The organism is Metabacillus sp. 113a (assembly GCF_050107635.1).
In the GTDB taxonomy this organism is placed as follows: Bacteria; Bacillota; Bacilli; order Bacillales; family Bacillaceae; genus Metabacillus_B.
The window spans coordinates 1-87,616 of sequence record NZ_JBNILJ010000015.1 but is presented as its reverse complement, the minus strand read 5'-3'; the positions used below and the strand labels follow the sequence as shown (position 1 = coordinate 87,616).

At 43.7% G+C, this 87,616-nt stretch carries 90 protein-coding genes, 1 rRNA gene, 2 pseudogenes and 2 other annotated features; of the genes and pseudogenes, 14 read left to right on the top strand and 79 right to left on the bottom strand.

What is annotated here, in order from left to right; all coding sequences use genetic code 11:
* Positions 1–509: 509 nt before the first annotated feature.
* Complete coding sequence (pdaB, locus tag ACQCVE_RS16815; RefSeq protein WP_426846611.1) at positions 510–1,274, top strand: polysaccharide deacetylase family sporulation protein PdaB; 765 nt, start codon at positions 510–512, stop codon at positions 1,272–1,274.
* Positions 1,275–1,355: 81 nt separating this feature from the next.
* On the opposite strand, the gene ACQCVE_RS16810 is transcribed toward pdaB, so the two are convergent.
* Entirely contained in the window at positions 1,356–1,982 is a 627-nt protein-coding gene (locus ACQCVE_RS16810) for a KinB-signaling pathway activation protein (protein WP_426846613.1), read from the bottom strand.
* Between the two features lie 141 nt (positions 1,983–2,123).
* Between ACQCVE_RS16810 and gerD the strand changes: the two genes are divergently transcribed.
* The gene (gerD, locus tag ACQCVE_RS16805; RefSeq protein ID WP_426846615.1) at positions 2,124–2,765 is read left to right on the top strand and encodes a spore germination lipoprotein GerD; all 642 of its coding nucleotides are present in this window, start codon (positions 2,124–2,126) and stop codon (positions 2,763–2,765) included.
* 41 nt (positions 2,766–2,806) lie between these two features.
* Here gerD and ACQCVE_RS16800 read toward each other — a convergent pair whose 3' ends face one another.
* The 5 genes from ACQCVE_RS16800 to ACQCVE_RS16780 form a co-directional block, all read right to left on the bottom strand.
* Positions 2,807–3,571, bottom strand: a complete 765-nt coding sequence (locus ACQCVE_RS16800) for an Mrp/NBP35 family ATP-binding protein (RefSeq protein ID WP_426863447.1) — start codon at positions 3,569–3,571, stop codon at positions 2,807–2,809.
* Positions 3,572–4,000: 429 nt separating this feature from the next.
* Complete coding sequence (gene cwlD, locus ACQCVE_RS16795; RefSeq protein WP_426863444.1) at positions 4,001–4,717, bottom strand: N-acetylmuramoyl-L-alanine amidase CwlD; 717 nt, start codon at positions 4,715–4,717, stop codon at positions 4,001–4,003.
* Positions 4,718–4,778: 61 nt separating this feature from the next.
* Positions 4,779–5,222: a DUF2521 family protein gene (locus tag ACQCVE_RS16790; RefSeq protein ID WP_426863443.1), complete on the bottom strand. Its 444-nt coding sequence runs from the start codon at positions 5,220–5,222 to the stop codon at positions 4,779–4,781.
* 82 nt (positions 5,223–5,304) lie between these two features.
* Positions 5,305–6,081, bottom strand: a complete 777-nt coding sequence (locus ACQCVE_RS16785) for a putative hydro-lyase (protein ID WP_426863442.1) — start codon at positions 6,079–6,081, stop codon at positions 5,305–5,307.
* Between the two features lie 51 nt (positions 6,082–6,132).
* Complete coding sequence (locus tag ACQCVE_RS16780; protein ID WP_426863441.1) at positions 6,133–6,762, bottom strand: class I SAM-dependent methyltransferase; 630 nt, start codon at positions 6,760–6,762, stop codon at positions 6,133–6,135.
* Between the two features lie 472 nt (positions 6,763–7,234).
* On the opposite strand from ACQCVE_RS16780, the gene ACQCVE_RS16775 reads away from it, so the two are divergent.
* Together ACQCVE_RS16775 and ACQCVE_RS16770 are read left to right on the top strand one after the other, a co-directional pair.
* Positions 7,235–8,197 carry a helix-turn-helix transcriptional regulator gene (locus tag ACQCVE_RS16775; RefSeq protein WP_426863446.1) on the top strand — a complete coding sequence of 321 codons (963 nt, stop codon included), beginning with the start codon at positions 7,235–7,237 and terminating at the stop codon, positions 8,195–8,197.
* A gap of 75 nt (positions 8,198–8,272) precedes the next feature.
* A complete protein-coding gene (locus ACQCVE_RS16770) occupies positions 8,273–8,905 on the top strand; it encodes a type 1 glutamine amidotransferase family protein (RefSeq protein WP_426863440.1) in 633 nt (210 codons plus the stop codon).
* A 375-nt stretch (positions 8,906–9,280) separates the two neighbouring features.
* Here ACQCVE_RS16770 and rpsI (ACQCVE_RS16765) read toward each other — a convergent pair.
* Positions 9,281–9,346: pseudogene (gene rpsI, locus ACQCVE_RS16765) on the bottom strand (30S ribosomal protein S9); the annotation flags it as partial.
* 391 nt (positions 9,347–9,737) lie between these two features.
* Between rpsI (ACQCVE_RS16765) and ACQCVE_RS16760 the strand changes: the two are divergent.
* The 7 genes and pseudogenes from ACQCVE_RS16760 to ACQCVE_RS16730 form a co-directional block, all read left to right on the top strand.
* On the top strand, positions 9,738–11,267 hold the full coding sequence (locus tag ACQCVE_RS16760) for a PIN domain-containing protein (protein WP_426846627.1): 1,530 nt from the start codon (positions 9,738–9,740) through the stop codon (positions 11,265–11,267).
* Between the two features lie 249 nt (positions 11,268–11,516).
* Positions 11,517–13,880 carry a hypothetical protein gene (locus tag ACQCVE_RS16755; RefSeq protein WP_426846629.1) on the top strand — a complete coding sequence of 788 codons (2,364 nt, stop codon included), beginning with the start codon at positions 11,517–11,519 and terminating at the stop codon, positions 13,878–13,880.
* A 2,228-nt stretch (positions 13,881–16,108) separates the two neighbouring features.
* Entirely contained in the window at positions 16,109–23,098 is a 6,990-nt protein-coding gene (locus tag ACQCVE_RS16750; protein WP_426863439.1) for a DNRLRE domain-containing protein, read from the top strand.
* A 13-nt stretch (positions 23,099–23,111) separates the two neighbouring features.
* Positions 23,112–23,720 carry a hypothetical protein gene (locus ACQCVE_RS16745; RefSeq protein WP_426846631.1) on the top strand — a complete coding sequence of 203 codons (609 nt, stop codon included), beginning with the start codon at positions 23,112–23,114 and terminating at the stop codon, positions 23,718–23,720.
* A 361-nt stretch (positions 23,721–24,081) separates the two neighbouring features.
* Positions 24,082–24,873 carry an Imm26 family immunity protein gene (locus tag ACQCVE_RS16740; RefSeq protein WP_426846633.1) on the top strand — a complete coding sequence of 264 codons (792 nt, stop codon included), beginning with the start codon at positions 24,082–24,084 and terminating at the stop codon, positions 24,871–24,873.
* A gap of 703 nt (positions 24,874–25,576) precedes the next feature.
* Positions 25,577–26,542, top strand: a complete 966-nt coding sequence (locus tag ACQCVE_RS16735; RefSeq protein WP_426863438.1) for a hypothetical protein — start codon at positions 25,577–25,579, stop codon at positions 26,540–26,542.
* A gap of 313 nt (positions 26,543–26,855) precedes the next feature.
* Positions 26,856–26,993 (top strand): annotated as a pseudogene (locus ACQCVE_RS16730) (IS1595 family transposase); the annotation flags it as partial.
* Positions 26,994–27,083: 90 nt separating this feature from the next.
* On the opposite strand, the gene ACQCVE_RS16725 reads toward ACQCVE_RS16730, so the two are convergent.
* Positions 27,084–27,863: an SDR family oxidoreductase gene (locus ACQCVE_RS16725; protein WP_426846637.1), complete on the bottom strand. Its 780-nt coding sequence runs from the start codon at positions 27,861–27,863 to the stop codon at positions 27,084–27,086.
* Between the two features lie 329 nt (positions 27,864–28,192).
* On the opposite strand from ACQCVE_RS16725, the gene ACQCVE_RS16720 reads away from it, so the two are divergent.
* Positions 28,193–28,510, top strand: coding sequence for an AbrB/MazE/SpoVT family DNA-binding domain-containing protein (locus ACQCVE_RS16720; protein ID WP_426846639.1), 318 nt, complete (start codon positions 28,193–28,195; stop codon positions 28,508–28,510).
* Between the two features lie 315 nt (positions 28,511–28,825).
* Here ACQCVE_RS16720 and ACQCVE_RS16715 read toward each other — a convergent pair whose 3' ends face one another.
* Together ACQCVE_RS16715 and ACQCVE_RS16710 are read right to left on the bottom strand one after the other, a co-directional pair.
* A complete protein-coding gene (locus ACQCVE_RS16715; RefSeq protein ID WP_426846641.1) occupies positions 28,826–29,503 on the bottom strand; it encodes a hypothetical protein in 678 nt (225 codons plus the stop codon).
* A gap of 1,221 nt (positions 29,504–30,724) precedes the next feature.
* Positions 30,725–31,000 carry a hypothetical protein gene (locus ACQCVE_RS16710; RefSeq protein WP_426846643.1) on the bottom strand — a complete coding sequence of 92 codons (276 nt, stop codon included), beginning with the start codon at positions 30,998–31,000 and terminating at the stop codon, positions 30,725–30,727.
* A gap of 172 nt (positions 31,001–31,172) precedes the next feature.
* Between ACQCVE_RS16710 and ACQCVE_RS16705 the strand changes: the two genes are divergently transcribed.
* Complete coding sequence (locus ACQCVE_RS16705; protein WP_426846645.1) at positions 31,173–31,661, top strand: helix-turn-helix domain-containing protein; 489 nt, start codon at positions 31,173–31,175, stop codon at positions 31,659–31,661.
* Positions 31,662–31,715: 54 nt separating this feature from the next.
* Positions 31,716–32,894 (top strand): tyrosine-type recombinase/integrase, encoded by a 1,179-nt coding sequence (locus tag ACQCVE_RS16700; RefSeq protein ID WP_426846647.1) that lies wholly within the window; start codon positions 31,716–31,718, stop codon positions 32,892–32,894.
* A gap of 100 nt (positions 32,895–32,994) precedes the next feature.
* On the opposite strand, the gene rpsI (ACQCVE_RS16695) is transcribed toward ACQCVE_RS16700, so the two are convergent.
* The 69 genes from rpsI (ACQCVE_RS16695) to rrf all read right to left on the bottom strand — a co-directional run.
* On the bottom strand, positions 32,995–33,387 hold the full coding sequence (gene rpsI, locus ACQCVE_RS16695; protein WP_426846649.1) for a 30S ribosomal protein S9: 393 nt from the start codon (positions 33,385–33,387) through the stop codon (positions 32,995–32,997).
* Between the two features lie 20 nt (positions 33,388–33,407).
* Entirely contained in the window at positions 33,408–33,845 is a 438-nt protein-coding gene (gene rplM, locus ACQCVE_RS16690; RefSeq protein WP_123913243.1) for a 50S ribosomal protein L13, read from the bottom strand.
* A 156-nt stretch (positions 33,846–34,001) separates the two neighbouring features.
* Complete coding sequence (gene truA / locus ACQCVE_RS16685) at positions 34,002–34,742, bottom strand: tRNA pseudouridine(38-40) synthase TruA (RefSeq protein ID WP_426846651.1); 741 nt, start codon at positions 34,740–34,742, stop codon at positions 34,002–34,004.
* Positions 34,743–34,752: 10 nt separating this feature from the next.
* On the bottom strand, positions 34,753–35,538 hold the full coding sequence (locus tag ACQCVE_RS16680) for an energy-coupling factor transporter transmembrane component T family protein (RefSeq protein ID WP_426863445.1): 786 nt from the start codon (positions 35,536–35,538) through the stop codon (positions 34,753–34,755).
* A gap of 5 nt (positions 35,539–35,543) precedes the next feature.
* Positions 35,544–36,413, bottom strand: coding sequence for an energy-coupling factor ABC transporter ATP-binding protein (locus ACQCVE_RS16675; protein WP_426863437.1), 870 nt, complete (start codon positions 36,411–36,413; stop codon positions 35,544–35,546).
* Positions 36,389–37,228, bottom strand: coding sequence for an energy-coupling factor ABC transporter ATP-binding protein (locus tag ACQCVE_RS16670; RefSeq protein WP_426863436.1), 840 nt, complete (start codon positions 37,226–37,228; stop codon positions 36,389–36,391). Before ACQCVE_RS16670 ends, ACQCVE_RS16675 begins: the two co-directional genes overlap by 25 nt.
* A 217-nt stretch (positions 37,229–37,445) precedes the next feature.
* Positions 37,446–37,844 carry a 50S ribosomal protein L17 gene (gene rplQ, locus ACQCVE_RS16665; RefSeq protein WP_426846659.1) on the bottom strand — a complete coding sequence of 133 codons (399 nt, stop codon included), beginning with the start codon at positions 37,842–37,844 and terminating at the stop codon, positions 37,446–37,448.
* Positions 37,845–37,907: 63 nt separating this feature from the next.
* A complete protein-coding gene (locus ACQCVE_RS16660) occupies positions 37,908–38,852 on the bottom strand; it encodes a DNA-directed RNA polymerase subunit alpha (protein ID WP_123913237.1) in 945 nt (314 codons plus the stop codon).
* A 182-nt stretch (positions 38,853–39,034) separates the two neighbouring features.
* Entirely contained in the window at positions 39,035–39,427 is a 393-nt protein-coding gene (gene rpsK / locus ACQCVE_RS16655; RefSeq protein WP_035406857.1) for a 30S ribosomal protein S11, read from the bottom strand.
* Positions 39,428–39,448: 21 nt separating this feature from the next.
* Positions 39,449–39,814, bottom strand: coding sequence for a 30S ribosomal protein S13 (gene rpsM / locus ACQCVE_RS16650; protein WP_426846662.1), 366 nt, complete (start codon positions 39,812–39,814; stop codon positions 39,449–39,451).
* A gap of 23 nt (positions 39,815–39,837) precedes the next feature.
* Entirely contained in the window at positions 39,838–39,951 is a 114-nt protein-coding gene (gene rpmJ / locus ACQCVE_RS16645) for a 50S ribosomal protein L36 (RefSeq protein WP_003156543.1), read from the bottom strand.
* Positions 39,952–39,986: 35 nt separating this feature from the next.
* Complete coding sequence (gene infA, locus ACQCVE_RS16640; protein ID WP_028390440.1) at positions 39,987–40,205, bottom strand: translation initiation factor IF-1; 219 nt, start codon at positions 40,203–40,205, stop codon at positions 39,987–39,989.
* A gap of 259 nt (positions 40,206–40,464) precedes the next feature.
* Entirely contained in the window at positions 40,465–41,211 is a 747-nt protein-coding gene (gene map / locus ACQCVE_RS16635; protein WP_426863435.1) for a type I methionyl aminopeptidase, read from the bottom strand.
* On the bottom strand, positions 41,208–41,861 hold the full coding sequence (locus ACQCVE_RS16630; RefSeq protein ID WP_426846668.1) for an adenylate kinase: 654 nt from the start codon (positions 41,859–41,861) through the stop codon (positions 41,208–41,210). The genes map and ACQCVE_RS16630 overlap by 4 nt, the downstream gene beginning before the upstream one ends.
* Positions 41,862–41,918: 57 nt before the next feature.
* Positions 41,919–43,217, bottom strand: a complete 1,299-nt coding sequence (gene secY / locus ACQCVE_RS16625; protein ID WP_426846670.1) for a preprotein translocase subunit SecY — start codon at positions 43,215–43,217, stop codon at positions 41,919–41,921.
* Positions 43,217–43,657 carry a 50S ribosomal protein L15 gene (gene rplO, locus ACQCVE_RS16620; protein WP_426846672.1) on the bottom strand — a complete coding sequence of 147 codons (441 nt, stop codon included), beginning with the start codon at positions 43,655–43,657 and terminating at the stop codon, positions 43,217–43,219. The genes secY and rplO overlap by 1 nt, the downstream gene beginning before the upstream one ends.
* Before the next feature lie 33 nt (positions 43,658–43,690).
* A complete protein-coding gene (gene rpmD, locus ACQCVE_RS16615) occupies positions 43,691–43,873 on the bottom strand; it encodes a 50S ribosomal protein L30 (protein WP_426846674.1) in 183 nt (60 codons plus the stop codon).
* Positions 43,874–43,886: 13 nt separating this feature from the next.
* Positions 43,887–44,387: a 30S ribosomal protein S5 gene (gene rpsE / locus ACQCVE_RS16610; RefSeq protein WP_426846676.1), complete on the bottom strand. Its 501-nt coding sequence runs from the start codon at positions 44,385–44,387 to the stop codon at positions 43,887–43,889.
* A gap of 23 nt (positions 44,388–44,410) precedes the next feature.
* On the bottom strand, positions 44,411–44,773 hold the full coding sequence (gene rplR / locus ACQCVE_RS16605) for a 50S ribosomal protein L18 (RefSeq protein ID WP_426846678.1): 363 nt from the start codon (positions 44,771–44,773) through the stop codon (positions 44,411–44,413).
* 33 nt (positions 44,774–44,806) lie between these two features.
* A complete protein-coding gene (gene rplF, locus ACQCVE_RS16600; protein WP_426846680.1) occupies positions 44,807–45,343 on the bottom strand; it encodes a 50S ribosomal protein L6 in 537 nt (178 codons plus the stop codon).
* A gap of 28 nt (positions 45,344–45,371) precedes the next feature.
* Entirely contained in the window at positions 45,372–45,770 is a 399-nt protein-coding gene (gene rpsH, locus ACQCVE_RS16595) for a 30S ribosomal protein S8 (RefSeq protein WP_123913230.1), read from the bottom strand.
* A 31-nt stretch (positions 45,771–45,801) separates the two neighbouring features.
* Entirely contained in the window at positions 45,802–45,987 is a 186-nt protein-coding gene (locus tag ACQCVE_RS16590) for a type Z 30S ribosomal protein S14 (RefSeq protein ID WP_082883739.1), read from the bottom strand.
* 20 nt (positions 45,988–46,007) lie between these two features.
* Positions 46,008–46,547 (bottom strand): 50S ribosomal protein L5, encoded by a 540-nt coding sequence (gene rplE, locus ACQCVE_RS16585; protein ID WP_426846683.1) that lies wholly within the window; start codon positions 46,545–46,547, stop codon positions 46,008–46,010.
* Positions 46,548–46,572: 25 nt separating this feature from the next.
* Complete coding sequence (rplX, locus tag ACQCVE_RS16580) at positions 46,573–46,884, bottom strand: 50S ribosomal protein L24 (protein WP_426846685.1); 312 nt, start codon at positions 46,882–46,884, stop codon at positions 46,573–46,575.
* Positions 46,885–46,921: 37 nt separating this feature from the next.
* Entirely contained in the window at positions 46,922–47,290 is a 369-nt protein-coding gene (gene rplN, locus ACQCVE_RS16575; RefSeq protein ID WP_426846687.1) for a 50S ribosomal protein L14, read from the bottom strand.
* A 40-nt stretch (positions 47,291–47,330) separates the two neighbouring features.
* Entirely contained in the window at positions 47,331–47,594 is a 264-nt protein-coding gene (rpsQ, locus tag ACQCVE_RS16570; protein ID WP_035406815.1) for a 30S ribosomal protein S17, read from the bottom strand.
* Positions 47,595–47,615: 21 nt separating this feature from the next.
* Complete coding sequence (rpmC, locus tag ACQCVE_RS16565; RefSeq protein WP_426846689.1) at positions 47,616–47,819, bottom strand: 50S ribosomal protein L29; 204 nt, start codon at positions 47,817–47,819, stop codon at positions 47,616–47,618.
* Entirely contained in the window at positions 47,809–48,243 is a 435-nt protein-coding gene (gene rplP / locus ACQCVE_RS16560) for a 50S ribosomal protein L16 (RefSeq protein WP_426846691.1), read from the bottom strand. The genes rpmC and rplP overlap by 11 nt, the downstream gene beginning before the upstream one ends.
* Position 48,244: 1 nt before the next feature.
* Entirely contained in the window at positions 48,245–48,901 is a 657-nt protein-coding gene (gene rpsC / locus ACQCVE_RS16555; protein ID WP_426846693.1) for a 30S ribosomal protein S3, read from the bottom strand.
* Between the two features lie 3 nt (positions 48,902–48,904).
* The gene (gene rplV, locus ACQCVE_RS16550; RefSeq protein WP_426846695.1) at positions 48,905–49,246 is read right to left on the bottom strand and encodes a 50S ribosomal protein L22; all 342 of its coding nucleotides are present in this window, start codon (positions 49,244–49,246) and stop codon (positions 48,905–48,907) included.
* A gap of 17 nt (positions 49,247–49,263) precedes the next feature.
* Positions 49,264–49,542, bottom strand: coding sequence for a 30S ribosomal protein S19 (gene rpsS, locus ACQCVE_RS16545; RefSeq protein ID WP_035406800.1), 279 nt, complete (start codon positions 49,540–49,542; stop codon positions 49,264–49,266).
* A 57-nt stretch (positions 49,543–49,599) separates the two neighbouring features.
* The gene (gene rplB / locus ACQCVE_RS16540) at positions 49,600–50,430 is read right to left on the bottom strand and encodes a 50S ribosomal protein L2 (protein WP_426846697.1); all 831 of its coding nucleotides are present in this window, start codon (positions 50,428–50,430) and stop codon (positions 49,600–49,602) included.
* A gap of 29 nt (positions 50,431–50,459) precedes the next feature.
* The gene (gene rplW, locus ACQCVE_RS16535; RefSeq protein ID WP_035406795.1) at positions 50,460–50,747 is read right to left on the bottom strand and encodes a 50S ribosomal protein L23; all 288 of its coding nucleotides are present in this window, start codon (positions 50,745–50,747) and stop codon (positions 50,460–50,462) included.
* Positions 50,747–51,370, bottom strand: coding sequence for a 50S ribosomal protein L4 (rplD, locus tag ACQCVE_RS16530; RefSeq protein ID WP_426846699.1), 624 nt, complete (start codon positions 51,368–51,370; stop codon positions 50,747–50,749). The genes rplW and rplD overlap by 1 nt, the downstream gene beginning before the upstream one ends.
* Positions 51,371–51,397: 27 nt before the next feature.
* A complete protein-coding gene (gene rplC / locus ACQCVE_RS16525) occupies positions 51,398–52,027 on the bottom strand; it encodes a 50S ribosomal protein L3 (protein WP_426863434.1) in 630 nt (209 codons plus the stop codon).
* Positions 52,028–52,068: 41 nt separating this feature from the next.
* Entirely contained in the window at positions 52,069–52,377 is a 309-nt protein-coding gene (rpsJ, locus tag ACQCVE_RS16520; RefSeq protein WP_029282834.1) for a 30S ribosomal protein S10, read from the bottom strand.
* A gap of 329 nt (positions 52,378–52,706) precedes the next feature.
* Entirely contained in the window at positions 52,707–53,897 is a 1,191-nt protein-coding gene (gene tuf / locus ACQCVE_RS16515) for an elongation factor Tu (RefSeq protein ID WP_426846704.1), read from the bottom strand.
* 111 nt (positions 53,898–54,008) lie between these two features.
* Positions 54,009–56,087, bottom strand: coding sequence for an elongation factor G (fusA, locus tag ACQCVE_RS16510; protein WP_426846706.1), 2,079 nt, complete (start codon positions 56,085–56,087; stop codon positions 54,009–54,011).
* Positions 56,088–56,140: 53 nt separating this feature from the next.
* Positions 56,141–56,611, bottom strand: coding sequence for a 30S ribosomal protein S7 (gene rpsG, locus ACQCVE_RS16505; protein WP_426846708.1), 471 nt, complete (start codon positions 56,609–56,611; stop codon positions 56,141–56,143).
* A 42-nt stretch (positions 56,612–56,653) separates the two neighbouring features.
* Positions 56,654–57,076, bottom strand: coding sequence for a 30S ribosomal protein S12 (gene rpsL, locus ACQCVE_RS16500; protein WP_426846710.1), 423 nt, complete (start codon positions 57,074–57,076; stop codon positions 56,654–56,656).
* A gap of 108 nt (positions 57,077–57,184) precedes the next feature.
* Complete coding sequence (locus tag ACQCVE_RS16495) at positions 57,185–57,430, bottom strand: 50S ribosomal protein L7ae-like protein (protein ID WP_426846712.1); 246 nt, start codon at positions 57,428–57,430, stop codon at positions 57,185–57,187.
* Positions 57,431–57,547: 117 nt separating this feature from the next.
* A complete protein-coding gene (gene rpoC / locus ACQCVE_RS16490) occupies positions 57,548–61,147 on the bottom strand; it encodes a DNA-directed RNA polymerase subunit beta' (RefSeq protein WP_426846714.1) in 3,600 nt (1,199 codons plus the stop codon).
* A 175-nt stretch (positions 61,148–61,322) separates the two neighbouring features.
* Entirely contained in the window at positions 61,323–64,904 is a 3,582-nt protein-coding gene (gene rpoB, locus ACQCVE_RS16485) for a DNA-directed RNA polymerase subunit beta (protein ID WP_426846716.1), read from the bottom strand.
* A gap of 253 nt (positions 64,905–65,157) precedes the next feature.
* Positions 65,158–65,760, bottom strand: a complete 603-nt coding sequence (locus ACQCVE_RS16480) for a class I SAM-dependent methyltransferase (protein WP_426863433.1) — start codon at positions 65,758–65,760, stop codon at positions 65,158–65,160.
* A gap of 156 nt (positions 65,761–65,916) precedes the next feature.
* Positions 65,917–66,282, bottom strand: coding sequence for a 50S ribosomal protein L7/L12 (gene rplL / locus ACQCVE_RS16475; RefSeq protein WP_426846719.1), 366 nt, complete (start codon positions 66,280–66,282; stop codon positions 65,917–65,919).
* A 47-nt stretch (positions 66,283–66,329) separates the two neighbouring features.
* Positions 66,330–66,830 carry a 50S ribosomal protein L10 gene (gene rplJ, locus ACQCVE_RS16470; RefSeq protein ID WP_426846721.1) on the bottom strand — a complete coding sequence of 167 codons (501 nt, stop codon included), beginning with the start codon at positions 66,828–66,830 and terminating at the stop codon, positions 66,330–66,332.
* A 39-nt stretch (positions 66,831–66,869) separates the two neighbouring features.
* Positions 66,870–67,016, bottom strand: a sequence feature (ribosomal protein L10 leader region).
* A gap of 57 nt (positions 67,017–67,073) precedes the next feature.
* Positions 67,074–67,772, bottom strand: coding sequence for a 50S ribosomal protein L1 (gene rplA / locus ACQCVE_RS16465; RefSeq protein WP_426846723.1), 699 nt, complete (start codon positions 67,770–67,772; stop codon positions 67,074–67,076).
* Between the two features lie 191 nt (positions 67,773–67,963).
* Positions 67,964–68,389, bottom strand: a complete 426-nt coding sequence (gene rplK, locus ACQCVE_RS16460) for a 50S ribosomal protein L11 (RefSeq protein WP_035406751.1) — start codon at positions 68,387–68,389, stop codon at positions 67,964–67,966.
* 175 nt (positions 68,390–68,564) lie between these two features.
* Positions 68,565–69,098 carry a transcription termination/antitermination protein NusG gene (gene nusG, locus ACQCVE_RS16455; protein ID WP_426846726.1) on the bottom strand — a complete coding sequence of 178 codons (534 nt, stop codon included), beginning with the start codon at positions 69,096–69,098 and terminating at the stop codon, positions 68,565–68,567.
* Between the two features lie 325 nt (positions 69,099–69,423).
* Positions 69,424–69,606: a preprotein translocase subunit SecE gene (gene secE, locus ACQCVE_RS16450; RefSeq protein WP_426846728.1), complete on the bottom strand. Its 183-nt coding sequence runs from the start codon at positions 69,604–69,606 to the stop codon at positions 69,424–69,426.
* A gap of 160 nt (positions 69,607–69,766) precedes the next feature.
* The gene (rpmG, locus tag ACQCVE_RS16445) at positions 69,767–69,916 is read right to left on the bottom strand and encodes a 50S ribosomal protein L33 (protein ID WP_426846730.1); all 150 of its coding nucleotides are present in this window, start codon (positions 69,914–69,916) and stop codon (positions 69,767–69,769) included.
* Between the two features lie 82 nt (positions 69,917–69,998).
* On the bottom strand, positions 69,999–70,655 hold the full coding sequence (gene sigH / locus ACQCVE_RS16440; RefSeq protein WP_426846732.1) for an RNA polymerase sporulation sigma factor SigH: 657 nt from the start codon (positions 70,653–70,655) through the stop codon (positions 69,999–70,001).
* A 66-nt stretch (positions 70,656–70,721) separates the two neighbouring features.
* Positions 70,722–71,231 carry an NYN domain-containing protein gene (locus tag ACQCVE_RS16435; RefSeq protein WP_426846734.1) on the bottom strand — a complete coding sequence of 170 codons (510 nt, stop codon included), beginning with the start codon at positions 71,229–71,231 and terminating at the stop codon, positions 70,722–70,724.
* Positions 71,232–71,236: 5 nt separating this feature from the next.
* Positions 71,237–71,983, bottom strand: a complete 747-nt coding sequence (gene rlmB, locus ACQCVE_RS16430) for a 23S rRNA (guanosine(2251)-2'-O)-methyltransferase RlmB (protein ID WP_426846736.1) — start codon at positions 71,981–71,983, stop codon at positions 71,237–71,239.
* Positions 71,980–72,399 (bottom strand): Mini-ribonuclease 3, encoded by a 420-nt coding sequence (locus tag ACQCVE_RS16425; protein ID WP_426846738.1) that lies wholly within the window; start codon positions 72,397–72,399, stop codon positions 71,980–71,982. Before ACQCVE_RS16425 ends, rlmB begins: the two co-directional genes overlap by 4 nt.
* Positions 72,400–72,403: 4 nt before the next feature.
* Positions 72,404–73,801, bottom strand: a complete 1,398-nt coding sequence (gene cysS / locus ACQCVE_RS16420; protein WP_426863432.1) for a cysteine--tRNA ligase — start codon at positions 73,799–73,801, stop codon at positions 72,404–72,406.
* The gene (cysE, locus tag ACQCVE_RS16415) at positions 73,791–74,447 is read right to left on the bottom strand and encodes a serine O-acetyltransferase (RefSeq protein ID WP_426846741.1); all 657 of its coding nucleotides are present in this window, start codon (positions 74,445–74,447) and stop codon (positions 73,791–73,793) included. Before cysE ends, cysS begins: the two co-directional genes overlap by 11 nt.
* Positions 74,448–74,514: 67 nt before the next feature.
* Positions 74,515–74,739, bottom strand: a binding site (T-box leader).
* A 35-nt stretch (positions 74,740–74,774) separates the two neighbouring features.
* A complete protein-coding gene (gltX, locus tag ACQCVE_RS16410; protein WP_426846743.1) occupies positions 74,775–76,232 on the bottom strand; it encodes a glutamate--tRNA ligase in 1,458 nt (485 codons plus the stop codon).
* 88 nt (positions 76,233–76,320) lie between these two features.
* The gene (gene ispF, locus ACQCVE_RS16405; RefSeq protein WP_426846745.1) at positions 76,321–76,797 is read right to left on the bottom strand and encodes a 2-C-methyl-D-erythritol 2,4-cyclodiphosphate synthase; all 477 of its coding nucleotides are present in this window, start codon (positions 76,795–76,797) and stop codon (positions 76,321–76,323) included.
* A complete protein-coding gene (gene ispD, locus ACQCVE_RS16400; protein ID WP_426846747.1) occupies positions 76,772–77,485 on the bottom strand; it encodes a 2-C-methyl-D-erythritol 4-phosphate cytidylyltransferase in 714 nt (237 codons plus the stop codon). The genes ispF and ispD overlap by 26 nt, the downstream gene beginning before the upstream one ends.
* A gap of 15 nt (positions 77,486–77,500) precedes the next feature.
* A complete protein-coding gene (locus ACQCVE_RS16395) occupies positions 77,501–78,601 on the bottom strand; it encodes a PIN/TRAM domain-containing protein (RefSeq protein ID WP_426846749.1) in 1,101 nt (366 codons plus the stop codon).
* Between the two features lie 152 nt (positions 78,602–78,753).
* Positions 78,754–79,821: a DNA integrity scanning diadenylate cyclase DisA gene (gene disA, locus ACQCVE_RS16390; protein ID WP_426846751.1), complete on the bottom strand. Its 1,068-nt coding sequence runs from the start codon at positions 79,819–79,821 to the stop codon at positions 78,754–78,756.
* A gap of 5 nt (positions 79,822–79,826) precedes the next feature.
* Complete coding sequence (gene radA, locus ACQCVE_RS16385) at positions 79,827–81,209, bottom strand: DNA repair protein RadA (protein ID WP_426846753.1); 1,383 nt, start codon at positions 81,207–81,209, stop codon at positions 79,827–79,829.
* Between the two features lie 78 nt (positions 81,210–81,287).
* Positions 81,288–83,726 carry an ATP-dependent protease ATP-binding subunit ClpC gene (gene clpC, locus ACQCVE_RS16380; protein ID WP_426846755.1) on the bottom strand — a complete coding sequence of 813 codons (2,439 nt, stop codon included), beginning with the start codon at positions 83,724–83,726 and terminating at the stop codon, positions 81,288–81,290.
* 5 nt (positions 83,727–83,731) lie between these two features.
* Positions 83,732–84,805 carry a protein arginine kinase gene (locus tag ACQCVE_RS16375; RefSeq protein WP_426846757.1) on the bottom strand — a complete coding sequence of 358 codons (1,074 nt, stop codon included), beginning with the start codon at positions 84,803–84,805 and terminating at the stop codon, positions 83,732–83,734.
* A gap of 3 nt (positions 84,806–84,808) precedes the next feature.
* Positions 84,809–85,360 (bottom strand): UvrB/UvrC motif-containing protein, encoded by a 552-nt coding sequence (locus ACQCVE_RS16370; RefSeq protein WP_426863431.1) that lies wholly within the window; start codon positions 85,358–85,360, stop codon positions 84,809–84,811.
* 19 nt (positions 85,361–85,379) lie between these two features.
* The gene (locus ACQCVE_RS16365; protein ID WP_426846761.1) at positions 85,380–85,841 is read right to left on the bottom strand and encodes a CtsR family transcriptional regulator; all 462 of its coding nucleotides are present in this window, start codon (positions 85,839–85,841) and stop codon (positions 85,380–85,382) included.
* 98 nt (positions 85,842–85,939) lie between these two features.
* Entirely contained in the window at positions 85,940–86,581 is a 642-nt protein-coding gene (locus tag ACQCVE_RS16360) for an MgtC/SapB family protein (protein WP_426863430.1), read from the bottom strand.
* 934 nt (positions 86,582–87,515) lie between these two features.
* A 5S ribosomal RNA gene (gene rrf, locus ACQCVE_RS16355) occupies positions 87,516–87,616 on the bottom strand; the annotation flags it as partial.

Genomic DNA, 87,616 nt, shown 5'->3' with positions numbered 1-87,616 from the left:
GGCACGCCGCCAGCGTTCGTCCTGAGCCAGGATCAAACTCTCCAAAAAGTAGTTTGACTAGCTCTTGTTTAAAACTTTAGAATTAACGTTGGCACTTCGATTTGTTTAGTTTTCAAAGATCATTTTTTGCACCGCCTCGTTTAGCGGCTTTAATAATATAACATGATGTTCCATCGCAGTCAACAAATTCTTTAAATGTTTTTTTAAACACATTTAGTTGTTTACAGCGACGCAAATAAATATACCACGCTGAAATATCAGCGTCAATACTCTTTTAAATTTTCGTGCCCTTCTTAAAATGGGGTGCCTATTTTCCCCTTGGGGGATCTCCGTACTCCCGCTTTCAATGGGCGTCCAGAACCTACACAGTCCTTTTCACTTTCCTGTATGTTCAGATGGCTGTATTCATTCATATAAACCTTATCCGAAAATCTGATTTGATTCATGGAATTCCTGTCCTTCGCATATCTATAAGACAAGACTGATACTGGACAAGGAGGCCTGCTGGCATGAATCGAATTTACGTCTTCCGGGCAAAAAAAATTAAGCAAGTCTTTATAATAGCGATAGCCGCTCTATTTACCGCCGGAATTTTATATGTAGAAAATGTTGTTCAATACCCCGTATTTTCCTCTGTCACCGGACCAAAGGCCATTTACAAAGGAGAAGCCGGCAGCAAAAAGATTGCGCTGACTTTTGATATCAGCTGGGGTGATGAAAAAGCCCTGCCCATTCTGGATACACTGAAAAGAAACCATGTAACGAACGCTACATTCTTTATTTCCGCTTCCTGGGCTGAGCGCCACCCGGGCATTGTAAAACGCATGGTTAAGGATGGGCATCAGATCGGAAGTATGGGCTACTCTTATAAAAACTATACGAATCTAAAGCCTGAAGAAATCAGGAGAGATTTGATGCTTGCACAAAAAACGTTCGATCAGCTGAATGTAAAAAAGATTCAATACCTGCGTCCTCCGACTGGACACTTCAATAAGCAAGTATTAGATATTGCTTCTGCTTACGGACTGTCCGTTGTCCACTACAGCATCGATTCGAACGACTGGACTAATCCCGGGGTGAGTAAAATTGTAGAAAATGTTACGGGCAACCTCGGCGGAGGCGACATCATTTTGCTGCACGCTTCTGATTCTGCTAAGCAAACGAAAGATGCTATCCCTAAAATTCTTAAAAATGTAACAGAGAAAGGCTACCGAAATGTAACCGTCAATGAGCTCGTAGCCAATACAGAATCCCGGTCCAAAGAAGTGAACTAGCTTTATCCTTTCCTCAGCTGCTCAGGCTGGGGCTTTTTATTGGACCGCATTCCGATACGAAACAGCAGTATTGCACAGCTTTCAGCCCTCCGCGGTTTTCCGCCGCTCCGTCTTCCTGGCAGCAGACCCGCTGAAGCGCGGAAGCATAATCAGCTGAAAAGCATTGCAGCACAGTAAGGATATAAGCATAAAGTACAGCCAGTTTTGATCATTTTCCCTAAGGGCAGGGAACCATTCAACAGCTGTTCCGACGAAAATAAAAAACAGCGCGGGAATAAAAGCTCCTTTATTTGTATCTTTTTGCTTAATATAAGCGATGATAAGGCTTACAAAAAAGAATCCGGCAGCCGGCCAAATATATGGAAGAACCGGTCCTGATTCTCCGAATGCCTGATAACGGAAATAAATTAAATCAAATAGAACAAACACAATTAAAACCATCTGAACCGGATTCCAAAGTGACCCAAAGATTCCCATTCCAAAGCGATGCAGCGTCAAATATGCAAAGAAGCCCATCTGGCTGATTATACTGAACATCATTCCCACTCCGACAAACCATACTAAGGAAGCGAGGACTTCATCTATTTGCCCTGATGCAAGCAGACCAGACTGCTGCTCCCAATTAATGATCATGCCGGATGCTATAGCTGCAGCCGCTCCCACGAGCAAGCCGGAAAAGAAAAAACGTACCCAGTCCCTGCTTTTCATTAACGCTCCCCCATCCCATTTCTCTGCTTTGATTTTATCAAGCCTCCTTTAAAATTGCTATACAGGGAATTTTTTTCAGTCATAAAAAAAAGCCTGTGCCCCATATTAAGGATAGGAACTTGTGAAAGGAGCCCTTTAATCATGAAACAATTTATCCTGCTCCTCACGATTAGTGCGCTTGCTATCGGTTTGAATGGCTGTGCTCCTAAAGCGGAGGGCGCAAGTGAAATGGATTATGAAAAGACGAAAAAAATGGTTGTCGATATATTAAAAACAGATGAAGGCAAAACCGCTCTGCAGGAAGTTTTAAAAGATGAAGAAATGAAACAGGCTCTCGTCATGGACCAGAAGATGGTATCAGAAACGATCAAAAAAACCCTTACATCCAAAGAAGGCGCAAAATTTTGGACAAAGATCTTTGAAGACCCTCAATTTTCAGAGGCCTTCGCCATGAGCCTGCAGAAGGAACATGAAAAGGTAATCAAGCAATTGATGGCAGATCCAGACTATCAAAAGATGATGATTGAAATCCTTCAAAATCCCGAAATGGAAAAACAAATTGGGACCGTAATCCAAAGCCAGGAATCAAGGAAGTACATTCAGGAAGTCATTACTGAAACCCTATCAAGCCCGCTTTATAAAACAAAAATGCAGGACGCTCTTTTGAAGGCAGCGCAGGAAATGGGACAGCAGCAGCAAGGCGGCGGCTCAAGCGGCGGCGGCCAGGAGCAGGGCGGATCATCTGGGGGTGGAGGAGAATCCGGCGGCTCTGGAGGTCAGTAAATCAGAAAAAACGCCCAATCAGTGATCGGGCGTTTTTTTCATTAGCTAATACTTGTCGGCACCAGGCTGGCCACCTTTTCTGCCATTGTTTCGTAAATTTTCCCAGTCGGATGATCTTGTGCATAAACCGAAGGAGAGAAGTCCTTTTCATTCCAATCCGGCTGGCGGAGAGGAATCCGTCCAAGAATCGGCACCTGCAATTCTTCTGCAAGCTTATCGCCTCCACCTTTGCCGAATACATATTCCTTCTCCCCGGTTGTCTGACTCTCAAAATACGCCATATTTTCTACTACTCCAATGACTTCATGGTCTGTGCGCAATGCCATCGCACCTGCACGGGCTGCAACAAATGCTGCAGTCGGATGCGGAGTGGATACGATGATTTCTTTGCAGGCCGGAAGCATCGAGTGAACGTCAAGCGCTACATCCCCTGTTCCAGGAGGCAAGTCAAGAAGCAGATAATCCAAATCTCCCCACTCAACCTCCTGGAAGAAGTTGTTCAGCATCTTGCCGAGCATCGGGCCTCTCCAAATAACCGGTGCATTATCTTCTACAAAAAAACCCATTGAAATAACTTTTACTCCAAACCGTTCTACCGGAATGATGGAATCTCCCCGAAGGACCGGCCGATTGGTAATCCCCATCATATCAGGCACGCTGAAGCCGTATATATCGGCATCAATAAGCCCGACCTTTTTCCCCATTCGGGCAAGTGCCACTGCAAGGTTAACTGATACCGTGGATTTGCCTACGCCGCCTTTTCCGCTGGCTATCGCGATATACGTTGGTTCTTTTCCTCCAGACATGAGACCTGCTGAAGACTCCTGCTTTGGCTGGAGAGATGCGACAACTTCCTGCGGCAGCTCTTCAAAACGCAAGCCGACAGTTTCCGCTCCAGCCTCCTTCAGTCTGGCGACAAGTTCCTGCTGGAGCTTCATTTGCTCAGGAGTATTAAGCTTGGCAATGGCGACTTTCAGACTGACATGGTTTTTTTCCGCCTTCACCTTCACTTCTTTAATCCCATTTACATCTTTCAGCGGTATATGTAAAAAAGGCTCTTGGATTTGTTCTGCTATCTGTCTCAATTTTTCTTCCTGCAACATGTGCTTCACCCTCTTTGAATTCGTTTACAACAGTATAACATATCCAGTAAATTTGGACTGGATTCCTGATCTGCATCGACGCATCCTCAGCCTGCCGTCCGCCCTGCTTCCCTAGCGGAAAAAGAACCTCCTTTACTCAGGAGGCTCCGTTTTATCCGTATAATATCTTAATATCCCTTTATATACCGATCCGGCCACTTTATCTAAATAGTCAGGGTCAGAAAAGAGCTTCTCCTCTTCTCCATTTGATAAGAACCCGACTTCCACGAGGGCACCGGGTTTATTTGTGTATTTCACTAAATAGATGCCATGGATCGTCTTTGCTTTTCGATCGGTGTTTTCAAGATTGCTCCTCAGTTCATCCTGAATAAATTTTGCCATTCTGGCGTTTTCTTCGAACTTGCCGTCATAGAAGGTTTGTGCGCCTCGCCATTGTCTTTGCGGCAAAGCATTTAAGTGCAGACTTAAATACATATCAGCTGAAGATGAATTGATCATTTCCACCCGGTTGCGGAGATCCTCCGCCTTTTTCCTGCTATATCCTTTTGTGCCGATGGAAGACAGATCGATATCCGTTTCTCTCGTTAAAAGAACAAGGGCTCCCTGCTCCTGCAGATAATCCCTGGTTCGTTTGGCAATTTCGAGGGTCACGTCTTTTTCCAGAAGTTTTGTGCCGACAGCCCCTCCATCCGGTCCGCCGTGACCCGGATCCAGGTAAATGACTTTACCGGCTAATGGCAAATTCCAGGACTCCCAGGAATCATCGTTTGCAAATTGAAATTGAAACAGCAGCAGCAATACAATAAATCCCGCTGCAAAAGCGATCCACCTCAGCTTAATTTTTTTCACGCCTCTTCCTCCCCGCCGCCCTTTCCTACTTCACTATATGGGACAGGGTCAGGGATTATGATTAATGAAGGCGTAATTTATACCGCTTCTGCCCTCTTAAAAACCCCTCTTTCCACCAATGCTGCATAAAGCACTCCGAGGCTATGTAAAGAGATTCATGGCAGATGACACTCTCGTTTGGACAGCCCCAGCTGATGATGTAGTCATAAAAATCAGCTGTCAGCCTTTTTTCTTCTTTGCCGGACCGGTTTTGGACACAGGTCATGGATTCTCCTCTGAAACCAAATTTGCTGTACTTGGCTCCAAGTAAAAAGGATTCGATTGCAAAATCGGCACACCCTTCTTCAATGCTCCATTTCGATAACAATCCATAATGAAAGAAGGTGGCAAAGTGGATGTGGATCCCTTTTTTTAATTCCTTCACCGACACCTCTTTCAGCATGCTCCGTTCATACTTCATCTGCTTTTCCCGTCTTTTATCTTTAAGAAAAACCATGTTGCTCATCATGCGGCCCCCTTTACAGGTAGTATCTGCTTACAAGGCGCCGGCATTCATTGAGCGCAATAAAAAACCCGCCTCAGGCGGGTCAAAGTTCAAGGTCAGTATCTTTTAAATCTGTAATGAACATATGGCCGGGAGCATGGGTAATCATGAAATCGGGCTTTGATGCGATGGCAGCTGCCTGGGGGGTGACGCCGCACGCCCAGAATACAGGAATTTCATCTGCTTTAATCGTGACCCTGTCCCCGAAATCAGGATTATTCACATCAAGAATGCCAATCTGCTCCGGGTTCCCTATATGAACAGGAGCACCATGTGATTTAGGCGATCTCGCTGTAATCTGCACAGCAGCTGCGGCTTGGTTTGCAGGAATCGGACGCATGCTGACAACCATCGTTCCCTTAAATAGGCCGCTTTGCCGGCATGGAAGATTTGTATGGAACATCGGCACGTTTACCCCCTCTTCAATATGCCGTACCGGGATCCCGTGAGCAAGAAGCGCTCTTTCAAATGTGAAGCTGCAGCCAAGCAGAAAAGCAACGAAATCATCCTCCCACAGGTCTGTAATCGAATCTGGTTCGGATACGAGAATTCCCCTTTCATACACTCTGTATTTTGGCAAATCGGTTCTCAAATCCGCTCCAGGTGCCGTTAATTCCGGAATAAAGGAGCCGGCATCCGTCACATCCAAAACAGGGCAGGCTTTTTCATTTCTCTGGCAGAACAGCAAAAAATCAAAGGCCAGCTGCCTTTTTAAAACAACCAGGTTCGTTTGTACATACCCATCTGCAAGACCGGCGGTGGAGCGTGTCCATCTGTTTTCCCTGATCGCTTTGCGAAGCTCTTCAAGTGTTCCTCCCATGCTTATCACCTCCTACTCAATGTAACGAATCAAAGGACGTTTCTCAACAGTTCACTCCGTCCTTCCGCAGATCTCTTCTCCCGGTTTCGCCCAAACAAGATGAAGAGAGCCCAGCATATAACTCTCAATCCTTACCGTTTCAAGAGGGCTTTCCTCAATCAGCCCGATAATATCTCTATCGATATGGCAGCCCGTTCTTTTCTCCAGCCAACTATCCGCCATTTGCTGCAGACGCGCGCACATCTTATTTTTACTGATCCCGTGCTCAAAAAGAAGGACTTGCCCCTCATCCTTACACCAATGCGCTAAACGCTGCAAAACCTTTTCAGGGTTAGGATAGGCGCATAGCGATAATGTAGAAACGACGGTATCATAGGCCCTCTCTTCAAAAACGAGCTCTTCTGCATTTCCTGTAATCAACTCCACTTCGAGACCTTGCTTTAAAGCTTCCGCCCTTGCTTTCTCAATCATGGCCGGGCTGAAATCACAAGCCGTTATCCCGGAAGCGTTATGGTAATACCTAAAATTCGCTCCCGCTCCGACGGATACCTCCAATACATTTCCGTGAACAAACTCGAAGAGCCTTTCCCGCAGCTTATGATCTCTCGTATTTTTCTTCAGCCTCTTGCTGTAAGCTTTAGCTTGTTTGTTGAACAGCTTTATTTGGTGATTGCGATCCATGCCCAATCCCCCTTTTTTTCAGCCCCTTATCGTCCGGTCTCCGTTGAATACGGGGTTCAATACCCGCTTTCATTCATCTATATGTTTTCAGGAAATGTTGAAGTCTCTCTGAAGTGAATTGCGCGGACTGACGAATGCCTAACATTCAGGAAACACATAAGTGATCTATTGCAATTTGCTATTCACCGACAGACGGAAGCAGCCTCTCCAGTATGAATGTGATGAGAAATCGATTGAGTTGGAATGGATTTGATTATTGACTTAATCACTAGAGGAGATGTATTTTAGTAACCAGCACCACTAAAGTGCAGAACTAAGGTTTTTAGGGAGCTCAGGAAATAGTACACACGGGATGACGGTTTATATGAATGGAAATCAATTTCGTGAACTTACATATGTGACTGGGGTCTCATTTTATATCCTGAAAATTTTTAAATAGGGTGGAGAATAATTTATATAGAGGTGGAGTCACATTCCTAAAATTGACAATACATTAGCTATTCTATGGATGCTTCGTTCTGGTGAAAAAATTACAGCAAAACAGATTTCAGAAAAGCTAGAAATGAATATAAGGACTGTGTATCGATATATTGATACACTTTCAATAAGCGGCGTACCTATAATCTCAGAATCAGGACATAACGGTGGATACACTTTATTAGACAATTATATTGAAGCTCCTCTATTTTTTGATTATGAAGAGCAAATCTCACTTTATCATGCTGCTGTTTTTGCAGAAGAAGCCGGATATTATGGTGGTGAAGCTCTAAACAGGGCTATTTCAAAGCTAAGGAATTATTCAAATCAGGAGCAGGAAACGAAGATAAACCATCATTTAAACAGTCTTGAGGTTATAAGCCGATTAAATTCTCTTTCCAGGGATCCTTTCTTGAGTGAGTTGGAGAAAGCCGTAGCTGACGCACATACTGTAAAGATTCAATACAATAAAAATGCCGAAGAAAAATCAGCGTACAGAATATTCGATCCGTATAGAATTATCTATTGGAATAATAAGTGGTATGTGATTGGATTTTGTCATCTTAGGAATGAAATCCGCAGTTTTAGAGTAGATCGAATTCAAAGTCTGATGCTGACCGAAATCAAATTTAACCGGCCGGAAAATTTTTCAGCACGTGACTTTTTCATGAAAAACCTTCTTCCAGCTATAGAAGATAAGGAAGCAATCATTTCTTTAGTTATGAATGGAAATACAAGGACGTTGGATGATATTTGCCAACATTGGTTTTTAGGGCATTATTTACAAGAACGGACTTCAAATCAAGCGGTATTTCTTCTTGATAAAGATATAATCCATCAATATGTCCCTTATTTACTTTTACCATACGGTAAATCTATCCAAGTTATTGAGCCAATAAGTCTTAAGAAAAGAATTATTGAAGTTCTATCGGAATTAATAAAATTTCATCAAGTATGAAAACTTCCCTGACGCTAACTGTCAGGGAAGTTTTATTATAATAAGCTATATCAATTGTGATCGGAGTGTTATTGGATGCAAACAAAAAAAGCGTTTCTATATGTATTTAATACAATGTCGGACTGGGAATATGGATATTTAATCGCTGAACTAAACTCAGGAAGATATTTCAAAAAAGATTTAGCACCTTTAAAAGTAATTACAGTAGGAGCTAATAAAGAAATGATTGCTACTATGGGAGGACTGAGCATAAAACCAGATCTTTCACTTGATGAATGCACTCTTGAGAGTAAAGATCTTTTAATCTTGCCAGGAGGGACTACTTGGAGTGAAGAAATTCATAAGCCTGTCTTAGAAAGAATTGGCGAAGCTTTAAAGCTTGGCACAATTGTTGCTGCAATTTGCGGTGCAATTGAGGCCCTTGCGAATATGGGATACTTAGATACTAGAAAGCATACAAGCAACAATCTGGAATTCACTAAAATGGTATGTCCCGACTATAAAGGGGAAAAGTTCTTTGAATTCGGTTCTGCGGTATCTGATGCAAATTTAGTTACTGCATCAGGAATAGCGCCCCTCGAATTTGCAATGGAGGTACTGAAAAAAATAGATGTATTTACACCGGATGCATTACAATCATGGTATAGCCTAAATAAGACACATAAACCTGAATACTTCTTCCAGTTAATGAACTCAATAAGTAAATGAAGGTACTGAAAAGCTCAAATTCTCTATTCAGATTTGAAGAGATGCCGGGCTTTTTAATTTGGAATTTCCTTATCGTTTTAAATCTGCATTTTCCTGACGCTGCCAATCAATGGATATGTATTAACGGATAAAAACACAGGTTCGTCATGGTACAACGCGAGTCACTCAAATATAGCCTGGAATCACCTTGACATCTCCCCAGCCATTACCGTTGTCGTAAGTATGTAACGTACATCGAATCAAAGAAGCGAAAGGAAAGACAGCGGAGAAGTATATGAGATTTTAGCTCGGGGTATTCATTTCCATCTTCAGACATGAAAAAACCCTCCTCGCTCCACTGGAGCAAAGAGGGTAAACATTGATATACGAGGTATATTAACGTTTTGAGAACTGAGGTGCACGGCGTGCGCCTTTAAGTCCGTATTTTTTACGCTCTTTCAGAGGTGAGTTAATTTACCATTATTTAACAATTGATAAACCGTATTAAATCAACGTTTTCCCCATTTTATGTCCTGCGGGGTTGTTACTGATTTTTCGCAAAGGGTATTCAAGGGGTATTCAAAAGGTAGCTGAAATAAAATACGCTGGCAGGCTATATAAAGGAAATTTTTCAGCTCTAATATATCATCCAATATTAATACATAGTTTCTATTAGATCCGTGTTTGCTATTATGTAGAGTATAGGATCGTTAACCATACGCTCTATCCACTACACTTCCTCCATTTCAAACTTCCAATTAGTGGATTGAACCTCCTTTTACTTTTCCCTGTTCTAGAATGAATAATACTGATGCCAATTTTATAATTACAATAAAAAAAGGAGTGACTACTTATGAAGTATTTGATGATTGATACAAATATATATATTGATATGATTGTAGCTAGAAACCAATCCCATAAACCTGAGTCATATAATCATTTAATGAGTTTTTTAAATTATGGCGAAATTCGACTAATTGTTCCTAAAATTGTAAAAACAGAAGTATTTAGACACCTTGAAAATGAAATTGATAAAATCGAAAAAGTAATCAATGGAATTAAAAGTAATATTAACAGTCTTTACTGGGTAAACAAAATTGAAGAGATAGAACAATTCAACGAAAAACTTAAACCAGTTAGAATGGGAATAAATAATTTATACGATGAATTTGAAAAAAATAAAAAGAGATACAAGGAAGACTCAAAGGATTTATTTAACAAACTATTCCAACATCAAAACACAATTATAATAGATGAGACAGAGAATATAGTTTTTAAGGCTACTCAACGTAGAATACATAAGTTACGGCCTTTTCATTATGGAAAAGACAAGGATTCAATAGCTGACTCAATTATAATTGAAACATTAATTAACATCGAAGATTTAATGACTTTTAATAATGACGATAGAATATATTTCCTGTCACGAAATACCAAAGATTTTTCTGCGGAGGATAATAATAACCTATTACATAAGGATATTAGTTCAAGCCTAGGATCAAAACAAATCCATGATCAAATTCATTACAGAATATTATTTACAAGAACATTATTAGTGGATTTTAAAGACGAAACAGAACACGTTGGGCTGATTGAAGAATTAAAAGCAGAAGAAAAATGGGAACAAGATAGACAAATCCATGAGAGTGAAGACTTTGAAATAGAAATAAGGAGAGAAGCCGGAGGTCTGTCATCATTAAATGCAGATTTTGAAGAAAGAATAGGAGAGCTTAATGAAATTCAAGATTTGTTAGATAATCTTGAAAATTTTAAGGTAGAGCTTGTAGGTGAATATGAGACCTATTCTGAACTCTATTTCTCATTATATGAGGAGTTAGGTAATAGACATTTCGAAGAAATAATGAATTTAATATCCAATTTCAATCGTCAAAAGCTTTTACTAGAATTTGATACAGAAGGTTGCAAAGATGAAGCTGATCTTGTGAATGAAATCTTTTCACTTGTTCATAAGTTTTGTTACAACAGTGATGAAATCCAAATTGATGAAATGATTAAATATCAAGACTTTTTTGGATTGAATAATACTTTAGCAGAGTTTAAAGGTTTTGATGGTTCCCAATTTAGAATTGATATAAATGGTGGTTTAAATCCTAATGATGCGGGAACAGATTTGATTTTCATTGAATTTTATATGAATAATCGGAAAATTGAAGATGGTAGGATTACTTTAAATTATGGATATCTGGAGTTTGATGAAGATGGTAATGTAGGGGATGCGTTAGATGAGAGTATAGATATAGAGATTACAAGTGTCATTGGAAAAATTGAATGTGTTAAAAATGAAATTATAAGGGGAATTGTCGAGAATACAAAAGTATTAAAAAGGATAATTGATGGACTTGGTATAGAGATAGATGTTTAAACATATAGTTCTATTAAAATGATTCTTAGTTTTGAAAAGGGATGGATTTAGTTTAAAGATTCTTACTTATACCCTCCGTTCTTCTGATTTGTAATTCTTGATATCATATACGGCCGCATCACCCTAATAAAAAAAGATATATTTTATATTTTCTAAAAATTAAAATTATATAGAATAATTTGAATAAAATGCAATGGATAATTTTAAAAAATATTGTGATGCTTCTGTAAGGGGCTAGGAGGAAATAGCTTGTACGATCAAAAAATAAAACTATTTAATTTTAAATATATTATTGTTACTTCGGAAACTCAGAATGTTCCCGATACGTTATTTAATAGATTTGACAACAATATTATAGAATCTATTCATTTTTTAGAAACTATTGCTAAATTACCAGTTGAATTTAACGAACTAATACAGGAATGGCCTTTAACAGCCACAGGATTTAACCATAATATTATATATCTAAATGAAAGGCAGCTAACTCCACAACTATTATCCTCATTTTATCCCTACATATATGGTGCCTTTTTTATTTTAGATGAAGTAAGGATAAAGACAATTAAACTAATTAGACAGTACACTAGACTTCCGGTTATAAGCAATAAGAAAATAACAATGACGATAGAATACAATGGAGATTTAATTTCAAATTTATATAGTTATTGGAGCAAATCAACGAAAGAAATATTTGATAATGTTTCTAACGAAAACGAGTTACAAGATTACTTTAATTTAGAAAGATTGAATTCAATCAATGGTTACTCAACCTTGTCTACCAATTTCATTAGACCATTGCATAATACGATAAATCGTCTGAGAGGGCTAAATCAGGATCTAAATAATGGATTATATACCCCAGAACCTTTGAGTCCAGAAAATTATGATAAAAAGGAAGCAGAAGCTGATGAGGAAATAGTAAGAGCTTTAAAGCAACTGATAATAGAGAAATATGTAACTTTGACAGTTGGCTTTTTTGCTGAAGGTAGTTTTGACAGCAATGATGAGCGAATACTTTCTAATTTTGGAGTGAGAAAAGAAGAAATTAAAGATTTATACGAACAAAAGGATGAATCTAATTATCATAAAATTGTGTCTAGAATCTCATCTAACTTTGAATCGCTTAAATTTAAGACAAATATGGTACTTTGTTTCCCATCTATAAATTACCATCTATTAATGAAAATTAATGGAATGGCAGGAAAAAATAAATTACCCAAAAAGATATTACGGTTATTATATAATTCGTCTTCTTATTATCAGTCGTTTGATTCAACTATACTTGATGGTGCTAGTGATAACCGAAAAGATTTTAATTTTGCTACATTTTATTATACTAGCTCACAAAGGGCTAAAGAACTTGCACTCATTAGTAGTCTACACACAATTTTTTCATTGGGTAAGCAAATCCCCTTTATTCGAACACGAAATGTACCTTCTCAGGAATTCTACAGAAAAACCTATGCTCTTTCTCGGTACTCGGAAAAAATGGAAGAGAGAAATAAGATCTCAGACTTTGTAAGAACTTTTAAAAAATTGAGCTCCATTATAACGGATGTGGTTCCTGATGAGCAGTGGGAGATAATTTTAAATCATGGAAATCATATAAAAGTTCTGTCGGATATGCCAGTTGAATGGGCAAATTATAGAGGGCTGCCATTATGCGTTGAAAAGAAATTTAGTAGAGTTCCAATCACACCAGGAAATGGATTAATTTCTCACTCCTATGTATTAAATAATGAGTATGTGATCTCAAAGGATAATTTAAGTATCCTAATAGTAAATACGTTAAATAAAAATGACCAGCTATATCCTTTAGGGATTGGTCTAAAAAGAGAAGTAGATAAATATTTGAAACTGATTGATAGAAATTGTGTTTACAAAGAAGCATCAACTAAGGATGACTTTATTTCTATAATAGAAGAAATTCAACCTGTAATTCTGATATTTTATGGTCACGGTTCATATGATGCTATTGAAGATATAGGCAAACTACATATAAGTAATGAGTATATTACATCTGTGGAAATTGAAAAAATTGAACATAATCCACTCATCACAATACTAGGTGCGTGTGAAACACAAGTTCTTCATGGTACCCATATGAACACAGCTTCACTATTTTTAGGAAATCTATCTGTATCCGTATTGGGAACTTTTTTTCCTATTGATGGATTGAAAGCTTTTAGTTTTATTAGTGGTCTTATCAGAAACTTAGTTAACACTTTGAATGGCACTGCTCCAGCAAACTATTTTAAGCAATGGAATGATATAATTTTACAAACTTATAGGGCTCATTATTTATTAGAGCCTATTCATTCTATGGATTCGTATTTGATTAAACGAGGTAGTCGCTTAAAAAACTATATTGAAGACCCGCTAGCGGAATTTATGCAATTGTCTGACGATAGAAAAATTTATGATTTTGTAGAGCGATTACGAAATAGAGATGTTATTTATAAAGAAATATTCTCCAAACATAACAAATTAGAGGTTGCTTATCAAAGTATATTAAAAAATAATTTATTACTCCCAGATTCGTTATTTTATTCATCTCTTGGCTCACCAGAAATAATTAAAATAAAAAGAGAAAAAACAAGTGAGATAATCTAAGATTTCTAATATGAGTATTAGGATTGCTTTGGTAAAAAAAGTTCAGTCGATTGATTTAAGAAGCTGATGGGGTGCAATAAGGTCCATACCTCTTCGTAGCCATGCAACCAGAGTTTGAACACAACTAAACCACAAGGACCATCCGGCCGGAACTGTACGCGTTTCATGACATTTTGGACAACGTAAGCAAGAATAAGACAAGCTCGCATCTTAAAAGCTACAAAAGTTCGCTGAATGACCTACTTTCTCTTATGGATTAATCTTTCTCGGGTATGCTGGTGGTAGATACACTTTTCTCGCAGGGCAACATTTAAGACTGCTTTGTCAAAGTGGATGCATCCCGTAAGGGTATACAGCAACTCATGCATCCAAAACGACCCGGACAGCCTGGAAGCAGGCGTTTTGGCCTCCGCACAGAAAAAGCTCTTGCTGAAAGGACTTTCGATTTAAGACCTGACGAACTCACTCATGTGAGTTCGTTTTTTTGTCAGCAGATGCCCATCTCATGTGAACAGGACCGTACGGCATGTGATATACCATGCGACGGAAACCGATGCGTATGACGTGCCGCATCCCGTGCCGTATGTCATGCTGGATACGATAAGCATTTTCCTGCACACCGAATCGGCACGGGATATGCATTGCACGGCATTACGTATCTCATGCGTACGCCGTGCGCAATGCGGTGCCGCATCTCATGATAAACCCGGTATGTGCACGGCATGTCATACCGTATGCGTATGCGGTGCGGGATGTCGTGATAGAGGAAGATGGTTGCGCACGTCGTGTCATATGGCGTACCGCATGACATGTGAGAATGATGGCGCATGGGACGCACTGGTTTATCGGATGCCGATTTCATGCGTACGCCATGCGATATGGTATACGTCATAGAATGCGCACCGCATTTCACATCAAAGACAGCTCCGGGATGACGGTCTTTTTTTTGGCCAGCAGAGGCACTTGACCGTAAGACCAGAGCGCCGGACAGCGTTTCTGAGTGCAGCGCGCGCCATCGGGGCGGGTCCCGCGCCCGTCGGTGGTTCTTCCCGCCTTCTCTCGCTATCGCTCGTATAACCGCTCCGGGCTTCCCGCCCCGTTGTCACGCAGAAAAGCTGTTAAATCAAGGGCAGCAAGGCTTTTCTAGCGGGTCCCGCGTCGGTCGGTGGTTCTTCCTGACTCTCTCGCTTTCGCTCGTATAACCGCTCCCTCCTTCCCCCTCGAAAAGCCTTAAAATCCTTGTGCCCGACGAGCGCGGAGCCTTCCTCCGCTCGGTGGTTTTTCCTGCCTTTTTTGCTCGCACGTTGTGCGTACAAGAATCGACTTTTTGACATACAACCGCCTCGCGTCGTCCGCGCTGTCGGACTCCAGGATCCCTTTTCTGAGTGTCTCTCCTGATGACCCGCTCCCTGTTCAGTCCGCGTCTCGACCGTCTTTTCTGGCAGCTTCCCCCTACCTGATTTTCTGGCAGCTCCTGACCGCCTGTGAGCGCCAAATCCCGGCACGAAAACTCCTGCCCTATTCAGGCCCTCCGCTCTCGCAGTCGGGCTGAAATCGGGCCGGGAGGTGCCTCGGAACTCGTCATACGCTGCTGCGCTGATTGGCTGACCGATGGAACTCGGCCGACCGCATAACGGCGCGGTTTATCGACACGTGAGTTCCTCGGGAACTCGGCACGATGTCCGCCCCGATGTGGCACAACGCCAGTCGCCGCAATGGATTGAGGATGGTTTGATGTACGCGGCGGAATTGCGGTGCGGTACGGGGGAAAGAGCATAAGGGGGACGTATGACAAGCTACGCTTGTCAGTCAGCATAGCTGACCGTCCCCCTTACTGCGTCGGCTTCGCCTCCTTGCCCCTGCGCTTACGCTTGGGGTGCTCATTCGAAATCGGCTCCCGCCGCTTTCTAGTCTGATAAATCCTCTCCTGCAGAAAAGCAGCGACAAATCGTTGTCGCTGCTTTCCTTCCGGTAAAGGTCTATTGAAGGATCGGTGCGTTCCCCTCAAAGCTCGCGCTTCGAGTGTACACACACTAGAGAAAAGTCTGTACGCACACCGGTCTGAAGGACGGCTAATTTGGCAGTATATATCCATTGCTATTCATCCCAGATAATTTGACATAAATGAATATGCGATAAGCAATGCTGTTTTTATTATTCGATAAATCAGGCTATTCTTTGATATACTTCTGTTCATTTAAACTCTACAAAATGTCGAAATTTGACTAATGAATGAAGTAGGAAACTTATTCCACCACCCTTACAATAAATACGGCGAGATGAATTATCTTGTACGACTGCAAGTTGGAAAGGGAAATGAACAAGTGCAAGTAAAACTATGGCAGAAGTGGATGAGTTATCTATTGGCTTTTACTCTCATTCTCACTTCCATTCCGTTAACCGCTTTAGCTGAAGTGGTTAATTCCAAAGAGGGAAAAAACGTAAAGGAGCTGTCGGTTTCTGGTGAACCAAATGATCAAATTCCAGAGCCGAAGGAGCCTCCTGTAGGAGAGTTAGTTGAACAACGGACAGAAACGACGAAAGTTTTTTACAAGGGAGACGGGGAATACACAAAAGAAGTCTACTTGGAACCGATCCATAAAAAAGAAGAGGGAAAAAAGCATTTAGAAGAAATATCTGCTGAATTGGAACAGCCTTCTGCAGGGGAGAATGAAATTGAAACAGAAAACACCCCTATTGAAACAACGTTTCTAAAAGAAATCCAGAATGGAACGTATGCTACTTTTGCCATCGGGAAAAACCAATTGACGTATACTCTTCTAGAAGCTTCGGGTGAGGGCATGGATGCCATCCGTCCACAGGATGCAGAAGCCCAAATTAAAGAAGAGACAAATAAAATTACACATCATAATATTTATCCTGACATTGATTTGCAGAATTTAACCTTTGATCAAAACACGAAGGAAGATCTCGTCTTACACCGTTTCAATGGATATCATCAATTTAAATTTATGTTGACGACGGACATGGAAGCCATGGAAAAGGAAGATGGATCTATCCAATTTTTAGATGAGAAAAAACGCAGCGTCTTCATCCTGCCAAAACCTTTTATGACAGACTCAAACTATGATGATAAAAAAGGGGAAATGGCACGGTCCGATCAGGTGGACTATCAGCTTGAAAAAGCAGAAAAAGGATATGTCCTCACAGTGGCTGCGGATAAAAAGTGGCTAGAAAGTGAAGACAGGGTATACCCTGTCTATATTGATCCTACAACTTCTGTAACGGCCTCCAATGACACCTTTGCCATGAGTGCCTATCCCACGACCAATTATTATTCAGCCTCAAGTAAATGGGATTCAGGCCAAAACCAGTATGTTCTAAAAGTTGGGTACTATGATGGAACAACCGGAACGAACTATGCCTTTTTAAATCATAGCTCTAATCCTTTCAAAGATATGAACGTGACAAGTGCAACCTTTAATGCTTACGTTACTCATTCCTATTCTGCTTCAACTCCTACTACCATATGGCTTGATAAAGTGAACAGTGCTTGGACTGCATCTTCGTTAACCTGGAACAACAAACCGAGTTCCACAAATATTTCCTCTGATAGCGTTGGAAGAGATCAGTGGGCTCAGTTTAATGTAACAGACACAGTAAAAGCATGGGCAGCGGGAACTGCCAGCAATTACGGATTTAAGCTCCATGCTAATGGAAATGGAAAAGAGTACTGGAAAAAGATTGTTTCTTCCACAAATTCAGAAAATAAACCGTATCTTTCTGTGAATTACACCATTCCTAAAGCTGGTAAACCTGTTGGGGAGGCGTATTCAAACGGGGATGGAACAGGATATGTAGACCTTGAGTGGCCAGCTGTAAAAGGAGCGACCAGTTACAAAATCTGGCTGTTCAATGGGGTCGACTACGAATATTTTAATGTAGGAAACACGACTAAATGGTCTACACGGGGACAGCGTATCTGGCCGAATGCAACAGATATCCAAAACGGCAAATTTGATATCTATCCACCCAATCCGAATGGTGCCGGTACCGAATTGGCTGTAGATCCAAGACCTGTGTATGTGAACTCAAAAGGGAGTTATCCAAACAACCAAAATTACTGGTTTCGAGTGAGTGCAGTCTTCCCTCAGGGTGAAGGGGAAACATCGGACGCTTATACACCGACTCTTCCCAAACTAACGAAACCGGACGTGCCGGCAGCTGCTTCTTTCTCGAATGGAAATGGAACAGGATATATTGATGTAAACTGGGAGTCAGTCCCTAATGCATCAGGATATAAAGTTTGGCTATTTAACGGAAAAGAGCATGAGGCTTTTGATGCCGGCAATGTAACCTCTTGGACAACAAAAGGGAAAAGGATCTGGCCAAAAGACGGGGACTATCGTCTCGAACATTCAGGTGGCGGCACGGAATTGCCAATCGACCCTTCTGCCAACTATCAATTAGCAAACGGGAGCTATGGGCATGCGACGAACTATTACATTCGCGTCAGTGCCTATAACGCTCAGGGAGAAACCGTTTATTCTGATGTGACACGGTCTTATATCACATCATTGAATAAACCGAATGCACCTGCCGGGGTAGCTTATACGAATCTTAAAGACAGCAACTCCGGTTATGTAAAATTAAATTGGGAAAAGATTGAAGGGGCTACTGGATATAAAGTCTGGCTTTTTAACGGGGAAACGTATGAAGGCTTTGACGCAGGAAATTCGACTACTTGGACCACACAAAACCGGGGAATATGGCCTCATGCTGGAGATGGCAGCCATAAGTTATACCACGATGTAAAAGGAAGCGAGCTGGCAATCGACCCTTCTCCCATCTACAAATTAGCAGCAAAAGGCTATGAAAAATATAAAAATTATTGGTTCCGCTTGAGTGCGTACGATGAAAAAGGAGAAACGGTCTACTCCAGTGACACCTTCCGTCCCATTATCGGACAGCCGGTAGAGTTTTTAGGGACTGAAGAATATTGGTCGTTTGCAGAAATTCCAAATGGACAGGTGAACATCGCAACCGGGAACCTCATTGTCGATGAAGGCGATTTCTCCATATCCGGAAGAGGACCTGGACTCGGTTTACAAAGAACGTATAACAGCCTTATGAGCAAGACCGGTATGTTTGGGATGGGATGGCATGCCGATGCAGAAATGAATATGGTGACGTCAGGAAGTGAGGTTCGTTTTACAGATGAGGATGGAACTCTCCATACCTTTACGAAAAAGTCAGATGGAACCTTTCAAGCTCCTACAGGTGTCTATCTTGAGCTCGAGGAAAACGCGAGCGAGTACATTCTAACGTCTAAAGACCAATCAAAAGCGCATTTCTCCAAAACCAGCGGTCAGTTGATCAAGCAAGTAGACGGTCATGCGAATACGACCTCCTATACGTATTCAAGCGGACGTCTTTCAAAGATTACAGATGCTTCTGGGCGAACTTTAAACTTTGCCTACAATACAAACGGAAACGTCACTTCCGTAACAGGCCCTGAGAATCGAAACGTTCGCTATGAATATTCAGGGGACAAGCTCGTTAAAGTCACCCAAACAGCTGGAGAGGTGACTGCCTACGAATATGATGAAAGCCATCAGTTAACCGGTGTGCTTGAACCAACCCACACAGCAGAAAAACCTGTTAAAAATCGCTATGTGTACTCAGGTGGGAAAGTCATCGAAGCCTATGATGCCAAAAACCATAAATATGCACTAACTTATGACGCTCCTAAACGGAAAGTGATGTATACGGAACCAAATGGGAAGAAAACTTCCTATCTGTATAATGAAGCGGCCAACCCTATTGAAGTCATAGAGGATACAGAAGGCCTGCAAATAAAGACCACATCTGTTTTTGAAGGCAACAATTTGGTGGAATCGGTAGACCCGAATGATCAAGGGTCTTCTCAACCAACAGAGACCTTCCAATATGACAGCAACGGGAACGTCACCTCTTCCCAAGATGCCTACGGGACAGAGAGTTATACCTATAACCAAAACAATGATGTCACCTCAGTTATCGATACAGAAAACGATGAAACCACTATTTCCTATGACGGACTGGATGCCGTTTCCGAAACGGATCAAGCGGGGAAAAGCTCCTCCGTATCGCGTTACGACTCGTACGGGAATGTCATTGAATCCAGTCATGAGCTTGTTTCAGGCACGAATCTGCTTGCCAATCCGAGTTTTGAAGCAGGGGTCGCCTCATGGAAGCTCCTCGGAAGCAGAGATTCCGGAACCATGTCTGAGGACGCTCAGTCAGCTGTCAATGGGCTTTTGGGAAGAAAAGCCGTGAAACTCAGCTCTCGTTCTACTTCAAGCGGAACGGAACATGGGTATGTTTCCGCAACGCAAGAGCTCTCCGTTCAGGGGAACACGGCTTATACATTAAGTGGCCATATCAAAACCCAGCTGTCTAAAGCTCATGCATTCTATAATGTAGAATTTTTCGATGCACAGAAATCCAGACTGGGCTGGGCATACAATCGTTATAGCCAGTTGACAGGCACGCAGCCTTGGACTGAACGTCAGCTTACGTTTACGACGCCGGAAGGAACGTCTTCCATACGGATCTATCTGGAAGTTGATCATAAAGATCCGAATACTTCGGGAGAGGCATGGTTTGACGGGCTGCATCTTGAAAAAGGAGAAGCGTCTTCCAGTTACAACCCGGTCGTAAACAGCAGCTTCGAATCAGGTGCAGCCAGCTGGACAGGTTCAGGAGGAAGTGTTGACACTACTACCGGATTTGATGGCTCCAGCTCTCTGAAGGTTGTCCGAACCTCCGCTGCACAGGCAGTTTCTCAATACAAGCAAACCATTACCATCGGTCAGCCAGCAGGAAGCACCCCGTTCTCCTTTACCCTGACCGGCTTGTCAAAAGCAGATCAGGTGAATGGAACGCCCGGGAACGGAAATTATTCTTTAATCGCCAAGGTGTACTACACAGATGGAACAACAGGCAGCTACACAGCTGATTTCCCAGCCGGAACCCAGGAGTGGAACCGCGGTGCGGTGACGGTGCCAAAATCAAAACCGGTCGATCGCGTGGAGGTCCTTTCCTCCTTTGGCGGAAACACCACTGGTACCGCATGGTTTGATGCCATCCGTTTAATCAAAGGAAGTGTCATTGCCAAAAGCAAGTATGATGCAGCCGGCAACTATGAGACCGAGACTGAAGATGAAACAGGGAATAAGGCGATCATGCAATACGATTCATTCGGGAATGCCGTAAAGGAAACCAATCCGAAAGGCTACAGCAAATCCTTCACGTACGACCTGTCGGATCAGCTGAAGAAACTGCAGCTCCAAAACGGCACTGATGTCAGCTATGAGTATGATGATAATGGAAACATGCTTTCCAAGGCTATCACTTCTTCTGGAGGGGTCAAGCAGACCTTTAGCTACCAATACGATGAATTGGGGCAGCTGTTCGAAACCAAGGGCCCATTGCAAGATGTGACGCGGAATGAATATGATCCAAATGGAAACAAAATCAAAACGACGCTTCCGAATGGAACCATTGTCAACTGGACGTACGACGGGACGAACCGGGTCAAATCTATTGGCTATAATGGCACCCCTGTTTATGAATACAGCTATGACCGGAACGGGAACGAATTGTCCGTAAAAGATCTGGCATCCGAGGGAACGAAAACCCGTACTTTTGACAAAGCCAACCGGGTAACGTCCCTTACCGACCGGGGCAGCAGCCAAACCTGGACCTATCCAACCGAAACCGATAAACTGAAGTCATTCCAGTTCACGCATGGCGGATTTACTCAGACGAACACCTTCGAGTACAATCAAAAGGATCAGAATACCGAAGTTAAGGACGGAACCAGCACCTACCGTTTCGACTATGACGAGCAAGAAAACGTTGGGACCTTTATTACAGGAAACGGAGCCGGGGCTTCTTTCCAATACGACTCGACAGGTCTGGTACAACAAATCCACGTCGGTCTGCAGGACGGAACGTCGATCTTAAGCGAAAGCTATACCTATGACGCCAATGGAAACCGGACGAAAATTGAATCCGGCAACGGGTCCAATGTAAACTATCAATATGATGAACTCGATCAGCTGACGAATGAAACTTACTCCAATGGAACGGTCAAAGAGTACAACTATGACGGATTCGGGAACCGCATCTCGATCAAAGAAACAAACGGCGGACAAACCTCCACCGTCGATGCTCAGTACAACCTGGCCAATCAGCTGACCCGTTTCGGCTCGGAAGCGATCAGCTATGACCTTAACGGAAACCGAACCCAGGATGCCCGATATCAGTACACCTGGGACAGCCGCGATCAGCTGACCGCCGTCACGAAAAAAGGCGAATCCCAACCGTTTGCCACTTACAAATACAACGAAGGCGGCAAACGCATCCAAAAAACCGTGAACGGAACCGTCACGAACTATTTCTACGACGGGGACAGCCTGAACGTCCTCTACGAAACCAACGGCAGCAACCAAGTCGTCCGTTCCTACACCTATTCAGAAGGTGGCCAGCTGCTTTCAATGAAGAAAGGGTCAAACCAATACTTCTATCACTACAATGCCCGCGGGGACGTCATCGCGTTAACAGACGCCCAGAGTAATATTGTGGCATCCTATGAGTACGATGCATGGGGAAAAGTACTGAAAGAAGTAGAACAAGATTCAGTAAAGAACAACCCTTACCGGTATGCAGGGTATCAGTATGATAAAGAAACAGGCATGTATTATCTGATTGCCCGGTATTATGAGCCGAAACACGGTGTATTTTTAGCCTTAGATCCATATCCCGGGGATGATAACGATCTGCTTACTCAAAATGGGTACAATTATGCCAATAACAACCCTGTGATAATGATAGACCCTGATGGCTGGATGTCAAAAAACCAGGATCATGGAGGAGCAGGCGGTGGAGGAGCTTTTGGATGGGCTAGGACGCCAAAAAGTGTTCCGTCAAATATGAATCCAAATATTAAAAGTTCTTCATCTAGTTATAGAAATGTAACTAATAATAATTCTATTCATAATAGGCAAACAAATATCACTAAATCTAGTTTTGAAAGAAGCCTAATTAATCAAGGTTGGAAAAAATCAAAATCTAAAGATGGAAAAGTAACAATACTAACAAAAAACGGGTCTAAATATATCACTAGAAGCTTCTCAAAATCTGGTGGTCCTACAGCAGAATTCATTCCAAAAGGAAAGAAAAAACCCACACTCAAAATTAGATTGAAATGATGGAGGAAGAAAAATGGACACTAATTTACTATTCGTGAAGAACTATAAAGAGTTTTTCGAACTTAAGAAAATGGTAACCGACACCTTTCTCATAGAAAATAATCTTCCTTACAAAGTTTTTCAACCCCAATTTAGTTCTTTTTTGTTCGAAGAATTCGATTGGTGCATGAGTAATGAATTTTGGAAAACCATCCGAAAAATAGCAGATATTACAGATGAATCGTATATTATTTCTGCAGTTCTAGACCCTGATCCAATAGAGTATTTTTTTAAAGAGTTTAATTATTATAACTGGATCAAAATACCAAAGGATCTTCCAGATGATAGTTACGAGGAAACGTTAGAATTAGGTCCAAAAGAAAGTCCAGCAGACGCAATACTATACAATTCTTTTACTATAGTTTGGTTATCTCCCTCAAAGAAATGGGGAATTTGGGGAGATAGAGAATATGGAGTTTCTGTCATGGGTTTTCAGAATGAGGAAGTGAAAAAGAGTTTAATGCCATTTTTGTATTCCTGGCGTTCATTAGACGAAACGGTACTTTCGCGCATCGGAATAAATTTTAGGAACCAAAAAACCCACCAAGAGTTCGGTGAAATTTTAAAACTAAATTATTCTTAAAATTAAATATAAATCGAACAGTAGCTTCATAATAGGAGAAAATATATTTAAGGATTCAGCTTCACGCTAGCAACACTGTTTATCGAAATCATCAAAGCAAACTTCTAGAACAGGAGAAGGTTAGCCTTCTCTTTTTTTGTGAACTAAAGTAGACAAAATAAACAGGTTAATTGTCAAAATATTAAGAACTCAGAAAAATCATGGAATAGGTATGAAAAGCGACAAAAAGAACATGCAAAAAAGGGGCGATACACTTTTAGAGTTTTATCTAGGACAAAACCAGGTCGACAAGCAAGAAGGTATGAGCAAAAATGGATAAATAGATTAGGTGGGCCAAACAACTTTTTAGAAAACAAGAGAAATGAGATTAGCCGAAAAAAATGGAGGAAGTATAAAATATAATTTGAAACAGGTGAAAAAAATGGAAAAAATACTTTTAGGTGCTGTTACGATCAATTTTCCTGATGAAACTATTTCTTACTTTTATATATCGCAAGATTTCGTCTCAGTTCTAAATGCAGAAACTAATTTCAATGCTTTAAAAGACATTAGAAGTATTTTGAGAAATCGTCTGGAAGCAAGAGTGTATAAGAGACTAGATTTTGACTCCGAAAGCGATTCTGTAGTGATAACAACGTCTAAAGGCGAACTTATTCTAAAAGTTGCCATCTTAATTAACCAACTTGCAAATATAGAGATTTCTAATCAAGAAGTTGAAAAAGCAAAAAGTCTAATAAACACTTACAAAAGACCAAAAAAGCAAAAATGGAAAGAAGGTACCGTTTTTACTGTACCTATGAAAAACAATTCATTTGTGCTCGCTCAAGTCTTAGAAAAAATAAATAGTTTTACAGCGTTTTGCGCATTTTATAATAATAGTTATACGGAATTGCCCAATGTTCATGATGAACTTTCAAGATTAAAGCCTAGCCTATTAATTACTATATTCACAGACAACTTAGATAATCATGTGTACAAAGTAATCGATCATTTCTCCCCTATTGCTGTGGTTCCAGACAATGAAACAACCGAAGTGATACGTCTTTCATATTTTTACAGTTCCATATTAATAGAATTTGCTGAAGCTATGAATGGTATAAGACAATTCGAGCCCCATCATGAGGAGATATTGGAGATGCAGCAAGAACATTGAGGAACGTATTTTGTGACATGGGGACAGGTTCCTCTAGTAAAGCTCTAAAGAGAGAAATTCTCTGCGGGGCTTTTCTTTATGTATATAAGTTAAGCATTGGCCTTGAGAAAAGAAGGACAGGGACCCCGCCCTTAAGTTTGAGTACAACTAGAATTAGGTGACATTGATATATAGTTCTAAATAGACCTAGTTTTGTCACCCAGCATTGATCCAAGACTTCACCATTAGCTTTTATATACTTCGGTACATTAGACGGTGATTATGATTACACTCAACTGAAAAGTCCTTGTTCGGGCGGAAGTAAGGAATAACCCTCCTACATTCAAATTTCAGATGGTCCTACATACACATGGGAATGCATACGGACGCAAAATTTGATGATGAGATGTATCACTATTTAACTGGTTTAATTGCAAAAGTTTCTGGAAAAGATTTAAAACAGAAACTCTATAGCCATTCCATCTGTACAGGAAAGTATCCCTGTTTGATAAGCTCTTTCTATACATTTTCACCAATAATTCGGATAATTTCTTTCACCTCTTTTCCCAAGCTCTCCCCCTAAGTTGTTATCATTTACCAAAATCAAAACAAGTATAAAGAGGTATTATAGAAAATTAAGGGGTAGAAAAGATGGCGGAATCAGGAGTTATTGATAGAAAAGGCTAAAAATGATTAAGAAATATCTTAGAAAGGAACGGTAACAGTGCCTCAAGAGGTAATTGACAAAAATATGATTCATCCAAAAATTAAACACTTAAATGATAAACAAATTCAAAAATTGATAGAGAGATACTACAAGGAAGAAAGAATACAGTCCCTTATTGATGAATACAAGATAGACATAAGACCAAACGGGCTCGTAACGTTATTCCCGCCTATCATTTCAGAAAAAGTCTGTCCTTACTGCATGTCACACCTAGTAGAAAAACGCCGTTCTAGAAGCACGACAAGATCGCAAGAATGTTTGGAGTGTGGGCATTATGAAGGGCAGGCTACATGCATGTGCGATAATTGCTTCCAAATGCGAAAAAAAGAAATAGAAAACGAGAAGTGTATAAAATGCGAAAAAATAAAAGTGGCTTATGATCCTGAAAAGTTTAAAGCCATTACGGAGGAAAGTTTAACGAAAAAGCAACGTCTCTATCTGGCAAGTGTACTGAGGGCAGCGGTAAGCGAAGATTTTGGCTACATAAATCCTCTCAATGAATTTGCCGAGGTTATTTCGCCGACTCCAACATTAGCAATAGAGATGGTTACGGAGTTATTAGATTACCATATCATTATTCCTTATAGTGGTTCGACTTTGACTGCGTATAAAGAATCAAATCTTTTACCGAATATTTACAATGCTTTTAGTGTTTACTATTTATTGAATGTTGAATCTCCCAAAGAAAAGGAACATCTTATCCACTGTTTGTTGAATCCTGAACCAGCCATTTTTATAGAGGATCAGGAGTTTCGGTATGTAACATGGAAACGCATTGCCCGTGAAGAATGCATGCAATACTTAATTCACAGTCTAAAAAAAGTGGGTTTTGAATTTAATCCTGGCAAAAAAACGATTGCAGTTGTGAATGGGCTTCTTGATTACTTTTCAACATCCCAGATTTTCGGAATTATATTTCGGTCAATGGCTAACGGAACGAAATTATATCAGGAAAAAAAATAGAAAAAGAAAACGCAGCGAATTTCGTCATCAATCAATGTCAAACATATGGAGAACGAGCCATAGCGGAAGGATGGGATCTCACCCGATACAGAAGGGATTTTGATCTTCCACAAACTAAAATCAGTGAAATTTTTTATGATCGTTTGTTACAAATTGGATCTTTGGGCTTTGATCAGGTACCTACAAAAGACATCTGAAGCTAAAGAACTAAAAAAATTTCCTCACTCTGGAGTTCTGCGTGAAAAGGCATTAAGGAAGGCCTTTTTTTAAAAGGCTCTTTTCGCATAGGTTGTTGCTATTTTGCCCAGCTTATAGGAGGTGTAGATTCATTGCTCAAAAGGCTGGAAAAGGTCTTGTTAAAGCAAAAGAAATTGATGCAGTTATCGGAAGCTATATTGACCCGTCTTCATTGTTATGCACAGATGCAGCCAAAGCAGATAGACCATATGCTCCTCAACGCTTGCCAAAATTCCATTACTGTCTCTTACGTAGGTATAAAAAACAGCCATTCCAATTAGAAACGGCTGTTGTATTTAATCTCTTATTTACCTAAAAATCCACCTTCTGATTTGATAATTTGACCAGTAATCCATTCAGAGTCATTACTAGCCAAAAAGCAAATTAGTTTTGCAGCATCTGAAGGAACACCTACTCTACCCATTGGGAATAGATTTGATAAATGAGCTTTAATATCTTCATCCATCCAACCCGTATCAGTAGGACCAGGGTTAACAGAATTCACTGTTATTCCAATAGGAGCTAAACCTACCGATAATGGCTCAGTAATGGCAATAATGGCTCCTTTAGTGGCAATGTAAGCTAAGTTGTTAGGGTCTGGTCCACCTGAAACTAAGTTAATAATCCTGCCACCTTTTTGTCCTGAGAAGGTTTTTTCATACCTTTTTGCAAATTCTGTGCTTAATAAGATAGTGCCATAATTATTCACCTGATAATGTTGGTGAAGAATGTCAGCATTTAAACTTTTAAAGTCTGATGGCGATTCGTAAGTTGCATTATTTACAAGAATTGAGGGAGTCCCCATAGTTCTCTCTACTTCATTTAGTAGTTTCACTGAAGAGTCGGGTTCTGATAAATTCAATTCCATGTGGTAGCATCTAGTGCCTATAATGGCTAGTTTATCAGCTAAAAGCTTTGGAAACTCTAGTTCAATTCCATTTCCTTCATTCTCATCGAAAGGACTCCAATGAGTAAAGAAAATATCTGCACCAGCCTCTGCTAAAGACAAACAAACGGCTGCTCCAATTCCATTAGCTCGACTTGCTCCAGTCACAATCGCTATTTTACCTTTGAGATTTGTCAATATATACCCTCCAATAAGTAAAGTTAAATTAAGAGTAGATTATAGACATACTTTACTAATATTAGAGAGTTGCCATAAACAAATTCTCCTTCCTTACCTTTTATAAAGGCTTAGTATTATTTCATCACTATTATATAAGACAAGGAATATAAATACTCTTTATTTAATCCAATTAGCAACAGTGCTTACGAAAAGAGCCTTTTTATAAAACGATGTAGCCAGAATAAATGAGCACGGTTTGTCAGAAATCATTCGGATTTAAGGTTGTGTATGATTTAGGAAAATGAAAAACATAACTTATATAAATTGCAGTTAGTGGAGGTGTAATAATGTCTGGTTCAAACGGAGATTTTCACACTAAAAATGAAATAAAAAAACTTTCACACAATCAAAAGAGGGTGAAACACATGACCACAGTCCAAAGTTGGGAAACTGGTTTAGGGGTTCGTATTCCTAGCCAATTCGCAAAAGACCTTTCCATACAAAACGGTTCTCAAATTGAACTTGAACTCTTAGAACGCGGATTGATCATGCGCCCTACCATAAATAAACCAACGTTGGATGATTTGTTAGCACAAACGAAAGGAAAACCAAATCCACACTTAGATTATGACTTTGGACTTCCAAAGGGGAAGGAATTTAATTAAGTACACTCGGCATCTCAAGTCGCGACACAAAAAATTTAGAGGTGAAAAGTATCTATTGTATTGTTTTAACCTATAGGCATATAATCGGAAATCGGACTGTTTACAGTCAGACAGTCAACAAAAGATATGTAATAACAGCCCAAGTTAAATCACAGGTAGGAAGACGGGTATAGCAGGCACGAAACATCAGGAATACAGATCAGAATTACCATAATTGCTCATTTCGCACTTGTACTAACAGGAGCGATCTTTTATCAGGTCGCTTCTGTTTTTTAACTGTTTTTTAACACAATAGAACAGTCTCTGCAAAGGCAATTAGGCCATTACCGGTGTCGTATGTGTGTAACGTACAGTGAATAGCGGATCAATCTGATAATGGAACGTCGTAATCGCTCTATTTTGCTGTTGAAGTTGCTGGATTACCTCTGTGATCTCTTGGTTCGCTTCATCCGTCCCATGAGTGTTGACCTGATCTATCGATGCGCCCGTAGGGGTCAACACGGCCAAATCAACTTTACTTCCATTTCCCATCACCGTTCCATCAAACGGCAGACGGATTTGAAATTCAAATGTGTTCTGATCAGCTGGATGAACGTTATAAATCTTGTAATCATAATGAATCTCGTATACATGTTGACTCCCTACTTTCGCCAGCAATTGAAGCGGGGTCTTTATAAGTGCTGAACGAAGTAGCAACCGGGCTATATCCTGAGAGGTCTCCAGTGTATTACCAGAGGTTGCAGCCTCTACCACGTTGTCTGTGCCTGTCATTAGTTCAGAAGCGAGATACGGCCTGAATTCAAGTCCTTCCGACTTAATTAGAGCCATATGTACGTCTGACAATGAGTTACCGTTCGGAACATAATAATCATCCACCAATGGTCCATCTGTCATAATCGTGGTAAACACCGTAACCATGTCATGATTCCCACCATTAAAACGAGAATGGTCACGTACTAAAACTGTTGCTTGCTGAGAAATCAAATTCACCAAACCAATCACTCCTTATTTGTTACGTGGTAAAAGGAGACTGAAAATATGCAAAATGGTTAACTTTACCATATATAGCATAACTTATATGTAAAAAAAAGTAAACTGTTTAATAGATTGCAATGTTCCTGGTTTGTTCCTTTTTAGGGTCAAAATGTTCCTTTTTACCCCCGAAATGTTCCTTATTTGGACCAAAACAGGCCGGATTTCGAAGAAATGCGCAGCGAACCGGCCCGGTCTGGGCTGCCCGGAGTCACGCCAAAAAGGGTCAGATGCTACCATTTGTTCCTTTTTCACCCCGAATGTTCCTGCATTGCTCCTGGTTTTTCACGCCAAAAAGGAACGACTAAATCCTTATACATCAAGGGCTCAGAGAAACGTGTTCCTTTGTTCCTTCTTTTTTTAATCAAAGACTAGAAAAAATAAATATATATAGATGCATGTTACGCATATAAAGGTTTCCCGAAAAAACCAGGAACTAAGGAACATATCTCGATTCTAAACCATTATTGGCCTTTTAGTTTCCGTTTAATCGGAGATACCCTATGACTTCTTGAGAGCTATTCACCGCGTAAGTCCATAATTATTCAAGTGGTTTGCCCAATTGGTTTCTCAACTCGCTCGGCGTGAACCTCAATCTATATGATGTGACTCGTACATTTGTAAAACTAATCGAACATTCCTCTAAAATTTGTCTACTGGTTAAAAGCAAAATAAAGAGCAGTGAAAATATCGTACACTGCTTTTTCTCTAGCATATAGGTTGTTCAAGCACTGTCACTTTTATTGGTAGTGAAACACCCACTTTTAGAGCTCGCATTTTTGGCAGCGAAACGCCCTCTTTTAAAAATCACCTTTTCGGTTTCATAACAGGATAATTACATTCTCTTTAGATTATTATGATTTCCCTGCATTATTCAGTCAAGAGAAAAAACAAGTGTTAGTTAAAAAGAATTGCGCTCTGTAAGCATCTAAAACAACTGTAATGTATCTTTCCACTTCAATTCAAATTTAGTCTGTGAATATACCGTGCTCTTACGGATATACTTCGATCTTTCTCTCTGCACCGGGCCGCTGAATCAAAGCATTTTTGTTCACAAAAAAAGCTGGGCTAAACCAACCCGGCTTTTTCAGTATTTTTATTTACGGATATTGTTTATTTATGTTCCAGCCTTTTGTACGTAAGATACCGCCTGCCAGCGATTAATTTGTTTTAAATATAGTGTCACTTTTTATATTTACACATAAATTTTACTACATCCTCACGATCTACCAGCACCTTTCCTTCCAGCTCGATAACCGGTAATCCAAGCTTCTCTAATTTTTGCAAATAACAGAATGAAATGCCTATAAATTCACAGCATTGCTTTTTGGTCATGAATCTCCTCACTCCGCTATCCCGTTTAGCAGCTTCAAATGCCTCTTGACTAAGTTCATAAAAAAATTCGAAATATTTACCTTTAAACTCTTCTGAGACCTCCAGAGGAATGAATCCATCCATTCGTTTATCTCACCTCCCCCTATTATCTATCTTTACTTATTAAGTAATTTATTTGCTAACTTTATTATACAATAAATACCATTTATATACAATACTTTAGTTAGAAATATATTTACTTAGTAAATTAAATATGTGATAATAATTATATAAACTTAAAGGCGAGGTAACCTTAATGGACGCAAAAGAATTTGGCGCCAAACTTAAAGACATCCGGAAAGAGAAAAAACTAACACTGCTTGATTTAAAGGCGCGTACTGGCTACTCTGATTCATATTTATCACAAATTGAGAATGGCTATAAAGATTTGCCTAAACCTCCACTGTTAAAAAAGATCGCTGAAGGATTAGATGTATCCTACATCTACCTGATGAACTTAGCAGGTTATTCGGATTCATACGTAGGTGAAGACGACCTTTTTAAAGAAGAAAGATTCTTGAATAAAAGAAAAAACGTTAATGTGAAGCTCCCTTGCACTGAGGAATTGATATCACCAAATGGAGAGCAAAGTATTAGAGAATTATCAGACGACGAATTAAGAAGAAGATTATTTGACCTTAGCGATCTTCTAAATCTCAAGGTTGACTTGTATTATAAAAATGCTTATTTAACAGATGAGAAACGCAGAAAAGTTAAACTTATGCTTGAGTTAATCCTTGAATAAAGCACCTTCCTTTTCCTGTATATAGCCTGCCAGCGTATTGGAAAGGGACCTAATATGGCAAATATTAAAAAGTATACGAAGAAAGACGGTACAACCGCATATATGTTTAATGTGTATCTCGGCAAGGATCCGCTCACAGGTAAGAAAAAACGCACCACTCGGCGAGGATTCAAAACAAAAAAAGAAGCAAATATTGCGCTATCTAAATTAATGGTGGAAGTTAATGAGCTCGGGCTCCGTCAAAATGATCGAGTGACCTTTAAGGAAGTTTTTGAGGAATGGTTTAAGCAGCATCAGAAGGAAGTAAAGCCAACTACGGCGTACGCAATGGAGAGTAAATTCAGCCGGAGAATTCTCCCACTCTTCGGTCCAATTAAAATGAAAGATATTTCCCGTTCGCAATGTCAAAAAGCCATTAATACATGGGCCGAGGAGCTTAAGACCTTCAACGATTACAAGATCCAAGCAAACCAGGTCTTTCGTTATGCTATGAAAATGGATATTATAAAGCGCAACCCAATGGATTATGTCACGTTGCCTAAATTAAAGCATGAGTTGGAATATGATTCAGAACTTGAAGAGAGAAAGTATTACTACACACGAGAAGAGCTCAGGAACTTCCTGGAGGCGATTAAGGACGATGATATGTGTTATGCCATGTTTCGAGTTCTCGCCTTCACAGGGGCACGCAAGGGGGAGCTGTGTGCTCTGCATTGGTCCGACGTGGACTTTCATCACAAGAAAATCAGTTTGAAAAAGACACTTATTCACACTGGAGGCAAGAAGCAGCTTCAGACCTCGAAAACAAAGGCCTCTCGGCGAGTTGTTCGAGTGGATGATGAAACCCTAGCGATTTTGAAAAAATGGCGCAGCAGGCAAATACAGCGCTACCTGACGTTACAACTTGCCGATTGCTTTGAATCTGATGAAAAACAGCCTGTCTTCACAATCTATAACCAATCAAAACATAAAATGGATTATTGCCGACTGGCATTTTTGAACGAAAAGCTTGAGAGTATTTATCAAAAAAATCCGGATCTGCCTCAAATAAATGTTCACGCATTCAGGCATACACATGCCAGTTTGCTATTTGCAGCCGGTGCTTCCATCAAAGATGTACAAGCCCAGCTAGGTCACACAGATATTAAAACCACAATGGATATTTACACTCACGTGACTGAGGAAGCGAAAGAAAAAACTGCGGAAATGTTCCAGAAATATATGAAATTTTAGCTCGGGGTATTCAAGGGGTATTCAATTCCATCTCCGGACATGAAAAAACCCTCCTCGCTCCACTGGAGCAAAGAGGGTAAACATTGATATACGGGGTATATTAACGTTTTGAGAACTGAGGTGCACGGCGTGCGCCTTTAAGTCCGTATTTTTTACGCTCTTTCATACGTGCGTCACGAGTAAGAAGTCCTGCGCGCTTAAGAGTTGCACGGAATTCCGGATCTGCTTGAAGCAATGCACGAGAGATACCGTGGCGGATTGCGCCTGCCTGGCCTGCAAATCCACCGCCGTTTACGTTCACTAGTACATCGTAAGAAGAACCAGTTTCAGTCAAGTTAAGCGGCTGTTTTACGTCCTCGATTAGAGCTGCGAATGGGATGTATTCTGTAATGTCGCGTTTGTTAACAACGATTTTGCCTTCGCCGGGAATTAGGCGTACACGAGCAACGGAGCTCTTGCGGCGGCCAGTACCGTAATATTGAACCTGTGCCAAATTGATAACCTCCTTAATAATTAACCGCGAAGTTCGTAAACTTCAGGCTGTTGTGCTTGGTGTGGATGCTCTGCACCCGCGTAAACGTGCAATTTCTTGAAGATCTGACGTCCAAGGGAATTCTTTGGAAGCATTCCTTTGATCGCAAGTTCAAGCATTTTCTCAGCGTAGTTTGTACGCATTTCAAGAGCTGTTCTTGATTTAAGTCCGCCAGGGAATTGGCTGTGACGGTAGTAAATTTTATCAGTCAATTTCTTACCAGTCAGTTCAATTTTCTCAGCGTTGATGATGATCACGTGATCTCCAGTGTCTACATGTGGTGTAAAAGTCGGCTTGTGTTTGCCGCGAAGAATAGATGCAACTTCAGTAGAAAGACGGCCTAGAGTCTTGCCGGCTGCATCTACTACGTACCACTTACGGTCAACTTCGCTAGCTTTCGCCATATACGTTGTACGCATTAAATTTTCCCTCCTAATATCTTTCCATAAACGTTAGTTCCATTTTTATTTCAAAACACGATGAGCTTTCCGGGGCTTTATCGTGGGGATGAAATACATACCATATGATAGTTTATCTCAGTAATACCGCAATGTCAAGACAATGTTACACCTGGTTTAGTTGTCATAGAAAACTTTATACAGATACAATCCATGCCCCGGTGCGGTTTTCCCAGTTATCCTGCGATCCCCCGAGAGAATCATTCCAGGAATTTCCTCAGGATCGGTTAATCCGGTACCTGCGTCGATCAGCGTGCCCATGATAATCCGGACCATGTTATACAGAAAGCCATTGCCCCTTATGGACATAGTGAGCCGGGTGCCTTCTTCTGAAAATTCAATGGTGTCTATCGTCCGGACACGGTCCACTACTTCGGTTTTGGCTGAGCAGAATGCAGTGAAATCATGTGTCCCAAGTAAATGCTCTGCCGCCGCTCTCATCGCTTCAATGTTTAAAGGATGAGGATAGTGATACGCATAGTTTCTAAGAAACACATTCTGGACGGCAGAACGGTCTATCACGTACCGGTATTCCTTCCCTGTGGCTCCAAACCTTGCGTGGAAGCTCTCAGTTGTTTCTAAGGCCTCCAGGACCCTTATATCCTTTGCCAGAATGGTGTTGAGGGCCTTAGGCCATTTCTCCGCCGGAATGACGAGTGGTGTGTCAAAATGGATAACCTGCCCATATGCATGCACCTTGGCATCCGTCCGTCCGGAGGCAGAAACTTTGACCGCTTCCCCTTTATGGAGCTTCCCTAATGCCTGCTCCAGCTCTTCCTGTACTGTCCGGCCATTGGGCTGAACCTGATATCCGCTGAAATCCGTACCGTCGTATGCAATGATCATCTTTATTCTCATAGCATGCCGCCTAGGATCGGAACAGAAGGAGCAGAATGGTAAGGACGAGCAGCAGGACCATCAGGAACGAATCCTGCCTGTCCCATTTCAGCTGTCTGTACTTGGTGCGGCCTTCTCCACCCTGATATCCTCTTGCTTCCATTGCAGTGGCCAGCTCTTCCGCTCTTTTAAAAGCACTGATAAAGAGAGGAACGAGCAGTGGCACAATAGACTGAACTCGCTTTGCGATCGGTCCGGAGGAAAAGTCTACCCCGCGCGCCATCTGAGCCTTCATAATTTTGTCCGTTTCATCCGTCAGTGTCGGAATAAACCGTAAGGCTATGGACATCATCAGGGCAAGCTCATGAACAGGGAGCTTCATTTTTTTGAACGGATCCAAAAGATTCTCCATCCCGTCAGTCACCTCAATGGGGGTTGTTGTCAAGGTCAGAAGCGTTGTCATCAGGATGAGATACAAAAAGCGAAGCGAGATGAATATCCCTTGCCTCAAGCCCCCTTCATGCACAGACAGGAAGGAAAACTGGAAAAGGACCGGGCCTTCCTTTGTCAGGAAAATATGCAAAACAAAGGTGAAAAGAATAATCCATAGAATCGGCTTTAATCCTGATGCAAGAAACCTTGGCGGAAGTTTTGAGAGCGACACAACGAAAAGGGTAAACAGCCCTAATATCGCATAGGTAAGAATGTTGTTCGCCAAAAAGACAATGAATACAAATAGAAATACGAGCAGGAGCTTCGAACGCGGATCAAGTTTATGAACAAATGATTGTCCTGGAACGTATTTTCCGATAATCATGCCGTTCACTGGCCTCCCTCCTTTATATAAAAGGATTGAATGGCCCGAACCGTTTCCTCCATAGTAAGAGGATTGCCTTCAAGCTGGATGCCTAGCTTTGACTCAACAGCATGTTTAAACTGGACGGTCTCCGGAAGCCTTAATCCTGCTTCCCTCACTTTTTCAGAGGAAGCAAATACCTCTTGGGGCTTTCCTTTTAGCTTAACGGTTCCTTGATGAAGGACGATCAATTCATCAGCATAACCAGCTGCGTCCTCCATGCTGTGCGTGACAAGAATGGTCGTCAGCCCCTTATCCATATGAAGCTGATAAAACATGTTCATAATATCATGGCGGCCCCTGGGATCGAGTCCCGCCGTAGGCTCGTCCAAAACAATGACCTCCGGCTCCATTGCCAGCACTCCCGCTATTGCCGCTCTTCTCATCTGGCCTCCGCTTAAATCAAAGGGAGAACGTTCAAGAACTTCTTCCGGCAGGCCGACCATTTTGGCCATATGTCTGGCTTTTACCCTTGCTTCTTCTTCCGGCATGCCGAAATTCATAGGACCAAACATGATATCTTTTTCTACCGTTTCTTCAAAAAGCTGATGCTCTGGAAACTGAAATACAATTCCAACTTTTTTCCTTACAGCTTGTAATTTCTTAGCTTTCTCATTGGCCTGAATGGTTCGTTCCCCGAGGGTGATCGAACCGGATGTTGGCTTTAACAGCCCGTTTAGATGCAGCAGAAGCGTCGACTTCCCGGAGCCGGTGTGGCCGATGATCGCCGTATAGGAACCAGATTGAATGTGCATATCGATATCATAGATGGCACGTTTTTCAAAAGGGGTACGCGGATTGTACGTATGTTCTAAGCTTTTCGCTGTAATGTCCATAGCTCATCCACCAATCCTTGTTCTGTGAGGTGATTTTTCTGCAGCGGAATGCCCGCTTTTCGCAGTTCACGGCTTAGTTTATATGAAAACGGGAGATCGAGTCCAATCCGGGACAGCTCCTCTCCCATGGAGAAAATAGTTTCAGGTGTTCCCTCTTTCAGCTTCTTTCCCTTGTTCATCACAATGATGCGGTCTGCTTTCGAGGCCTCTTCCAGATCATGGGTAATGGAGATGACGGTAACTGCGCTTTGTTCATTCAAAAGGCGGACAGTGTCCATGACATCGCTTCGTCCGGCAGGGTCAAGCATAGAGGTTGCTTCGTCCAGAATCATAATCTGCGGTTTCACGGCCAGTACGCCTGCAATGGCGACACGCTGCTTTTGACCGCCTGACAGATGGTGCGGCTCTTGATCGAGAAAAGCATCCATCTTAACTTGCTTTGTTGCCCAATCCACCCGTTTAATCATCTCATCCCGGGGGATTCCGTTGTTTTCCAGACCAAAAGCCACATCATCCTTGACTGTAGTTCCCACAAACTGATTATCGGGGTTTTGAAAGACCATGCCGACTTTTTTTCGAACATCCCATATTGTATGTTCTGAAAGCTCGGTCCCATCAATGCTGACTTTTCCTTTAGAAGGCAGCAGCAATCCGTTCAGGATCCGGGCAAGGGTCGATTTTCCTGAACCGTTATGGCCTACAACAGCGAGCCATTCCCCTTCATAGATGCTCATGCTCACCTCATCTAAAGCAGGTTTTTCACGTTCCGGATAGGAAAAGGTTACATGTTCCACTCTTGCAATCTCTTTACGCATAGCCTGCTCCTCTCAACTCTTTCTAAAAATCGCTGTAAATAAAAAAAAACTCTACTAACTGGGATTGGCGGACAGAATCTGTCCGCCATGTTCTCAGTCGTATTCGGCTCCTTACAGCGTTACTGCTGTCTATCCGCCTATGAAGACCATGATGCTTCGGTCTCCATCGTAAAAAAGGGCAAATCAGCTTAAAGCTGTCCCGCCCTCTTTACATTACTTACACAAGCTCAATGATGACCATTGGAGCTCCGTCTCCGCGACGAGGTCCAAGTTTCATGATGCGAGTGTATCCGCCTTGACGTTCACCATAACGGCCTGCGATATCAGAGAAAAGTTTTTCCAAAGCATATACAGCTTTTTCTTTATCTTTTCCGTTTTTATCTTGACCTGCTGGTACCATTTCAGCAATTTCGTTGCGAACGAATGAAGCTGCCTGGCGGCGCGCATGAAGATCTCCGCGTTTTCCTAGAGTAATCATTTTATCAACAACGGAACGCAATTCTTTTGCACGAGCTTCAGTCGTTTCGATGCGCTCGTTGATAATTAGATCAGTAGCCAAGTCACGAAGCATTGCTTTACGTTGTGAGCTAGTGCGGCCCAATTTTCTGTATGACATGTGATGTCCCCTCCTTTGAATAGGCTTTGCGTGTGTTTAACACACAAATGACTAGCGAACCGGTCAGTCGTCTTTGCGAAGACCCAATCCAAGTTCATCTAGTTTCGCTTTAACTTCTTCAAGAGATTTGCGTCCAAGGTTGCGAACTTTCATCATATCTTCCTCTGTTTTGTTCGCAAGTTCCTGAACCGTATTGATTCCGGCACGTTTCAGACAGTTGTAGGAACGTACGGAGAGATCCAATTCTTCAATTGTCATCTCTAATACTTTCTCTTTTTGGTCTTCTTCTTTTTCAACCATAATCTCAGCATTTTGAGCTTCATCAGTCAAGCCGACAAAAATGTTCAGATGTTCAGTCAAAATTTTGGCGCCTAAGGCAACTGCCTCTTTAGGTCCATTGCTTCCGTCAGTCCAGACGTCAAGTGTAAGCTTATCAAAGTTAGCCACTTGTCCTACCCGGGTATTTTCTACTTGGTAGGATACGCGGGCAACCGGTGTATAGATAGAATCGATCGGGATGACTCCGATAGGCTGATCTTCGCGCTTGTTAGCATCAGCAGGAGTATATCCGCGTCCTCTTCTTGCAGTCAATCTCATTCGAAGCGTGGCATCTTTCGCCAGCGTTGCGATGTGAAGGTCAGGGTTCAGGATTTCAATATCGCTGTCATGAGTGATATCGGCTGCTGTAACAGCACCTTCTCCTTGAATATCAATCTCAAGTGTTTTTTCTTCTTCGGAATAGATTTTAAGAGCAAGCTTCTTAACGTTTAAGATAATAGAAGTAACATCTTCTACGACGCCTTCAATCGTCGAAAATTCATGCAGGACACCGTCGATTTGGATCGATGTTACAGCAGCACCTGGGAGTGAGGACAACAAAATACGACGTAAGGAGTTACCCAAAGTTGTACCATATCCGCGCTCGAGTGGTTCGACGACGAATTTGCCGTACTTGGCATCTTCGCTGATTTCAACCGTTTCGATTTTTGGTTTTTCAATCTCAATCATTCAATAAAACCCTCCTTCAAAACGTCGAAACCCCGGTTAAAGATTTAGCAGCTAAACCCAACCGAAATTCCCCATTGTAATGTCCCGATTGTGCACAGCAGCAGAATTGGGAAATTCTGCTTTCAATTATATACTGTATCATAACCCATTATAGACAGGGATACGAAATCTATACAGAAAATTTACACACGACGGCGTTTTGGCGGACGGCATCCATTATGAGGAACTGGAGTAACATCTCTGATTGCAGTTACTTCTAGACCAGCAGCTTGAAGAGCACGGATTGCAGCTTCACGGCCGGCACCAGGACCTTTAACGGTTACTTCCAAAGTTTTCAAACCATGTTCGATGGAAGTTTTTGCTGCAGTTTCAGCAGCCATTTGGGCAGCAAAAGGAGTAGATTTACGTGAACCTCTGAATCCTAAAGCACCTGCGCTTGACCAAGATACCGCGTTTCCGTGAGTATCAGTGATCGTAACGATTGTATTGTTAAACGTTGAGCGGATATGAGCAATACCAGCTTCAATATTCTTTTTTACACGGCGTTTACGCGTGTTTGTTTTACGTTGTGCCATAGAGCTTTAACCTCCTTTACCTTATTTCTTTTTGTTCGCAACAGTACGGCGTGGGCCTTTACGTGTACGAGCATTGTTTTTAGTGTTTTGTCCGCGAACAGGTAAACCGCGGCGGTGGCGAAGACCACGGAAGCTTCCGATTTCGATAAGACGCTTGATGTTAAGGGAGATTTCGCGGCGAAGGTCTCCTTCTACTTTCAGCTTATCAATTACTTCACGGATTTTTCCAAGTTCTTCTTCGGTAAGATCGCGTACACGAGTATCCTCAGAAACTCCAGCTTCAGCAAGAACCTTCTGAGCAGTTGTACGGCCAATCCCGAAAATGTAAGTTAATGAAATTACAACGCGCTTTTCGCGTGGAATATCTACACCAGCAATACGAGCCATTTGTCAGTGCACCTCCTTATGTTTTATCCTTGTTTTTGTTTATGCTTTGGATTCTCACAAATAACCATGACTTTTCCTTTTCTGCGAATAACTTTACATTTTTCGCAAATCGGTTTCACGGACGGTCTAACCTTCATGTGTTTTCCAACCTCCTTGATAGTTCGGAGTGCTTTTATTTAAAACGGTACGTAATTCTGCCACGGGTCAAATCGTACGGAGATAATTCTACCGTAACTTTGTCTCCAGGTAAAATACGAATGAAATGCATGCGGATCTTTCCTGAGACATGCGCCAAGACTGTATGACCGTTCTCAAGTTCTACTTTAAACATCGCATTAGGCAGCGTCTCTTGGACAGTACCTTCAACTTCAATTACATCATCTTTAGCCATTAAGTTGTTCTCCCTTCTTCAAATCAGCAACCTGACAAACTGGCAATTCCATATAGCCGGCAGCTATAGAAGGATTGCCGCTTTATTTACACTGCTCTGAACTTCCGGAGATACGCAATTAAAGAACTTAAAGTGGTGGATGTGTTCTGGGGAGAATGAAACTTCCGTTTGTCTCCATCTGCCACTATAACGAGACTCAAACTTCCGGAGTTCTGCTTCCGTCTGCAGTCTGTTAAAGCGTCATCGCCTTTTTTTGCATTTAAGCTTTTGTTAGGATTTCATAACCAGTTTCAGTGATGGCAATCGTATGCTCAAAATGAGCGCACTTTTTACCATCGACAGTTACAACCGTCCAGTTATCCTGAAGGGTTCTAACGTATCTTGAACCCGCGTTGACCATCGGTTCAATTGCCAGAACCATGCCGGGTTTCAGCCTAGGCCCTTTGCCTGGCGGTCCAAAGTGAGGAATTTGCGGATCTTCATGAAGTTCCTGTCCTACACCATGCCCAACATATTCTCTGACGATTGAAAATCCTTCGCCTTCTGCATAGAGCTGGATAGCATGAGAGATGTTTGATAAACGATCTCCAGGCTTAGCTTCATTCAGCCCTCTATATAAAGACTCTTCTGTAACGTCCAGCAGCTTTTGCGTTTCTTCGGAAATGGCGCCTACCGGATATGTCCAGGCTGAGTCACCGTGATAGCCATTATACTTAGCACCGATATCGATGCTGATAATGTCTCCTTCATTTAACACCCGGTCGCCCGGAATGCCGTGAACGAGCTCTTCGTTGACAGAAGCACATATGCTTCCGCGGAATCCATTATACCCTTTGAAGGAAGGAATTGCATGATGCATGCGTATAAACTTTTCGGCAATACTATCCAATTCTTTCGTCGTAATACCGGGCTGGATATATTTTTTTAATTCCTGATGGGTCAGTGCAACGATCCGGCCAGCTTCCTTCATGATTTCAATCTCACGCGGAGTCTTGCAGATGATCATTCAGCTGATCCCCCAAGCAGGGCTTTGATATCTGTAAACACTTTACGGATATCCTGCTGCCCGTCGATCTGTCTTACATAGCCTTTCTGGCTATAGTAGTCTAGAAGCGGCTTGCTTTGTTTCACGTTAACTTCCAAACGGTTAGAAACCGTTTCTTCGTTGTCATCGGCGCGCTGATATAGCTCTCCGCCACATTTGTCGCAAACACCCTCTTTTGCAGGAGGATTAAAGACTAAGTGGTAAGTAGCTCCGCAATCTTTGCATATGCGGCGGCCGGTCAATCGTTCCATAAGGATGCTCTTATCCACATCGATATTAATCACGTGGTCAAGCTTTTTGCCAAGATCAGAGAGAATCGTTTCCAGTGCCTCTGCCTGTGCTACGGTACGGGGAAAACCATCAAGCAAGAAACCTTTTTCACAATCATCTTTGCCCAATCTTTCGCGAACAATACCGATTGTCACTTCGTCAGGTACAAGCTCGCCCTTATCCATGAAGGATTTTGCCTGAAGACCTAATTCCGTTTCTTCCTTTATTGCTGCTCGGAACATATCTCCAGTTGAGATATGAGGGATTTGATATTCTTCTGTGATTTGTTCTGCCTGAGTTCCTTTACCGGCACCGGGCAGACCCATTAATACTAGATTCATCCGATTTCCCCCTCAGTCTCTATATAAAGGGAATGGGCGCAGCTGCGTCCCATTACCTTACTGTTTAATAAAGCCTTTGTAATTACGTTTTACAAGCTGGCTTTCCAGCCCTTTCATTGTCTCAAGCGCAACTCCGATTACAATCAGCAAGCTTGTTCCGCCAATCTGTGCGGATTGGGGAAGACCGGCAAATGCAATAAACAGAGTAGGAAGAGTGGCAATGACTGCAAGGAAAATAGCGCCGACAAATGTTAAACGGTACAAAACCTTTGTTAAATATTCCTGTGTGCTTTTTCCGGGACGAATCCCTGGTACATATCCGCCCTGCTTCTTTAAGTTATCGGCCATCTGTTCAGGATTAACCTGGACGAACGCATAGAAATACGTGAAGGCGACAATCAAAGCAACGTAGATGGTGGCTCCAATCGGATGAGTTGTTGTGAGATTGGTCGTGATCCAGCTCGTCACAGCATTTTCTCCGAAGAAATTAGCGATCGTCGGCGGTGTAATCAGGAATGATACCGCGAAGATTACAGGAATTACGCCTGCAGGATTCACTTTCAGCGGAAGGTGAGTGGACTGGCCGCCACCTTGCGGACCTGAACCTGATGCCCTTTTAGCGTATTGAATAGGGATTTTGCGAAGTGCCTGCTGCACGAAGATTGTTCCGACAATAATAGCCAGGACGGCAATCACAAGCAGGATCAGGATCACTATTCGCAAGAACAGCTGATCTCCCGCATCAGTAAATAACTGAGCATAAATCTGGTTGAGAGTAGTAGGAATTGCTGCAACAATTCCGGCAAATATGATGATGGAGATACCGTTCCCCACACCCTTTGCCGTGATCTGCTCCCCAAGCCACATCAAGAAAGCAGTACCTGCTGTTAGGACCACTGCTATCAGGAGATAGGAAGGTACACCAGCGTTCTCAATCAATGTGCCGCCAAGCAGGTTGTTAAACCCGATCGACATACCAATTGCCTGGATAAAACCAAGAACAATGGTGAAATATCTCGTAAATTGAGCCAATTTACGTCTTCCAACTTCACCTTGCTTAGACCACTCCGTGAACTTCGGTACTACATCCATTTGAAGGAGCTGAACAATAATGGAGGCGGTGATATACGGCATAATTCCCATTGCAAGAATGGAGTAATTAAACAGTGCTCCCCCGCCAAATGTGTTCAAGACTCCGAAAACGCTCATTTGATCCTGGGCAGCAAGGGCTTCCGTGTTGACTCCAGGAACAGGGATGAATGTCCCGATACGAAATACGATAAGCATTAAAAGAGTGAATATAATTTTGTTTCTTATATCACTCACGCGCATGAAATTGGAGATTGTTTTAAACATTAGATCACCTCAGCTGTACCGCCGGCAGCTTCAATTGCTTCTTTCGCGGAAGAGGAGAATTTGTTCGCTTTTACAGTGAGTTTCTTCTCGATGCTGCCTTCGCCAAGAATCTTCACGCCGGCTTTTGTGCTGCTAAGCACGCCAGTTTCAAGAAGAAGCTCAGGAGTAACTTCTGCACCATCCTCGAAACGGTTCAGTCTGTCAAGGTTAACAACCGCGTACTCTTTGCGGTTGATATTCTTGAATCCGCGTTTAGGCAAACGTCTGAATAGTGGAGTTTGACCACCCTCGAATCCAGGACGAACACCTCCGCCAGAACGGGCGTTTTGACCTTTATGACCTTTACCAGCGGTTTTACCGTTGCCAGATCCGATTCCACGGCCTAAACGATTGCGTTCGCGGCGTGAACCTTCTGCTGGTTTCAATTCATGAAGTTTCATCAGGACACCTCCTTATTTATCGAACAAATACGATTATTGTTCTTTTACTGATACCAAGTGTGATACTTTGTTGATCATGCCGCGGATAGCCGCGTTGTCTTCGTGTACCACTGTTTGGTGCATTTTGCGCAAGCCAAGTGTTTTAACTGTTACACGCTGGTTTTCAGGACGTCCGATAACACTGCGAGTAAGGGTGATCGCTAATTTGTTTGCCATTATCTTTCCCCCCTTATCCTAACAGTTCTTCTACAGATTTTCCACGAAGCTTAGCAACTTCTTCAGCTTTCTTAAGTTGCTTTAAGCCTTCAAGTGTCGCACGAACCATGTTGATTGGTGTGTTGGAGCCCAGGGATTTAGATAGGATGTCACCTACACCTGCAAGCTCAAGCACTGCACGAACTGGTCCGCCTGCGATAACTCCGGTACCTTCTGAAGCAGGCTTCAGCAGGATGTTGCCGGCTCCGAAACGTCCGATCACTTCGTGTGGAATGGATGTACCTACCATTGGTACAGTAACTAGGTTCTTTTTCGCATCTTCAATTGCTTTACGGATTGCTTCTGGCACCTCTTGCGCTTTACCTGTACCGAATCCAACTCGGCCATTCTTGTCGCCTACAACAACAAGTGCAGCAAAACGGAAGCGACGACCACCTTTAACAACCTTAGCAACGCGGTTTACGGTAACTACACGTTCTTCAAACTCTGATTTAACTGAGTCATTACGACGCATACTGTGTTTCCCTCCTTTTCCTATTAAAATTCAAGTCCAGCTTCGCGGGCAGCGTCAGCAAGAGCTTTGATACGACCGTGGTAAAGGTATCCTCCACGATCAAATACGATAGATTTATGACCTTTATCAACAGCACGCTTTGCAACAAGCTCTCCAACTTTTTGAGCTGCATCAAGGTTTGCAGTAGATTCAAGATTTAAATCTTTCTCCATGGAAGAAGCACTAACGATGGTTACACCGTTTGTATCGTCGATCAGTTGAGCATAAATATGTTTATTTGAACGGAACACATTCAGACGAGGTCTTTCAGCTGTCCCGAATAGCTTTGAACGTACGCGGGCATGTCTTCTTTTACGCACAGAATTTTTGCTAGCTTTAGTGATCATCAGGGTCACTCCTTTCTTAGCCATTAAGCGGCATTACTTCGCAGTTTTACCTTCTTTACGGCGTACAAATTCACCTTCATAGCGAATACCTTTGCCTTTGTAAGGCTCAGGTGGACGAGTAGCACGGATGTTAGAAGCGATAGCTCCTACGCGCTCTTTGTCTGTACCTTTAACGATAACTTTCGTTTGAGTAGGCACTTCGATTTCGATTCCTTGTTCTGGTGTAATCTCAACAGGGTGAGAGTAGCCAACGTTCAGGATCAGTTTGTTTCCTGATTTAGAAGCACGGTAACCTACACCGACAAGCTCCAAGCCTTTTTCAAACCCTTTGGAAACACCTTCTACCATGTTTCCGATGATGCTGCGGGTTGTACCGTGAAGGGCACGGTGATCTTTATGATCGGAAGGACGGCTGACCGTTAGTACGTTTTCCTCGATGGAAATCGTAATGTCCGGGTGGAATGTGCGAGTCAATTCCCCTTTAGGACCTTTAACGGTAACCGTGTTCTCGTTCATTTTGATTGTAACATCAGATGGGATCTCAAGCAGTTTTTTACCGACACGAGACATAATTTACACCTCCATTCTTATTAACTTATTACCAAACGTATGCTAGTACTTCTCCGCCAGCTTGTTTAGCACGGGCTTCTTTGTCAGTGATGACACCTTGAGAAGTTGAGATGATTGCGATTCCAAGGCCGTTAAGTACGCGAGGTACTTCAGTCGCTTTCGCATAAACGCGAAGACCAGGCTTACTGATTCTTTTTAGACCAGTGATAACGCGCTCGTTGTTTGAACCGTATTTAAGGAAGATGCGGATAACACCTTGTTTGTTGTCTTCGACGTATTCTACGTCACGGACAAAACCTTCACGCTTCAAGATTTCAGCAATCTCTTTTTTGATTTTTGAAGCAGGAACTTCCAGCTTCTCATGACGTACCATATTCGCATTACGGATGCGAGTAAGCAAATCTGCAATCGGATCTGTCATAACCATTGTTAAATTACCTCCTTCCCGTTATGGGGTATTACCAGCTAGCTTTCTTAACGCCAGGAATTTGTCCTTTATAAGCAAGTTCACGGAAACAAATACGGCAAAGTTTAAATTTGCGAATCACAGAATGTGGACGTCCGCAGCGTTCGCAGCGAGTATATGCCTGAACGTTAAACTTTGGAGAGCGTTTTTGTTTCGCGATCATAGATTTTTTGGCCACGATTTCGCCTCCCTTTACGATTATTTTTGGAATGGCATTCCAAACTGGGTAAGTAGTTCACGAGCTTCTTCGTCTGTATTAGCAGTTGTAACAATAACGATATCCATACCGCGAACCTTAGTAACTTGATCGTAATCAATTTCAGGGAAGATCAATTGCTCTTTAACACCTAGAGTGTAGTTGCCGCGTCCGTCGAAAGACTTTTTGGAAATTCCGCGGAAGTCACGTACACGTGGTAAAGAAACAGATACCAATTTGTCCAGGAATTCGTACATGCGCTCGCCGCGAAGTGTTACTTTCGCACCGATCGGCATGCCTTCACGAAGACGGAAACCGGCGATTGATTTTTTCGCACGGGTGATAACCGGCTTTTGACCAGCGATCGCAGTAAGCTCTTCAACAGCGTTGTCCAAAGATTTGGAGTTTGCTACTGCTTCACCCACACCCATGTTAATCACGATTTTTTCAAGTTTAGGAACTTGCATTACGGATTTATAGCTAAACTTGCTCATTAGAGCAGGAGTTACTTCTTTTACAAACTTTTCTTTAAGGCGGTTCATATGATAGACCTCCCTTCCTTAGTTACTATTTATCTAGAGATTCACCAGATTTTTTTGCAACACGTATTCTTTTGCCGTCAACCATTTTAGAACCTACACGAGTTGGTTCTCCGCTTTTAGGGTCAATCAGCATTACGTTGGATACATGGATTGGCGACTCTTGGCTGACGATTCCGCCTTGAGTGTTTGTTTGTGTTGGTTTAGAGTGTTTTTTTACAACATTCACACCTTCAACCAGCACACGGTCTTTCTTAGGGTAAGCTTCAAGCACTTTACCTTGCTTGCCTTTATCCTTACCAGAGATAACCATTACATTATCACCTTTTTTAACATGCATCTTGTCCGCACCTCCTTAGTAAGGCAATAAATTTTAATTAAAGAACTTCTGGAGCCAGGGAAACAATCTTCATAAAGCTGTTTTCACGCAGCTCACGAGCAACTGGTCCGAAAATACGCGTTCCGCGCGGGCTTTTGTCATCACGGATGATTACACAAGCATTTTCATCGAAACGAATGTAAGAACCGTCAGTACGGCGTGCACCGCTCTTTGTACGAACGATAACAGCCTTAACTACGTCTCCTTTTTTAACAACGCCTCCTGGTGTTGCTTGTTTAACCGTACACACGATTACATCACCAATGTTAGCTGTTTTACGTCCGGATCCGCCAAGGACTTTAATTGTTAGTACTTCACGTGCTCCAGAGTTGTCAGCAACTTTTAAGCGAGATTCTTGTTGAATCATTCACGTTACCTCCCTTCGGAATTCACTATCCGAACATTTATTAGATAATAACAGCTTCTTCAACGATTTCTACAAGACGGAAACGTTTTGTCGCAGATTGCGGACGAGTCTCCATGATTCTTACGATATCGCCAATTTTAGCTTGGTTTTCTTCGTCATGCGCTTTGAACTTCTTAGAGTACTTTACGCGTTTGCCGTATAGAGAATGAGTTTTGTAAGTTTCAACTAGAACAGTGATGGTTTTATCCATTTTGTCGGATACAACACGGCCAGTGTATACCTTACGCTGGTTGCGTTCACTCATTTTGCAAACCTCCTCTCGGGTTTATCGATTATTAGAAGCGATCTCTCTCTCGCGGATTACAGTTTTCATACGAGCGATTGCTTTACGTACTTCACGGATGCGAGCAGTGTTTTCAAGCTGGCCGGTAGCAAGCTGGAAACGAAGGTTGAAAAGCTCTTCTTTAAGGGATTTTACTTTTTGTTCGATTTCGGCAGTGGTTAAATCACGGATATCATTAGCTTTCATTTGATTCACCACCAATTTCCTCGCGTCTCACGAATTTTGTTTTAATCGGCAGTTTGTGAGATGCAAGACGCAATGCTTCACGAGCAACTTCTTCAGGTACACCTGCAATCTCAAACAATACTTTACCTGGTTTAACTACAGCGACCCATCCTTCAGGAGCACCTTTACCGGAACCCATTCGGACTTCTAGAGGCTTAGCAGTATAAGGTTTGGAAGGGAAAATTTTGATCCATACTTTACCGCCACGTTTCATGTAACGAGTCATCGCGATACGAGCTGCCTCGATTTGACGGTTTGTGATCCAAGATGCTTCCAAAGCTTGAATGCCGTATTCACCAAAGTGTACTTCCGCACCGCCTTTTGCACGGCCGCGCATTTTTCCGCGATGCTCTCTGCGATACTTAACACGTTTAGGCAATAACATATTATTTTCCTCCTTCCTCAGATTTCTTCTTAACAGGAAGAACTTCTCCACGATAGATCCATACTTTGACACCTAGTTTACCGTAAGTAGTGTCTGCTTCTGCTGTACCGTAATCGATGTCAGCGCGAAGTGTGTGAAGTGGAACAGTTCCTTCACTATAATGCTCAGAGCGAGCGATGTCAGCTCCGCCAAGACGGCCTGAAACCATTGTTTTAATTCCTTGTGCACCAGCGCGCATTGTGCGTTGAAGTGCCTGCTTTTGAGCACGGCGGAAAGAAATACGGTTTTCCAGCTGACGAGCGATGTTATCAGCTACAAGTTTAGCATCAAGATCTGCTCTTTTAATTTCAAGGATGTTGATGTGCACGCGTTTACCAGTGAGTGAGTTAAGAGCTTTACGAAGCGCTTCAACTTCAGTACCACCTTTACCGATAACCATTCCTGGCTTAGCAGTGTGGACTGTTACGTTAATGCGGTTAGCAGCACGCTCAATTTCCACTTTGGAAACAGATGCATCATTCAGGCGTTTGTTGATGTATTCACGAACTTTGATATCTTCGTGTAAAAGATCAGCGTAGTCTTTGCCTGCGTACCATTTTGATTCCCAATCACGAATCACACCGACACGGAGACCGACTGGATTTACCTTTTGACCCACAGCTTATCCCTCCTTCTTTTCTGATACGATAATAGTGATATGACTCGTACGTTTGTTAATCGCACTTGCACGGCCCATTGCACGCGGACGGAATCTTTTCAAAGTCGGTCCTTCGTCAACGAATGCCTGTGAAATGACAAGGCTGTTAATGTCCATTTCATAGTTGTGCTCAGCGTTAGCAACTGCAGAGTTTAATACTTTTTCAATAACCGGAGAAGCTGCCTTCGGAGTGTGACGAAGGATTGCAACTGCTTCACCGACTTGCTTTCCTCGAATTAAGTCCATTACCAAACGTGCTTTACGAGGAGCAATACGAACTGTTCTAGCGACAGCTTTAGCTTGCATTTAAATGCCTCCTCTCATTAGCGTCTTGTTTTTTTATCGTCGTTACCGTGGCCTTTGTAAGTACGAGAAGGTGCGAATTCACCTAACTTGTGGCCAACCATGTCTTCCGTTACATAAACAGGAACGTGTTTGCGTCCATCATAGACTGCGATCGTGTGACCAATGAATTGAGGGAAGATTGTAGAACGGCGAGACCAAGTTTTAATAACTTGTTTCTTTTCAGTTTCATTCAATTTTTCCACTTTAACCATCAAGTGATCATCCACGAAAGGTCCTTTTTTCAAGCTGCGACCCATGCGAGTACCTCCCTTCGTGATTGCGCTACGGTTCGGTCGAACCGTAGTTCAACCCCGTTATTTTTTACGACGACGTACGATAAACTTATCGGATTTGCTGCTCTTTTTACGTGTTTTAGCTCCAAGAGTCGGTTTGCCCCAAGGAGACATAGGTGATTTACGTCCAATTGGTGAACGTCCTTCACCACCACCGTGAGGGTGATCGTTAGGGTTCATTACAGATCCGCGGACTGTTGGGCGTTTGCCTAACCAGCGTGAACGTCCTGCTTTACCAATGTTGATCAGTTCGTGCTGCTCGTTGCCGACCTGGCCGATTGTAGCACGGCAAGTAGCAAGAATCATGCGAACCTCACCGGAATTCAAACGGACAAGTACGTATTTGCCTTCTTTACCAAGGACCTGTGCAGATGTTCCTGCAGAACGTACAAGCTGTCCGCCTTTTCCAGGCTTAAGCTCGATGTTGTGTACCACTGTACCAACTGGAATGTTTTGAAGTGGAAGAGCGTTACCCACTTTAATGTCAGCTTCTGTGCCGGACATGATTTCCATTCCAACTTTAATGTTTTTAGGAGCAAGAATGTATCTCTTTTCTCCATCTGCATAGTGAATCAATGCAATGTTTGCAGAGCGGTTTGGATCATACTCGATTGTAGCAACGCGGCCTGGTATACCATCTTTGTCGCGTTTGAAATCAATAATACGATATTGGCGCTTATGGCCACCGCCATGATGACGAACCGTGATTTTACCTTGGTTGTTGCGTCCAGCTTTTTTGCTTAACGGAGCAAGCAAGGATTTTTCCGGTTTATCAGTAGTGATTTCTGCAAAATCAGATACTGTCATACCACGTCGACCGTTGGAGGTCGGTTTGTATTTTTTAATCGCCATCTCAATTTCCCTCCTTCACTTATATAGTATTAAACTTCAAAAAGTTCGATTTCTTTAGAGTCAGCAGTCAATGTAATGATAGCTTTTCTTCTGCGATTTGTAAGTCCGCTGTAACGGCCAACACGTCTGAATTTACCTTTGTAATTCATAACGTTGACTTTCGCTACTTTCACACCGAAAATTGCTTCTACAGCATCTTTAACTTCCGTTTTATTAGCTCTTACGTCTACTTCAAACGTGTATTTTCTGTCAGCCATAATGTCAGTAGAATTTTCAGTGATCACGGGGCGCTTAATAATATCACGAGGATCTTTCATTATGCAAGCACCTCCTCTACTTTTTGCACCGCAGCTTTCGTCATCACAAGCTTTTCATGATTCAGTACATCAAGAACGTTGATGCTGTCAGCTGCAACAACAGTGATTCCCTGGATGTTACGTGTAGAAAGATCAACTTTCTCATTAACATCAGCAGTAACAATCAATGCTTTTTTCTCAACAGAAATAGCTTTAAGAATGTTAACCATTTCTCTTGTTTTTACAGCATCCAGTGTCAGATCTTCAAGAACAACAAAATTGCTGTCCTGTACTTTAGATGACAAAGCAGATTTGATAGCCAAACGGCGCACTTTTTTAGGTAGTTTGTAAGCGTAAGAACGAGGTGTCGGTCCGAAAACTACTCCTCCTCCGCGCCATTGCGGTGAACGGATAGACCCTTGACGGGCACGTCCTGTTCCTTTTTGGCGCCAAGGTTTGCGTCCTCCGCCACGAACTTCAGAACGATTTTTTACTTTAGCATTTCCTTGTCTTAAGGAAGCTCTTTGCATGATAACCGCTTCGAAAAGAACAGCTTGGTTTGGCTCGATACCGAAGATCGAATCATTCAGTTCGATTTCACCAGCGTTATTTCCGCTTTGGTTTAACATAGTAACTTTTGGCATGATCCATTTCCTCCTTTCCCGGAAAAGTTATTTGGATTTTACTGCAGCTTTTACAGTAACTAAAGATTTTCTTGGACCCGGTACGTTACCTTTGATCAAAAGAAGATTGCGTTCTGCATCCACTTTAACGATCTCAAGGTTTTGTACTGTAACGCGCTCTCCACCCATACGTCCAGGGAGAAGTTTGTTCTTGAATACACGGTTTGGAGCAACAGGACCCATTGAACCCGGGCGGCGATGGTAGCGTGAACCGTGGGACATTGGTCCGCGGGACTGTCCGTGGCGTTTAATGGCACCTTGGAACCCTTTACCTTTTGAAACACCTGTTACATCTACTGTGTCTCCAGCAGTGAATAATTCAACTTTGACTTCCTGACCAACTTCGTAGTCTGCTGCGCTTACTCCACGAAATTCCTTAATGAAGCGCTTAGGCGCAGTATTTGCTTTTGCAACGTGACCTTTTGCCGGTCTGTTTACAAGCTTTTCACGTTTGTCATCAAAACCAACCTGAACTGCTTCGTAACCGTCGATTTCAGCCGTTTTCACTTGAAGAACTACGTTTGGAGCAGCCTCTACAACTGTTACCGGGATTAAATCGCCGTTTTCAGCAAACACCTGCGTCATACCGATTTTTCTACCTAAGATTCCTTTGGTCATTCGTCACACCTCCTATTTTTTCTTCTATATAATATTGAACATTAAAGTTTGATTTCGATATCGACACCGGATGGTAAATCCAAACGCATTAACGCATCAACAGTTTGTGGTGTTGGGTTAATGATGTCGATTAGACGTTTGTGCGTACGCATCTCGAATTGCTCACGAGAGTCTTTGTACTTATGCACCGCACGAAGAATTGTGTAGATAGACTTTTCAGTCGGTAGCGGGATCGGACCAGATACGTTAGCACCTGAACGTTTCGCTGTTTCTACGATTTTTTCGGCAGATTGATCTAGAATCCTGTGATCATATGCTTTCAAACGAATACGAATTTTTTGTTTTGCCATTATTTTCCCTCCTTTTCGCCTACTTATTATAGACAGTTCTCAGTGAGAATTTCCCTCACACACTCGCCATGGCAAAGCGGCCGGGTGTGTCAGCAACCTCTCACATCATCGCAGTCAAAGACCAACATTCACTATTATATAAAAAATGAGCGTCAGTTGCAAGAAGAAATATAAATTTCTTCGTCTTTTACGCACCTCAAATATTATAACTTTTTTTAGGCAAAAATACAAGGGCTGCTTTAAACTAAACAATTGTTCTTATTGAATTAGCATATAAATAGAAGAGCATAAAAAAAACGAGCGATTTCTCGCTCGTTTTTAGTAAGCAATTACTCAGTGATTGTAGCAACTACTCCGGCACCTACAGTACGTCCACCCTCACGGATAGAGAACTTAGTACCTTCTTCGATTGCGATTGGAGCGATTAGTTCAACAGTCATTTCGATGTTGTCTCCAGGCATAACCATTTCTACACCTTCAGGAAGGTTGCAGATACCAGTTACATCAGTTGTACGGAAGTAGAACTGAGGACGGTAGTTAGTGAAGAATGGAGTGTGACGTCCACCCTCTTCTTTAGAAAGTACATAAACTTCTGCTTTGAACTTTGTGTGTGGAGTGATTGTTCCTGGCTTAGCAAGAACTTGTCCACGTTGGATATCTTCACGAGCTACTCCACGAAGAAGTGCGCCGATGTTGTCTCCAGCTTCAGCATAGTCAAGAAGTTTACGGAACATTTCAACACCTGTAACAGTTGTTGATTTTGGCTCTTCAGCAAGACCGATGATTTCGATAACGTCACCGACTTTAACTTGTCCACGCTCAACACGTCCAGTTGCAACAGTTCCACGGCCAGTGATTGAGAATACATCCTCAACAGGCATCATGAATGGTTTTTCGATATCACGCTCAGGAGTTGGGATGTATTCGTCAACTGCGTTCATCAGTTCAACGATTTTCTCTTCCCACTCAGCTTCTCCTTCAAGAGCTTTAAGAGCAGAACCTTTGATTACTGGAATGTCGTCGCCAGGGAAATCGTACTCAGAAAGAAGGTCACGAACTTCCATTTCAACTAGTTCTAGCAATTCTTCGTCATCAACCATGTCACATTTGTTCATGAATACAACAAGGTAAGGTACACCTACTTGACGAGAAAGAAGGATGTGCTCACGAGTTTGAGGCATTGGGCCGTCAGCAGCAGATACTACTAGGATTCCGCCGTCCATTTGAGCAGCACCAGTGATCATGTTTTTAACATAGTCAGCATGTCCCGGGCAGTCAACGTGTGCATAGTGGCGTGTATCAGTTTCGTACTCAACGTGTGCAGTTGAGATTGTGATTCCGCGCTCGCGCTCTTCTGGAGCAGCATCGATCATATCATATGCCATCGCTGCACCTTTACCGCTGCGTTTAGCAAGTACAGTAGTGATTGCAGCTGTTAGAGTTGTTTTACCGTGGTCAACGTGTCCAATTGTACCGATATTGGCATGTGTTTTGGAACGGTCGAATTTTTCTTTACCCATTCGAAATGCCTCCTTAGAAAATTGAGTTAGTTATATTGATTCAGAAAGCAGGCAGGACCCGCCTTCTGAGCTTACATAAGTAGTTATACTTGAATAAAAGGGTAAAATCAATTACTCACCTTTATTTTTTTTGATGATTTCTTCTGAAATGGATTTTGGAACCTCTTCGTAGTGGTCGAAGTGCATAGTGAATGTTCCGCGTCCTTGTGTATTGGAACGCAACGCAGTTGCATAGCCAAACATTTCGGAAAGAGGAACCATTGCACGGACAACTTGAGCGTTACCGCGTGCTTCCATACCTTCAACGCGTCCACGGCGGGAAGTTACATCACCCATGATGTCTCCCATGTACTCGTCCGGAACTACCACTTCAACCTTCATAACAGGCTCAAGGATTACCGGGTTGCACTTGGAAACAGCGTTTTTCAGAGCAAGGGATGCTGCTACTTTAAATGCCATCTCACTGGAGTCGACATCATGGTAAGATCCATCCACAAGTGCTGCTTTAACGTCGATTAACTGATATCCTGCAAGGACACCGTTTTTCATTGAATCCTCTAGACCGGCTTGAACAGCTGGTACGTATTCACGAGGAACAACTCCACCGACGATCTTGTTTTGGAATTCGAACCCTTTACCTTCTTCGTTTGGTTCGAATTCGATCCAAACGTGTCCGAATTGTCCGCGTCCACCGGATTGGCGGGCAAACTTACCTTCGACTTTAGCTGAACCGCGGAAAGTCTCACGGTATGCAACCTGCGGAGCACCAACATTTGCTTCTACTTTGAACTCGCGACGCATACGGTCAACGATGATATCAAGATGAAGCTCACCCATACCAGAGATGATGGTTTGTCCAGTCTCAGGATCAGTATGAGCGCGGAAAGTTGGATCCTCTTCAGAAAGCTTAGTCAGTGCTGTAGACATTTTGTCCTGGTCAGCTTTTGACTTTGGCTCTACTGACAGGGAGATAACCGGCTCTGGGAATTCCATGGATTCCAAGATTACAAGGCTCTTTTCATCACACAGAGTATCACCAGTTGTCGTATCTTTCAATCCTACTGCAGCTGCGATATCCCCGGAGTATACAGTAGCAATTTCTTCACGGGAGTTAGCATGCATCTGCAGGATACGTCCTACACGCTCACGCTTGCCCTTCGTGGAGTTTTGCACGTAAGAACCAGAGTTAAGCACTCCAGAGTACACACGGAAGAAAGTAAGCTTCCCAACGTATGGATCTGTCATAACTTTAAACGCCAGAGCAGAGAACGGCTCATCGTCACCGGATTTACGAAGTACTTCCTCTTCAGAATCCGGAAGAATTCCTTTGATGGCAGGTACATCAGTTGGTGCAGGCAGGTAATCAAGTACCGCATCCAGCATCAATTGTACACCTTTGTTTTTGAAAGCAGATCCGCAAAGAACTGGGTAGAATTCAACGTCACAAGTACCTTTTCGGATAGCTGCTTTGATTTCATCAATCGTAAGCTCTTCACCGTCAAGATATTTCATCATTAATTCTTCATCAAGTTCTGCTACGGCTTCGATCAATTTGCTGCGCCATTCTTCAGCAAGTTCTTGATACTCTTCAGGAATTTCTTTTGCTTCGGAACGTGTTCCTAAGTCATCTTCGTAGAAATATGCTACGTTTTCTACTAGATCGATAATTCCCTCGAATTGATCCTCAGCACCGATTGGAAGCTGGATTGGATGCGCATTGGCCTGAAGGCGCTCATGCATCGTTTTTACGGAGTAAAGGAAATCCGCACCGATTTTATCCATTTTGTTAACGAATACGACACGAGGCACGCCGTATGTTGTAGCCTGGCGCCAAACTGTTTCAGTTTGAGGCTCAACTCCGGATTGTGCATCAAGAACAGCTACGGCACCATCAAGTACACGCAGGGAACGTTCAACCTCAACAGTGAAGTCTACGTGTCCCGGTGTATCGATAATGTTTACACGGTAACCTTTCCATGATGCAGTTGTAGCTGCAGATGTAATCGTGATTCCGCGTTCCTGCTCCTGTTCCATCCAGTCCATTTGTGAAGCTCCTTCATGAGTTTCACCAATTTTGTGGATACGTCCAGTGTAGAACAAAATCCGTTCTGTAGTCGTCGTTTTACCAGCGTCGATGTGAGCCATGATCCCGATATTACGAGTGTTTTCTAAGGAGAACTCTCTTGCCATCTTGGTAACTTCTCCTTCCTATAAAGAGGATTAGTGGGTTTTTTGTTTCGATCTTACCAGCGGTAGTGAGCGAATGCTTTGTTCGCTTCTGCCATTTTGTGTGTATCTTCGCGTTTCTTAACAGCAGCACCAGTGTTGTTGGCTGCGTCAAGAATCTCATTAGCCAAACGCTCTTCCATGGTTTTTTCACCGCGAAGACGAGCGTAATGCACTAACCAGCGAAGTCCAAGTGTAGTACGGCGGTCAGGACGCACCTCTACTGGTACTTGGTAGTTTGCTCCACCTACACGGCGAGCTTTTACTTCTAGAACTGGCATGATGTTTTTAAGCGCTTGTTCGAACACTTCCATTGGCTCTTTTCCGCTGCGTTCCTTGATTGAATCAAGTGCAGAGTAAAGAATGGTTTGTGCTTTTCCTCTTTTACCGTCAACCATAATGCGGTTTACCAAACGAGTGATAAGTTTGGAATTGTAAAGCGGATCAGGCAATACGTCTCTTTTTGTAACAGGACCTTTACGAGGCATGTTTTTTCCTCCTTTCACGAAATGATTCTATTTTTAGTTGAATTATTTTTTTGCAGCTTTCGGGCGTTTTGTTCCGTATTTGGAACGTCCTTGCATACGGCCGTCAACACCAGCAGTATCAAGCGCACCGCGAACGATGTGATAACGTACTCCCGGTAAATCCTTTACACGTCCGCCGCGGATTAGTACGACACTGTGCTCTTGAAGGTTATGTCCGATACCAGGAATGTAAGCTGTAACCTCGATTTGGTTGGTCAAGCGTACACGGGCATATTTACGAAGCGCGGAGTTCGGCTTCTTCGGAGTCATTGTACCCACACGTGTGCAGACACCGCGTTTTTGTGGTGATGATACGTTCGTGTGCTCTTTTTTGAAGCTGTTGTACCCTTTGTTTAATGCAGGAGACTTGGATTTTTCAATCTTGCTGATACGTCCCTTGCGAACTAGTTGATTAATAGTAGGCATGTTTTTTCCTCCCTTCTCAATTTCTAAACCCACACATCCAGGTGGTTCATATTTGGGCAAAAACAAAGTCTTTACTTGATTAATCAGGTAAAAACACGTTTGCTTTTATTAGGTAATGGCTACTGCTGCGGCCCCAACTTCAATTCCGCAAGCTTTTCCAAGCTTTTTCATAGAGTCAACCAGCATGACAGGAACCTGTTTTTCCCTCGCCATCTGAGCAACGGCAGATGTAATCCTGGGATCAGCGTCCTCTGCAATGATGAGCTCCTTTACGGAACCTTGCTGTAGTGCCTTCAGCGTTTGCTTTGTACCAACAATAATAGTTGCTGCCTGTGATACTTTTTCATAAGACATTGAAGTATATCCTCCAAAGCAACAGGTAGAATCGAGCACCTTGAATAGCTTAACATTGGAAGAGATGGATGTCAACAGAGTTTCAGAAGAAACATCTGCCGGCATCCATCTCTCATATTAATCTACAGTAACCGTGTCCTGGCTCGATTGAACTTGTGAGATTGGCTGTACTTTACGGTAGCGGTTCATACCTGTACCGGCAGGAACCAATTTACCGATGATTACATTCTCTTTTAGTCCGAGAAGCTCGTCACGTTTTCCTTTGATTGCTGCATCTGTCAGGACACGAGTTGTTTCCTGGAAGGATGCGGCAGACAGGAAGGAATCTGTTTCAAGTGATGCTTTCGTAATTCCAAGAAGGATTGGACGGCCTGTAGCAGGACGCTTCCCTTCAATGAGAACCCGCTTGTTTGCATCTGTAAACTGATGAATATCCAACAGTGTTCCAGGCAACACATCCGTATCTCCGGCATCAATCACCCGGATTTTGCGGAGCATTTGGCGGACCATAACCTCTACGTGCTTATCGCCGATTTCTACCCCTTGCATACGGTATACTTTCTGCACTTCACGAAGGAGGTATTCCTGCACAGCCTGAGTATCTTTTACTTTCAGAAGTTCTTTCGGATCGATTGAACCTTCAGTAAGCTCCTGGCCGCGTTTCACTTTATCACCCTCTGCAACTTTCAGACGGGCATTGTATGGAGCAGTGTACGTACGGGATTCAACGTCTCCCTGAACGACAATCTCCTGCTGTTTTTCCCTGATTTCATTTACTTCGGTTACGACACCGTCAATTTCAGAAATCGTAGCCTGACCTTTAGGGTTACGGGCTTCGAACAGCTCCTGGATACGAGGAAGACCTTGAGTGATGTCATCCCCCGCAACTCCTCCGGTATGGAACGTACGCATAGTAAGCTGTGTTCCAGGCTCACCGATGGATTGGGCAGCGATGATTCCGACAGCCTCACCGACCTCAACGTCAGACCCGGTCGCAAGGTTGCGGCCGTAGCATCGTTTACACACACCATGGCGTGTGTTGCACGTAAATGCAGAACGGATCCATACTTGCTCAATTCCTGATTCTACAATCTGCAGAGCAATATCTTCCGTAATCAGTTCATTTTCCTCAACAAGAAGAGCTTCTGTTTCAGGGTGGTGAATGTTTCTGCGTGCATAGCGTCCGATAAGACGTTCTTCAAGTTTTTCAATGACCTCTGTACCTTCTTTGATTGATTCTGCAAGAAGTCCGCGGTCTGTACCGCAGTCGTCATCACGGATGATAACATCCTGGGCAACATCAACAAGGCGGCGTGTCAGGTAGCCTGAATCGGCAGTTTTAAGGGCGGTATCGGCAAGACCTTTACGCGCACCATGGGTGGAAATAAAGTATTCCAATACCGTTAAGCCTTCACGGAAACTGGACTTGATCGGAAGTTCGATGATTCGTCCAGCCGGGTTAGCCATCAATCCGCGCATTCCGGCAAGCTGTGTAAAGTTAGATGCGTTACCACGGGCTCCCGAGTCACTCATCATGAAGATCGGGTTGCGCGTATCCAGGGTTTTCATCAATTTGCCTTGAATGGTATCCTTCGCAGCACTCCAGATCGAAATCACGCGCTCATAGCGCTCTTCTTCTGTAATCAGACCGCGTCGGAACTGCTTAAGAACGTTATCTACCTTCGCTTGCGCTTCAGTCAGAATTTCTTCCTTCTCACGCAATACGACGATATCCGCCACACCAACCGTAATACCGGCTTTTGTAGAATATCTGAATCCCAAATCCTTTAGACGGTCAAGCATCCTGGACGTTTCAGTAATCTGGAACTTTTTAAAGATCTCAGCGATGATGCTTCCAAGGATGCCTTTTTTAAATGGGGGCACCAATTCCTGCTTGGAAATGTATTCTTTTACATCAACGGTAGAATCAACAAAATACTTTTCAGGCGTTTTCTCTTCAATATTCCCCTTGCTCGGTTCATTCATATAAGGGAATGAGCCTGGAAGGATTTCATTGAAGATCAATTTCCCTACAGTCGTCAGAAGAAGCTGTTTTTCCTGCTCTTCTGTGAACGTTTGATTGCTAAGAGATGACGCAGCTACTGCAATACGGGAATGCAAATGGACGTATCCATTCTGGTAAGCAATAAGAGCCTCGTTTGTATCTCTGAAGATCATCCCTTCTCCGACTGCATCTTCGCGCTCCATCGTCAGGTAATAGTTACCGAGAACCATATCCTGGGACGGCGTTACAACCGGTTTACCATCTTTAGGGTTCAAGATGTTCTGGGCTGCCAGCATAAGGATGCGGGCTTCTGCCTGAGCTTCAGCTGAAAGCGGTACGTGGACAGCCATTTGGTCACCGTCAAAGTCAGCGTTGTATGCTGTACATACGAGCGGGTGAAGACGGATGGCACGGCCTTCAACAAGAGTCGGTTCGAATGCCTGAATCCCCAATCTGTGAAGCGTTGGTGCACGGTTCAATAGAACCGGGTGCTCCTTAATAACGGATTCAAGTACATCCCAGACTTCAGGCTGAACGCGCTCGATTTTGCGCTTAGCACTTTTGATGTTGTGGGCAAGACCTTTTTCAACAAGCTCTTTCATAACAAAAGGCTTAAACAGTTCAAGTGCCATCTCTTTTGGAAGTCCGCACTGATACATTTTCAGATTCGGTCCGACAACGATTACGGAACGGCCTGAGTAATCAACACGCTTCCCAAGCAAGTTCTGGCGGAAACGCCCTTGCTTCCCTTTAAGCATGTGGGAAAGCGATTTGAGCGGACGGTTACCCGGACCTGTTACCGGACGGCCTCTTCTTCCATTGTCAATTAAAGCATCTACAGCTTCCTGCAGCATGCGTTTTTCATTTTGAACGATAATGCTTGGAGCCCCAAGGTCAAGCAGGCGCTTCAGCCGGTTGTTCCGGTTGATTACCCGGCGGTAAAGGTCATTCAGGTCAGACGTAGCAAAACGTCCGCCGTCAAGCTGTACCATCGGACGCAGTTCAGGAGGAATAACAGGAAGGACATCAAGAATCATCCAGGAAGGGTTGTTTCCGGATCCGCGGAACGCTTCCAAAACTTCCAGACGTTTGATTGCACGTGTACGGCGCTGGCCTTGTGCAGTTTTTAAGTCTTCCTTCAGCTGCTCTACATCCCGATCCGGGTCAATATCCATGAGAAGCTTTTTGATGGCCTCAGCTCCCATGGAAGCCTGGAACGTGCTGCCGTATTTATCACGGTAGGCGCGGTACTCTTTCTCAGAAAGAAGCTGTTTCTTTTCAAGAGGAGTGTCACCCGTATCCGTTACTACATAAGAAGCAAAGTAGATTACTTCTTCAAGAGCACGGGGAGACATGTCCAGTACAAGACCCATACGGCTCGGAATTCCTTTAAAATACCATATGTGGGATACAGGAGCTGCCAGCTCAATATGTCCCATGCGCTCACGGCGAACCTTGGCGCGTGTTACTTCAACTCCGCAGCGGTCACAGACTACACCTTTATAGCGGACACGTTTGTATTTACCGCAATGGCACTCCCAGTCCTTTTGAGGGCCGAAAATACGCTCGCAGAACAAACCGTCTTTTTCAGGCTTAAGTGTCCGGTAGTTGATTGTCTCCGGCTTTTTCACTTCACCGAAAGACCATGAACGAATCTTATCAGGTGATGCAAGTCCGATGTTCATATACTCAAAATTATTAACATCTAGCAAGGGGCCTACCTCCCTTTTCATCTTCAGGTTATACCCTTATATCCTGGAGAGTTACATTAAAAACTAAAGGCTTCAGCATCCGCCTCACAGGTAGAGACCGGACGCTAAAGCCCGGTTCTGAACCCTAAGGCTGCAGGTGTTTTGCGCGCCTGCTGCTTTGCAGCCATTCCATAATCTATTCTTTCGTAACAGCGTCCTTCTCTTTTTCAGTCGCGACAGCTGCTTCTTCTTCCATTTCTTCTCCGAGAGACAGGCTTTCAGAGGCTTGAGGATCTTCATCGTCTTCAAGATCTCTCATTTCAATTTCTTTTTCATCGCCGGAAAGAATTTTAACATCCATACCCAAGCTTTGAAGTTCTTTAATCAATACTTTGAAGGACTCAGGAACTCCCGGTTCCGGAACGTTTTCACCTTTGACGATGGCTTCATACGTTTTCACACGTCCTACGACGTCATCCGACTTAACCGTCAGGATCTCCTGAAGTGTATAGGCGGCTCCATAAGCTTCAAGCGCCCAAACCTCCATCTCTCCGAAACGCTGTCCGCCGAATTGCGCTTTACCTCCGAGAGGCTGCTGTGTAACGAGTGAGTAAGGTCCGGTAGAACGGGCATGGAGCTTGTCATCAACCATGTGAGCCAGTTTGATCATATACATGATCCCAACGGATACCCGGTTATCAAACGGCTCGCCTGAACGTCCGTCATACAGGACTGTTTTTGCGTCTCTTGCCATTCCGGCTTCTTCAAGCGTAGACCACACATCTTCCTCGCGCGCTCCATCGAATACCGGTGATGCCACATGAATGCCCAGGTAGCGTGCGGCCATACCGAGGTGAAGCTCGAGTACTTGCCCGATGTTCATACGGGATGGTACTCCCAGTGGGTTAAGCATGATATCTACCGGTGTGCCATCTGGAAGGTACGGCATATCTTCTTCCGGAAGGATACGGGAGATAACCCCTTTGTTACCGTGTCGTCCGGCCATTTTATCTCCTTCAGAGATTTTACGCTTCTGAACGATATAAGCACGTACGAGCTGGTTAACTCCAGGTGGCAGTTCGTCTCCATCTTCACGGTTGAAGACTTTCACATCAAGGATGATTCCGCCTCCGCCGTGCGGCACTCTAAGGGAAGTATCACGAACCTCACGTGCTTTCTCACCAAAGATGGCGTGAAGAAGCCGTTCTTCAGCAGTCAGCTCTGTTACACCTTTAGGTGTTACTTTACCGACAAGCAAGTCGCCATCTTTCACTTCTGCACCGACACGGATGATTCCGCGTTCATCAAGGTTACGGAGTGCGTCTTCCCCAACGTTTGGAATATCTCTTGTGATTTCTTCAGGTCCAAGCTTCGTATCACGTGCTTCGGACTCATATTCTTCAATGTGAATAGAAGTGTAAACATCGTCTTTCACAAGACGTTCGCTCATGATGATGGCATCTTCATAGTTATAGCCATCCCATGTCATGAACGCAACCATAACGTTGCGGCCAAGAGCCAGTTCGCCTTTTTCCATAGAAGGTCCGTCAGCAAGAATTTCCCCTTTTACTACTTCATCGCCTTCACTTACGATCGGACGCTGGTTGTAGCAAGTCCCCTGATTGGAACGGATAAACTTCAGCATGCTGTATTTATCAAGGTTGCCCTTTACTTTATTGCCGTCCACTTCATCATAGCGGCGGACATAAACGTTCTTCGCTTCTACTTTTTCAACGATCCCTGGGTGCTTACAGATAACAGCGGCACCTGAATCTTTACCTGAAACGTATTCCATACCCGTCCCGACAACAGGTGCTTCCGGCTGCATCAATGGAACAGCCTGACGCTGCATGTTCGCTCCCATCAGGGCACGGTTGGAGTCATCGTTTTCAAGGAAAGGAATACATGCTGTTGCAGCAGATACTACCTGCTTAGGAGATACATCCATATAATCGACGCGGTCACGTGCTACAACCGTGTTTTCACCACGGAAACGCGCAACGATTCCGTCGTCTAGGAATGTACCGTCATCACCAAGGCGGGCATTTGCCTGCGCCACTACATAGTTATCCTCTTCGTCAGCTGTCAGATAATCAATGCGGGCCGTCACTTTTCCTGTATCCGGATCTACACGGCGGTAAGGCGTTTCAATGAATCCGAAGCGGTTTACCTTTGCGTAGCTGGACAAGGAGTTGATCAAACCAATGTTTGGTCCCTCAGGCGTTTCAATAGGACACATACGGCCGTAGTGGGAATAGTGAACGTCACGCACTTCGAAGCCGGCACGCTCACGAGTCAGACCGCCGGGTCCAAGCGCTGACAGACGGCGTTTATGCGTCAGCTCAGCAAGCGGGTTCGTCTGATCCATAAACTGAGAAAGCTGAGAGCTTCCAAAGAACTCTTTAATGCTTGCAATAACCGGGCGGATATTAATCAGCTGCTGAGGTGTGATTGTATTTGTATCCTGAATGGACATACGCTCGCGCACCACGCGCTCCATACGGGACAGCCCGATGCGGAATTGATTCTGCAGCAATTCTCCAACTGAGCGGAGACGGCGGTTCCCAAGGTGATCGATATCATCCGTGTCGCCTACTCCATGAAGAAGGTTAAAGAAATAGCTGATTGAGGAGAGAATATCTGCCGCAGTGATGTTCTTGACCGTTTCCTCCACATAAGCGTTTCCGATTACGTTAATCACGTGCTCGCCTTCCGGATCATTTGGAGAGTAAATTTTAATAGATTGAAGAGTTGTTTCGTCTGTCACCACTCCGTTTGAGGGGTTAACAGATTTGAATCCCACTCCGCTCTCAAGGTTAGGAATAATGCGGTCCAGGGTTCTGCGGTCAATAATCGTACCCTTTTCAGCGATTATTTCCCCTGTTTCAGGGTCAGCCAATGATTCTGCAAGGCGCTGATTGAAAAGGCGGTTCTTTATATGAAGCTTTTTATTAATTTTATAGCGTCCAACACTCGCAAGGTCATAACGCTTCGGATCAAAGAAGCGCGACTCCAAAAGGCTTTTCGCATTATCAACTGTAGGAGGTTCTCCCGGACGAAGGCGTTCATAGATTTCAAGGAGCGCTTTTTCCGTAGTCTCTGTGTTATCTTTTTCAAGAGTGTTGCGTAAGTATTCATTCTCACCGAACAGCTCGGCGATTTCTTGATCAGAGCCAAACCCTAGGGCACGCAAAAGAACCGTAACTGGCAGTTTCCGAGTACGATCAATCCGTACATATGCTACATCCTTTGCATCGGTTTCGTACTCCAGCCAAGCGCCACGGTTTGGAATGACTGTTGCTGTAAAGCCTCTTTTACCATTCTTGTCGACTTTACCGCTGAAATATACACTCGGCGAACGAACCAGCTGAGATACGATAACACGCTCAGCTCCATTAATTACGAAAGTTCCCGTTTCGGTCATTAGAGGGAAATCCCCCATGAAGACGTCCTGGTCTTTCACTTCGCCTGTTTCTTTGTTGATCAAACGGACTTTCACGCGTAACGGAGCAGAAAAGGTTACATCGCGTTCCTTAGATTCCTCAACGGAATACTTTGGCTCACCAAGGCTGTAATCAATAAACTCTAGCGAGAGGTTGCCGGTGAAATCCTCAATTGGAGAGATATCCTGAAACATCTCTCTGAGTCCCTCATCAAGAAACCACTGATAGGAAGCGGTTTGGATCTCAATGAGATTCGGCAATTCTAATACTTCGCTAATGCGTGCATAACTTCTGCGTTGGCGGTGCCGTCCATACTGAACTAGTTGACCTGTCAACTGATTCACCCCTCAGTTCATGCATATTGGATCTGTAAAAAGCATCAAACTAGTCACCCTAGCAAATCATGCTTCTACAAGTAAATAACAAAACAAAAAAGGGTTTCTGTTAAGAAAACCACATTTTTTTGAACGAACAGATTCTATAAGTTTTCCCACATATGCTAAATTTATACATTTATTATGTAATTTAGACATTTGCAGAAATTTAAACATTGGCATTTTATAATATTAACATGCCAAAAAATACGAGTCAATCTTTTTTAGCTCTAATAATATAGTAGCCTTTTTTCTTCTGCACGACGCCGACTTCTTCAAATTGCTCTTCCAATTTAGCGACAGCAGATGGAGCGCCTTGTTTTTTCTGAATCACAGCCCAAAGTTCTCCGCCGCTGACCAGGTGATCAAAGCCTTTTTCCAAAATTTCATGGACAACTTTTTTCCCTGCCCTTATCGGAGGATTCGTTACGATCGCGGCATACCGTTGATCTTTGGCTTGCGAGTACAAATCACTCTGAAAAATTGAGACATTTGAAATTTGATTAAGCGCTGCATTTTCTTTTGCAAGCTCGATCGCTCTTGCATTAATATCCGCCATATCCACATGGCGGCTTGAAAACTTTTTCGCAAGCGCCAGTCCGATTGGACCGTAGCCGCATCCCATATCAAGGATGCTTCCAGCCGGCTCCGGCATTTCAAAAGCATCAATCAGAACTCTGGAACCAAAATCGACTTCATTTTTTGAAAACACACCTGAATCACTGCGGAATGTAAAGGAATGGCCAGCCAGTTCAAATGCCCAGCTCTTCTTGCTGCTTTGTACAGCAGGATTCTCAGAGTAGTAATGATCGCTCATTGTCTTACCTCCTCATGGGAGCTTCGAGAGTATATTCTATCATTTCGGGGAAGCAGCTTGCCAAGATTTTAGCCCGCGCTCTAATAGGGAAGTTCTTTCTTTTGGTAGAAAAAAGCCCGCTTTTGAACAGCGGGCTTTTTCTTATATAGAAAGGAATTACTTAACTTCTACGCCAGCGCCAACTTCTTCAAGTTTAGCTTTAAGCTCTTCAGCTTCTTCTTTAGCAATGCCTTCTTTGATTGCTTTTGGAGTGTTGTCAACCAATTCTTTTGCTTCTTTAAGACCAAGACCAGTGATTTCACGAACCACTTTGATAACCTTGATTTTTTGAGCTCCAGCAGATTCAAGGATCAGGTCAAATTCAGTTTGCTCAGCAGCAGCTTCACCAGCTCCAGCTCCGCCCATCATAGCTACAGGAGCAGCAGCAGTTACACCAAATTCTTCTTCGATAGCTTTAACAAGATCGTTCAGTTCTAGAACTGTCATATTTTTGACAGCTTCAATGATTTGTTCTTTAGACATTATATTTTCCTCCTTATTTTTCAATCAAATTTTATAGAAATACGGGATTAAGCGCCTTGTTCTTCTTTTTGCTCAGCAACTGCTTTGTTGACAAGAGCAAAGTTGCGGATTGGAGCTTGAAGAACGCTAAGCAACATAGAAAGCAAGCCTTCGCGGGAAGGAAGTTCAGCAAGAGCTTTAATTTCCTCAACGGATGCAATGTTGCCTTCAATGACACCAGCTTTGATTTCCAAAGCTTCGTTCTTTTTCGCAAATTCGTTCAAAACTTTTGCAGGAGCTACAACGTCTTCTGTGCTGAATGCGATCGCATTCGGTCCAGTAAGCGCGTCGTTAAGGCCTGAAAGTTCAGCTTTTTCCACTGCACGGCGAGTCATCGTGTTTTTGTAAACTTTGAATTCTACGCCAGCTTCACGAAGAGATTTACGAAGTTCAGTCACTTGTGCTACAGTCAGTCCGCGGTAGTCCACTACAATTGTAGATTTGCTGTCGCGGAACTTTTCTGTGATTTCGTCAACGATTTGTTTCTTTGATTCGATAATGCTGCTCATTGTTACACCTCCTGTAGAATGATTGTCATTATACCGTTCGGTTCGCATGAAAAAGCCCCCATGCTAGACATGGAGGCGCCGTTTATACATGAGCATAGAATGCAGTCTGTACAATATGGTCACACCTCGGCAGGAAATTAAGCTAAAATCAGCACCTGCTGTCTGCGGTATAATTATCTTATTAAGTTATCGCTTTTAAACAACAATGTGAATTATATACGAACTTCTATAAGAAGTCAACAATTATTTTGCAGAGAAGCTGGAAGAATCAACTTTGATTCCAGGGCCCATAGTGGACGTTACAGCAACACTCTTCATGTAAGTGCCTTTCGCTGCAGCTGGCTTCGCTTTGATCATGGTGTCATAAACTGTCGTGAAGTTTTCAACAAGCTTGCTGTCTTCGAAAGAAACCTTACCGATTGGAACATGGATGATACCGGCTTTGTCAACGCGGTATTCCACTTTACCAGCTTTGATTTCATTAACAGCTCTTTCAACTTCAAATGTTACAGTTCCTGTTTTCGGGTTCGGCATAAGCCCTTTTGGCCCCAATACGCGGCCAAGCTTACCCACTTCACCCATCATGTCAGGAGTTGCAACAATTACATCAAAGTCAAACCAGCCTTGCTGAATTTTTGTGATGAACTCGGAATCTCCAACATAATCTGCTCCTGCAGCTTCTGCTTCTTTCGCTTTTTCGCCTTTAGCGAAAACCAAAACTTTTTGAGTTTTACCAGTTCCGTTTGGAAGCACAACTGCTCCACGGATTTGCTGGTCATTTTTACGAGGGTCTACTCCAAGACGGAAAGCAACCTCTACTGTTGCGTCAAATTTCGCCGTGTTTGTTTTCTTAACCAAATCAACAGCTTCTGTTACAGGATACGTTTTCGAACGGTCTACAAGCTTTGCAGCTTCTGTATACTTCTTGCCTTTTTTAGCCATTTTCATTTTCCTCCTTATGTGGTTTTAGCGGAAATAACCTCCCACAGGTAAAAGCGCGGCTGGCCGGATGTCCGGACAGTGCGTTCGGATGGGGCATCTTAAAGCCTGATCCATCCAGGTCACAAATCTGTAAACGAGAATAAAGGCTGCGAACTTGTGAATCCAAACCCGCAACCCTCAAAAATCATCAATTAGTCTTCGATCACAATTCCCATGCTGCGTGCAGTACCTTCAACCATCAACATAGCCGCTTCAACGCTTGCTGCGTTTAAGTCAGGCATTTTTGTTTCAGCGATTTCACGTACTTTGTCACGCTTAACTGTTGCCACTTTATTACGGTTTGGTTCACCAGAACCAGACTCAATTCCAGCTGCTTTCTTAAGCAATACAGCAGCAGGCGGAGTTTTTGTAATAAAAGTGAAGGAACGATCTTCAAAAACAGTGATTTCAACCGGGATAATCAACCCAGCTTGTTCAGCTGTGCGTGCGTTAAATTCCTTACAGAATCCCATGATATTCACACCAGCCTGACCCAATGCAGGACCTACTGGAGGAGCCGGATTTGCTTTGCCGGCAGGAATTTGCAATTTAACCATTTTAATTACTTTTTTAGCCACGAGACACACCTCCTTAAGTCCGTGATGTGGTAATAGGGCCTTGCCCTCCCACTCATAACCTCATTCTTTATGTGAATGATTAGGGAAAATCAAGTTATCTGCCCCACTTTGAGTGAGACACACTGACTTATGAAATATTATCACTTTTCCCAATCCATTTCAAGTTATTTTCTGATTATAATTTATCGACCTGTGAGAACTCCAGTTCAACAGGGGTTTCCCGTCCAAACATGTTGACGAGAACCTTCACTTTTTGCTTATCTTGATCAATGTCCTCGATCATTCCGGTGAAGTTCGCAAATGGACCTTCAATAACTTTTACTGTTTCTTTCAGTTCGAAATCAATTTCTACTCGGCGTTCGTCCATGCCCATGCGTTTCAGAATCACTTCTACCTCTTCAGGAAGCAGGGCCGTCGGTTTTGAGCCGGAGCCTGCAGAGCCGACAAAGCCCGTTACACCCGGCGTATTCCGGACAACATACCAGGAATCATCTGTCATTACAATTTCTACGAGGACATAGCCCGGGAATACCTTTTTCTTCAAAACTTTCTTTTTGCCATTCTTAATATCTGTTTCTTCTTCTTCAGGAACAACGACTCTAAAAATCTTGTCTTGCATTGCCATTGATTCAACACGTTTCTCGAGATTTGCTTTTACTTTATTCTCATAACCGGAATACGTGTGAACAACATACCAATTTTTCTCCATACCTTCAGGACTTTTGTCCTTCCCTCCCAGCATTCATTTATTGTATAGTGTGCTGATCATGCGTATATCCAGGAAGCCCTGGAAGTACGCTGCTTTTATAATCACTCTGTTAACCCCATCTGCCGGGGAGTTCCCGTTAGACGCTAAAACGTCCGTGCATCGCTTCTCCGCAGGAGACTTCGCCCTTCTCCCCTGTCAGCATGATGCTCTAACACAGCTTTAAAGAAAAAACCGCAAATTAAAAAACCCGCTGAACGGGTCTTTTCGAACAAAGCTTTGGATTTATCATTTATTATAACACGGAAAACCCAGTTTTATTCAATAATCAGCGAACAATTAATCGAACCAGTTCAGAAATGCCCAAGTCTACGACTGCGAAGAATACAGCAGCGAAGACGACAGTTGCTATAACAACGATCGTATATCTAGTAAGCTCTTTGCCTTTAGGCCAGCTTACTTTTTTCATTTCACGACCGACATCCCCAAAAAACTTAGAAATACGTCCCATTTCGTTACCTCCAAAATAAAGAAAATACTAAAGCGGCCTCTCCGGTTTTCTTTCTAATTTGAAAGAGGATGGCTGGATCCGGTCGGACCTTCAAAAAAACAGCTGTACCTGATATTCATTGCTCAGGCAAAATAATTACGGCATAAAAGGGAAAGAAGTCCTATTTCGTTTCGCGGTGATTAGTATGGGCATTGCATACGCCGCAGAATTTCTTCATTTCCAGGCGCTCTGCTGTGTTAGCAGTGCTTTTCATTGTTGTATAGTTGCGGCTGCCGCATTCTGTACAGCCTAAAATTACTTTTTTTCGCATGCTGGACACCTTCCGCCATGTTTCATATTCCTACAAAATGTATCATAGCGTGGTTTTTCCTGTCAATAAAGGATCGAATTTGTCACAGACTCAGTTCCCTGAGTTCAAGGTATCTTTCAAGCTTTCTTTTCACACGCTGCAGCGCATTGTCAATCGACTTTACGTGCCGGTTCAGTTCTTCAGAGATTTCCTGGTAGGACCTCCCGTCCAGGTAAAGCGAAAGTACCTTTCTCTCAAGATCACTTAAGAGCTCAGCCATTTTCACTTCAATGTCGTCAAATTCTTCCTGGTTGATAAACAGCTCTTCAGGATCCATAATTTTCGCACCGGAGATGACATCCATCAAAGTCCGGTCTGATTCGTCGTCATAAATAGGCTTGTCCAGAGAAACATAGGAGTTGAGCGGAATATGTTTTTGGCGGGTTGCTGTTTTGATAGCGGTAATAATTTGGCGGGTAATGCATAGTTCTGCAAAAGCTTTGAATGAAGTAAGCTTGTCCTCTCTGAAGTCACGAATGGCTTTGTAAAGGCCGATCATTCCTTCCTGGACGATGTCTTCCCTGTCAGCGCCAATCAAGAAATAAGACCTTGCCTTGGCCCGGACAAAATTCCTGTATTTCGTAATCAAATAGTCCAGTGCATCACTTTCTCCGTTATGAACCAACTCTACAATCTGCTCGTCATCCAGAAACTGAAATTCTTCCTTGCTGAGATACCCCTTGCTGAATTGTGTATTCAAGCCGATCCCCCCGACCGCACATAGATAGCCATATTATACAGCACAAAAATTGGAATCGCAATACGGTTACAGGTCTCCGCGGCGCCATTTCTCAAAGGTTTTTATGACATCTTCCGACAATAAAATCTTCGATGGCGGCCGCTGGTTTTCCATTCGCTTCACTTTTTTCTTGATGCTCTCCTCTATTGCTTCCATCTCGTTCAGGAGCTCGCGGGCAGATTTCCTCAAGGCGCCCTGGCCGAAAATGGCCCATTGTTCTGTATAGTCCGATGTAGCTACGTGAATCTGAGTCCGAATATCGTTCAATTCAGAGGCAAGCTTTTCAATCCGCTCATCCGCTGTTTCGTTCTCTTTTGTGAAGATGACCTCCACCCGGTAATTTTTATGCTTTTTTTCTATTCCTTTTACAAGGTGCGCATCAAAGATGATAATGACCCTGTACTTAGTGAAAGCTTGGTATTCCGCCATTTTTTGAATAAGGAGGTCTCTGGCCTGGGCAAAGTAATCTTTTCTTAAGACCCTGAGCTCCGGCCAGGCCCCGATTATGTTGTATCCATCTACAAGCAGAATATTCATGGCCCTCAGTCCCCGAGAGGATGCCGTTTTCTGAATACCTCGTACATCAGCAGGCTTGCTGCAACCGATGCATTGAGAGAAGTAACGTGCCCCGCCATTGGAAGATTGATAAGAAAATCGCACTTCTCTTTTACGAGCCGGCTCACACCTTTTCCTTCACTTCCGATAACAAGGCCGATTGGCATCGTGCCATCCAGGGTACGGTAATCATCCGCACCCTTCGCGTCTGTTCCTGCAATCCATAATCCCTTTTCTTTAAGCTCTTCAATAGCTCTTGTAAGGTTGGTCACCCTTGCAACCGGCACATATTCAATTGCGCCTGTGGATGCTTTGGCGACTGTAGCTGTAAGGCCGACGGATCTTCGTTTCGGAATGACAATCCCGTGAGCGCCCACTGCATCAGCCGTTCTCATAATGGATCCGAGATTATGTGGATCTTCAAGCTCGTCCAATAGGAGAATGAACGGAGCCTCTCCCTTTTCTTCCGCTGCTTTCAGCAAATCATCCAGCTCCGCATATTCATAGGCAGCAACCTGAGCGACGAATCCCTGGTGGTTCCCCTCGACCATCTGGTCAAGCTTTCGCTTAGGAACGGTTTGGATGATGATTCCTCTTTCTTTTGCAATAGCTGTTATTTGCAGTGCAGAGCCTTTCACGGAATTCTCCGCCATCCACACTTTATTGATTTCCCTTTCTGACCTTAGGGCTTCCAGAACAGGGTTGCGTCCAATAATATAATCTTCCTGGTTCATCCTCTTTGCCTCCTTTCCTCCAGCAGTCTGATCGCTTCTGCGGCTATTTCATTGAGCCGCTCCTCTTTTTTTTCTAAAAAAAGAAAGCCGATCAGCGCTTCAAAAGCGGTGCTGTATTTATACGTCATCAGTTCCGTGTTTTTCGGAACAGTACCTGATTTGGCATTTCTGCCCCTCCGGAGGATATCCTGTTCCTCCTCCGTAAAGAACCCTGCTTCAGTCATGCTTTGAAGAGCATCAGCCTGAGCTTTTGCAGATACGAATTCTTTTGCATAGCGATGCAAATCATTGGGCTTTCCGAGACCCTTGGCCAGAAGGTGATGCCGGATATAAACCTCATATACGGCATCCCCCATATAAGCAAGAGCAAGGCTGTTCAGCTGTTTTGCCTGTTTAATTTTTTCCAGTTCTAGCATACAGTTAACCTCTTTTCCATCTGGTTCCCTGTGCTGTGTCTTCCAAAATGATATTTAAGTCCTTCAGCTGGCCGCGGATTTGATCTGCCTTGGCAAAGTCCCGGTCCGCGCGCGCCTGAATTCTTTTCTGGATCAGCTCATCGATTTCTTCATCCAGCAGCTCCTGCTCTCCGAATGAAATTCCCAAAACGGCTGCAAGTGCATCAAATTCCAACAGCAGCGCTTCAATCACTTCCTCTGACGTATGGGTTTCCTGAAGGTAATAATTGGCCAGCTTTGCCAGTTCAAAAAGAACCGAAATGCCGTTCGCCGTATTAAAGTCATCATCCATTTCCTTAATGAACATTTCGCGCAGTCCCTTAATTTTAAGGAGCCAGTCACTGTTATTTTCCGTAAGGTTCGTGCTGCTTTCTTTCCGGTGCTTTAAATTCGCATAAGCTGTTTTCAGGCGTTCAAATGCATTTTTTGTACTCTCCAGCAGCTCAACTGAATAATTGATTGGATGGCGGTAATGAACGGAAAGCATAAAGAACCGAAGCAGCTGCGGATCGAATTCTTTAATGATGTCGTGAACCAGAACAAAATTGCCGAGTGATTTCGACATTTTTTCATTATCAATGTTGATATAGCCATTATGAAGCCAGTATTTGGCGAACGGTTTTCCGGTTAAAGCTTCTGATTGGGCAATTTCATTTTCATGATGCGGGAAGGTCAGATCCTGTCCGCCTGCGTGGATATCAATGCTGTCCCCCAAATATTTCCGGGCCATGGCAGAGCACTCAATATGCCAGCCCGGCCGGCCATTTCCCCAGGGGCTTTCCCACGAAATTTCCCCTTCCTTAGCTGCTTTCCAGAGAACAAAATCCAGCGCATCCTGCTTTTTTTCGCCAACCTCAATCCTTGCTCCCGAGCGCAGCTCGTCAATCGATTGGTGAGAAAGTTTGCCGTAGCCTTCAAAGGCACGGGTTTTGTAATACACATCTCCCCCAGATTCATAAGCAAATCCTTTATCGATTAATGCCTGAACAAAATCGATAATGATGTCCATGTTTTCCGTCACACGGGGATGGACATCAGCATGGCTGCAGCCAAGTGCTGTTACGTCTTCAAAGTAGGCGTCAATGAAACGCTCTGCAATAGCCGGAACATCTTCGCCCAGCTCATTTGCTGCTTTAATAAGTTTATCGTCTACGTCTGTGAAATTTGATACATACTGAACGTCATACCCGCGAAACTCCAGATATTTTCTGACTGTATCGTATACAATAGCCGGACGTGCATTGCCGATGTGGATATAGTTGTAAACGGTGGGACCGCACACATACATCTTCACTTTGCCTTCTTCAAGCGGTTCAAATTGTTCTTTTGCGCGGGTTAGCGTGTTATATAGCTTAATGCCCATGTTCGTTCTTCCCTTCTCTTACTGATTCCAGTTCTGCTTTCAGCTTCAGAATTTCTTCTTCCAGCGCACGGAATTTATCATTCACCGGATCCGGAAGATCGGTATGATTTAAATCCCGCTTGATTTTCTGTCCATTACGGATCACGACGCGGCCGGGAATTCCGACAACGGTAGAGTGGTCCGGTACATCCTGAAGCACGACGGAGCCCGCTCCGATTTTTGAATTCTCTCCTATTGTAATCGAGCCGAGAACTTTTGCTCCTGTGGCTATTAAGGCATTATCCATGATCGTCGGATGTCTTTTTCCTTTTTCTTTCCCGGTCCCTCCCAGGGTCACGCCCTGAAAAACTGTAACATTGTTTCCGATTTCGCATGTTTCCCCTATAACAACACCCATCCCGTGATCAATAAAAAATCGTTTTCCAATTTTCGCACCGGGATGGATTTCAATTCCAGTAAAAAAACGGCTGATTTGTGAAATAGCCCTGGCGCCAAAGAACAGCTTCCGCTTGTAGAATGCATGGGCCAGCCGATGAGCCCAAACCGCGTGAAGCCCTGAGTAGGTCAGAAGGACTTCCAGATAGCTCCGTGCGGCCGGGTCCTGATCAAATACAACATCCACATCTTCCTTCAGCAGCTTAAACAATGCTTCTCCCCTCCTGTTTACCCCTGTCTGTGCGTTTTACGGCATAAAAAAGACGCCTCTGCCTATTGACAGAGACGCCTTATCGCGCGGTTCCACTCTGTTTAGGGCCTTTATACTGAGCCCTCAACTTTATACTCCTTAACGCGGAGCAGACGCTTCTGCCTACTGAACATTTCAGCAAAAGACTCAGGAGGTGCAATTCAAGATCAGCTTCACTTTAACCTCTCTCAGCCAATGGAGGTTTTCTCTGGAAAGGAAATCCGATCTCTACTATCCTCTTCAACGTTTTACTTATTATCTATACTATATAATATTTTATGCGAAATGTTAACGTATTAAACTTTCCACACGGGATAAAACTTTTTCTTTGCCAATCAGTTCAATAGACTGGGGAAGCTCCGGTCCGTGGGTCTGGCCTGTGACGGCAACGCGGATCGGCATGAACAGCTTTTTCCCTTTATGGCCGGTCGTTTTTTGAACCGCTTTAATTGAGGCCTTAATTTCGTCAGCTGTGAAGTGGTCCAGCTTCTCAAGCTCTTCTTTAAAGGCGGCCATTACTTCAGGCACCTGCTCCTCATCCAAAACGCTTCTGGCCTCCCGGTTATACTCAAGATCTGTTTTGAAAAACAAATCAGACAGCTCGACAATTTCCGCACCGTAGCTCATCTGCTCCTGATAGAGGGCAATCAGTTTTTTCGCCCATTGCAATTCCCCGTCTGATGGGTTTTCACTTAGCTTTCCTGCTTTAACGAGGTGCGGAAGGGCAAGATCCGCAACGGTTTCAGGATCCAGCTGTTTCATGTACTGATTGTTCATCCACATTAGCTTTTGCGTATCGAAAACCGCGGGTGACACAGACAGGCGGTTCGGATCAAAAATTTCTGTAAACTGCTCCCTGGAGAAAATTTCTTCCTCTCCAACCGGAGACCAGCCCAGCATCGCAATGAAGTTAAATAGGGCTTCAGGCAAATAGCCGAGGTCTTTATATTGCTCAATGAACTGAATGATGGATTCATCCCGTTTGCTCAGCTTTTTGCGGCTCTCATTTACAATCAGGGTCATATGACCGAATACAGGAACCTCCCACCCGAGCGCTTCATAAATCATAATTTGCTTAGGGGTGTTGGAAATATGGTCATCTCCGCGCAGGATGTGAGTGATTTTCATAAGATGGTCATCCGCTGCAACAGCAAAGTTGTAAGTAGGTGTTCCGTCTTTTTTCACGATAACAAAATCGCCGATGCCGTCGGATTCAAATGACACGTCTTCTTTTACAAGATCATGGAATGTTATCATCTGTCCTTTTGGTACGCGGAAGCGGATGCTCGGCTGGCGGCCCTCTGCTTCAAGGGCTGCACGCTGTTCATCGGTCAGATTGGAACATTTTCCGGAGTAGCGGGGCATCTCGCCGCGCGCCGTCTGCTCCTCGCGCTCCTTCTCAAGCTCTTCTTCTGTGCAATAGCATTTGTAAGCAAGATCTTTTTCCAAAAGCTCCTCATAGTACTTCTTGTAAATTTCAGTCCGTTCAGACTGGCGGTACGGTCCGTATTCACCGCCGACATCGATGCTTTCATCCCAATCCATTCCGAGCCATTTCAGATGCTTCAGCTGGCTTTCTTCGCCGCCTTCAATGTTTCTCTTCCGGTCTGTATCCTCAATGCGGATAATGAATTTTCCGTTCTGGCTTCTTGCGAAAAGATAATTAAACAACGCAGTTCTTGCATTTCCGATATGTAAATGTCCTGTAGGACTTGGCGCATAGCGCACGCGGATTTCACCTGTCATCCTCTTCTACCTCCGTAAATCCTGATTGTGTTTCACAATTTTAGAATACCCTTATTTTATCACTATTTAGAACGCCGTACAAAGCGGATTATCCCTTGATGAGCAGCACGGCAGCCTGTGAAGCGATGCCTTCCCCGCGGCCCGTAAATCCAAGCTTTTCAGTCGTGGTCGCTTTTACATTGACCTGTGAAGGATCGGCTTCAAGAAGGGAAGCGATTCTTTCCTGCATCTGCCCGATGTAAGGAGCCATTTTAGGCTTCTGGGCGATAATTGTACAATCGGCGTTCCCAAGTCTGTAGCCTCTATCCTTTACCAGATTCCATACATGCTGAAGAAGCTTAGCGGAATCTGCATCTTTAAACTCGGGATCTGTATCAGGGAAATGCCGGCCGATGTCCCCTTCCCCAATTGCACCGAGGCAAGCATCTGCTACTGTATGGAGAAGAACATCCGCATCGGAATGGCCAAGCAATCCCTTTTCATAAGGTATTTCAATTCCTCCAATGATTAGCGGCCTTCCCTCTGTCAGTTGATGAACGTCAAATCCCTGTCCTATTCTTATCATCGCTTTTTTCCTCTTTTCTTTGTTTGAGTATCGCCTTTGCAATCAGCAGATCCTCCGGTGTCGTAAGCTTCAAGTTGGCATACGAGCCGGGGATGACCTTAACTTTCTGGTTCAACCGTTCAATCAGACTGGCATCATCTGTCCCTTGATAACGGCTTCGCTCCGCGTCTTCATGGGCATGAAGGATAGCAGAAAGACGAAAAGCCTGTGGGGTCTGTACCGCCCACAAGCTTGATCGTTCTACTGTTTCCAGCACTTCCCCTTGATCCACTCTCTTAATCGTATCCTTTACAGGCACAGCAAGCGTCGCAGCCCCTTCTCTTTGAGCCGCTTCTGCCAGCTCTTGCAAGACCGGATACTCGATGAACGGGCGGGCCCCGTCGTGAATGAAAACAACCGGCTCTTCAGCGTGCTTCAAGCCATTGTAGACACTCTCCTGCCGTTCGGCTCCCCCGCCTGTCATCTTCTTAATTTTCGTGAAAGAAAAGCGCTGGATCATATCCATGAATTCGTCCCGCTCAGCCTCATTGATCACAAGGATGATTCCGCAGCAGGCAGGGTCTGCTTCAAAAACGGATAAGGTATGAGCAATGACAGGCTTCCCTTCGAGCTCAATAAACTGTTTGTTCTTTCCCGCATTCATTCGTTTCCCCTGACCAGCAGCCGGTATGACGACTTCATAGTTCATGTTGTTTCTCCTTCGTTAAAGAGCTTTTTCAAGCAGCTTCGGTTTGGCGAAAATCATCCGCCCTGCAGAGGTCTGCAAAACAGATGTTACCAGCACGTCAATATGCTTGCCGATGTAATTGCGTCCATCTTCGACAACAATCATCGTTCCGTCATCCAGATAAGCTACACCCTGATTGTGCTCTTTTCCATCTTTAATTACTTGCACTTTCATCTCTTCACCCGGAAGAACAACCGGTTTGACGGCATTTGCCAGGTCATTGATATTGAATACGGCCACATTTTGCAGCTCACACACTTTATTTAAGTTAAAATCGTTCGTTACGACTACACCGGATGTAAGCTTAGCCAGCTTTACAAGCTTGCTGTCCACTTCCGAGATTTCTTCAAAATCGCCTTCGTAGATTTCAACTTTGATCGCGAGCTCCTTTTGGATTCGGTTCAAAATATCAAGGCCCCTGCGTCCTCGGTTTCGTTTGAGTACATCCGATGAATCAGCGATATGCTGAAGCTCTCCGAGGACAAACTGAGGAATGACAATGGTTCCTTCAAGGAACCCGGTCTGACAGATATCCGCAATCCTTCCATCGATGATGACACTTGTATCAAGAATCTTCAATTTTTTGGATTCAACCTCTGATTCCTCTTCGCCGCTCCCTTTTTTCTTGTTAATGCGGCCGGGCAGTGAGAATAGACCGATCAGTTCTTCCTTCTTCTTAAACCCTACCTGAAATCCGAGATAGCTTAACAGCAGTGTCAGAAAAACAGGAATGATCATGCTGAACACTTGATACGGAATATCTTTAAACGGAATAACATTAACAACCAGAAAAGCAATTATGAGTCCAAAAACCAATCCGAGACTTCCGAAAAGCACATCTGTTACCGGAGCTTTTACAAGGGACTCTTCCCACTTTTTAATCCAATTAACAGCGTAATCCACAAGCCAGAAAGTAGCCAGGAAGAAAATCACGGCTCCCAGTATCGCAAGTGTATACGGTGTATTTAAAAAAGGTATGTCCTGTAGATTCATAAGTTTTAGTAAAGCGGGCATAAAAAAGATTCCCAATACTCCTCCTGTAATCAGAAAGAAGATTTGAACGATTCGCTGTAACATACCTTCACCTCCTTTTAACCATTATAAACAGAATACAAGAATTAAAACGTATAGCCATTATATTTTCAATATTTGTAATCAGAATGAAACTAGTCTGACAATTGTTTCTGTTAAACAGAATTTTTATACCCGTTTTTCAGAAAAATAAAACGTCAACGGTCCAGCAAAGCCTGCTGCTGCATCCGTTTCAGGCCGTCTTTAATTTTTTTCGCCCTGATTTCGCCGATGCCCTCCACCTCATCCAGCTGTTCTACGGTCGCATGAAAAATAAGTTTCAGATTCAGGAATTTCGTCACAAGATTGTCAATAATGGAGGGCGGAAGCCGCTGAATTTTACTTAAAATCCTGAATCCCCTCGGCAAAATTTGTTCTTCTGTATTTGTATAGTGCGGATGTCCGAGCAGCTTAAACAGCACGCTATCTTCAAGTAAATCAAAATTTGCCAGCTCCTGCAGCTGTTTAAGAACAGCCCGCGGATCCTGAAGCCGGTTCAAACTGTAGTCCTTTATTAAAAGGATGGTTTCCCCTTCAATGTCTGTGACCAGCTCACTCATCTGGAGGCGGATGAGGCGTCCTTCCGTTCCGAGCTCATTGACATAAGTTATGATCTCATTCTTGATCCGCAGCACCATTTCAATCCTGTGCAGGACATGCAGCACTTCCCCGTAGGTGACGAGCTCTTCAAACTCAAGTGCATTTAAATTCGCGATGGACTGGTCGAATACCGTTTTATATTTTTCAAGGGTTTGAATCGCCTGATTGGCCTTTACTAATATGACTCCAATGTCCCTGAGCGAATACTTATGCTCCCCATGGTAGAGAGTGATGACGTTGCGGCGCTGGGAGATGGCAATGACAAGGCAGCCCGTCTGCTTAGCCGCTCTCTCTGCAGTCCTGTGCCTCATCCCCGTCTCAGACGAAGGGATGGAGGAATCGGGAACGAGCTGTGCATTGGCAAAAAGGATTTTCTGGCCGGAGTCACTCAAAATTATCGCCCCGTCCATTTTGGCCAATTCGTACAAATGTGCCGGAGAAAAAGGAGAATGGATATAAAAACCGCCGTCCACGATTTCCTTTATTTTTTCATTGTAGCCAAGGACAATCAAGCCGCCCGTTTTTGCCCTCAGGACGTTCTCAATGCCTTCGCGGATTGGTGTCCCCGGAGCTATAAATCTTAGAATATCCTTTAAGTATCTGGCCGATTTCTGTTTGTCCAACATGCCGGTCACCCCCCGAGTGAATGCTGAAGAGCCTCTGATACACTCTTGACTCCGATTATTTTAATACCAGCAGGCGGTGTCCAGCCCCCGATATTGGCTTCAGGAAGAATGACCCGTTTAAACCCGAGCTTGGATGCTTCCTGAACTCTTTGCTCAATTCTTGATACTCTTCTGACTTCTCCGGTCAGACCGACCTCGCCAATGATAATATCCATCGGGTTGGTGGGCACGTCCCTAAAACTCGAGGCAATGCTTACGGCCACAGCCAGATCAATTGCCGGTTCATCGAGTTTAACGCCGCCTGCAACCTTTAAATAAGCGTCCTGATTTTGAAGCAGCAGCCCGACACGTTTTTCCAGAACGGCCATCAGCAGGGGAACTCGGTTATGATCAATCCCTGTTGCCATCCTCCTTGGATTGCCAAAGCTTGTCGGGGAGATTAATGCTTGTATTTCGACGAGAACAGGTCTTGTTCCTTCCATAGATGCCACAACGGTTGATCCCGCAGCACCCTTTGACCGCTCTTCAAGGAAGATCTCTGACGGGTTCAAAACCTCCGTGAGCCCCGCTTCCTTCATTTCAAAAATACCCATCTCATTCGTTGACCCAAAACGGTTTTTCACAGCCCGGAGAATCCGGTACGTATGGTGCCGTTCTCCCTCAAAGTACAAAACCGCATCCACCATATGTTCCAGAAGCCGGGGCCCGGCAATGGATCCTTCTTTTGTGACGTGGCCGACAATAAAGATTGCAATCCCCTTCGTTTTGGCGATTCTCATCAGCTCAGCTGTACATTCCCTTACTTGGGAAACACTCCCAGGTGCAGAAGTAATCTCACTTTGATAAACGGTTTGAATGGAGTCGATTACAACAAACGCAGGCTCCGCCTCTTCAATGGCCTTTGTAATGAATTCCATGTCCGTTTCAGCCAAAACCAGGAGCTGGTCCGATGAGACATCCAGGCGGTCCGCTCTCAGCTTCGTCTGTTTTACCGATTCCTCGCCGGATATATATAAAACCCGGTTCCCTAAATCCGCAAGCTGGGAGGATACTTGGAGAAGCAATGTGGACTTCCCGATACCGGGGTCGCCGCCAATTAAAACAAGAGAACCTTTCACAATGCCGTTCCCGAGCACGCGGTTTAGTTCCTTCATCTTTGTCTTAATACGGGGTTCAGCCGTCGTCTCGATCTTGGTGATCGGTGCAGCTTTTTGGGCTGTCTGGGCAGAATGCTGAAAGGAGGTCCTTCTCGTGCCGGTCCCAGCTCCAGTTTTAAAGGTTTCTTCGTTCATCGTATTCCATTGGCCGCAGCCCGGACATTTCCCCATCCACTTGGCAGATTCATAGCCGCATGACTGGCACATAAATTTTGTCTTTGTTTTTGCCATGGTTCTACCTCTCTTTTTCTCTGTCTGAACGAAGAAAGCGAGGCATACCGTTTATGCTGTATGCCTCTGCTTCAATCTTTACTGATTCAGTTTTTCAGCCTGCTTTACGGTGAACTCATTGTCCTGAACATCAAGCGTTATGTTCTGGCCTTTTTCGATATTGCCTCTCAGCAATTCTTCAGACAGACGGTCTTCTACATGCTTTTGAATGGCTCTGCGGAGAGGTCTCGCCCCGTATTCCAGGTCGACACCCTCCTCCGTAATCTTGTCAATGGCAGCATCAGTAAGCGTCAGGGACAAGTCCTGTTCAGCCAAACGCTTTGTGAGCTGACCCGCCATGAGCGTTACGATTTCTTTCAGATGTTTTTTCTCTAATGAATGGAAAACGATGATTTCATCAATCCGGTTGATAAATTCCGGGCGGAACGCTTTCTTCAGTTCGCCCATCACTTTTCCTTTCATGTCCTTATAATTCTGGTTCTCATCCTGAACGTTAAAGCCAACATATTTATTGCGCTTCAGCTCGCTTGCCCCTACATTGGACGTCATGATGAGAATCGTGTTTCTGAAGTCGACCGTTCTTCCTTTAGAATCCGTCAGGCGGCCGTCTTCCAGAACTTGAAGCAGGATATTGAAAACATCCGGGTGGGCTTTCTCGATTTCATCTAGAAGGACTACGGAATAAGGCTTTCTTCTAACCTTCTCCGTCAGCTGTCCTCCTTCATCGTAACCGACATATCCGGGAGGAGAACCGACCAGTCTTGAAGTTGAGTGTTTTTCCATATACTCAGACATATCAATGCGAATCATCGCATCCTCGTCTCCGAAGATGGATTCTGCAAGAGCCCTGGCAAGCTCTGTTTTACCAACACCTGTCGGACCAAGGAAGACAAATGAGCCGATCGGGCGCTTCGGATCCTTTAATCCCGCTCTCGCTCTTCGTACAGCTTTCGCCACTGCGACGACCGCTTCGTCCTGGCCGATCACACGGGAGTGAAGGAGCTGCTCCATATTCAGAAGCTTATCCGTTTCGGTTTGGGCGAGCCGCGATACCGGAACTCCTGTCCAGTTGGAAACGACCATGGCAATATCTTCAACAGTCACTTCTGAATTTTCCTGACCCTGTTTTTCTTTCCACGTTTTCTTCGTTTCATCCAGCTGTTCACGAAGCCGCTGCTCGGTATCTCTAAGGGATGCTGCTTTTTCAAATTCCTGGCTTTGAACTGCTGCATCCTTCTCCTTGCGCACTTCCTCCAGCTTCATTTCCAATTCCTTTAAATTAGGAGGAGTGGTGAAAGAACGGAGTCTTACTTTAGAACCGGCTTCATCAATCAAATCAATCGCTTTATCGGGAAGAAATCGGTCTGAAATATAGCGGTCTGACAATTTTACCGCAGCATCTATCGCTTCGTCCGTGATGGATACGCGGTGATGGGCCTCATACCGGTCACGCAGGCCGCTTAAAATCTGGATGCTTTCCTCTACCGTCGGCTCATCTACTGTAATTGGCTGAAAACGGCGCTCAAGCGCTGCATCTTTTTCGATGTATTTACGGTACTCATCAAGGGTTGTCGCCCCGATGCATTGAAGCTCTCCCCGGGCAAGAGAAGGCTTCAGGATGTTGCTCGCGTCAATAGCCCCCTCCGCTCCGCCTGCCCCGATAAGGGTGTGGAGCTCATCGATGAAGAGGATAATGTTGCCCGCCTGACGGATTTCATCCATCACTTTCTTCAGACGGTCCTCAAACTCACCCCTGTATTTCGTTCCGGCTACAACCGTTCCCATGTCGAGCGTCATTACCCGCTTATCGCGCAGGATCTCAGGCACTTCATTCTGAACAATCTGCTGGGCAAGGCCTTCAGCGATGGCTGTTTTACCTACTCCAGGCTCCCCGATTAAAACAGGATTGTTTTTCGTTCTGCGGCTCAGCACCTCTATTACGCGCTGAATCTCTTTTCCCCGTCCAATTACAGGGTCCAGGCTGCCTTCACGGGCGATTACGGTTAAATCACGGGCAAGGCTGTCAAGCGTCGGGGTATTGGCATTTGTCATCCCGCCACCCTGATGGCCGGATGAAGATTCATTGCTGCCAAGAAGCTGAAGAACCTGCTGTCTTGCTTTGTTCAAGCTTACGCCTAGATTGTTAAGTACACGGGCTGCAACCCCTTCTCCTTCACGGATCAGTCCGAGAAGAATATGCTCTGTTCCCACATAAGAGTGGCCGAGTTTACGGGCTTCATCCATTGAAAGCTCAATGACTTTTTTGGCGCGGGGGGTATAGTGGATCGTCTGGGAAATATCCTGCCCTCTGCCAATCAGGCTTTCTACTTCTTTTTGAATCTTTTCTGAGCCAAGACCAAGTGCATTCAGCGCTTTCGCTGCAATTCCTTCCCCTTCGCGTACGAGACCCAAAAGAATATGTTCTGTTCCTATGTTGTTATGTCCAAGTCTTACTGCCTCTTCCTGGGCAAGTGCAAGTACTTTCTGTGCTCTTTCAGTAAATCTTCCGAACATCATACGTATCAGCCTCCATCTATCTCCATTTTTAAACGTTCACGAATCAAAGCGGCTCTGCGGATATCTCTCTCATTCGGCTGTAGTACTTCTCCCGAATACTGCTGCAGAAAACCAGGCTGAGTCAAAATCATCAATTCATTTAAAATATTTCTGGAAACGTTTTGTATTAGTCCTAAGTCAATCCCCAGCCTCACATCCGACAGACACCTGGCCGTTTCTTTCGATTCAATGATCCGGCTGTTGGCAAGCACTCCGTAAGAACGGTAAATTCTGTCTTCGAGCTGAATCTTTGATGTCTGCAAAACCGCTTCCCTTGCCGAACGCTCCTGGGCAATCAGCTGCTGGACGACACTTAAAAGATCTTCTGCAATATCCTCTTCTGATTTTCCAAGGGTGATCTGGTTGGAGATCTGGAACAGGTTACCTAAAGCTTCGCTGCCCTCGCCGTAAATTCCTCTAACCACCAGGCCAAGCTGGTTAATCGCCGGAACAATCCGGTTCATTTGCTTCGTTAGAGCGAGAGCGGGCAGATGCATCATCACAGAAGCTCTCATTCCAGTGCCCACGTTCGTCGGGCAGCTGGTTAAATATCCTCTATTTTCATCAAAAGCATAATCCACTTCTTTTTCTATCCAATCATCGAGCCTGCCCGCCACTTCCAGAGCCTCTTTGACCTGCAGACCCGGGAACAAACATTGTATTCGAACATGGTCCTCTTCATTCACCATAATGCTGACTTCCTCATTTACAGAAAGCAGGCATCCGGAGAAAGACGAATCTTCAGCCAGATTGGGACTGATTAAATGCTTTTCAACCAGGACTCTTTTTTGCACATGTTCCAGGTCACTCATTTTCAGAAGCACAAAAGATCCAATGTCAGGAAAAGATTGTTCGGAAAACCTTTCTTCAAACAATGACAATATGTTCTGTGACTCTTCATCGGACGCTAAAGCCGGAAACCGAAACTGCTCAATATTCCGCGCCAGCCGGATCCTGCTGCTTAAAACAATATCTGAATCCGGTCCTTCCTGACTCATCCAGGCACTCATTGCATTGTTCATAAAATCCTGCAATGACATAGTCTATGCTTCCTCCCCTCTACCCATATTGATCTGCCTGACAATCTCTTTAATCTCATCCCGGAGCTCTGCCGCCTTTTCAAACTCCTCTTGAGCGATATGATGCTGCATCAGTTTTTTCAGATCCTCCATGCGTTTTTGAAGGTGAATGCTCCCACCGATCCGCTTTGGAATTTTACCTCCATGAACAGTGTTGCCGCTATGAACCTTTCTTAAAATAGGTGTAATCTCATTTTGAAACGTTTTATAGCATTCTGAACACCCAAACCGGCCGGCTTTGCCAAACTGTCTGTACGTCATGCCGCATCGGGGGCAATGCTGGACCTCCTCTGCCCTGTACATGGAAGAAGCATCGGATTTTGCAAGCTTCGTCTCGAAATTAAGCAGGCCTGATAAAAGAGAGTTTATGGAAAATCCGCCATCACTTCCGAATACCATCATATTACTATTCTCTTTCGCACATTGTTCACAAATATGAACCTCTGCTTTTTCTCCATTGATCACTTTCGTAAAATGGAACGTTGCCGGTCTTTCATGACATTCCTGACACACCATGAGGATCACCGCCTTGCAATTAGTTATATTTTAGGGACGTTAGCATAGCCTTCAGCATCCTTGACCTTAATTCATCCCTTAAGGGCAAATCCACATAAAGAACTGAACGGTCCATGACACTCAGCATAATTTTGGCTTCTCTGGGTGTAATGACATTTTCAGCTGCCAGCCTTAAGACAATATCCTCCGCCGGAGCCTGGGGCAATCTATCGCCCGCCAGTTCAATCATCTGCTCCAGTAAATGGGCATCGTCATTGGACTGTACTTTGATGATGCGTATATATCCGCCTCCGCCGCGCTTGCTCTCCACCATATAGCCTCGTTCTACAGTAAAACGAGTGTTAATGACATAGTTGATCTGAGACGGTACACATTGGAACTTATCAGCAATCTCGCTCCGCTTAAGTTCTACAATTTCTTGCTCACTCATATCGAGAACCTGCTTTAAATACTGCTCGATTACGTCTGATATGTTTCTCATCAAGCCTCCTCCTCACTTGACTTTGACTATATTTGACTAATATAAATATATGATGTTCCCGTCTTTTTTTCAACTATTTCAAACTTGAACTTTCTGTATTACGTTTCCCATTCATTCCGTTTCGTCACTTCCAGGGTATACGTCGAAGCATTTTGATCCTTTTCATCATGTTTTACCTTCATTTTATACACCACTAGGTCGTTTTGATCTAATGTCTTCAAGACTTCTTCGAGGTCGTTTCCTTGCTGCACCTTTACTTTCATTGTTTCCCTTTCTTCCTTTTTCCTAAAACTCCAATGCACCCGATTCAGGAAAGAAAGACTCAGCCAGACTGCCAGTGCGGTAAAACCCGCGAGGATATACATACCTGCGCCTATAACCAGACCCAGTCCTGCAGAGATCCAGATGGATGCAGCTGTCGTTAATCCATGAATGCTGCCGCCTTTCACCAAAATCGTTCCAGCTCCGAGAAATCCAATGCCGCTGATCACATAAGAAGGAATACGGGAGGGGTCAAACTGAGTATGAGGGTACTCATCCAAGTACTCTTTAAAGCCGTAAAGGGATAGCAGCATAAGCAGACAGGCTCCGATTCCCACGATTAAGTGGGTCCTGAACCCTGCCGGATGCCCGTTGATTTCCCGCTCGGCCCCAATAAAGCCGCATATAATAGCTGTAAAAACAATCCGGATCATCATCGTAACTTCATCTGATCCTATAATATCTTTCATCGTTTCCATTAATCTTCACCTGCAAACTTCCCAAATAAAAAATTTGATTCTTCTCTTATACCCTTTCTGGAGAGGATAGAAACTTTTGATGGGGGTGGGCTGGGGGAGTGGGCTGAAGGGCTGAGGGTATCTCTGGGGGGACGAGGGGACGAGGGTGCATTGGAGGAATGCGGGTGGGCTTGAGGGTAGTCACGAAGGACGAGGCTGGATTGGGGAGTGCAGGGGGGCTTGAGGGTAGTCACGAAGGACGAGGCTGGATTGGGGGAGTGCGGGGGGGCTGAGCTGGCGCGTATTTGGCCTGGTATGGTCCAAAGGAACAGGGCTTGGATGGGGAACGGGGGGCTGAGCAGAGGAATGGGGACTGGTTTTGGAAGGACGATACTCTTTTGTATTTGTGGCGGGTGAAACTGTATGGATATGTTTTGGTTTTGTGGTGGCTGGCGGGTGATTGGTCAATTAGGGTGCCTGAATAGTCGATTATCATCTAATTTTCAGCATTTTGAAGTCGTTTTAGAGGGAAAGCGGAGAACATTATTGGATTTATGTAGTCGATGGCGTTAAAACATTGGAAGGATAGAGGCAAATGCTTGCTAGATATCTACTCTTTCGAATTTATCGGCGGTATTTTCATTATATCGGCTATTATTGAAAGATATCGGCTATTTTTCCAATATATCGGCTATTTTTTACTTTTATCGACCGAAACGGGGCGGATATCGACTTTTCGGGAGGATTCGACAAAGTTGGCATCTCCGGCATCCCCGGGCCCCCGGCAGCCAGGCTCCAGGTGGCGTTCCCACCAGCATCGGCCAAGGCGGTTTCGGGTATCCGCCTCGCCCTCTTCCCTCCCGCCATTCCAGGCGTATCAATCCCCTTCCATCCCACCCAAACCCAAACAAAAAAAGGACCCCCCATTCAAAACGGGCGGATCCTTTTCACTTGTACCTGGCAACATCCTACTCTCGCAGGGGGAAACCCCCAACTACCATCGGCGCTGAAGAGCTTAACTTCCGTGTTCGGTATGGGAACGGGTGTGACCTCTTT

What these genes read in the sequence shown, in the direction of transcription:
- pdaB (WP_426846611.1), top strand. Translation starts at nt 510, where the DNA reads ATGAATCGAATTTACGTCTTCCGGGCAAAAAAAATTAAGCAAGTCTTT.
- ACQCVE_RS16810 (WP_426846613.1), bottom strand. Translation starts at nt 1,982, where the DNA reads ATGAAAAGCAGGGACTGGGTACGTTTTTTCTTTTCCGGCTTGCTCGTG.
- gerD (WP_426846615.1), top strand. Translation starts at nt 2,124, where the DNA reads ATGAAACAATTTATCCTGCTCCTCACGATTAGTGCGCTTGCTATCGGT.
- ACQCVE_RS16800 (WP_426863447.1), bottom strand. Translation starts at nt 3,571, where the DNA reads ATGTCTGGAGGAAAAGAACCAACGTATATCGCGATAGCCAGCGGAAAA.
- ACQCVE_RS16790 (WP_426863443.1), bottom strand. Translation starts at nt 5,222, where the DNA reads ATGAGCAACATGGTTTTTCTTAAAGATAAAAGACGGGAAAAGCAGATG.
- ACQCVE_RS16785 (WP_426863442.1), bottom strand. Translation starts at nt 6,081, where the DNA reads ATGGGAGGAACACTTGAAGAGCTTCGCAAAGCGATCAGGGAAAACAGA.
- ACQCVE_RS16780 (WP_426863441.1), bottom strand. Translation starts at nt 6,762, where the DNA reads ATGGATCGCAATCACCAAATAAAGCTGTTCAACAAACAAGCTAAAGCT.
- ACQCVE_RS16770 (WP_426863440.1), top strand. Translation starts at nt 8,273, where the DNA reads ATGCAAACAAAAAAAGCGTTTCTATATGTATTTAATACAATGTCGGAC.
- ACQCVE_RS16760 (WP_426846627.1), top strand. Translation starts at nt 9,738, where the DNA reads ATGAAGTATTTGATGATTGATACAAATATATATATTGATATGATTGTA.
- ACQCVE_RS16750 (WP_426863439.1), top strand. Translation starts at nt 16,109, where the DNA reads ATGAATGAAGTAGGAAACTTATTCCACCACCCTTACAATAAATACGGC.
- ACQCVE_RS16745 (WP_426846631.1), top strand. Translation starts at nt 23,112, where the DNA reads ATGGACACTAATTTACTATTCGTGAAGAACTATAAAGAGTTTTTCGAA.
- ACQCVE_RS16740 (WP_426846633.1), top strand. Translation starts at nt 24,082, where the DNA reads ATGAGATTAGCCGAAAAAAATGGAGGAAGTATAAAATATAATTTGAAA.
- ACQCVE_RS16720 (WP_426846639.1), top strand. Translation starts at nt 28,193, where the DNA reads ATGTCTGGTTCAAACGGAGATTTTCACACTAAAAATGAAATAAAAAAA.
- ACQCVE_RS16710 (WP_426846643.1), bottom strand. Translation starts at nt 31,000, where the DNA reads ATGGATGGATTCATTCCTCTGGAGGTCTCAGAAGAGTTTAAAGGTAAA.
- ACQCVE_RS16705 (WP_426846645.1), top strand. Translation starts at nt 31,173, where the DNA reads ATGGACGCAAAAGAATTTGGCGCCAAACTTAAAGACATCCGGAAAGAG.
- ACQCVE_RS16700 (WP_426846647.1), top strand. Translation starts at nt 31,716, where the DNA reads ATGGCAAATATTAAAAAGTATACGAAGAAAGACGGTACAACCGCATAT.
- rplM (WP_123913243.1), bottom strand. Translation starts at nt 33,845, where the DNA reads ATGCGTACAACGTATATGGCGAAAGCTAGCGAAGTTGACCGTAAGTGG.
- truA (WP_426846651.1), bottom strand. Translation starts at nt 34,742, where the DNA reads ATGAGAATAAAGATGATCATTGCATACGACGGTACGGATTTCAGCGGA.
- ACQCVE_RS16680 (WP_426863445.1), bottom strand. Translation starts at nt 35,538, where the DNA reads ATGATTATCGGAAAATACGTTCCAGGACAATCATTTGTTCATAAACTT.
- ACQCVE_RS16675 (WP_426863437.1), bottom strand. Translation starts at nt 36,413, where the DNA reads ATGGACATTACAGCGAAAAGCTTAGAACATACGTACAATCCGCGTACC.
- ACQCVE_RS16670 (WP_426863436.1), bottom strand. Translation starts at nt 37,228, where the DNA reads ATGCGTAAAGAGATTGCAAGAGTGGAACATGTAACCTTTTCCTATCCG.
- rplQ (WP_426846659.1), bottom strand. Translation starts at nt 37,844, where the DNA reads ATGTCATACAGAAAATTGGGCCGCACTAGCTCACAACGTAAAGCAATG.
- ACQCVE_RS16660 (WP_123913237.1), bottom strand. Translation starts at nt 38,852, where the DNA reads ATGATTGAGATTGAAAAACCAAAAATCGAAACGGTTGAAATCAGCGAA.
- rpsK (WP_035406857.1), bottom strand. Translation starts at nt 39,427, where the DNA reads ATGGCACAACGTAAAACAAACACGCGTAAACGCCGTGTAAAAAAGAAT.
- rpsM (WP_426846662.1), bottom strand. Translation starts at nt 39,814, where the DNA reads ATGGCTCGTATTGCTGGTGTAGATATTCCACGCGAAAAGCGCGTTGTA.
- rpmJ (WP_003156543.1), bottom strand. Translation starts at nt 39,951, where the DNA reads ATGAAGGTTAGACCGTCCGTGAAACCGATTTGCGAAAAATGTAAAGTT.
- infA (WP_028390440.1), bottom strand. Translation starts at nt 40,205, where the DNA reads ATGGCTAAAGATGATGTAATTGAAGTTGAAGGTACTGTCCAAGAGACG.
- map (WP_426863435.1), bottom strand. Translation starts at nt 41,211, where the DNA reads ATGATCATCTGCAAGACTCCGCGTGAGATTGAAATCATGAAGGAAGCT.
- ACQCVE_RS16630 (WP_426846668.1), bottom strand. Translation starts at nt 41,861, where the DNA reads ATGAATCTAGTATTAATGGGTCTGCCCGGTGCCGGTAAAGGAACTCAG.
- secY (WP_426846670.1), bottom strand. Translation starts at nt 43,217, where the DNA reads ATGTTTAAAACAATCTCCAATTTCATGCGCGTGAGTGATATAAGAAAC.
- rplO (WP_426846672.1), bottom strand. Translation starts at nt 43,657, where the DNA reads ATGAAACTTCATGAATTGAAACCAGCAGAAGGTTCACGCCGCGAACGC.
- rpmD (WP_426846674.1), bottom strand. Translation starts at nt 43,873, where the DNA reads ATGGCAAACAAATTAGCGATCACCCTTACTCGCAGTGTTATCGGACGT.
- rpsE (WP_426846676.1), bottom strand. Translation starts at nt 44,387, where the DNA reads ATGCGTCGTAATGACTCAGTTAAATCAGAGTTTGAAGAACGTGTAGTT.
- rplR (WP_426846678.1), bottom strand. Translation starts at nt 44,773, where the DNA reads ATGATCACTAAAGCTAGCAAAAATTCTGTGCGTAAAAGAAGACATGCC.
- rplF (WP_426846680.1), bottom strand. Translation starts at nt 45,343, where the DNA reads ATGTCTCGTGTCGGTAAAAAACTGCTTGAGATCCCATCTGATGTTACA.
- rpsH (WP_123913230.1), bottom strand. Translation starts at nt 45,770, where the DNA reads ATGGTTATGACAGATCCGATTGCAGATTTGCTTACTCGCATCCGTAAT.
- rplE (WP_426846683.1), bottom strand. Translation starts at nt 46,547, where the DNA reads ATGAACCGCCTTAAAGAAAAGTTTGTAAAAGAAGTAACTCCTGCTCTA.
- rplX (WP_426846685.1), bottom strand. Translation starts at nt 46,884, where the DNA reads ATGCATGTTAAAAAAGGTGATAATGTAATGGTTATCTCTGGTAAGGAT.
- rplN (WP_426846687.1), bottom strand. Translation starts at nt 47,290, where the DNA reads ATGATTCAACAAGAATCTCGCTTAAAAGTTGCTGACAACTCTGGAGCA.
- rpsQ (WP_035406815.1), bottom strand. Translation starts at nt 47,594, where the DNA reads ATGAGTGAACGCAACCAGCGTAAGGTATACACTGGCCGTGTTGTATCC.
- rpmC (WP_426846689.1), bottom strand. Translation starts at nt 47,819, where the DNA reads ATGAAAGCTAATGATATCCGTGATTTAACCACTGCCGAAATCGAACAA.
- rplP (WP_426846691.1), bottom strand. Translation starts at nt 48,243, where the DNA reads ATGTTATTGCCTAAACGTGTTAAGTATCGCAGAGAGCATCGCGGAAAA.
- rplV (WP_426846695.1), bottom strand. Translation starts at nt 49,246, where the DNA reads ATGCAAGCTAAAGCTGTCGCTAGAACAGTTCGTATTGCTCCTCGTAAA.
- rpsS (WP_035406800.1), bottom strand. Translation starts at nt 49,542, where the DNA reads ATGGGTCGCAGCTTGAAAAAAGGACCTTTCGTGGATGATCACTTGATG.
- rplB (WP_426846697.1), bottom strand. Translation starts at nt 50,430, where the DNA reads ATGGCGATTAAAAAATACAAACCGACCTCCAACGGTCGACGTGGTATG.
- rplW (WP_035406795.1), bottom strand. Translation starts at nt 50,747, where the DNA reads ATGAAAGATCCTCGTGATATTATTAAGCGCCCCGTGATCACTGAAAAT.
- rplD (WP_426846699.1), bottom strand. Translation starts at nt 51,370, where the DNA reads ATGCCAAAAGTTACTATGTTAAACCAAAGCGGAAATAACGCTGGTGAA.
- rplC (WP_426863434.1), bottom strand. Translation starts at nt 52,027, where the DNA reads ATGACCAAAGGAATCTTAGGTAGAAAAATCGGTATGACGCAGGTGTTT.
- rpsJ (WP_029282834.1), bottom strand. Translation starts at nt 52,377, where the DNA reads ATGGCAAAACAAAAAATTCGTATTCGTTTGAAAGCATATGATCACAGG.
- tuf (WP_426846704.1), bottom strand. Translation starts at nt 53,897, where the DNA reads ATGGGTAAAGAAAAATTCGACCGTTCCAAAACACATGCCAATATCGGT.
- fusA (WP_426846706.1), bottom strand. Translation starts at nt 56,087, where the DNA reads ATGGCAAGAGAGTTCTCCTTAGAAAACACTCGTAATATCGGGATCATG.
- rpsG (WP_426846708.1), bottom strand. Translation starts at nt 56,611, where the DNA reads ATGCCTCGTAAAGGTCCTGTTACAAAAAGAGACGTATTGCCTGATCCG.
- rpsL (WP_426846710.1), bottom strand. Translation starts at nt 57,076, where the DNA reads ATGCCTACTATTAATCAACTAGTTCGCAAGGGACGTATCAGCAAGATT.
- ACQCVE_RS16495 (WP_426846712.1), bottom strand. Translation starts at nt 57,430, where the DNA reads ATGTCTTATGAAAAAGTATCACAGGCAGCAACTATTATTGTTGGTACA.
- ACQCVE_RS16480 (WP_426863433.1), bottom strand. Translation starts at nt 65,760, where the DNA reads ATGAGCGATCATTACTACTCTGAGAATCCTGCTGTACAAAGCAGCAAG.
- rplL (WP_426846719.1), bottom strand. Translation starts at nt 66,282, where the DNA reads ATGTCTAAAGAACAAATCATTGAAGCTGTCAAAAATATGACAGTTCTA.
- rplJ (WP_426846721.1), bottom strand. Translation starts at nt 66,830, where the DNA reads ATGAGCAGCATTATCGAATCAAAGAAACAAATCGTTGACGAAATCACA.
- rplA (WP_426846723.1), bottom strand. Translation starts at nt 67,772, where the DNA reads ATGGCTAAAAAAGGCAAGAAGTATACAGAAGCTGCAAAGCTTGTAGAC.
- nusG (WP_426846726.1), bottom strand. Translation starts at nt 69,098, where the DNA reads ATGGAGAAAAATTGGTATGTTGTTCACACGTATTCCGGTTATGAGAAT.
- secE (WP_426846728.1), bottom strand. Translation starts at nt 69,606, where the DNA reads ATGGGACGTATTTCTAAGTTTTTTGGGGATGTCGGTCGTGAAATGAAA.
- rpmG (WP_426846730.1), bottom strand. Translation starts at nt 69,916, where the DNA reads ATGCGAAAAAAAGTAATTTTAGGCTGTACAGAATGCGGCAGCCGCAAC.
- ACQCVE_RS16435 (WP_426846734.1), bottom strand. Translation starts at nt 71,231, where the DNA reads ATGAATATTCTGCTTGTAGATGGATACAACATAATCGGGGCCTGGCCG.
- rlmB (WP_426846736.1), bottom strand. Translation starts at nt 71,983, where the DNA reads ATGAACCAGGAAGATTATATTATTGGACGCAACCCTGTTCTGGAAGCC.
- ACQCVE_RS16425 (WP_426846738.1), bottom strand. Translation starts at nt 72,399, where the DNA reads ATGCTAGAACTGGAAAAAATTAAACAGGCAAAACAGCTGAACAGCCTT.
- cysS (WP_426863432.1), bottom strand. Translation starts at nt 73,801, where the DNA reads ATGGGCATTAAGCTATATAACACGCTAACCCGCGCAAAAGAACAATTT.
- gltX (WP_426846743.1), bottom strand. Translation starts at nt 76,232, where the DNA reads ATGACAGGTGAAATCCGCGTGCGCTATGCGCCAAGTCCTACAGGACAT.
- ispF (WP_426846745.1), bottom strand. Translation starts at nt 76,797, where the DNA reads ATGATAAGAATAGGACAGGGATTTGACGTTCATCAACTGACAGAGGGA.
- ispD (WP_426846747.1), bottom strand. Translation starts at nt 77,485, where the DNA reads ATGAACTATGAAGTCGTCATACCGGCTGCTGGTCAGGGGAAACGAATG.
- ACQCVE_RS16395 (WP_426846749.1), bottom strand. Translation starts at nt 78,601, where the DNA reads ATGTTACAGCGAATCGTTCAAATCTTCTTTCTGATTACAGGAGGAGTA.
- disA (WP_426846751.1), bottom strand. Translation starts at nt 79,821, where the DNA reads ATGTTGGACAAACAGAAATCGGCCAGATACTTAAAGGATATTCTAAGA.
- radA (WP_426846753.1), bottom strand. Translation starts at nt 81,209, where the DNA reads ATGGCAAAAACAAAGACAAAATTTATGTGCCAGTCATGCGGCTATGAA.
- clpC (WP_426846755.1), bottom strand. Translation starts at nt 83,726, where the DNA reads ATGATGTTCGGAAGATTTACTGAAAGAGCACAGAAAGTACTTGCACTT.
- ACQCVE_RS16375 (WP_426846757.1), bottom strand. Translation starts at nt 84,805, where the DNA reads ATGTCATTGCAGGATTTTATGAACAATGCAATGAGTGCCTGGATGAGT.
- ACQCVE_RS16370 (WP_426863431.1), bottom strand. Translation starts at nt 85,360, where the DNA reads ATGGTGTGTCAGGAATGTCATGAAAGACCGGCAACGTTCCATTTTACG.
- ACQCVE_RS16365 (WP_426846761.1), bottom strand. Translation starts at nt 85,841, where the DNA reads ATGAGAAACATATCAGACGTAATCGAGCAGTATTTAAAGCAGGTTCTC.
- ACQCVE_RS16360 (WP_426863430.1), bottom strand. Translation starts at nt 86,581, where the DNA reads ATGGAAACGATGAAAGATATTATAGGATCAGATGAAGTTACGATGATG.